The sequence below is a fragment of the Bradyrhizobium sp. URHA0013 genome, assembly GCF_000518345.1.
Classification (GTDB): domain Bacteria; phylum Pseudomonadota; class Alphaproteobacteria; order Rhizobiales; family Xanthobacteraceae; genus Bradyrhizobium.
Window position 1 is genome coordinate 1399196 of sequence record NZ_KI912426.1, and the last position, 110873, is coordinate 1510068.

116 protein-coding genes and 1 pseudogene (2 of these 117 running past the window's edge) are annotated in these 110873 nt (G+C 64.3%); 68 read left to right on the plus strand and 49 right to left on the minus strand.

What is annotated here, in order from left to right; translation table 11 throughout:
* On the plus strand, nucleotides 1–320 hold the final stretch of the coding sequence (locus tag N551_RS0127100) for an RsmB/NOP family class I SAM-dependent RNA methyltransferase (protein WP_027569586.1). Its footprint begins 979 nt before the window's first position; the window shows 320 of its 1299 coding nt (coding positions 980–1299); the start codon falls outside the window, past its left edge; it ends in the stop codon at nucleotides 318–320.
* 125 nt (nucleotides 321–445) lie between these two features.
* Here N551_RS0127100 and N551_RS0127105 read toward each other — a convergent pair whose 3' ends face one another.
* The 3 genes from N551_RS0127105 to N551_RS0127115 all read right to left on the minus strand — a co-directional run bounded on the left by N551_RS0127105 (nucleotide 446) and on the right by N551_RS0127115 (nucleotide 1773).
* Nucleotides 446–655, minus strand: a complete 210-nt coding sequence (locus N551_RS0127105; protein WP_007592195.1) for a cold-shock protein — start codon at nucleotides 653–655, stop codon at nucleotides 446–448.
* A gap of 258 nt (nucleotides 656–913) precedes the next feature.
* Nucleotides 914–1246 (minus strand): DHCW motif cupin fold protein, encoded by a 333-nt coding sequence (locus N551_RS0127110; protein WP_027569587.1) that lies wholly within the window; start codon nucleotides 1244–1246, stop codon nucleotides 914–916.
* Between the two features lie 155 nt (nucleotides 1247–1401).
* Entirely contained in the window at nucleotides 1402–1773 is a 372-nt protein-coding gene (locus N551_RS0127115) for a nuclear transport factor 2 family protein (protein WP_027569588.1), read from the minus strand.
* Between the two features lie 147 nt (nucleotides 1774–1920).
* Between N551_RS0127115 and guaA the strand changes: the two genes are divergently transcribed.
* Together guaA and N551_RS36340 are read left to right on the plus strand one after the other, a co-directional pair.
* Nucleotides 1921–3519: a glutamine-hydrolyzing GMP synthase gene (gene guaA / locus N551_RS0127120; RefSeq protein WP_027517434.1), complete on the plus strand. Its 1599-nt coding sequence runs from the start codon at nucleotides 1921–1923 to the stop codon at nucleotides 3517–3519.
* A gap of 20 nt (nucleotides 3520–3539) precedes the next feature.
* On the plus strand, nucleotides 3540–3923 hold the full coding sequence (locus tag N551_RS36340) for a hypothetical protein (protein WP_035962555.1): 384 nt from the start codon (nucleotides 3540–3542) through the stop codon (nucleotides 3921–3923).
* 80 nt (nucleotides 3924–4003) lie between these two features.
* Here N551_RS36340 and N551_RS0127130 read toward each other — a convergent pair whose 3' ends face one another.
* The gene (locus tag N551_RS0127130) at nucleotides 4004–4918 is read right to left on the minus strand and encodes a LysR family transcriptional regulator (RefSeq protein ID WP_051462924.1); all 915 of its coding nucleotides are present in this window, start codon (nucleotides 4916–4918) and stop codon (nucleotides 4004–4006) included.
* A 150-nt stretch (nucleotides 4919–5068) separates the two neighbouring features.
* Here N551_RS0127130 and N551_RS0127135 point away from each other — a divergent pair, with 150 nt between their 5' ends.
* Nucleotides 5069–5740 carry a glutathione S-transferase family protein gene (locus N551_RS0127135; RefSeq protein WP_027569590.1) on the plus strand — a complete coding sequence of 224 codons (672 nt, stop codon included), beginning with the start codon at nucleotides 5069–5071 and terminating at the stop codon, nucleotides 5738–5740.
* A 191-nt stretch (nucleotides 5741–5931) separates the two neighbouring features.
* On the opposite strand, the gene N551_RS0127140 is transcribed toward N551_RS0127135, so the two are convergent.
* Together N551_RS0127140 and N551_RS0127145 are read right to left on the minus strand one after the other, a co-directional pair.
* Nucleotides 5932–6525, minus strand: a complete 594-nt coding sequence (locus N551_RS0127140; protein ID WP_027569591.1) for an NADPH-dependent F420 reductase — start codon at nucleotides 6523–6525, stop codon at nucleotides 5932–5934.
* 41 nt (nucleotides 6526–6566) lie between these two features.
* Nucleotides 6567–7301 (minus strand): SDR family NAD(P)-dependent oxidoreductase, encoded by a 735-nt coding sequence (locus N551_RS0127145; RefSeq protein ID WP_027569592.1) that lies wholly within the window; start codon nucleotides 7299–7301, stop codon nucleotides 6567–6569.
* Between the two features lie 267 nt (nucleotides 7302–7568).
* Between N551_RS0127145 and N551_RS0127150 the strand changes: the two genes are divergently transcribed.
* On the plus strand, nucleotides 7569–8465 hold the full coding sequence (locus N551_RS0127150) for a LysR family transcriptional regulator (RefSeq protein ID WP_027569593.1): 897 nt from the start codon (nucleotides 7569–7571) through the stop codon (nucleotides 8463–8465).
* A gap of 222 nt (nucleotides 8466–8687) precedes the next feature.
* Nucleotides 8688–9695 carry a methyltransferase gene (locus tag N551_RS0127155; RefSeq protein ID WP_027569594.1) on the plus strand — a complete coding sequence of 336 codons (1008 nt, stop codon included), beginning with the start codon at nucleotides 8688–8690 and terminating at the stop codon, nucleotides 9693–9695.
* Nucleotides 9696–9802: 107 nt separating this feature from the next.
* Here the strand turns inward: N551_RS0127155 and N551_RS0127160 are convergent, their stop codons facing one another.
* On the minus strand, nucleotides 9803–10708 hold the full coding sequence (locus tag N551_RS0127160; protein WP_027569595.1) for a LysR family transcriptional regulator: 906 nt from the start codon (nucleotides 10706–10708) through the stop codon (nucleotides 9803–9805).
* Between the two features lie 109 nt (nucleotides 10709–10817).
* Between N551_RS0127160 and N551_RS0127165 the strand changes: the two genes are divergently transcribed.
* The 6 genes from N551_RS0127165 (at nucleotide 10818) to N551_RS0127190 (ending at nucleotide 16157) form a co-directional block, all read left to right on the plus strand.
* Nucleotides 10818–11462, plus strand: a complete 645-nt coding sequence (locus N551_RS0127165) for a DsbA family protein (RefSeq protein ID WP_027569596.1) — start codon at nucleotides 10818–10820, stop codon at nucleotides 11460–11462.
* 72 nt (nucleotides 11463–11534) lie between these two features.
* Nucleotides 11535–12431 (plus strand): MBL fold metallo-hydrolase, encoded by an 897-nt coding sequence (locus tag N551_RS0127170; protein ID WP_027569597.1) that lies wholly within the window; start codon nucleotides 11535–11537, stop codon nucleotides 12429–12431.
* Nucleotide 12432: 1 nt separating this feature from the next.
* Nucleotides 12433–12837, plus strand: a complete 405-nt coding sequence (locus tag N551_RS0127175) for a nuclear transport factor 2 family protein (protein WP_027569598.1) — start codon at nucleotides 12433–12435, stop codon at nucleotides 12835–12837.
* A 142-nt stretch (nucleotides 12838–12979) separates the two neighbouring features.
* On the plus strand, nucleotides 12980–13861 hold the full coding sequence (locus N551_RS0127180; RefSeq protein ID WP_027569599.1) for a GyrI-like domain-containing protein: 882 nt from the start codon (nucleotides 12980–12982) through the stop codon (nucleotides 13859–13861).
* 166 nt (nucleotides 13862–14027) lie between these two features.
* Nucleotides 14028–14786: an SDR family oxidoreductase gene (locus tag N551_RS0127185; RefSeq protein WP_027569600.1), complete on the plus strand. Its 759-nt coding sequence runs from the start codon at nucleotides 14028–14030 to the stop codon at nucleotides 14784–14786.
* A gap of 111 nt (nucleotides 14787–14897) precedes the next feature.
* Complete coding sequence (locus N551_RS0127190) at nucleotides 14898–16157, plus strand: serine hydrolase (protein WP_027569601.1); 1260 nt, start codon at nucleotides 14898–14900, stop codon at nucleotides 16155–16157.
* 6 nt (nucleotides 16158–16163) lie between these two features.
* Here N551_RS0127190 and N551_RS0127195 read toward each other — a convergent pair whose 3' ends face one another.
* Complete coding sequence (locus N551_RS0127195) at nucleotides 16164–17714, minus strand: carboxylesterase/lipase family protein (protein ID WP_027569602.1); 1551 nt, start codon at nucleotides 17712–17714, stop codon at nucleotides 16164–16166.
* Nucleotides 17715–17839: 125 nt separating this feature from the next.
* Between N551_RS0127195 and N551_RS0127200 the strand changes: the two genes are divergently transcribed.
* Genes N551_RS0127200 through N551_RS0127210 form a run of 3 tightly spaced genes read left to right on the plus strand, consistent with a single transcriptional unit; the run spans nucleotide 17840 to nucleotide 19719 of the window.
* Nucleotides 17840–18637, plus strand: coding sequence for a helix-turn-helix domain-containing protein (locus N551_RS0127200; RefSeq protein WP_027569603.1), 798 nt, complete (start codon nucleotides 17840–17842; stop codon nucleotides 18635–18637).
* Between the two features lie 57 nt (nucleotides 18638–18694).
* Nucleotides 18695–19357, plus strand: a complete 663-nt coding sequence (locus tag N551_RS0127205; protein WP_027569604.1) for an SRPBCC family protein — start codon at nucleotides 18695–18697, stop codon at nucleotides 19355–19357.
* A complete protein-coding gene (locus N551_RS0127210; RefSeq protein WP_027569605.1) occupies nucleotides 19357–19719 on the plus strand; it encodes a helix-turn-helix transcriptional regulator in 363 nt (120 codons plus the stop codon). Before N551_RS0127205 ends, N551_RS0127210 begins: the two co-directional genes overlap by 1 nt.
* A 38-nt stretch (nucleotides 19720–19757) precedes the next feature.
* Here N551_RS0127210 and N551_RS0127215 read toward each other — a convergent pair whose 3' ends face one another.
* From N551_RS0127215 to N551_RS0127225, 3 genes are all read right to left on the minus strand, one after another.
* On the minus strand, nucleotides 19758–20162 hold the full coding sequence (locus N551_RS0127215; protein ID WP_027569606.1) for an MAPEG family protein: 405 nt from the start codon (nucleotides 20160–20162) through the stop codon (nucleotides 19758–19760).
* 25 nt (nucleotides 20163–20187) lie between these two features.
* Complete coding sequence (locus tag N551_RS0127220) at nucleotides 20188–20601, minus strand: GFA family protein (protein WP_027569607.1); 414 nt, start codon at nucleotides 20599–20601, stop codon at nucleotides 20188–20190.
* 110 nt (nucleotides 20602–20711) lie between these two features.
* Complete coding sequence (locus N551_RS0127225) at nucleotides 20712–21209, minus strand: peptide deformylase (protein WP_027569608.1); 498 nt, start codon at nucleotides 21207–21209, stop codon at nucleotides 20712–20714.
* Nucleotides 21210–21285: 76 nt separating this feature from the next.
* Between N551_RS0127225 and N551_RS0127230 the strand changes: the two genes are divergently transcribed.
* The 3 genes from N551_RS0127230 to N551_RS0127240 all read left to right on the plus strand — a co-directional run bounded on the left by N551_RS0127230 (nucleotide 21286) and on the right by N551_RS0127240 (nucleotide 24046).
* Nucleotides 21286–21870: a TetR/AcrR family transcriptional regulator gene (locus N551_RS0127230; RefSeq protein WP_027569609.1), complete on the plus strand. Its 585-nt coding sequence runs from the start codon at nucleotides 21286–21288 to the stop codon at nucleotides 21868–21870.
* A gap of 104 nt (nucleotides 21871–21974) precedes the next feature.
* A complete protein-coding gene (locus N551_RS0127235) occupies nucleotides 21975–22553 on the plus strand; it encodes a hypothetical protein (RefSeq protein ID WP_027569610.1) in 579 nt (192 codons plus the stop codon).
* A gap of 272 nt (nucleotides 22554–22825) precedes the next feature.
* On the plus strand, nucleotides 22826–24046 hold the full coding sequence (locus tag N551_RS0127240; RefSeq protein ID WP_027569611.1) for an MFS transporter: 1221 nt from the start codon (nucleotides 22826–22828) through the stop codon (nucleotides 24044–24046).
* 22 nt (nucleotides 24047–24068) lie between these two features.
* Here the strand turns inward: N551_RS0127240 and N551_RS0127245 are convergent, their stop codons facing one another.
* From N551_RS0127245 to N551_RS0127255, 3 genes are all read right to left on the minus strand, one after another.
* Nucleotides 24069–24455 (minus strand): ester cyclase, encoded by a 387-nt coding sequence (locus tag N551_RS0127245; protein ID WP_027569612.1) that lies wholly within the window; start codon nucleotides 24453–24455, stop codon nucleotides 24069–24071.
* Nucleotides 24456–24511: 56 nt separating this feature from the next.
* Nucleotides 24512–25384 (minus strand): bifunctional helix-turn-helix transcriptional regulator/GNAT family N-acetyltransferase, encoded by an 873-nt coding sequence (locus N551_RS0127250; RefSeq protein ID WP_027569613.1) that lies wholly within the window; start codon nucleotides 25382–25384, stop codon nucleotides 24512–24514.
* 73 nt (nucleotides 25385–25457) lie between these two features.
* Nucleotides 25458–25811: an MmcQ/YjbR family DNA-binding protein gene (locus N551_RS0127255; RefSeq protein ID WP_027569614.1), complete on the minus strand. Its 354-nt coding sequence runs from the start codon at nucleotides 25809–25811 to the stop codon at nucleotides 25458–25460.
* Nucleotides 25812–26357: 546 nt separating this feature from the next.
* On the opposite strand from N551_RS0127255, the gene N551_RS0127260 reads away from it, so the two are divergent.
* The 10 genes from N551_RS0127260 to N551_RS0127305 all read left to right on the plus strand — a co-directional run bounded on the left by N551_RS0127260 (nucleotide 26358) and on the right by N551_RS0127305 (nucleotide 33486).
* Nucleotides 26358–28022 (plus strand): acetolactate synthase large subunit, encoded by a 1665-nt coding sequence (locus N551_RS0127260; RefSeq protein ID WP_027569615.1) that lies wholly within the window; start codon nucleotides 26358–26360, stop codon nucleotides 28020–28022.
* Nucleotides 28023–28251: 229 nt separating this feature from the next.
* A complete protein-coding gene (locus N551_RS0127265; protein ID WP_027569616.1) occupies nucleotides 28252–28599 on the plus strand; it encodes a Lin0512 family protein in 348 nt (115 codons plus the stop codon).
* Nucleotides 28600–28603: 4 nt separating this feature from the next.
* Complete coding sequence (locus N551_RS0127270; protein WP_027569617.1) at nucleotides 28604–29296, plus strand: GNAT family N-acetyltransferase; 693 nt, start codon at nucleotides 28604–28606, stop codon at nucleotides 29294–29296.
* A gap of 74 nt (nucleotides 29297–29370) precedes the next feature.
* Complete coding sequence (locus N551_RS0127275; RefSeq protein WP_027569618.1) at nucleotides 29371–30555, plus strand: serine hydrolase; 1185 nt, start codon at nucleotides 29371–29373, stop codon at nucleotides 30553–30555.
* Nucleotides 30556–30652: 97 nt separating this feature from the next.
* Nucleotides 30653–30862, plus strand: a complete 210-nt coding sequence (locus N551_RS0127280) for a DUF2892 domain-containing protein (RefSeq protein WP_027569619.1) — start codon at nucleotides 30653–30655, stop codon at nucleotides 30860–30862.
* Complete coding sequence (locus tag N551_RS0127285) at nucleotides 30859–31380, plus strand: RNA polymerase sigma factor (protein ID WP_027569620.1); 522 nt, start codon at nucleotides 30859–30861, stop codon at nucleotides 31378–31380. Before N551_RS0127280 ends, N551_RS0127285 begins: the two co-directional genes overlap by 4 nt.
* Before the next feature lie 3 nt (nucleotides 31381–31383).
* The gene (locus N551_RS0127290; RefSeq protein ID WP_027569621.1) at nucleotides 31384–31731 is read left to right on the plus strand and encodes a carboxymuconolactone decarboxylase family protein; all 348 of its coding nucleotides are present in this window, start codon (nucleotides 31384–31386) and stop codon (nucleotides 31729–31731) included.
* A gap of 25 nt (nucleotides 31732–31756) precedes the next feature.
* Nucleotides 31757–32431 (plus strand): DUF429 domain-containing protein, encoded by a 675-nt coding sequence (locus tag N551_RS0127295; protein WP_027569622.1) that lies wholly within the window; start codon nucleotides 31757–31759, stop codon nucleotides 32429–32431.
* Between the two features lie 8 nt (nucleotides 32432–32439).
* Nucleotides 32440–32688, plus strand: coding sequence for a hypothetical protein (locus N551_RS39030; protein ID WP_197031211.1), 249 nt, complete (start codon nucleotides 32440–32442; stop codon nucleotides 32686–32688).
* A gap of 93 nt (nucleotides 32689–32781) precedes the next feature.
* On the plus strand, nucleotides 32782–33486 hold the full coding sequence (locus N551_RS0127305) for a glutathione S-transferase family protein (RefSeq protein WP_027569623.1): 705 nt from the start codon (nucleotides 32782–32784) through the stop codon (nucleotides 33484–33486).
* Between the two features lie 2 nt (nucleotides 33487–33488).
* Here the strand turns inward: N551_RS0127305 and N551_RS0127310 are convergent, their stop codons facing one another.
* The 3 genes from N551_RS0127310 to N551_RS0127320 all read right to left on the minus strand — a co-directional run bounded on the left by N551_RS0127310 (nucleotide 33489) and on the right by N551_RS0127320 (nucleotide 35495).
* The gene (locus tag N551_RS0127310) at nucleotides 33489–34271 is read right to left on the minus strand and encodes a sulfite exporter TauE/SafE family protein (RefSeq protein WP_027569624.1); all 783 of its coding nucleotides are present in this window, start codon (nucleotides 34269–34271) and stop codon (nucleotides 33489–33491) included.
* A gap of 3 nt (nucleotides 34272–34274) precedes the next feature.
* Nucleotides 34275–34907, minus strand: coding sequence for a TetR/AcrR family transcriptional regulator (locus tag N551_RS0127315; RefSeq protein WP_027569625.1), 633 nt, complete (start codon nucleotides 34905–34907; stop codon nucleotides 34275–34277).
* Between the two features lie 216 nt (nucleotides 34908–35123).
* A complete protein-coding gene (locus N551_RS0127320; RefSeq protein ID WP_027569626.1) occupies nucleotides 35124–35495 on the minus strand; it encodes a tRNA-binding protein in 372 nt (123 codons plus the stop codon).
* A 105-nt stretch (nucleotides 35496–35600) separates the two neighbouring features.
* Here N551_RS0127320 and N551_RS0127325 point away from each other — a divergent pair, with 105 nt between their 5' ends.
* Complete coding sequence (locus tag N551_RS0127325) at nucleotides 35601–35954, plus strand: ArsC family reductase (RefSeq protein ID WP_027569627.1); 354 nt, start codon at nucleotides 35601–35603, stop codon at nucleotides 35952–35954.
* Nucleotides 35955–35993: 39 nt separating this feature from the next.
* On the opposite strand, the gene N551_RS0127330 is transcribed toward N551_RS0127325, so the two are convergent.
* A complete protein-coding gene (locus N551_RS0127330) occupies nucleotides 35994–36641 on the minus strand; it encodes a PAS domain-containing protein (RefSeq protein ID WP_051462925.1) in 648 nt (215 codons plus the stop codon).
* 371 nt (nucleotides 36642–37012) lie between these two features.
* Here N551_RS0127330 and N551_RS0127335 point away from each other — a divergent pair, with 371 nt between their 5' ends.
* The 7 genes from N551_RS0127335 (at nucleotide 37013) to N551_RS0127365 (ending at nucleotide 43502) form a co-directional block, all read left to right on the plus strand.
* On the plus strand, nucleotides 37013–37768 hold the full coding sequence (locus N551_RS0127335; protein ID WP_027569629.1) for an ABC transporter ATP-binding protein: 756 nt from the start codon (nucleotides 37013–37015) through the stop codon (nucleotides 37766–37768).
* Nucleotides 37761–38507: an ABC transporter ATP-binding protein gene (locus N551_RS0127340; protein ID WP_027569630.1), complete on the plus strand. Its 747-nt coding sequence runs from the start codon at nucleotides 37761–37763 to the stop codon at nucleotides 38505–38507. The genes N551_RS0127335 and N551_RS0127340 overlap by 8 nt, the downstream gene beginning before the upstream one ends.
* Nucleotides 38508–38540: 33 nt before the next feature.
* Nucleotides 38541–39764 (plus strand): ABC transporter substrate-binding protein, encoded by a 1224-nt coding sequence (locus tag N551_RS0127345; protein WP_027569631.1) that lies wholly within the window; start codon nucleotides 38541–38543, stop codon nucleotides 39762–39764.
* Nucleotides 39765–39836: 72 nt separating this feature from the next.
* Nucleotides 39837–40700 carry a branched-chain amino acid ABC transporter permease gene (locus tag N551_RS0127350; RefSeq protein ID WP_027569632.1) on the plus strand — a complete coding sequence of 288 codons (864 nt, stop codon included), beginning with the start codon at nucleotides 39837–39839 and terminating at the stop codon, nucleotides 40698–40700.
* A gap of 1 nt (nucleotide 40701) precedes the next feature.
* Nucleotides 40702–41670 (plus strand): branched-chain amino acid ABC transporter permease, encoded by a 969-nt coding sequence (locus N551_RS0127355; RefSeq protein WP_007592084.1) that lies wholly within the window; start codon nucleotides 40702–40704, stop codon nucleotides 41668–41670.
* 163 nt (nucleotides 41671–41833) lie between these two features.
* A complete protein-coding gene (locus N551_RS0127360; protein ID WP_027517485.1) occupies nucleotides 41834–42478 on the plus strand; it encodes a DUF47 domain-containing protein in 645 nt (214 codons plus the stop codon).
* A 16-nt stretch (nucleotides 42479–42494) separates the two neighbouring features.
* A complete protein-coding gene (locus N551_RS0127365) occupies nucleotides 42495–43502 on the plus strand; it encodes an inorganic phosphate transporter (RefSeq protein WP_027569633.1) in 1008 nt (335 codons plus the stop codon).
* Here the strand turns inward: N551_RS0127365 and sugE are convergent.
* Nucleotides 43495–43809: a quaternary ammonium compound efflux SMR transporter SugE gene (gene sugE / locus N551_RS0127370; protein ID WP_027569634.1), complete on the minus strand. Its 315-nt coding sequence runs from the start codon at nucleotides 43807–43809 to the stop codon at nucleotides 43495–43497. The genes N551_RS0127365 and sugE overlap by 8 nt on opposite strands.
* 160 nt (nucleotides 43810–43969) lie before the next feature.
* Here sugE and N551_RS0127375 point away from each other — a divergent pair, with 160 nt between their 5' ends.
* The 8 genes from N551_RS0127375 to N551_RS0127410 all read left to right on the plus strand — a co-directional run bounded on the left by N551_RS0127375 (nucleotide 43970) and on the right by N551_RS0127410 (nucleotide 52798).
* On the plus strand, nucleotides 43970–45589 hold the full coding sequence (locus tag N551_RS0127375) for a peptide chain release factor 3 (RefSeq protein ID WP_027569635.1): 1620 nt from the start codon (nucleotides 43970–43972) through the stop codon (nucleotides 45587–45589).
* A gap of 226 nt (nucleotides 45590–45815) precedes the next feature.
* Complete coding sequence (locus tag N551_RS0127380; protein ID WP_027569636.1) at nucleotides 45816–46394, plus strand: hypothetical protein; 579 nt, start codon at nucleotides 45816–45818, stop codon at nucleotides 46392–46394.
* Between the two features lie 71 nt (nucleotides 46395–46465).
* The gene (locus N551_RS0127385) at nucleotides 46466–47050 is read left to right on the plus strand and encodes an NnrU family protein (RefSeq protein WP_027569637.1); all 585 of its coding nucleotides are present in this window, start codon (nucleotides 46466–46468) and stop codon (nucleotides 47048–47050) included.
* Between the two features lie 70 nt (nucleotides 47051–47120).
* Nucleotides 47121–48713, plus strand: coding sequence for a class I adenylate-forming enzyme family protein (locus N551_RS0127390; RefSeq protein ID WP_027569638.1), 1593 nt, complete (start codon nucleotides 47121–47123; stop codon nucleotides 48711–48713).
* 169 nt (nucleotides 48714–48882) lie between these two features.
* A complete protein-coding gene (locus tag N551_RS0127395; protein ID WP_027569639.1) occupies nucleotides 48883–49536 on the plus strand; it encodes a tetratricopeptide repeat protein in 654 nt (217 codons plus the stop codon).
* A gap of 26 nt (nucleotides 49537–49562) precedes the next feature.
* A complete protein-coding gene (locus N551_RS0127400) occupies nucleotides 49563–50114 on the plus strand; it encodes a hypothetical protein (protein WP_027569640.1) in 552 nt (183 codons plus the stop codon).
* Between the two features lie 48 nt (nucleotides 50115–50162).
* Nucleotides 50163–51545 (plus strand): ribosome biogenesis GTPase Der, encoded by a 1383-nt coding sequence (der, locus tag N551_RS0127405; RefSeq protein ID WP_027569641.1) that lies wholly within the window; start codon nucleotides 50163–50165, stop codon nucleotides 51543–51545.
* Nucleotides 51542–52798, plus strand: coding sequence for a TCR/Tet family MFS transporter (locus N551_RS0127410; protein ID WP_027569642.1), 1257 nt, complete (start codon nucleotides 51542–51544; stop codon nucleotides 52796–52798). The genes der and N551_RS0127410 overlap by 4 nt, the downstream gene beginning before the upstream one ends.
* Nucleotides 52799–52840: 42 nt before the next feature.
* Here N551_RS0127410 and N551_RS0127415 read toward each other — a convergent pair whose 3' ends face one another.
* The 6 genes from N551_RS0127415 to radA form a co-directional block, all read right to left on the minus strand.
* Entirely contained in the window at nucleotides 52841–54067 is a 1227-nt protein-coding gene (locus N551_RS0127415; RefSeq protein ID WP_027569643.1) for an ABC transporter substrate-binding protein, read from the minus strand.
* A 169-nt stretch (nucleotides 54068–54236) separates the two neighbouring features.
* Nucleotides 54237–55385: a hypothetical protein gene (locus N551_RS0127420; RefSeq protein WP_027569644.1), complete on the minus strand. Its 1149-nt coding sequence runs from the start codon at nucleotides 55383–55385 to the stop codon at nucleotides 54237–54239.
* Between the two features lie 78 nt (nucleotides 55386–55463).
* Nucleotides 55464–56204 carry an SDR family NAD(P)-dependent oxidoreductase gene (locus N551_RS0127425; RefSeq protein ID WP_027569645.1) on the minus strand — a complete coding sequence of 247 codons (741 nt, stop codon included), beginning with the start codon at nucleotides 56202–56204 and terminating at the stop codon, nucleotides 55464–55466.
* 165 nt (nucleotides 56205–56369) lie between these two features.
* Nucleotides 56370–57875 carry an amidophosphoribosyltransferase gene (gene purF / locus N551_RS0127430; protein WP_007609288.1) on the minus strand — a complete coding sequence of 502 codons (1506 nt, stop codon included), beginning with the start codon at nucleotides 57873–57875 and terminating at the stop codon, nucleotides 56370–56372.
* Between the two features lie 27 nt (nucleotides 57876–57902).
* On the minus strand, nucleotides 57903–58532 hold the full coding sequence (locus N551_RS0127435) for a CvpA family protein (protein WP_027569646.1): 630 nt from the start codon (nucleotides 58530–58532) through the stop codon (nucleotides 57903–57905).
* A 166-nt stretch (nucleotides 58533–58698) separates the two neighbouring features.
* Nucleotides 58699–60144, minus strand: coding sequence for a DNA repair protein RadA (gene radA, locus N551_RS0127440; protein ID WP_027569647.1), 1446 nt, complete (start codon nucleotides 60142–60144; stop codon nucleotides 58699–58701).
* Nucleotides 60145–60361: 217 nt separating this feature from the next.
* Here radA and N551_RS0127445 point away from each other — a divergent pair, with 217 nt between their 5' ends.
* Complete coding sequence (locus N551_RS0127445) at nucleotides 60362–61519, plus strand: ABC transporter substrate-binding protein (protein ID WP_035962601.1); 1158 nt, start codon at nucleotides 60362–60364, stop codon at nucleotides 61517–61519.
* Nucleotides 61519–63588 carry a bifunctional diguanylate cyclase/phosphodiesterase gene (locus N551_RS0127450; protein ID WP_027569649.1) on the plus strand — a complete coding sequence of 690 codons (2070 nt, stop codon included), beginning with the start codon at nucleotides 61519–61521 and terminating at the stop codon, nucleotides 63586–63588. Before N551_RS0127445 ends, N551_RS0127450 begins: the two co-directional genes overlap by 1 nt.
* 11 nt (nucleotides 63589–63599) lie before the next feature.
* On the opposite strand, the gene N551_RS0127455 is transcribed toward N551_RS0127450, so the two are convergent.
* Nucleotides 63600–64325, minus strand: a complete 726-nt coding sequence (locus tag N551_RS0127455) for a sulfite exporter TauE/SafE family protein (RefSeq protein ID WP_027569650.1) — start codon at nucleotides 64323–64325, stop codon at nucleotides 63600–63602.
* Between the two features lie 189 nt (nucleotides 64326–64514).
* Here N551_RS0127455 and N551_RS0127460 point away from each other — a divergent pair, with 189 nt between their 5' ends.
* From N551_RS0127460 to N551_RS0127475, 4 genes are all read left to right on the plus strand, one after another.
* Nucleotides 64515–65387, plus strand: coding sequence for a L,D-transpeptidase (locus N551_RS0127460; RefSeq protein ID WP_027569651.1), 873 nt, complete (start codon nucleotides 64515–64517; stop codon nucleotides 65385–65387).
* A 164-nt stretch (nucleotides 65388–65551) separates the two neighbouring features.
* Nucleotides 65552–66247: an alpha/beta fold hydrolase gene (locus N551_RS0127465; RefSeq protein ID WP_027569652.1), complete on the plus strand. Its 696-nt coding sequence runs from the start codon at nucleotides 65552–65554 to the stop codon at nucleotides 66245–66247.
* A gap of 307 nt (nucleotides 66248–66554) precedes the next feature.
* A complete protein-coding gene (locus N551_RS0127470) occupies nucleotides 66555–66923 on the plus strand; it encodes a GFA family protein (RefSeq protein ID WP_027569653.1) in 369 nt (122 codons plus the stop codon).
* Between the two features lie 97 nt (nucleotides 66924–67020).
* A complete protein-coding gene (locus tag N551_RS0127475; RefSeq protein WP_027569654.1) occupies nucleotides 67021–67836 on the plus strand; it encodes a hypothetical protein in 816 nt (271 codons plus the stop codon).
* A gap of 1 nt (nucleotide 67837) precedes the next feature.
* On the opposite strand, the gene N551_RS0127480 is transcribed toward N551_RS0127475, so the two are convergent.
* Nucleotides 67838–68608, minus strand: coding sequence for an exodeoxyribonuclease III (locus N551_RS0127480; protein ID WP_027569655.1), 771 nt, complete (start codon nucleotides 68606–68608; stop codon nucleotides 67838–67840).
* Between the two features lie 40 nt (nucleotides 68609–68648).
* Here N551_RS0127480 and N551_RS0127485 point away from each other — a divergent pair, with 40 nt between their 5' ends.
* The gene (locus tag N551_RS0127485; RefSeq protein ID WP_027517508.1) at nucleotides 68649–68867 is read left to right on the plus strand and encodes a hypothetical protein; all 219 of its coding nucleotides are present in this window, start codon (nucleotides 68649–68651) and stop codon (nucleotides 68865–68867) included.
* 12 nt (nucleotides 68868–68879) lie between these two features.
* Here the strand turns inward: N551_RS0127485 and alr are convergent, their stop codons facing one another.
* The 3 genes from alr to N551_RS0127505 all read right to left on the minus strand — a co-directional run bounded on the left by alr (nucleotide 68880) and on the right by N551_RS0127505 (nucleotide 73728).
* Nucleotides 68880–70160, minus strand: a complete 1281-nt coding sequence (alr, locus tag N551_RS0127490) for an alanine racemase (RefSeq protein ID WP_027569656.1) — start codon at nucleotides 70158–70160, stop codon at nucleotides 68880–68882.
* Between the two features lie 51 nt (nucleotides 70161–70211).
* On the minus strand, nucleotides 70212–71720 hold the full coding sequence (locus tag N551_RS0127495; protein WP_027569657.1) for a replicative DNA helicase: 1509 nt from the start codon (nucleotides 71718–71720) through the stop codon (nucleotides 70212–70214).
* Nucleotides 71721–72477: 757 nt separating this feature from the next.
* A complete protein-coding gene (locus tag N551_RS0127505; RefSeq protein WP_027569658.1) occupies nucleotides 72478–73728 on the minus strand; it encodes a cyclopropane-fatty-acyl-phospholipid synthase family protein in 1251 nt (416 codons plus the stop codon).
* Between the two features lie 281 nt (nucleotides 73729–74009).
* Here N551_RS0127505 and N551_RS0127510 point away from each other — a divergent pair, with 281 nt between their 5' ends.
* Together N551_RS0127510 and N551_RS36345 are read left to right on the plus strand one after the other, a co-directional pair.
* Complete coding sequence (locus N551_RS0127510) at nucleotides 74010–75032, plus strand: hypothetical protein (RefSeq protein WP_027569659.1); 1023 nt, start codon at nucleotides 74010–74012, stop codon at nucleotides 75030–75032.
* A 42-nt stretch (nucleotides 75033–75074) separates the two neighbouring features.
* Nucleotides 75075–75355 (plus strand): annotated as a pseudogene (locus tag N551_RS36345) (acyl-CoA thioesterase domain-containing protein); the annotation flags it as partial.
* A gap of 38 nt (nucleotides 75356–75393) precedes the next feature.
* Here N551_RS36345 and rplI read toward each other — a convergent pair.
* The 4 genes from rplI to rpsF form a co-directional block, all read right to left on the minus strand.
* On the minus strand, nucleotides 75394–75999 hold the full coding sequence (rplI, locus tag N551_RS0127520; RefSeq protein ID WP_027569660.1) for a 50S ribosomal protein L9: 606 nt from the start codon (nucleotides 75997–75999) through the stop codon (nucleotides 75394–75396).
* Between the two features lie 63 nt (nucleotides 76000–76062).
* A complete protein-coding gene (locus N551_RS0127525) occupies nucleotides 76063–77040 on the minus strand; it encodes a DUF2232 domain-containing protein (RefSeq protein ID WP_027569661.1) in 978 nt (325 codons plus the stop codon).
* Between the two features lie 129 nt (nucleotides 77041–77169).
* The gene (gene rpsR / locus N551_RS0127530) at nucleotides 77170–77409 is read right to left on the minus strand and encodes a 30S ribosomal protein S18 (RefSeq protein WP_007592020.1); all 240 of its coding nucleotides are present in this window, start codon (nucleotides 77407–77409) and stop codon (nucleotides 77170–77172) included.
* 5 nt (nucleotides 77410–77414) lie between these two features.
* Nucleotides 77415–77936, minus strand: a complete 522-nt coding sequence (rpsF, locus tag N551_RS0127535) for a 30S ribosomal protein S6 (RefSeq protein WP_027569662.1) — start codon at nucleotides 77934–77936, stop codon at nucleotides 77415–77417.
* A 357-nt stretch (nucleotides 77937–78293) separates the two neighbouring features.
* On the opposite strand from rpsF, the gene N551_RS0127540 reads away from it, so the two are divergent.
* The 9 genes from N551_RS0127540 to gmk all read left to right on the plus strand — a co-directional run bounded on the left by N551_RS0127540 (nucleotide 78294) and on the right by gmk (nucleotide 86986).
* Nucleotides 78294–78998: a TetR/AcrR family transcriptional regulator C-terminal domain-containing protein gene (locus N551_RS0127540; protein WP_027569663.1), complete on the plus strand. Its 705-nt coding sequence runs from the start codon at nucleotides 78294–78296 to the stop codon at nucleotides 78996–78998.
* Nucleotides 78999–79001: 3 nt separating this feature from the next.
* A complete protein-coding gene (locus N551_RS0127545; RefSeq protein WP_027569664.1) occupies nucleotides 79002–80027 on the plus strand; it encodes a fatty acid desaturase family protein in 1026 nt (341 codons plus the stop codon).
* Between the two features lie 173 nt (nucleotides 80028–80200).
* The gene (gene fabD, locus N551_RS0127550; protein ID WP_027569665.1) at nucleotides 80201–81160 is read left to right on the plus strand and encodes an ACP S-malonyltransferase; all 960 of its coding nucleotides are present in this window, start codon (nucleotides 80201–80203) and stop codon (nucleotides 81158–81160) included.
* A 102-nt stretch (nucleotides 81161–81262) separates the two neighbouring features.
* Nucleotides 81263–82000: a 3-oxoacyl-[acyl-carrier-protein] reductase gene (fabG, locus tag N551_RS0127555; protein WP_007592006.1), complete on the plus strand. Its 738-nt coding sequence runs from the start codon at nucleotides 81263–81265 to the stop codon at nucleotides 81998–82000.
* Between the two features lie 308 nt (nucleotides 82001–82308).
* Nucleotides 82309–82548 (plus strand): acyl carrier protein, encoded by a 240-nt coding sequence (locus N551_RS0127560; protein ID WP_006020277.1) that lies wholly within the window; start codon nucleotides 82309–82311, stop codon nucleotides 82546–82548.
* A 108-nt stretch (nucleotides 82549–82656) separates the two neighbouring features.
* Nucleotides 82657–83922 (plus strand): beta-ketoacyl-ACP synthase II, encoded by a 1266-nt coding sequence (gene fabF, locus N551_RS0127565; RefSeq protein WP_027569666.1) that lies wholly within the window; start codon nucleotides 82657–82659, stop codon nucleotides 83920–83922.
* A 125-nt stretch (nucleotides 83923–84047) separates the two neighbouring features.
* Complete coding sequence (gene mltG / locus N551_RS0127570; RefSeq protein WP_027569667.1) at nucleotides 84048–85316, plus strand: endolytic transglycosylase MltG; 1269 nt, start codon at nucleotides 84048–84050, stop codon at nucleotides 85314–85316.
* Nucleotides 85317–85435: 119 nt separating this feature from the next.
* A complete protein-coding gene (locus N551_RS0127575; protein ID WP_027569668.1) occupies nucleotides 85436–86323 on the plus strand; it encodes a YicC/YloC family endoribonuclease in 888 nt (295 codons plus the stop codon).
* Between the two features lie 3 nt (nucleotides 86324–86326).
* Complete coding sequence (gmk, locus tag N551_RS0127580) at nucleotides 86327–86986, plus strand: guanylate kinase (protein WP_027569669.1); 660 nt, start codon at nucleotides 86327–86329, stop codon at nucleotides 86984–86986.
* Here the strand turns inward: gmk and N551_RS0127585 are convergent.
* From N551_RS0127585 to N551_RS0127610, 5 genes are all read right to left on the minus strand, one after another.
* Nucleotides 86919–88136 (minus strand): hypothetical protein, encoded by a 1218-nt coding sequence (locus tag N551_RS0127585; protein ID WP_027569670.1) that lies wholly within the window; start codon nucleotides 88134–88136, stop codon nucleotides 86919–86921. The two genes, gmk and N551_RS0127585, sit on opposite strands and share 68 nt — an antisense overlap.
* A gap of 150 nt (nucleotides 88137–88286) precedes the next feature.
* Complete coding sequence (locus N551_RS0127590) at nucleotides 88287–88781, minus strand: hypothetical protein (protein WP_027569671.1); 495 nt, start codon at nucleotides 88779–88781, stop codon at nucleotides 88287–88289.
* 27 nt (nucleotides 88782–88808) lie between these two features.
* Nucleotides 88809–90155, minus strand: coding sequence for a caspase family protein (locus N551_RS0127595; RefSeq protein WP_027569672.1), 1347 nt, complete (start codon nucleotides 90153–90155; stop codon nucleotides 88809–88811).
* A 671-nt stretch (nucleotides 90156–90826) separates the two neighbouring features.
* The gene (locus N551_RS0127605) at nucleotides 90827–91528 is read right to left on the minus strand and encodes a Crp/Fnr family transcriptional regulator (RefSeq protein ID WP_027569673.1); all 702 of its coding nucleotides are present in this window, start codon (nucleotides 91526–91528) and stop codon (nucleotides 90827–90829) included.
* Nucleotides 91529–91545: 17 nt separating this feature from the next.
* Nucleotides 91546–91785, minus strand: coding sequence for a hypothetical protein (locus N551_RS0127610; protein ID WP_027569674.1), 240 nt, complete (start codon nucleotides 91783–91785; stop codon nucleotides 91546–91548).
* 172 nt (nucleotides 91786–91957) lie between these two features.
* Between N551_RS0127610 and N551_RS0127615 the strand changes: the two genes are divergently transcribed.
* Nucleotides 91958–92695: a Crp/Fnr family transcriptional regulator gene (locus N551_RS0127615; protein WP_027569675.1), complete on the plus strand. Its 738-nt coding sequence runs from the start codon at nucleotides 91958–91960 to the stop codon at nucleotides 92693–92695.
* Here the strand turns inward: N551_RS0127615 and N551_RS36350 are convergent.
* The 10 genes from N551_RS36350 to lptF all read right to left on the minus strand — a co-directional run bounded on the left by N551_RS36350 (nucleotide 92674) and on the right by lptF (nucleotide 103119).
* Nucleotides 92674–93426: a Crp/Fnr family transcriptional regulator gene (locus tag N551_RS36350; RefSeq protein WP_051462927.1), complete on the minus strand. Its 753-nt coding sequence runs from the start codon at nucleotides 93424–93426 to the stop codon at nucleotides 92674–92676. The genes N551_RS0127615 and N551_RS36350 overlap by 22 nt on opposite strands.
* A 353-nt stretch (nucleotides 93427–93779) precedes the next feature.
* Nucleotides 93780–94016 carry a hypothetical protein gene (locus N551_RS0127625; protein ID WP_007609339.1) on the minus strand — a complete coding sequence of 79 codons (237 nt, stop codon included), beginning with the start codon at nucleotides 94014–94016 and terminating at the stop codon, nucleotides 93780–93782.
* Nucleotides 94017–94089: 73 nt separating this feature from the next.
* Complete coding sequence (locus tag N551_RS0127630; protein ID WP_007609340.1) at nucleotides 94090–94251, minus strand: Flp family type IVb pilin; 162 nt, start codon at nucleotides 94249–94251, stop codon at nucleotides 94090–94092.
* Between the two features lie 168 nt (nucleotides 94252–94419).
* Nucleotides 94420–95478: an alcohol dehydrogenase gene (locus N551_RS0127635; protein ID WP_027569676.1), complete on the minus strand. Its 1059-nt coding sequence runs from the start codon at nucleotides 95476–95478 to the stop codon at nucleotides 94420–94422.
* Between the two features lie 16 nt (nucleotides 95479–95494).
* A complete protein-coding gene (gene rsmA / locus N551_RS0127640; protein ID WP_027569677.1) occupies nucleotides 95495–96355 on the minus strand; it encodes a 16S rRNA (adenine(1518)-N(6)/adenine(1519)-N(6))-dimethyltransferase RsmA in 861 nt (286 codons plus the stop codon).
* Nucleotides 96352–97371 (minus strand): 4-hydroxythreonine-4-phosphate dehydrogenase PdxA, encoded by a 1020-nt coding sequence (gene pdxA / locus N551_RS0127645; RefSeq protein ID WP_027569678.1) that lies wholly within the window; start codon nucleotides 97369–97371, stop codon nucleotides 96352–96354. Before pdxA ends, rsmA begins: the two co-directional genes overlap by 4 nt.
* Nucleotides 97371–98297, minus strand: coding sequence for a SurA N-terminal domain-containing protein (locus N551_RS0127650; protein WP_027569679.1), 927 nt, complete (start codon nucleotides 98295–98297; stop codon nucleotides 97371–97373). Before N551_RS0127650 ends, pdxA begins: the two co-directional genes overlap by 1 nt.
* 69 nt (nucleotides 98298–98366) lie before the next feature.
* Nucleotides 98367–100856 (minus strand): LPS-assembly protein LptD, encoded by a 2490-nt coding sequence (locus N551_RS0127655; protein ID WP_027569680.1) that lies wholly within the window; start codon nucleotides 100854–100856, stop codon nucleotides 98367–98369.
* The gene (gene lptG / locus N551_RS0127660) at nucleotides 100856–101953 is read right to left on the minus strand and encodes an LPS export ABC transporter permease LptG (protein ID WP_027569681.1); all 1098 of its coding nucleotides are present in this window, start codon (nucleotides 101951–101953) and stop codon (nucleotides 100856–100858) included. Before lptG ends, N551_RS0127655 begins: the two co-directional genes overlap by 1 nt.
* Entirely contained in the window at nucleotides 101950–103119 is a 1170-nt protein-coding gene (lptF, locus tag N551_RS0127665; RefSeq protein ID WP_027569682.1) for an LPS export ABC transporter permease LptF, read from the minus strand. Before lptF ends, lptG begins: the two co-directional genes overlap by 4 nt.
* Before the next feature lie 339 nt (nucleotides 103120–103458).
* Here lptF and N551_RS0127670 point away from each other — a divergent pair, with 339 nt between their 5' ends.
* The 5 genes from N551_RS0127670 to N551_RS0127690 form a co-directional block, all read left to right on the plus strand.
* On the plus strand, nucleotides 103459–104958 hold the full coding sequence (locus tag N551_RS0127670; protein WP_027569683.1) for a leucyl aminopeptidase: 1500 nt from the start codon (nucleotides 103459–103461) through the stop codon (nucleotides 104956–104958).
* A gap of 6 nt (nucleotides 104959–104964) precedes the next feature.
* Nucleotides 104965–105417 carry a DNA polymerase III subunit chi gene (locus N551_RS0127675; protein ID WP_027569684.1) on the plus strand — a complete coding sequence of 151 codons (453 nt, stop codon included), beginning with the start codon at nucleotides 104965–104967 and terminating at the stop codon, nucleotides 105415–105417.
* Nucleotides 105418–105583: 166 nt separating this feature from the next.
* Nucleotides 105584–106075, plus strand: a complete 492-nt coding sequence (locus N551_RS0127680; RefSeq protein WP_018459090.1) for a hypothetical protein — start codon at nucleotides 105584–105586, stop codon at nucleotides 106073–106075.
* Nucleotides 106076–106513: 438 nt separating this feature from the next.
* Nucleotides 106514–109360: a calcium-binding protein gene (locus tag N551_RS0127685; RefSeq protein ID WP_027569685.1), complete on the plus strand. Its 2847-nt coding sequence runs from the start codon at nucleotides 106514–106516 to the stop codon at nucleotides 109358–109360.
* A gap of 29 nt (nucleotides 109361–109389) precedes the next feature.
* Nucleotides 109390–110873: the 5' portion of a type I secretion system permease/ATPase gene (locus tag N551_RS0127690; protein WP_027569686.1), read on the plus strand. 649 nt of this gene lie beyond the right edge of the window; 1484 of the gene's 2133 nt are visible here — the first part of the coding sequence; its start codon is at nucleotides 109390–109392; its stop codon lies beyond the right edge, outside the window.

Here is a 110873-nt window from a genome sequence, read left to right on the forward strand (position 1 = left end):
TGCGCCCGGGCGCGCTGGAGATTCGCCTGCGGGACCAGACCGAGGTGCTCGAGCGCGCGGTGCCGCTGCTCAAGGCCGGCGGCCGCATCGCCTACATCACCTGCTCGGTGCTTTCCGAGGAGAACGGCGAGCAGGTGAGGGCGTTCACCTCCCGCCATCCCGAGTTCGCGGTGGTGCCGCCCGAGCAGACCGCGAGCGTGCTCTGGGACAAGGCGGAGGAGTTTGCGCAAGCCGCGCTGCAATCGCCGGAAGGCTGGCTGATGACGCCGCGGCGGACGGGCACGGACGGGTTCTTCGTCTCGGTGCTGAAGAAGGCATAACCCACCCCCGTCACCGCCGGTGCGGCGGGCCCCAAAACAAAAACCCCGCGAACCGGAACCCGGTCGCGGGGTTTTCTAGCTCTACGTTCTGCCGGTACGTCCGTGGTCAGAACGGTGCGCTGGCGTTAGCCGACGCGGAGATTGTCAGCCGAGGACTTGCCGCTGCGACGATCGGCGACGATGTCGAACGAGACCTTCTGACCTTCGTTGAGGGTCGAGAGGCCAGCGCGCTCGACGGCGCTGATGTGCACGAACACGTCCTTGTCGCCGTCATCCGGCTGAATGAAACCAAAACCCTTTTGATTGTTGAACCACTTCACGGTGCCCATAGCCATGGGAATTTCCTTTGCTTAAGAAGTTAACACGCGGACCGGTACGCACTATTGCGCCCATAATCCTGATCAGTCGATGTTGGAGAAATCATCTGAAGCGTGCGCGCCCGTCAGCAACGAAGCGAAGCGGCCCAGTCGTTCGGCCAAGTATCGATGATCACAATATAGCGAGATTTTGGGGCCACTTCAAGGCACCACCCGCCGCTCGGGATGTCCCCGAATTATGCTATTTTGCGGTGCAAATTAACCCTCCCGGGGCGCTCAATCGACGATAAACAGCGTCGCCCCCGTCGCGGTCGAGGACCGGTGCGCTGCGTCGCCGAAATCCGAGACCTGGTAGCTCATCCCCGCCGTAAGCTTGAACTTGCGGCCGTCGCGCAGCTCGCTGTCGAGCTCGCCCTGCAGCACGTACAGCACGTGGCCGCGGTCGCACCAATGGTCGGCGAGATAGCCCGGCGTATATTCGACCATCCGCACCCGGAGATCGCCGATGTCGAGCGTGCGCCACTGCGCCTGCCCGGTCTCGCCGGGATGGATGGTCGGCTCGACCTTGCTCCAGTCGGTGACGGTGAAGGGGGAGGTGGGGAGCTTCATCTGGAATCCTGTGTCAGAGCCGGCGCCGGTGTTGTTAGCGTATGTGCTCGCCACAGTCTCCGTCATTGCGAGGAGCCCTTGCGACGAAGCAATCCAGACTATCTCCGCGGACAGATTCTGGATTGCTTCGCTCCGCTCGCAATGACGGGGTCAGGCTAGTGCACCGGATGATTCGCCGATCCCTGCACGATCTTTCCGGCCGCATTCACCCGCAGATATTCGCAGATCCGCTTTCCCCGCTCGTTCTCGTAGAACACCACCACGCTATCAGGGCTGACGAACAATTCGATGAGCGAGAAATGCAGGTTCGGCAACAGCGCGAGCGCCTTGCCCCAATAGGCGCGCAACGCATCCTTGCCGCGCACGGTCCCGCTTTCATCGAACCCCATCGCTGGGATGCGGTCCGACGTCATCACGACGTCCTCGTCATAGAGCGTGAGCACCCGTTCGAGGTCGCGCGCGTTCCAGGCCTCGACCCAGGTGCGGCCGAGTGCGGCGAGATTCGACGGCTGATGATGGTGTGGCATGACGTTCTCCCTGTTCGCCCTTGGTGAGTGACGTGCCATATTAGGTCAATAATACTTACCTATATTGATGTGTCCATGCCCAAAGAAGAATGTGGGCCCGCGGCCCGCGCGGTTGCGGGAAAAGTCCCCGTCGCGTATTTGCTTGCCATGACAGCAGCACAGACCGACCGCTCCGCGTCGACGCCCTCCGTGGCCTCGGCGCACGACAAGATTCTCATCGTCGACTTCGGTAGCCAGGTGACGCAGCTCATTGCGCGTCGCGTGCGCGAGGACGGCGTCTACTGCGAGATCGTCCCGTTCAACAAGGCCGAACAAGCCTTCAACGAGATGAAGCCGAAGGCGGTGATTCTCTCCGGCGGCCCTGAATCGGTGCATGAGGCCGGCTCGCCCCGCGCCCCGCAAGCGATCTTTGATTCCGGCGTGCCGGTGATGGGCATCTGCTACGGCCAGATGGCCATGGCGGAGCAGCTCGGCGGCACCGTCGAGGGCGGCCATCACCGCGAATTCGGCCGCGCCGATGTCGAGGTGAAGGCGCCGAGCAAGCTGTTCGAGGACGTCTGGTCGCCAGGCGGCAAGAACCAGGTCTGGATGAGCCATGGCGACCGCATTACAAAAATGCCGCCGGGCTTCTCGGTGGCGGGCACGTCGCCGAACGCGCCGTTCGCGATCATCCAGGACGAGACGCGCAAATATTACGGCCTGATGTTCCACCCCGAAGTGGTGCACACGCCCGACGGCGCCAAACTGATCCGCAACTTCGTTCGCAAGATCGCAGGCCTGTCCGGCGACTGGACCATGCGCGCCTTCCGCGAGGAGGAGATCGCCAAAATTCGCGCCCAGGTCGGCAAGGGCAGGGTGCTCTGCGGCCTCTCCGGCGGAGTCGATTCCGCGGTCGCAGCCGTGCTGATCCACGAAGCGATCGGCGAGCAGCTCACCTGCGTGTTCGTCGATCACGGCATGCTGCGTCTCGATGAAGCCAAGACCGTGGTCGACCTGTTCCGCCACCACTACAACATCCCGCTCGTGCACGTGGATGCCTCGAAGCAATTTCTCGGTGAACTCGAAGGCGTCACCGATCCCGAAACCAAGCGCAAGACCATCGGCCGCCTCTTCATCGAGGTGTTCGAGGCCGAGGCCAAGAAGATCGGCGGCGCCGACTTCCTGGCGCAGGGCACGCTCTACCCCGACGTGATCGAGAGCGTCTCCTTCACCGGCGGTCCCTCGGTGACGATCAAGTCGCACCACAATGTCGGCGGTCTCCCCGAGCGCATGAACATGAAGCTGGTCGAGCCGCTGCGCGAGCTGTTCAAGGACGAGGTGCGCAAGCTCGGCCGCGAGCTCGGCCTGCCCGAAATCTTCGTCGGCCGCCACCCGTTCCCGGGCCCCGGCCTCGCCATCCGCTGCCCCGGCGACATCACACGCGACAAGCTCGACATCCTGCGCAAGGCCGACGCCGTCTACATCGACCAGATCCGCAAGCACGGCCTCTACGACGACATCTGGCAGGCCTTCGCCGTGCTGCTCCCGGTGAAGACGGTGGGCGTCATGGGCGACGGCCGCACCTACGACTTCGTCGTCGGCCTGCGCGCCGTCACTTCAACCGACGGCATGACCGCGGACTTTTACCAGTTCGACATGAAGTTTCTCGGCGAGACCGCCACCCGCATCATCAACGAGGTGAAGGGCGTGAACCGGGTGGTGTACGACGTGACGAGCAAGCCGCCTGGGACGATTGAGTGGGAGTAGTTTTCAGAGACCGCTTGCTGATGCGCGCCGCGTTGAAAGTGGTGATGGCCGCAATATTTGTGATGCCGGCTGCGGTGGCTCTGGCGAAGTCTCCGGGCTGCGCGAGTTGGCCCACCAACATGGCCCTCGTGCACCTCAAGAACGCCGGCCTGATTGACATCCCATCGGTAATCGAGGCGCAGACCAAGGCCGTTCGTCTCGCATCCGAAAAGATCGGCAAAGACCTCTACCAGCAGGTTTACGACATCACCTTTCACACCAAGGATGGCAAGACGATCGAGGTCATCACGAAAAACCAGGCATCAAGCGAGGAATGCTCGATGAGCGGCGTCGACGTCTACGTGGTCTCGAACAAAATCGGCGGGTCGGCGGAGCTGCCATCTGACGGCACGACTAAAAAGTGATCCGGAGTGACGGTGACGGCGCACCAAACCAGTCTCAAGTTTAGTGCACTGTCCGGTCACGCCGTCCACTCCCTGCCGCTTTAGCCTTCGTCGACCCTTAATTCCGGCTCCTCGGCGCAAATCGCAGCGAGGAAATCAATGAATTGCCGCACCCGGGAGGGCATGCGCCGTCCGGCAGCGGTAACTGCGTTGATCGGGAAGGGCGGCGGCGCATGCTGGTCCAGAATGCGTACGACCTCGCCCGACGCCAGCACATCCGTGAACAACCAACTGGCGTGATGGGCAATGCCGAGGCCCGCGAGAACCGCGCCGCGGACATGCTCGGCGTCATTCGTGCGGAACGCTCCCCCACCATCGACCGTGACCTGCCCGCCGTCGACGTGGAAACCCCACCCAATGATATCGCCCTGGTAGACATAGCTGATGCGCTGGTGGTTGCGCAGTTCGCCTAGCGTTTGCGGCGCGCCGTGTTGGGCAAGATAGCTGGCAGAGGCCACGGTTATCATCCGCATGTCGCCGATGCGCCGGGCGACGAGTGCTGAATCCGAAAGCCGACCGATACGGATCGCGACATCTATGCCCTCCTCGATGAGGTCAACGTGTCGCCCGGAGACTTCCATCTCAATCGCGACGTCGGGGAAACGGTTCCTGAAATCCGATAGCCGGGGAATAACGAACATCCTCCCGAAGGCTGGCGAGAGGGTCACGCGGACCAGCCCTGAAGGGGCGGACTGCCCCTCAAGGACTCTCTCTTCGAGCGAGTCGATATCCTGAAGGATACGGACGGTGGCCTCGTAATAGTCCTGTCCTGCCGGCGTCACGGCAAGGGCACGGGAATTTCTCGCGAGGAGTTGCGTCCCGAGCCGCGCTTCGAGCGCAGCGAGCTGTTTGCTGACCGTCGGCTGGCTGACGTTGAGGTCACGCGCCGCCTGCGAAAAGCTTCCGCTTTCGACGACGCGCACGAACATCCGCATCGCGTCCAGCTTATCCGTCACTTGTTTTCCGGACACGCCGGGCCACGCATGCAATCCTCAATCCATTCCTCTCAAGAATAGATACCATTCTATAGGCGTCAATTTCATTTGCAAAACGAATATGCGACTCGGCAGTCGGCCGCCCGCTGGGCCGTGCCGAAAGGAAGAGTGATGGCAATCAAGATCTATGGTGATGCGGGCTCGGGCAGCTTGCGTCGCGTGACCACGGCTGCGAAGATCATGGGCATTGAACTCGATCGCGTGAGCGTCGACCTTTTCAAAGGCGAGAGCCAAACCGACGCGTTCAAATCACGTCTCAATCCCAACGGTCTCACTCCGGTTCTGGAGGATGGGGACACCATTGTCTGGGAAGCGTCAGCGATCAATCTGTATCTCGCCAGCAAGGTGAATTCGCCGCTGGTCGGAACCACGCCGGAGGAGCAATTCCAGGTGCTTCAGTGGATGTTCTGGTCCGGCGAACAGTGGCGCACCTTCACGACCACTCTCTTCGACGAGCGCGTCGCCAAGACGATCATGGGCTTGCCGAAGGACGAGTCCCTCATCGCGTTCGCGGAGCGTAAGATCCGCGCCGCAGCGAAGGTCCTCGACCAGCATCTTGAAGGCCGCAAGTTCATGGTTGGCGATGCGTTGACCTTTGCTGATATCGATATTGCGGCGCCTTTCTTCCAGGTCGATCGTGCAAAGTTTCCGTTCAAGGACTATCCGAACATGATCGCCTGGCACGACAATCTTCTTCGGTCGTTCCCGGCGTGGGCAGAGACGAAGGCCGAGGTTGACAACCGTATGGGAAGCTTTCTGACGAGCGTCGGTGTTAAGCTATAAAAATCCAGGCTTGCCCATACGCGAAATTGAATTCGCGATGCCAAGGCCAGGTTCTCCGCGGTTGTCGACGCGGCGGTAGAGGGCACGCCTGCGGTCGTCACGGCCAGTGCGCAGGGCGGATTAGCCGCAAGGCGTAATCCGCCCGCTTCTCCGGGCGTCGCTCCGCTCTTGGAACGGCGCCGATACGCCGATTACTGCTCCTTCCTGAACAAATCCTGGAAGATGAGCGGGCCCCAAACCCGGCCGCGTGCGTGCACCAGCGCGCCACCCTCGTTGAGCTTTCCCAGCTTGACGGGTGCGAACCCGAGTTGTTTGGCCAGCGCCGCCACGGGAGCAATCGCGTCGTCGTCGTCGCTCGAGAGAAAGACGACGCGGTGGCCGCCCTCGACGACCGGATCGGTGGCCAGAGTGGCCGCACCCAGGTGATTGAAACCTTTCACGAGCTTGGCGCCGGTGAACGCCTTCGCGACGACAGCGGAGGACAGAAGACCATCCAGCTCTTCTCCAAACCCGTTCGTCGCGTCGATGATCGTCTTGCCTTTCCAGCTCGGCAGGGCCTTCGCAACCTCGCGATGCTCCCCGAACGGGACCGCCAGGATGATCGTGTCGGCCTCCAGTGCTTCCCGCAGCGACTTGGCGACGACCGTGGGTCCAATCGCCCGGGCCTGCGGCGCCAACGCCTCGGGCGGCCGGCGGCTCGCGACCGTTACGGCGATGCTTTTACGGGCGAAGGCATGGGCGAGGGTCTGGCCGATCTTGCCGAATCCTATGATTGCGTAGCTCATAATATTTCTCCAATCCGTGTTGATATTGATTTCCGGGCCGTTCAGATGGCCGAGAAGCCGCCGTCGACCGACAACTCCACCCCATTCACGAAGCTCGAATCGTCTGAAGCAAGAAACAGCGCGACCGCCGCGATTTCCTCAGGACGACCCATCGTTCCCCTGGGGATCAGGGATTCGAACATCCGCTTCGCTTCCTCGGTGAGAACCTGATCCTGCATCGGTGTGGCGATCGGCCCCGGGCTCAGCACGTTCACCCGGATATTCCTGCCCTTCAGTTCGTTGAGCCACGTGCGTGCAAATGAGCGCAGCGCCGCCTTGCTCGCCGCATACACGCCGTAACCAGGAAAACCTTTCACCGACGCAACGGACCCCGTCATGAAGATCGATCCGCCATCGCGAAACAGCGGCAACGCCTTCTGCACAGTAAACAGCGTGCCGCGCGTATTCAGGCCGAAGGTTGCATCGAAATGCTGCTCGGTGATCTCGCCCAGTGGGACGGCTTCGCCGATGCCGGCGCTCGCGTACAGGACGTCGATCCTGCCCTTGTCCCGCTTGACCGTTTCGAACAGGCGGTCGAGGTCGTCGAGATTGGCCGCGTCGCCGCGCACGCCCGTCACGTTCCGGCCAATCAACTTGACGGCGTCGTCGAGCGCCTCCTGCCTCCGGCCTGTGACGAAAACATAAGCACCTTCTTCAACGAACCGCCTGGCGCTCGCCAGCGCCATGCCGCTCGATCCGCCCGTGATGACCGCAACCTTGCCGTCAAGCTTTCCCATGATTTCTCCTGTCGTGGTGTCGGGACAGCATCTGCCCCCGAGACCCGCGAGATAGGTCCGGCGGCGGCAGGCGTTGAGTGCGGAAACGCGCACATCGGTGGTGCGAAATCGATCCGGCCGGACGACTGACGCCAGCGGCGACGATCGACGTCGGGCCGTTGGGAAGGGGCTGCGCCTGCCGGAACGGGGCTATGATGACCGCCCATACTGCGGTACGAGGCGTTCGATTGGACTTGGAAGGCGCACCGCGCGGTGCGGGATTGCACCATGATCGACTGGGACGATGTTCGCTATTTTCTAGCCGTCGCGCGGGGAGGCTCGGTGCGGGCGGCCGCCGAGCACCTCGGCGTGAACCACGCGACCGTGCTGCGACGCATCGCCCAGCTCGAGGAACGCCTCGGGGTCCAGATGTTCGAAAAGCTGCCTTCGGGCTACCGGCTGACGGCTGCGGGCGAGGAGGTCCTCGAATTTGCGGACCAAATGGAAGCGTCGTCGCACCAGCTGGAGACGCGCGTGTTCGGGCGCGATCAGAGCGTGCGCGGGCGTCTGCGGGTGACGCTGGCGCCGCCGATGGCGACACATTTGCTCATGCCTGATTTCGCCGATTTCGCGCGTCTGCATCCCGACATCGAGATGGATATCCTGTCGTTTGGCGAGCTGGCAAATCTGACCAATCGGGAGGCCGACGTCGCGATCCGCGTCGTCTACGATCGCAAAACGCTGCCGCAAAATCTTCACGGCATGAAGGGACCGGAGCTGTTCGGCGGCGTCTACATGTCCCGGAATCGACTGGTCGCGTGGCGTGCCGGCGCGCCTGATCCCTTCCGCTGGATCGTCATCAGCATTCACGGCATCCCGGACTGGGCCAGCGCGGGTGAGGTTCGCACCACGGGCGTTCCATTCAGGGTCACGGACGCCGGGGCGCAGATCGTTGCTGTCCGGCAAGGGCTCGGAATCACGACGCTGCCGTGCTTCGTCGGCGATGCCGATCCATTACTGGTGAGGGTGCCGGGGACCGAGTTGCACATGTACGGAACGGTCTGGCTCCTCACGCAGGGCGAGACACGCAAGACCAAGCGCGTGCGGCTCTTCACGGAGTTCGTATCCCGCCGGCTCGCCGCGTATGCGCCGCTGCTGGCAGGGCTGGTGGTATCGCGCGACTGAGGCGCGGCAGGTCACCGGCTTGGCTCGGCTCGCCAAAGCAAAGCGGGATTCACCCACCTTGAGCGTGATCTGCGGCTTGTGGCCCCTAAGCCGCGTCGAATCTGAAGGGCTTCGTTGCGATACAGCGTGCGTACCGCAATTTCTGCGATATCATCCGTTTGCACGAATGCCCGCACTCGATGGATCTTCACTGTGCGCGTGGCCGCGCGAGGAGATGAAATCATGACCGCGAATGCTTTCTCGGACCTTACGCGGCTGATTAACGGCTATCAGATTTCGCAGGCCATTCACGTAGCGGCCCAGCTTGGCATAGCCGACCACCTCAGTCGCGGGCCACTAAGCAGCAACGAACTTGCTCGGCTCAGCGGATCGCATCCCAGGACACTTTATCGGCTCTTGCGGGCGCTGGCTTCAGCCGGTGTTTTCCATGAGGCCGAGGACAAGACGTTCTCGCTCACTCCGATCGGCGAGTGTCTTCGTTCTGACTCGCCGACGCCACTCGACGGCTGGGCCGCATATGTCGGCCGACCTTATGCCTGGCAGGCCTGGGGCAATCTTGAACACAGCGTCCGCACTGGGGAGAATGCCTTTCGGCATCTCAACGGTCAGAGCGTATGGGAGTATCGCAGCACCCGTCCAGATGAGAACGCGATCTTCAACCGAGCCATGACGGCCAATTCTCGTGGCGCCATCGAGGCCATCATCGCCGCCTACGATTTTAGCCGTTTTCGTCACGTCGCGGATATCGGGGGTGGCCAAGGTCAACTGTTGGGGGGAATTCTCGCGGCAAACAAGGGCCTGCGCGGAACGCTGTTCGATCAACCGCACGTGGTTGGCAAGGCGGCTGAAGTTCTGACCCAACATGATGTCGCCGACAGATGCGCAATCGTTGGAGGCAGTTTCTTTGAAACGATCCCGGAGGGGGCCGACGCCTACGTGATGCGGGCGATCATCCACGATTGGGACGATAAGGAGGCGATTTCTATCCTGAAGACCTGCCGCCGCGCGATGACCGCTGATGCCAGATTGCTCCTTGTCGAACGTGTGGTGGAGCCGCCGAACGAGGGGCCAATCTCGAAATTCAGTGACCTGAATATGCTTGTCATGCTCGGTGCATTGGAACGGAGCTACGAAGAATATTCCGAGCTATGCCGAACGGCCGGATTTGAGATACGCGGCACAACTCGCGCGGGCTCGCACTTCCAGGTCATCGAGGCAGTTCCCGCTTAGACCGAACTGGTGTGGGACCTTGCTTCACCCGCAGGGAGGCCGCATCAGATGCGCTTTCGTAACCTGAGGTCTGGTTATCGCCGCTAGCCGCTTAGCGAGTACATGCCCTAATCCGCCCCGACCGAACTCCCCTGTCGCTGAGCCGCGATCAGCATCTCCACGAACGCGGTCACTTTCGGCGGGCGGAAGCGGGCTGCGGGGTAGACCGTGTGGATGCCGCCGGATGGCAGTTGCCATTGCGGCAGGATGTGGATGAGGCGCCCCGCCGCGAGATCGTCCGCCACCAGGAAATCCGGCAGCACCGACAGACCGCCGCCGGCGAACACGGCCGCGAGCACCCCCGGCGTCGTGTCGATGGCGATGCTCGCCTGCAGGCGCACGGCGCGTCGATCGAGATCGCCGCGCGAGAACTGCCACAGCAGCGGCTCGCGCAGCGCCATGTTGGCGACGAACGGGAGCGTCACGAGGTCGTCGGGATCGCGCGCGGCGGCGATCCGATCCGTGAACGCGGGAGCGCCGACCAGACATTGCCGGAACGATCCGATCTTGCGCGCTTGCAGGCTGGAATCGACCAGCCAGCCGACCCGGATCGCCATGTCGATCTGGCCTGAGGCGAGGTCGACCGTCTGATCTTCGAGCGTCAACTCCACCCGGCAGTTGGGATAGCGTGCCGCGTAGGCGGTGACGACGGCGACCACGACGGCGGTGCCGTAGTCGTTCGGCGCCGTGATCCGCAATGTGCCGGTCGGCGCAGCGGCTGCCTGGGCGAGTTCGTCGAAGGCATCCTCGGCCTCGCGCAGGATCATGGCGCAGCGCGCATGAAACATCCGGCCCGCCTCGGTCGGATGAACCCGGCGCGTCGTGCGCACGAGCAGGCTGGTACCGAGATCGCGCTCCAGTTGCGCCACCTGCTGGCTGACCACGGCCTTGGTGATGCCGAGCCGCTCGGCGGCCCGCGTGAAGGATCCGGTGTCCACGACGGCTGCGAAATAGGCGAGGCGGTTCAGGTTCATAGGCTCGTCCGGTCAGATCTACTGTCAGCTAATACCATACATTCTGTCTGTTTTGTTGATGTTTATCTATCAATTGGCACGTGCCACATTGCGATTCAAGGAGATCGCCATGTCCGCGCGCATTCCCATCACCTACCTGTTCGACCCGCTCTGCGGCTGGTGCTACGGCGCCTCCACGTTGCTCGAACAGCTCGTCGCCCGACCGGATTTTTCGGTCGAACTTGCGCCGACAGGCCTGTTCGCCGGCGAGGGCGCGCGTCCGATGGACGACGGCTTTGCCGCCTATGCCTGGACCAACGACCAGCGGATTTCGCGCTTGAGCGGCCAGCCCTTCAGCGAAGCCTATCGCCGCGATGTGCTGGGCGACCGCACGCGCCTGTTCGATTCCGGCCCGGCGACATTGGCGCTCACGGCTGTCGCGCTCACGGCGCCTGATCGGGAGTTCGCGGCGCTGAAGGCCTTCCAGCTCGTCCGCTATGTCGAGGGCCGCGACAGCACGGACATGTCCGTTCTGTCGGATGTGCTCTGCGCGATGAATTTGCCGGAGGTTGCCGCCCGCCTGGCGAGCCCCGACACCGTATTGATCGCCGCGTATCGCGCGCGTCTCGAGGCAGCGCGTGCCGAAATGCGCCGGCTCGGCGCCAACGGCGTCCCGGCCCTGATCGTAGGCACCGGCAATGATCGCCGCCTTGTGCAGGCAAGCGCGCTGTTCGGCAGCCTGGACGTCCTGATCGATGGACTGAAGGCGGCGTGAGCGCAGCGATCAACACAGTCGAGACCATCCCATTTGAATTTCGAAATCGCAGACCAGCACCAGGAGACCAACATGCTGACAAGGAGAACCATCATGAAAACCACCCTCGCCGCGGGCGCCGCAGCCGTCTTCGCACCCGCAGGCCTCGGCCATGCCGCGGGCGGGCTAACCTGGAAGCATTTTCCAGCCGGACAGAACGGCTTCTTCCGGGCTCCCGTTCTGGTGTCCGGGCCGAGCGAAGCCGTGCTGATCGATGGTGGCTTCACGTTGTCCGATGGCAAGGCTGTCGCTGACGCCATCAAGGCCGCCGGCAAGAAGCTCACCACCATCTATATCAGCCAGTCGGACCCGGATTATTATTTCAGCCTCGGCGCGATCAAGGCTGTCTTTCCCGAGGCACGCGTGCTCGCGGCGCCCGCAACATTGGCGGCCATTAACGCCAGCGTCGACAAGAAGCTTGCCGTCTGGGGGCCGCAGCTCAAGGCGAACGGCCCGCAGGTGCTCGCCGATGTTGTCATTCCCGAAGCGTTCGACGGCAAGACGCTCAGCGTGGACGGCGAAACCATCGAGATCGTCAGCGCAGACGGCCTGGTCAACCGGCGCTATCTGTTCGTGCCCTCGCTGAACGCGGTGTTCGGCGGCGTGCTGATTTTCTCCGGCGTCCATGTCTGGACCGCCGACACGCCGACCCGGGAGCAGCGCGCCGCCTGGATCGCCAATCTCGAAAAGATCGCGGCGCGCAAGCCGGCGGTCGTCGTGCCCGGGCATCTGTCGGTGGATGCAAAAACCGATCTGTCCGGTATCGAGCACACCATCGCCTACCTCAAGGCGTTCGACGAAGAGCTGGCGAAGGTCAAGGAGTCCGCGGCGCTCAAGGCGGCGATGGAAGCGCGCTTCCCCGGCCTCGGCATGGGCGTTGCACTCGACATCGGCGCCAAGGTCGCCACCGGCGAGATGAAATGGGGGTGAGATGGCTGGCAATCTCGACCTGATCCGCGCCACCTACGAGGGATCGTCGTCGGAAGAGAACGGCCGCAATCTCTTGGCCGCTCTCGCTCCCGATGCCGCATGGACCGAAGCGGAAGGATTTCCGTACGCGGGCACCTATGTCGGACCCGACGCGATCATCTCAGGTGTGTTCCGGCGTCTCACCACTGAATGGACCGGCTACCGCGCCGATGTTCACACCTATCTCGAAGACGGCGACCGCGTCGCCGCCTTCGGCGTCTACTCAGGCACCTACAAGGCGACGGGCACATCCATGCGCGCGACGTTCGCGCATCTCTATCTGCTGAAGGACGGCAAGATCGCCAGCATGACCCAATATGTCGACACCGCGATGGTGCAGAAGGCGTTGGAGCCTGCTGGCCAGTAACGGCCGGCAGATGTTGGAATATACGAGAGAGGGCGCCCATCACGCTCAAAATAGGATCGACGGGATGCCTGCCAAACCGCAAGATCGGTCGAGCGTGTCATGGCCGTCAGCGACTAGATGGAGCCGCCACGGAGGAGGGACGATGAAGGCGGCGCTGCAAAACTATCAGGACCGGATGCGACGGGTGCTTGATCATATCGACCGGCATCTCGACGATGATCTGGATCTGGACACGGTGAGTGCTGTTGCGGCTTTCTCAAAATTTCATTTCCACCGGCAGTTCTCGGCAACCTTCGGATTATCAGTGCATCGCTATGTCCAGCTGGCCCGCATGAAGCGCGCTTCGCATCAGCTGGCCTTTATGGACGCCCTTGATGTCACGGAGATTGCGATGGATGCCGGTTACGATGCACCGGATGCCTTCGCCCGCGCCTTTCGGCAACGGTTCGGGCAATCGCCGTCGTCGTTCCGGAAGTCTCCCGACTGGGAGCCGTGGCTTGCGGCCTTCGGGCCTCTCGACAATGCGAGGAGCAAGCTCATGCAGAAGACCTTTACCTTTGACGACGTGACGATCCGCGATGTGCAACCCACCAAGGTGGCGATCATGGAGCATCGCGGCGACCCGGCGACGCTTCCCGCCACGATCCAGCGCTTCATCGCGTGGCGCAAGGCGGCGAACCTGCACCCCAGGACAAGTCCGACCTTCACGGTCTGGCGCTCCGAGCGGCGTCCTGCCTCGCCGGCCGAGTACAGCACGGACCTCTGCGTCGGGACCGACCAGCCGATCGCGGCGAACGGCGAAGAGATCAAGGCCGGCGAGATCCCCGGCGGACGTTGCGCGGTGCTGCGCGTCGTCGGCTACACCGACAATCTCGAGCCGGCCGCGCTCTTCCTTTATCGCGACTGGCTTCCCGCCAGCGGCGAAGAAGCGCGCGACTTCCCGATCTATTGCCAGCGGCTGAGCCTGTTCCCGGAGGTGCCGGAGCACGAGACGGTCGCGGACGTTTTCTTGCCGCTGAAGTAGCGTCTGCTGACGGCGGCCTGTCACTCCGATCACGGAAACCGGCAGGCCGCCATTCGCGGGTCAATACCGCACGATGTGATCCCGCGTTCAACTCGGGAAACGGGTGGCAGCTCGCTGGTGCCTGATGTCTTGTTCGGCTCCTTTTTGACATCAGGAGAGTCTCGCGGTGGAACTGGCAAACAAGACGATCATCATAACCGGCGCCAGCAGCGGCATCGGTGCTGCCGCAGCATCATTGTTCGCGTCCGAAGGCGCCGATGTGGTGCTCGGGGCGCGTCGCGGCCCCGAGCTGCAGGCCGTTGTTGCAAGCATCAAGAGCGCCGGAGGGCGCGCGACGTTTCTCGCCGGCGATGTTCGGGACACCGGCTATGCAGCCCGCCTTGTCGAGCACGCCGTCAAGACTTTCGGAAAGCTCGACGGCGCCTTCAACAATGCCGGCATTGTCGGCGACATGACGCCAGTCCCCGAGATGAGCGTCGAAAACTGGACCGATGTGCTTGCGGTGAATCTCACCTCGGCGTTCCTCAGCGCAAAGGCGCAGATCCCGGAGCTGCGCAAGCAGGGCGGCGGTTCGATCGTTTTTACCTCGTCCTTCGTTGGCTTCAGCAACGGAGGCCTGCCGGGAATGGCGGCGTACGCAGCCTCAAAGGCAGGACTGATCGGCCTGGCTCAATCACTGGGCGCCGAGCATGCGGCCGAAGGCATTCGGGTCAACGCGCTTCTGCCTGGAGGGACCATCACCCCGGCGGCAGGCGAGGGAAATCCCGACGCCTTGAATTTCATCGCCGGGCTTCACCCGATGAAGCGGATGGCCAGTTCCAAGGAGATCGCGCAAGCGGCGGTTTTTCTCCTGAGCGACCGGGCATCGTTCATGACCGGCAGCCCCATGACCGTGGATGGCGGCATGTCGGTGCGCCTGACCTGAGGACGAACCCGCCAAGCGCGCGGCGACGGTCACCTCGGCGCAAACATTGGATGTTCGCCACGTATCTCCATGATACGAGACCCCGTCGTTCGCTTCCGGAGCCCAATGCCCATGTCCGCCGCCACCGCCGCGAGTCAGCCGTCCGCAACCGCCGCCGAAACCGATTCCGAGACACTCGGCTGGATGAAGGGCTTCCCGCCACCGGAAAACCGCACCATCTCCTTCCAGAACGGCTCGTTTCGCAGCTTCCCCGAGCTGCGCTGGGCATGGAGCAACATTCGCCAGCTGGTGCCGACCGTGAACGTCTGGCGCGGGGCGGAGCCTGCATCGGTGCTGCCGCGCCAAGACCATGACATCGGCGCCTCCGCGTCGACCACGATGGACGGCCGGCCCATGACGTTCGCGAGGATGCTCGAGGAGACCTACACCGACGGCATCGCCGTGCTGCATCGGGGCAGGCTGATCTATGAGCGCTATTTCGGCGCGTTGAAGCCGCACAAGCCGCATATCGCGATGTCGGTGACGAAATCGTTCACGGGCGTGCTCGCCGGCATTCTGGTCGCCGAGGGCAAGATCGATCCGCAGGCGCCTGTCACGGAGTATGTGCCGGAGCTGAAGGCCAGCGCCTTCGGCGATGCGCGCGTGCACGAGGTCATGGATATGACCACCGGGCTCGAATACACGGAGGTCTATACCGACAAGAACTCTCACGTCTGGGGCCTCCGGCGGGCGAACGGCATGGCACCGATTCCGCCGGATCACGACGGCCCGACCACCATCTTCGAATTTCTGATGGCGCAGAAGAAGCAGGGCGAGCACGGCAAGGCCTTCGCCTACAAGACCGTCAACACCGACGTGCTCGCCTGGATCATCCGGCGCGTCAGCGGCATGAACTTGTCCGATCTGCTCTCCGAGCGCATCTGGCAGCCGATCGGCGCGGAGGAGGACGCGCATTACCACGTCGATCGCATCGGCACCGAAAGCGGCGGTGGGGGCCTCTCCACCACCTTGCGCGATCTCGCCCGCTTCGGCGAGACCATGCGCAATCACGGCCGCTTCAATGGCCGGCAGATCGTGCCTTCATCTGTTGTCGAAGACATCGCGCGCGGCGGCGATCCCGAGAAATTCAAGCCCGCCGGTTACGCCACGCTACCCGGTGCCTCCTATCGCAATCAATGGTGGGTCACGCACAATGCCCACGGCGCCTATATGGCGCGCGGCGTTCACGGGCAGGGCATCTATATCGATCCCAAGGCCGAGATGGTGATCGCGCGCTACGCCTCGCACCCCGCAGCGGGCAACGCCGCCAACGATCCCGTGACGCTGCCGGCCTACATGGCACTGGCGAAGGAGCTGATGGCGGGCGGGTGAAGCCGCCTACGGCAGCTCCCGCCAGCGCATCGGCAAAATGCCGTCCTGCCTGAAACTGGCGAGGAAGCGGAAGCGGGCGGCTTGCGGATTGGGGCGGGCTTCGATCGGCGTGCCCAGGATCTGCACGACGTCCGTCTCGTCATAGGCGGGCCAGGGTGGCAGGCCCGATCCGTTCGGGTCCCCGTACGCCGCGAAATTCACCCAATAGGCCATCATGGTCCGCGCCAGGGCGCGGTCCTCTTCGGCCGGCGGTGCCGAGCTGCCGATCACCTGTTGCGGTGTGAGTGTGCCGAACACGAACGGAATTTCGGTGACGTGCGAGGCGATCGGCGTGTAGCGCGAGGTATAGCTGAAGTGATAGTCGTAGACCGGCGCGCGTCCTCCGCGCCGATGCAATCGTAGCCACTGCCAGCATTGCTCGCCAACTACATAGTCGCCGTTAAGCGCCGCCGCGGAAGTCCTGGCCTCCGCGTCGGTCGCGGCGGGATAGACCTTCAGGAAATCAGCCATGCGCTCTCTGCCGAACATCGCCTCGGCCGCGGAGACAAAGGCTTGCGCTGATTGATCGGGCAGTGACTGCGAACGGAAAGGAAATTCCTCGGCCGCATTCCAGCCCGCCAGCAGCGGGATGTGCATCTGTTCGCCGCGCAGGAAGCGCCGCGCGGGCACATCAGGCACAACATGACCATCGATGCTCGGCGAGAAGGCCGTCACGACCGGGCTGGTCCTGAAACTCCACGGCGCGGATGCATTCAACCGATCGGCCGGCATGCTGCGCAAGGCTGCGATCGACGCGTTGCGCTGTTGCCGGGCATAAGCCAGACCACGCGCGCGGGCTTCTTCAAAGCCCTGGAGTGGGCCGTGCTTGCCGTCCCAGAACGCACCGCTCTGCCCAATTGCCTTGTGAAACAGTCCATGTGCAAGCGGCGAGGCCATCAGGATGCCGACGGCCATGGCGCCGGCGGATTCGCCGAACAGGGTGACGTTGTCGGGGTCGCCGCCAAAGCCGGCAAGGTTGGCCTTGACCCAGCGCAGCGCCGCCAGTTGATCCTGCAGGCCGTAATTGCCCGAGGGCGCCTCCGTATCGAGATCGGGATGGGCGAGGAAGCCGAGGATGCCGAGGCGGTAGTTGAAGCTGACGACGACGACACCCTTCGCTGCTAGCCGGCCGCCATCGGTTGCCGGATTCGCCGAGGAGCCGAACTGAAAGCCGCCGCCGTGAATCCACACCATCACGGGCCGCTTCTCATCCGCGTGCTTCGCCGCGGTCCAGACGTTGAGATAGAGGCAATCCTCGTCACGCGGTCCCGGCCGCTGGTCATTTTCGAGCGCCGATAGACACCCCGCGCCGAACACAAGCGCATCGCGCACGCCATCCCAGGGCGCCGGCGGCTTTGGTGCGCACCAACGCAGAGGCCCGACCGGCGGTGCTGCGTAGGGAATGCCTTTGAACGCGATCACGCCGCTTGCATCGCGCGGGCGGCCACGCACGGCCCCCGCTTGCGTGCGGACCACGCGTTGCAGCCCGGCTGCTGTCGTACTCGTGAAACCATGCATGGCCGTTTCTTTCGATCACGTGGGCGGCGCCCGGACGCCCCGGGCAGGTTCAGGCGGCACCCTATCGACATTCCTCTCCGTTCGATTTAGATGTTCCGTCAATTAATTGCTAAAAACCGGCAAGCATGCGGCAGCCGCTCCGTTTTCCATGGCTTGATCTCGACGTGGATGATGTTTCCGCGCCCGTCATCGCCGTGCGCGTCGACGTGATCGGGACCAAGGGCGAGGTACCCGATCACAGGCACCGCAAGGGGCAACTTGTCTTTGCGCTGGGCGGCGCCGTGACGTGCCGCGTTCCCACGGGTCTGTGGATGGTGCCGCCGCATTGCGCGGTGTGGATTCCCGGTGGCCTGCAGCACGGCAACCTCGCGACAGAAAATGCCCGGCTGTTCTTCGTCTATATCGAGCCTGATCGCGTGGACCTGCCGGATCGGTGCTGCACGCTTTCGATCTCCCCACTGCTGCGTGAAGTGATCGTCGAGTTGTCTGATCAGATCGCGGATGACGAGGCGAGGGTGGACCTTCTGGCGAGCGTCCTTCTGCGTGAGCTTCCCCGCATGCCGGTTCAGCGGCTCCATCTGCCGCTCTCGCCCGAGCCGCGCTTGAAGAAGATTGCCGCAGCGCTGGCGAAAAACCCTTCCGATCGCAAGACATTGGGCGAATGGGCCGATCGCGTCGCGCTGAGCGAGAGCAGCCTCGCGCGCCTCATTGTCCGGGAGACGGGCTTAAGCTTCGGGCGTTGGCGCCAGCAATTGCACCTGATCGTCGCCTTGCGGGAGCTGACGTCCGGCGCGAGCGTCCAGCAGGTATCCGCCGCTCTCGGCTACGACTCCGTCGCGGCCTTCATCACCATGTTCAAGAAGGCGCTCGGGAAACCGCCGGGCAAATATCTGAGCGGCATCTCCTCGAAATATAAGGGTTGACTTATATTAGTTTAGATCGATATTCATCCTTGCACGAAACGACAGGGAGCAAGCGCTATGGAGATCGACGTCGTCAGGGTATTGGGGCTGGTTACGCGCTCGGTGAGGAATTTCGAGAAGGACGGGAAAGCGGCCAGTGCGGTGACGCTGACGCGACTATACGAGACCAGCGTCGACGATCTCTGGGACGCAGTGACCAGCCCACAACGCATTCCGCGCTGGTTCTTGCCGGTCGAGGGAGATCTCCGGCTCGGTGGAAAGTACCAGCTCAAGGGAAATGCCGGCGGGACCATCGAGGCGTGTACGCCGCCGACCCATTTTGCAGCGACGTGGGAATTCGGCGGCGCGATGAGCTGGATCGATGTCAAGCTGACGGCAGAACGAAGCCAGGCGCGCTTGACGCTTGAGCACACCGCGATGATCGAGGATCATTGGGAGCAGTTCGGTCCAGGGGCAGTCGGCATCGGCTGGGATCTCGCCATTGCGGGGCTGGAGCGATATGTTGCGACCGGGGCATCGGTGGACCATGAGACGGCCGAGGCATGGATGGGCTCTCCCGCGGGCAAGGAATTCATGACGAGCAGCGGCGAGTATTGGCGCGTGGCGCACGTCGCAAGCGGCGTGGATCCTGCCTCCGCCAAGCAGCGGTCGGACCGCACCATCGCTTTCTATCGCGGCGAGACGCCGCCCGACGTTGCGCATCCGGGCACAGGAAGCTGATGCAAATCTTCGATGTCCTTGCCGATCCCGTCCGCCGTCGCATCCTCGAGCTGCTTGCGCCCGGCGAGATGGCGTCCGGTGAGGTCGTCGAGGCGATCGGAGCGGAGTTCGGGATCACGCAGGCCGCCGTGTCGCAGCACCTCAAGGTGCTGCGCGAGAGCGGCTTCGCGACCGTTCGGGCGGAGGCGCAACGACGGCTCTATTCGGTCGATGCTGCGGGGCTTCGCGCGGTCGACGCATGGGTCGGCCAGTTCAGGAATTTCTGGGAGCCGAAGCTGGACGCCCTGGCGACGGAGATCGCGCGCGGCAAACGCGAGCGTCGCAATGCTCCAATGAACAAGCGGAGCGGGAAGCGGGCGTGAAGGCATCGCGGCAAAGGCAAAGTCGCCAAGGCGTCGCTTCAGTGAGGCACGAAAGGCGCTGCCAAGACTGCAAGCATGCCAAAGCTGGCGATATTCCAGAACAGTGAGCGGACGAGCGGTACGCCGGATAGGTAAAGCGCGGTGTAGGCGATGCGTCCGCCAAGATAGGCGATCGATCCCCAACAGGTCAGCTCGTTGTGAGCGCCTGCGGCGTGAGAGATGAGGATCGCGGCGGCAAAGAATGGAAACGTCTCCATGTAGTTGCGGAAATTTCGGTTGAGCCGGCCGGCGATGGGCTTGAGCGGCGGCATCTCGGTGTCGCGCGGGCTCGCAGCCCATCTGAGGCCGTATTGCAGGTTCGCGGCTTGCGCGGCGGCGACAAGCTGTACGAAGCCCCAGACGATTGCGGCGGCCAGCATCGATAGCTCGAAGCTCATCGCCATTGACTGTCTCCCAATCTGCAAAAAATCAGCGCGATCCCGGGTGCCATTCCGGGAGTTTGGGAATCTCGGGATCGAGGTGATCCCAGGCATATCCGCGCGAGCAGAACAGCACGACGGACGGTTTGAACGTGCTGGCATCGTCAAGCGTGCCGACATAGATGCCGATAAACTCCGGCTTCTCGTCCGGCTTGTTATAGATCGGCGAGCCGCAGTTCGGACAAAACCCCTTGCGCTTGACTGCGCCGCTGTCGGCAGCGCGCTCGATTTCGCGCACCTCGCCTGTCACCGAGACTTCGCTGCGCGCGAACACGAAGATGGAGCTGTGGCCGCTGCCGGTGTCGCGCTGACAGTCGCTGCACTGGCATTGGAAGCCGCGGATCGGCGCGGACGCGATGGTGTAACAAACCGCGCCGCAGGCGCAACGACCTGAATGAGTCATTCGTGTCCCTCCCGCCGGGGCCGACCGGTCTGATCATATCAGGCTGGTTTGACTTCTCCATATCGAACAGGCGGCGCGACTTCACACAAGTCCGATCTTTGCCGGCCCGCTCACCCGCGCGACATCTTCTCGAACTTCTTCACCAGCCGCTCCCGCTTCAGCCGCGACAGCCGCTGGATCCAGAACATCCCGTCGAGCTGGTCGATCTCGTGCTGGTGGCAGACGGCGCGCAAGGAGTCCGACTCCTCGCTGTGCATGTTGCCGTCGAGATCCTGATAGCTGATCCGCACGCGGGCGTGGCGCTGCACCTCGTCGTTGACACCGGGCATCGAGACGCTGCCTTCGCGATGCAGGATCATCTCGGGTGAGGCCCACTCGATCTCCGGATTGACATAGGTCTGCGCACCCTCCCTGGCGTCGAGCTCGAGCACGACGACGCGCAAGGGCACGCCGATATGCGGCGCCGTGATGCCGATGCCGGGCGCGGCGCGCATGGTCTCGAGCAGATCATTTGCAAGCTCGCGGAGCGTTGCGTCGAATGCCGTGACGGGGCGGGCCAGCAACGTGAGGCGGCGGTCGGGATAGCGGACGATCGGGCGAATGGTCATGCAGGCTCCTAGCACTCACGGATGGTTGAAGCATCCCGTTCTTGACGCCCTACCAACTGGAAGGTAGCTAGGGACCATGACCAACGTTTCCTCGACAGCCGACGACATCCTGGCGTGCGCGCGCAGCTTGATCATCGCGGGCGGCTATAACGGCTTCAGCTACGCCGACGTGGCCGAGGTGGTCGGCATCCGCAAGCCGAGCATCCACCACCATTTCGCCAGCAAGGTCGATCTGGTCCGCACCCTCGTGTCGCGCTACCGCGCCGAAGCCGAGGCGGGACTGTCCGCGCTCGAGCGCAATGTCCCTGATTCGCGCGAGCAGCTCGAAAACTATGTCGCGTACTGGAAGGCGTGCATCAATGATGCGACGGCGCCGTTCTGCGTGTGCGCGCTGCTGGCCAGCGAGCTTCCGATCCTGCCGGAGGAGGTTGCGCTCGAAGTCCGTGCGCACTTCCGCTCCTTGGCTTCCTGGCTGACGGCCGTCATGGAGCGCGGCAAACGAAAAGGGCAACTCAAACTCTCCGGCACAGCCCGCGTCGAGGCCGAAGGATTCATGGCGACCATTCACGGCGCCATGCTGTCGGCGCGTGCCTATGGCGATCCAAAGATGTTCGGTGTGATTACCACCCCGCTGCTGGACCGGCTGTCCAACAAGCACTGAGAGACATCAGCGAGACGATGACGACAGCCAGCAAGTGGGCTGGATCGAAGACGTTTGCGTTGTGTGTAAGAAAACTACCAACTAGTCGGTATGGAGAGACTGCGATGGTGCGATATCAATTGGATCCAGTTCATACCGACCGCGAGCGATGGCTGAAGCAATACTACTTCGTGCGAGCGGCGTTCTCGGTGGCCTGGGTCGCTGCTGCGTTTGCCGCCGCGGCTTCTTCTCCAGTGATCGCCGGCGCCTTGCTCGTCCTCTATCCCGCATGGGACGCCGCAGCCAACTTCGCGGACGCGGTTCGCAGCGGCGGACTCGCTCAAAACCGCACGCAGGCTCTGAACGTTGTGGTCGGCCTGGCGACCACCGTCGCGGTGCTTGTGACCTTGCAGATGAGCATGAACCGGGTTCTCGGAATCTTCGGGGCATGGGCGATTGTGTCCGGACTGCTGCAGTTGGGGACGGCCATTCGCCGCTGGCGGAGTCTTGGCGCGCAATGGGCCATGGTGCTCAGCGGTGGCCAGTCGGCTCTCGCAGGCGGCTTCTTCATCTTTCAGGCCATGATGCCCGCGGTTCCCTCGATCGCGAACGTCGCGGGCTATGCTGCAGTCGGTGCGCTCTACTTCCTGGTCTCGGCGGTCTGGCTCACAGTCGGCGAGTGGCGGCGCGGCGTGGCTGTTTGAAGGCCTGTTCGCGGGGGACGAATTAATAGCGGCGGGATGATGCCATGATGCAGGTGTTTTGCCCGACGAGTCAAACGGCGGGTCTTCCTTCGCACTGCAAAGAGCTGCGCTGTAAGTCCTTGATCCCAAAGCGCCCGGCTACTGTGCATGGGGTTGTTTTCGCTTTTTTGTTTGGCAGGCCACAAAAGCGTGCCGCAAAAACTTGCGTCGGCCTGTCGGCCCACCATGTTCCCATTCGTCTTCCACCCAGACAGATCTGACGGGAGACCAAAATGAACGCTTCCTCCTATCGCTGGGTGATCGTCGCCGCCGGCGGTTTGCTCGGCTGCGTCGCCATCGGCGGCATGTTTTCGCTGCCGGTGTTCCTGCAGCCGATCGCAAAGGACACCGGCTGGTCCGTGACCGGCATCTCCAGCGCGATGACGATCGGTTTTCTGGCGATGGCCTGCACCAGCATGGCCTGGGGCACGCTGACGGACCGGTTCGGACCGCGGCCGGTGGTGCTGACGGGATCGACGGTGCTGACCGTGAGCCTGTTCGCGGCGAGCCACGCCACCTCGCTGCTTGCGTTTCAGTTCGTCTTCGGCCTTCTGGTCGGGGCGTCCTGTGCCGCGATCTTCGCGCCGATGATGGCGACCGTGACCGGCTGGTTCGACACCCATCGCAGCCTCGCGGTCTCGCTGGTGTCGGCGGGCATGGGCATGGCGCCGATGACGATGGCGCCGCTGGCGGCCTGGCTCGTCTCCGGCCATGACTGGCGCACCTCGATGCAGATCGTGGCGCTGGTGGTCGGCGCCATCATGATCCCGGTCTCGTTCCTGGTGCGCCGCCCGCCGGCGCTCGCGCACGCCGTGGCCGCGCCTGCGGGCGAGGGCGCCGTGCAAGGTGAAATGTCGATGGGAGAGGCGCTGCGCTCGCCGCAATTCCTGATCCTGCTCGCGACCAATTTCTTCTGTTGCGCCACCCATTCCGGCCCGATCATTCACACCGTCTCCTATGCCGTGAGCTGCGGCATCCCGCTGGTCGCGGCGGTGACGATCTACAGCATCGAGGGCTTTGCCGGCCTTGGCGGACGCATCGCCTTCGGCCTGATGGGGGACCGCTTCGGCGCCAAGCGCGTGCTCGTCTCGGGCCTGCTGTTGCAGGCGTTCGGCGCACTCGCCTATGTCTTCGCGCACCAGCTCGCGACGTTCTACGCGGTCGGGGCTGTCTTCGGCTTCATCTATGCCGGCACCATGCCGCTCTACGCGGTGCTGATCCGCGAAAATTTCCCGCTCAAGATGATGGGCACCGTGATCGGCGGCACCGCCATGGCCGGCAGTCTCGGCATGGCCACGGGCCCGCTCGCCGGCGGCCTGATCTACGATGCGTTCTCGAGCTACGCCTGGCTCTATATCGCCTCCTGGGCGATGGGCCTCGGCGCCTTCCTGATGGCGATGAATTTCAAGCCGTTCCCGAAGCCGCAAGCGGAGTTGGCGCCGGCAGCAGCGTAAGCAGGTTCGTCGAGGCGCAACGCTAGAGCTGCGCCTCGATCGCGGGCTTGTCGATGATGGACCACACGTGTCGTATTTTTCCGTCGCGAAATTGATAGAGCACGTTTTCGCAGAATGACACGCGCCTGCCGTTCACATCCAGCCCCAGAAACTTTCCAGCCGGCGTGCAATCGAAGTTCAGCCGAGAGGCGATGTGGGGCGGCTCGCAGACCACCATCTCGATCTTGAAATGCAGATCTGGGATTGAGCGAAAATCCTGCTCCAGCATGGCGCGATAGCCGGACAGTCCGAATGGTCGCGCATTGTGGGCGACGTCATCGTGGACGAACTGTCCGAGGGCGGGCCAATCCTGCCGGTTCAGGCAGGCGATGTAGTCGCGGTAGATGTCGGCGAGGTCGGACCTGGTCATGGCGTGCTCCTGCGGCTCCGGCCATAACGCGGCAGCGGGAGAAAAGGCGCCTGCGCTCACAGACGTTTTTCGAAGAACAGGTCCGGGTAGGGGTCGTCATTGAAGCGGGGGATCTCGCTCCAGCCGCTTCGTCGGTAGAGCTGGCCCGCCTCCGCCAGCGCGCTGTTGGTGTCGAGCCGCAGCAGCTTGATGCCGAGCCCGCGCGCGGCATCCTCGGTCGCGTCCATCAGGCGCCGGCCGAGCCGCAATCCGCGCGCCGTCGGTGCGACCCAGAGACGCTTGATCTCGGCATAGCCGTGATCCGTGCCCTTGAGCCCGACGCAGCCGACCGGCAGCGTGTCCGACATCGCGACGATGAACGTGCCGCGCGGGCGGCGCATATCCTTGGCGTCGGGATCGCGCGACAGCGAGACGTCAAAGCCCTGCTTGAAGCGGCGGCCGAGCTCGCCATAATATTCGCCGAGGCAATAGCGCGCCTGTTCGCTCCGCGGGTCCATCTCCTCCAGCGTGACGCGCTCGCGCGACAATGCGCAAGCAATCAAATCCATCGCCGCCAGCAGCGCTTCGCGTTGCGAGTGCTGGGCGAGGAAGCCCTCGGCCTGCGTATTCGACAGCGCCTCATAGGCCGCGAACTCGCGCCGGCCCGCGCGTGTCAACGTCGCCACGCGGCGGCGCGCATCGTCTTCATGCGCATTGGTCTCGACCAGCCCTTCGTCCTCGAGGCTGCGGAGCAGGCGGCTCATCAGGCCGGAATCGAGGCCGAGATAGTCGCGAATCTCGGCCACATCCGAACGTCCGTGCCCGATCGCGTTGAGCACGCGCGCCGCGCCCAGCGGCCGCCCGCGTCCCAGGAATGACGTGTCGAGCGCGCCGACGGCGGACGTGACGGCGCGATTGAAGCGGCGAACGCGTGAAACAGGGTCGAGCATGATGTCTGACTTTAGTCAGGCATATCATCGATGTCAATCAGCGCAGGCTTTCGCTTCACCAGCGAACTGCGCTTCAATCCAGGCCCAGCGCCTTGCGGGATTTCCGCGTGAGTTTCGTCGCGACCATCGCGTGCGCCTGCGCCAGATAGGCCGTGAGCTCGGCGTCCGGCAGCGCGTTGTTGCCGACGAGCTGCACCCATTTGGCGCGCGCCAGATACGGTGCCGGCCGCGCAAGGCCGTGCTCGATCAACATGGCATAGGCCATGTTCGAGACCTTGAACATGTAGCCGCCGGAGCGCGCGGCAAAGCCGCCGCCGAGTGCGAACATCTTGCCGCCGACCTTGAACACGGAGGTGCCCTCCCACTGCACCACCTTGGTGACGGCGGGCAGGCGCAGGCAGCGGGTTTCGAAGGCCTTGGGAGTCATCGCCCAAGCGATAGCACGGCGCGCGCGGCTTGCAACGGAGCACGAACCTGTAGCCCGGGTGAGCGAAGCGATACCCGGGACAGCTTGTAGTGGGAATCCCGGATGTCGCTTCGCTCATCCGGGCTACAAGACTTTGTGTTTCCCGTCGGGCAAAACATCCAAATGGTCGGTCAACGCACGCCACGGAAAATATTCCACTTTACCGAAGTCGAACAAGCCGTGAGGATGCGATGGTGTGTCTATTGTCGAACAAGGTCTCGTGCCCCGGACGCAGCGCCTCTTCGCGGTGCGCTGCAGAGCCGAGGCCCATGCAACAGCGAGTGCGCGGCCTTCTAGGTCCCGGCTCTGCGGAGCGTCACTGCGTGCCGCACCGCGTCCGGGACACGAGAGCGGAGAATGCGGCGGCCAGTTGCTCCGTCGCTGCGCTGGCGATGACAGGGCTGATGCAGTTGCGCGCCTCTTTGTGAGTTGTGCCCGCGCCGCGGACCGTTACCATGCGCCGGCTGCCGTGGAACACGGGAGCCGACATTGTGACCGGGAGGCGACATGAGTGGGCAGGAACGCAAAGCCAAAGGATCGGACCTGTTTGTCGCGGCGCTGGAGAACGAAGGTGTCGATCGCATCTTCGGCGTGCCAGGCGAGGAGAATCTCGATCTGGTGCAATCGCTCCGCACCTCCAAAATCGAACTGATCCTGACCCGTCACGAGCAGGCCGCCGCCTTCATGGCCGCGACGCACGGGCGGCTGACCGGCAAGCCCGGAGTTTGTCTTTCGACGCTCGGCCCGGGCGCGCTCAATCTGTCGACGGGCGCGGCATATGCGCATCTTGGCGCGATGCCGATGATCTTGATCACCGGCCAGAAGCCGATCATGAGCAGCCGGCAGGCGCGTTTCCAGATCGTCGATGTGGTCGCCACCATGAAGCCGCTGACGAAACTGTCGCGGCAGATCATCAGCGCCTCCAGCATCCCGACCGTGGTCCGCGACGCGTTTCGCGTGGCGATGGAGGAGCGGCCGGGGCCGGTGCATCTCGAACTGCCCGAGGACATCGCGGGCGATGAAGTGCCTGATGTCCCGGTGATCCCGGTTCATCCGATCGATATCCCAGTCGCCCATCGCGCCGCGCTCGACCGCGCCGCCGAGATGATCTTGGCCGCGAAGCATCCGCTGGTGATGATGGGCGCTGCGACCAGCCGGCCGCGCGCGACCCACGGCATCGCCAGCTTCGTGCGGCGGACCGGCATTCCCTTCTTCACCACGCAGATGGGGAAGGGCACGGTGCCCGGCGGCACCAATCTCTACATGGGCACCGCCGCGCTGTCCGAGCGCGACTACGTTCATGACGCGATCGACGCCGCCGACCTGATCGTCGCGATCGGCCACGACCCGATCGAGAAGCCGCCCTTCATCATGGGACCGTCGGGTCCGAAGGTGATTCACGTCAGCTACACGCCGGCCAGCGTCGAGCTGGTCTATTTTCCCGATGCGGAAGTCGTCGGCGACGTCGGCCCGAGCCTGGAACTGCTCGCCGACCGGCTCGAAGGCAAGTTGCCGCAAGCCGCCGCGCTGCTGCCGCTGCGCGAAAGGATTCTCTCGCATATCGCCGACCGCGCCACCGAAGCGCGCTGGCCGCCGACGCCGCAACGCATCGTGCACGACATCCGGCAGGTCATTCCGGAAAACGGCATCGTCGCGCTCGACAACGGCATGTACAAGATCTGGTTCGCGCGCAACTACCGCATCCGTGTCGCCAACACGCTGCTGCTCGACAATGCGCTGGCGACGATGGGCGCCGGCCTGCCGTCGGCGATGATGGCCGCGATGCTCTATCCGGAGCGCCGCGTGCTCGCGGTCGCCGGCGACGGCGGCTTCATGATGAACAGCCAGGAGATGGAGACCGCCGTCCGCCTCAAGCTCAATCTGGTCGTGCTGGTGCTCGAGGACAACGCCTACGGCATAATCCGCTGGAAACAGGCCGTCGATCACTTCGCCGATTTCGGCATGACCTTTGGCAATCCCGATTTCGTCTTGTACGCGAAAGCCTATGGGGCGAAGGGACATCGGATCGAGAGCATCGATAGTTTTGCCGCGACGCTGGATGCCGCCTTCAAGGAGGGCGGCGTGCATCTGGTCGTGATCCCGATCGATTATTCGGAGAATGTGCGGGTGCTGGTCGACGAATTGCGCGCGCATGAGAAGGCGAAGGCGTGAGTTTGTGCGATCTCGTGCCCCGGACGCTGCGCAGCGCTCCTTCAGCGATGCGCTGCAGAGCCGGGGCCCATGCATCCGAGAACTCTGTAGCGTTCTGGGTCCCGGCTCTGCGCAGCAACGCTAAGGCGTTGCAGCGCGTCCGGGACACGAGAGGAGCGATCGCACTTGTGTCGCGATCACCGATCGCCGACATTCGCAACAATTACTCAACCAACCACAGGATAAAGACATGGCTCGCGTTCGCTGTATCACCGAGATGGGCATGGGCGTCGACGTCCACGGCAGGGACGCCACCAAGGCGGCGAGGCGTGCCGTCTCTGATGCGATCAGGCATTCGAGCCTCGGCTTCTTCCGGATGATCGACAAGACTGCGAACGACATGTTCGTAGACGTCACGATCGCAGTGCCGAATCCGGAAAGCGTCGACAAGGACGCGGTCGCGAAGGAGCTGCCTTACGGCACTGTCACCGTCAACGCGGTGAAGGGCGGCCTGGAGATTCCCTCGGCCCCGGAACAGGGCAACGATCCCATTCTCATCGCCAATGCTGCCGTCATCGTCAGCTTCGACAAGGACTAGACCGGTGTCCGATCATGATGAGCGGCTGCTGGATCGCCCGATCTGGAGCGCGCTGACGACCAGCCACAAACATCTGGCCGAGGGTGGCCCGCGAGCGCTGCGCTATCCGGTGGACGTGACGCCCTTTGCCGACATGGTCGACTTGTCCGAGGCGAGCTTCGCCGCGCTCCGTGATCTCCTGTCGGGCCCGCAGGTCGCCGCGCTGTTCACACCGGACGCCGTCGACGTTCCCGCAGGTTTCAAAGTCGTGCTGGCCGGACCCTGCGAGCAGATGATCGGCTCTCCGGTCGACAGTCCGCTTCGCGATGCCGAGATCGTTCGACTGGGTGCGGCCGACGTTCCCGCCATGATGGCGCTGACGGAGTTGACCAAGCCCGGTCCATTCGCGCGGCGCACCCACGAACTCGGGACGTTCCTCGGCATCCGTGCCGGCGGCGAATTGGTCGCGATGGCCGGCGAGCGCATGAAGCCGGGAAATTTCGTCGAGATGACGGCCGTCTGCGTCCACCCCGACCATCGCGGGCGGGGCTACGCGCAGGCGCTGCTGGCGGCTGTCGCACGCCAGATCGAGGCGCGCGGCGAAATTCCGTTCCTGCACGTGTTTTCGAGCAACTCGTCGGCCATCGCGCTGTACCAGCGGCAGGGGATGCGGACTCGGCGCCGCCTGCACGTCACCGCGTTCATGAAGCAGGAATGAGCTGCGCCGTCCGGTCAGGCTTCATATCCGGCGAATTCACGCTATACCGATCCCAGCCATCATTGGGGAAACACATGGACGCCAGAACACCTGATTTTTCCGCCGCGCGGACGGCAATGCAGCGTTACGTCGATCAGGAGATCATTCCGGGTGCATCCTGGGCGGTGCTGCGGGGCCGCGAGGTCGTCGATCAGCAGTGCGTCGGTTTTGCCGACCGCGAGGCGAGCACCGCGCTGCGGCCCGATCACATTTTTCGTGCGTTTTCCAACACCAAGATCTTCGTCACCTGCGCGGTCATGCTGCTGGTCGAGGAGGGCCGCATCGGGCTCGATGACGTTGTCGAGAAATTCCTGCCGCAACTCGGCAATCGCAAGGTTCTGAAGCCGGGCGCTTTGGGCCTTGCCGACGTCGAGCCTGCGAAAAGCCCGATCACGATCCGGCAGCTTCTGACCCATACCTCCGGCCTCAGCTACGGCATCTTCGATCCCGGTATGGTGCTGTTCAAAGGCTATAACGAGGCGCGCGTTCTCAATCCGTTGACGCCGCTGACCGACATGATCGACCAGCTCGCCGATCTGCCGCTGTCCTTTCATCCCGGCGCTTCCTGGGAGTATTCGGTTGCGACCGACGTGCTCGGGCGCGTCGTGGAGGTGGTCTCCGGCAAGCCGCTCGACGCCGTCCTCAAGGCGCGCATCTTCGAGCCGCTCGGCATGACCGACACCGGCTTCCACGTGCCGGACGCGCAGCAGGGCAGGCTGGTCGCGCTCTACAACGGCACGGATGTGCTCGATCCCCTCAAGCCCGGCCTCACCCGGGCCGACGACCTGCCTTATCCGCAGGCCTATCGGCGGCAATTCCCGCGGCTGTCGGGCGGCGGCGGACTGGTCTCGACCTTGCCCGACATGCTTGCTCTGGCCCGCGCGCTGCTCCCGGGCTCGGATGCTCTGCTGAAGCCGGAGACGCTGCGGCAGATGATGACGAACCAGTTGCCCGCCGGCGAGAACATCCGCTTCGCCAATCTCGGCCCGATCCCCGGCAAGGGCTTTGGCCTCGGCGGCGCCGTCACCTTCGCGCCGATGCCGTTCGATCCTTCGAATTCGACCGGCGAATTCCAGTGGGGCGGCCTTGCGGGCACCCATTGGTGGATATGCCCGCAGGCCAATACCGCCGGTGTGCTGATGACGCAGCGCTACATGGGCTTCTGGAATCCGTTCTTCTTCGAATTCAAGCGTCTGGCCTATCAGGCCGTCGGAGGCTGATCGCGAAAAAAATTGCACTTGCCGCGAATCCTTTCCGCTCGTCGCACACTCTCTTGAGGGTCGAGGCATTTTGCTTCGGCTCGTCTCGGAGGATGTGATGGCATTTTACAGGAAGAACATCGGCGGCCTGCATCAGGCCGTGCGGATCGCCTTTGGCGTCGCGGTGGCCGTCGCGGCATTCGTGTACCTGACCGGCGCCGCGGCCTGGCTGGTGGCTCTCGGCGGCGCCGGCTTCGCACTGACCGGCCTCGTCGGCTATTGTCCGATGTGCGCGATGGCCGGCATCGGAAGAGGAGGCGTGTCGTGAGCGCCGCTGGGATCTCGCCGGACCTGTTCGAGGCCGCGCGCCTCGGCGATCCCCAGGCGATCGCGTCTCTGCTCGAGACGGCGCAGCCGAACATCCGCCGCTATGCCCGCGCCACCTGTCGCAGCTCGGCGGATGCCGAGGATGCGACGCAGGAGGCGCTATGGATCCTGTTTCGCCATGTCGGCACGATCCGCTCGTGGCTGGCGTTTTCGGCCTGGCTGTTCAGTGTGGTCCGCCGCGAATGCCTGCGGCTCGCCCGTAAGGCAGGCCTCGCGTCGGCGAGCGACGACGGAGAAGCGGAGGCGCTGCTGCTGTTGCGTCCTGAAGCCGATTTGCGGCTCGACGTCGCGGCGGCCTTCGAGGCACTGCCGCCGCACTACCGCGATGTCGCGCTGATGCGCGACGTCAAGGAAATGACCATCGACGAAATCGCCGTCGCACTCGGTGCGACCCGGCAGGCCGTGAAAGCACGCCTGCATCGCGCCCGCGCCCTGCTGCGCGAATATCTGACGAGGTGAGCCATGACCTGTTATCAAAGCCCTGACGATCTGAAATCCGTCCCGGCCTTGGTGGCGCTCGCGCCGGTCGAGGCCAACGCGTTCCTTGCGTTCAACCACGCGGTCGAGCGCAAGGACGGATTGATTCCGCCAAAATATCGCGAGCTGATCTCGCTCGCGGTCGCGCTCACCACGCAATGCGCCTATTGCCTCGATGTGCACACGGCGCAGGCGGCGAAGGCCGGTGTAACGCGCGAAGAAATCGCGGAAGCCGCGCTGATTGCGGCGGCGGTTCGCGCCGGCGGCACGCTCGGCCATGCGTTGCTGGCGCAGCGCCTGTTCGAGCAGCACCGGGGCGAGGGACCGGGATAGAGGAGCGGGCGGATGTCCGTCAGGGATCAGGAAATGGCCAAACTATCTCGGCCTTGACGGATTTCGCTTCGGCTGGGTCGCCGCCTGGATCGACGACCGCGGCAATCACGCGTTCGATTATTCGCCGGGTCTCGTGCGGCTGCTTGCGCTGCCGCATGCCCGGGCGATGATCGACATGCCGATCGGCTTGAAATGGAGCGGATATCGCATCTGCGATTTGCGCGCGCGCGAGCTCGTCGGTGCTGCCGTGTTTCTCGGCGCGCGCCGCGACCTCTGGAAATTTGCCGACATGGCCGCAGCTAACCGTCACTACTGGGAGTGCGAGGGCAAGGGCAGGGGCGTGTCAGCGCAGCTCTGGAACATCAGGGACAAGATCAGGGATGCCGACGAGATCATGACGCCGACGCGGCAGACGACGATCGGCGAAGCGCATCCGGAATTGATTTTCTGGAATCTCGCTGGGCGGGCCCGGCTTGCAAAGAAGACGTCTGCAGAGGGCCGGGAGCAGCGCATCGCACTCCTGCAGCAGCGCGGCTTCGTGCGCTTGCCGACATGGCTGAATCAACGACACGGCACGGGCATCGGCCGTGACGATCTCATCGACGCCTGTGCCTGCGCGATCGCGGCACGCGACAGCACGGAGCGGTTCGGCGGGGAGCAGACCGACCCGCGGGGCTTGCGGATGGAGATCAATTATTGAGGCTACCGATGAGGACGATTCGGGAAAAAGCTGCAATTTATTTGAAGCTTGCAGGAACAGACGATGGCCGGCCCGCGTTCCTCGTGCGAACCGAACAGGGAGAAGCTCGTCCGATGAGGGATGCCAGTCAGTTCGCGACGGCGATGCTCGCACTCGTCTTCACCGGAGCGCTGCTCGTCACCGGCCAGCTCTTCATCGAGCAACGCGCACAGCGCGACGTGATGCACGCCACCAACCATTTGCTGCGGCCGTTGTGAACTGTGCGGGAAAATGATCTGACCACTCGACCTTGCGTCGTTCGTCCGCTGGCCTAGACTAGGCGGCATCTCATGAACGAAGCCGGGGTCCTGATGTCCGATCTGTCCGCCTTTCCCATCACCAAGCGCTGGCCGGCCAAGCACCCGGAGCTGCTCCAGCTCTATTCGCTGCCGACGCCGAACGGCGTCAAGGTCTCGATCATGCTGGAAGAGATCGGGCTTCCCTACGAAGTCCATCTCGTCGATTTCGGCAAGGACGACCAGAAGACGCCGGAGTTCCTCTCGCTCAATCCGAACGGCAAGATCCCGGCGATCCTCGATCCCGATGGTCCCGGCGGCAGGCCGCTGCCGCTATTCGAATCCGGAGCGATCCTGCAATACCTCGCGGAGAAGACCGGCAAGCTGCTGCCGCAGGATGCCTCGCGCCGTTACCAGACCATCCAGTGGCTGCATTTCCAGATGGGCGGCATCGGGCCGATGTTCGGCCAGGTCGGCTTTTTCCACAAATTCGCCGGCAAGGACTTCGAGGACAAGCGGCCGCTCGAGCGCTATGTGGGCGAGGCCAAGCGGCTGCTCGGGGTGATGGAGATGCATCTTGCCGGTCGGCAATGGTTCATGGACGACGACTACACCATCGCCGACATCTCCATGCTCGGCTGGGTGCGCAATCTCATCGGTTTCTACGGCGCCGGCGATCTCGTCGAGTTCAGCCAGTTCAAATCCGTCGCCGCCTGGCTCGAACGCGGGCTGGCGCGTCGGGCGGTCGAGCGCGGGCTCAACATTCCGAAGCGGCCGTAAGATCAGGTTAGCGCCTTGTGGGTCATGTAGAGCGCCATCAGCAGGATGACGGCGATCATGACCCGGCGCAGCACCGATTTGCTGACGCGATTGGCTGCGCGCGCACCGAGATCAGTGCCGACCCAGAGGCCGGCAAGAATGCCGATGATGGCGGGCCAACCGACCATGAGTCCCTTGCTCCAGTAGATCCCGGCGGCCGGAATATTGGTCGGGATGACTGAGAAGACGAGGCTGACGAGCTGCGCCTGGTGCTGCGGCACCCGCAGGCCCGCCGCGAGCCCGACGGTGATCGCCAGCCCGCCGCCGATACCCATGAAGCCGGAGGAAAATCCGGCAAGCATGCCGATGAGGAGCAGCGGCAGCCAGGGCAGCTCGTCTCGGTCGGCGGTCTTATTGTTTTCCTCCTCGCGGTCGCGGCGCAGGATCAGGAGAGCGATCAGCGCGACGAGATAGACGACGTAGGTCCATTGCAACACCGAGTCGGAGACTGCGGCCGCAGCGTAGCCGCCGCCGGCGCCGCCGAAGAGAAAGCCGATGCCGATCCAGACGATCCACAGCAAGGGACTGCGATTGCCGCTCTGCCAATAGCGGCGAACGCCCGCGAGTCCGGTCGGTGGAACCTGCGTGATCAGCGACGTGCCCTGGGCGATGTGTTGCTCGGCGCCGAGCAGCAGGACGCTGAAGATCACGAGACCGCCTCCGGGACTTGTGCCCATGAAGCCCGATGTCAGCCCGCCGATAAGGCCGACACCAATGCCTGCGAGCAGGTCATGGATCCATGACATCGCTCAGCTCCTGGTCCGTCGCTTGACGTCGGCCTTCGTGATGCGAAATCCATCTATCACGCCGGTCACGGCCGCCATGCAGGCCTCGATGTCAAAATCCTGGCCCCAGCATTTTTGCAGCACAAAGCCCTGGAAGATCGCGATCAGCACGCGCGCGATCGCTTCCGCACCGAGATCGCGCTTGATGAGGCCGTCATGCTGGCCACGCTCGACCAGCGCGACAATCAGGGCGCGCGGCATGTCGATGCCTTCTACGACGCTGGTGCGGACGCGGCGGTTGCGCAGGGCCTCGGCCCAGCCGTGGATGCCGACACGGCGGCGCGCTTCGCCGGCGGGGTCGGTGAGCCATTGCGCGTAGACGCCGACCAGCGCGTGAAGTCCTTCGATCGGATCGCCCGATCCTTGCGCGACCGAGTTGAGCACGGCCTCGCGCCGGTGCCGGTCGTCGGCGAGTGCCTCGATCAGATCGTCCTTGCTCTGGAAGTAGAGATAGACCGCACCATGGCTCAGCCCCGACCGTTTGACGATGTCGGCCATCCCGGTCTGGTGAAAACCGTCCTCAGCGAAGCAGGCGAGGGCGGCTTCGAGAATCTGCTGCCGGCGGCCTTCACGTTGCTTGTCGCTGATCTTGGGCATCCGGCCATCCATAAATAACTGACAGCTCGATCGTTTTAGTCGCTCTGCGGGCTAAGGACCCAAGAGCGCTGATCAATATAAAAAACGATCGGTCAGTCATTTTTATTACCGAACTGGATCCCGGTCAACCCCGACAACCCGGACCGGGACACAGGCGGAGCGAATCGTTAAGGAGCGTCGCCGGCGGCCTGAAGAACCGCCCTCGATCGCGCGGGGCTAGAACAGCCGTCCGCCGTTCGGCACGGGCTTGCTCGGCTGCACCAGCACGACCTTGCCGCTGGCATCAGGGAAACCGAGAGTCAGCACCTCCGAGACAACAGGGCCGATCTGGCGCGGCGGGAAATTCACGACCGCAGCCACCTGTTGGCCCACCAGCGTTTCAAGCGGATGGTTTTCGGTGATCTGCGCAGAGCTCTTGCGCACGCCGATCGCGGGACCGAAGTCGATCCACAGCCGCCAGGCCGGCTTGCGCGCCTCCGGGAACGGCTTTGCATCGATGATGGTGCCGACGCGGATATCGACCGCAAGGAAGGTGTCGAAGTCGATGGTCGGCGATGCGGTCGCGGCTGGATCGTGGGTGACGTGCATGGAGTGTCCGTCCGAAGAGCTGGCATCATTCGCAATATTGTCGTGCGAACTGGAGTTGCGTACAACGCCGGAGCATTACGCTGCGACGCATGCGCGAGGACTGTCTTGCCCAACATCATCTACGGCATCAAGAACTGCGACACCATGAAGAAGGCGCGCGCCTGGCTCGACACCCATGGCGTCGCCTACACGTTCCACGACTACAAGGCGACGGGGGTGGAGAAGGACAAGCTCAAGCAGTGGAGCGACAAGGTCGGTTGGGAGACGCTGCTCAATCGCGCCGGAACGACCTTCAAGAAGCTGCCCGATGCCGACAAGGAAGGCCTTTCGGAGAAAAAGGCGCTGGCGTTGATGCTAGCGCAACCATCGATGATCAAGCGGCCGGTGCTTGAAGTTGGCGGCAAGCTGCTGGTCGGCTTCAAGCCGGACGTCTATGCCAAGGAAGTCACGACCAAGTAAGTCACGACCAAGGAAGCCGCCGCCAAATCGCGCTGACCGCTAGTTCAGCTCGATGATCTCGGTGGGAACGCCGGAGCTCTGCTGGTCCGCGAACTCGACCAACTCGGCCGGCGCGATGCGGCCGGGGGTGCGATGGAACAGGTCCCGATCGATCACCGCGCGCAATCTCGAGCGCGGCAGCGCGTCATTTCCGCGCATCAGATTCTTGATCTCGAAGCCGCCGTCCTCGCAGAAGGTCTTGAGCGACGCGATGATGTGACAGACCTTGCCGTCGGTCTGGAACGGCAGCAGCAGGCGCTCATAGGCGACGATACGGCCGTAGATGTCATCGACGTCGGCAACGCTGTAGACAGGCAGCCCGCGCGCCACGCATTCATGATAGACCGGCATCACCAGGGGCGCGAGACGCGGCCCGATATAGTCGTCGAGCAGAGCGCCCTTGCCGGTGTGTCCATAGGCCCGCGAGATGCGCGTACCTTCGCTCTGAATGGTCAGACGCGGCGTCGGCGTCGACATGTCCACTGTATAATAGATCAGATCGGAGAGCTCTTCCTCGAGCCGCGCAGGCTGGTACTCCCAGATCGACGGAGCCGTCTGCTGGCGCCCATAAAGCCGCAGCCACGTGTTCAGGAGATCACGTTGCTTGATCGACTTGACCACGGAAGGAGCCGCGCTTGCAAAATCCAAGGCAATATTCCCGACGAAAAGAAATTCCGGACGCTTGAAACCCGCGCATGATCCTCACTGCGGGAAAATTTTCCATGAAGGCTGGCGCATGGAACGAAAGACCGTTAACGACGGCTTGATGACCGGCGCTTTGCGAACCGGGAAGCCGGGCAGGCGCGACATCAAAACACGTCCGACTAAGGGAGCATAAGTCTCCCGGCCGGAGGCCTGACCTGCTCAGCTTTCCGCCTTGCCTAACCCCCGTCACCTCCGGCATATTCCGCGCCCGGAGGCGGCGTTCCGGATGGGCTCCAGGGAGTGGCTCCAAGGCCTCCGGAAAGCCGAAGCAACAAGGATAGCCACGCGCGTTGTGCGGGCAGGGGGAAAACTGTTTGACCGATGAGTTCATTCTCGAAACGGAAGGCTTGACCAAGGAGTTCGCGGGCTTCTTCGCCGTCCGCGACGTTGCGCTCAAGGTTCGCCGTGGGAGCATTCACGCGTTGATCGGCCCGAACGGCGCCGGGAAGACGACGTGCTTCAATCTTTTGACCAAGTTCCTCAAACCGTCTGCCGGAAAAATCCTGTACAAGGGGCAGGACATCACCGCGATGGCGCCCGCCGACGTGGCCCGCCTGGGGCTCGTGCGCTCGTTCCAGATTTCGGCAGTATTTCCCCATCTCACCGCGCTGGAAAACGTCCGCGTCGCGCTTCAGCGCCAGCACGGCAGCTCTTTCGATTTCTGGCGCTCAAAGTCCGTGCTCAACCAGTTCAACGATCGCGCGCGCGAGCTGTTGAACGATGTCGGCCTCAGCGAGTTTTCCAATACGCCCGCGGTCGAGATGCCCTACGGGCGCAAGCGCGCACTGGAGATCGCAACCACGCTCGCGCTCGACCCCGAGATGATGCTGCTGGACGAGCCGATGGCCGGCATGGGCCACGAGGACATCGATAAGATCGCGGCGCTGATCAAGCGCATCTCCGCGAAATACACCATCCTGATGGTTGAGCATAATCTGAGCGTCGTGGCCAATCTCTCCGACATCATCACCGTGTTGACGCGCGGACAGGTGCTGGCGCAGGGCCATTACAGCGAGCTCACCAAGGACGAACGCGTCAAGGAAGCCTATCTGGGAGCCGGTCATGGCTGAGACTGCGACGGCGGACGCTCCCGCAAAGGCCGCGAGCGGCGGCAACCTGCTCCAGGTCCGCAACCTGGAAGCCTGGTACGGCGAGTCTCACATCCTGCACGGGATCAACTTCGACGTGAACGCGGGCGAGGTCGTCACCCTGCTCGGGCGCAACGGCGCCGGCAAGACCACCACGCTGAAGTCGATCATGGGCATCATCGGCAAGCGCACCGGCTCGGTGAAGTTCAACAACCAGGACATCATCCGCACGACCTCGGACAAGATCGCGCGGATGGGAATCGCGTTCTGCCCGGAGGAGCGTGGAATTTTCGCCAGCCTCGACGTGCGGGAGAACCTGCTGTTGCCACCGGTGGTGCGTCCCGGCGGATTGCCGCTCGAGCAGATCTTCGATCTGTTTCCGAACCTGAAGGAACGGCTCAACAGCCAGGGAACCAAGCTCTCCGGCGGCGAGCAGCAGATGCTTGCGATCGCGCGCATCCTGCGCACCGGCGCGAACTTCCTGATGCTGGACGAGCCGACCGAGGGTCTCGCGCCAGTCATTATCCAGCAGATCGGCCACACCATTGCGCGGCTCAAGAAGGAGGGTTTTACGATCCTCCTGGTCGAGCAGAACTTCCGGTTCGCATCCACCGTCGCCGACCGCTATTACGTGGTCGAGCACGGCAAGATCATTGACGGATTTTCCAATGCGGAGCTTGCCGCCAACATGGACAAGCTCCACACCTATCTCGGCGTCTAGAACGGCCAACAAGAAGATTCATAGGGAAGTAGCATGATGACAAAGTCGATTGCGTCGTTTCTGCTCGGCACGGCGCTGGCCGTGACCACCGCGGGCGTAGCCTTCGCGCAGGACAAGACCGTCAAGATCGGCGCGCTGTCCGATCAGTCCGGGCTCTATGCCGATCTCGGCGGACCGGGCTCGACGCTCGCCGCGCAGATGGCCATTGAAGATTCCGGTCTGGCTGCGAAGGGCTGGAAGATCGACATCATTTCGGGTGATCACCAGAACAAGCCCGACATCGGCACCGCGATCGCGCGGCAATGGTTCGACGTCGACAAGGTCGACGTCATCGTCGACGTGCCGAATTCCGGCGTGGCGCTCGCGGTCAACAACGTCATCAAGGAAAAGAACGGCGTCTATATCAACTCGGGCGCGGCGACCTCGGATTTGACCAACGCGCAGTGCTCACCCAACACGGTGCACTGGACCTACGACACCTACATGCTGGCCCACACCACCGGCCAGGCGCTGGTGAAGGCCGGCGGCGACACCTGGTTCTTCCTGACCGCGGACTACGCCTTCGGCGCGGCGCTGGAGCGCGACACCACCGCTGTCGTTACCGCAAATGGCGGCAAGGTGGTCGGCGGCGTCAAGCACCCGCTCAACACGCCGGACTTCTCGTCCTTCCTGCTGCAGGCGCAGGCCTCCAAGGCCAAGATCATCGGCCTTGCCAATGCCGGCGGCGACACCACCAACACGATCAAGCAGGCGGCCGAGTTCGGCATCGTCAAGGGCGGCCAGAAGCTCGCAGCGCTGCTGCTGTTCCTCACCGACGTCAAGGCGATCGGGCTCGAGACCGCACAGGGCCTCAACTTCACCGAGACCTTCTACTGGGACATGAACGATCAGACCCGGGCGTTCTCGAAGCGCTTCGCCGACAAGATGAAGAACAACGCGCCGCCCACCATGGTGCAGGCCGGCGTCTATGCGGGCGTGCGTCACTATTTCAAGGCACTGGAAGCGCTCGGCGGCAACCCGCATGACGGCGCCAAGGTCGTCGAGAAGATGAAATCGATGCCGACGGAAGACGATCTGTTCGGCAAGGGCGAGATCCAGCCCAACGGCCGCACCATCCACAATGCCTATCTGTTCGAGGTGAAGAAGCCCTCCGAGTCCAAGGGACCGTGGGATTTCTACAAGCTGGTCGGCACGGTGCCGGGCGACCAGGCCTTCACGCCGCTGTCCGAGAGCAAGTGCGCTCTGTTGAAGAAGTAAGATAACCGCCCGCAGGCCATCTGGCCTGCGGGCGACTTTCAGGGAACGCCGAAGGGACCGGGTGCGGGATCGATGCAGGCTCTTTACGCTCAGCTACTGGTGGGACTGATCAACGGCTCGTTCTACGCGCTGCTCAGTCTCGGGCTTGCCGTGATCTTCGGCATGCTCAACATCATCAATTTCGCCCATGGCGCGCTCTATATGATGGGCGCGTTCGTCGCCTACTTCCTGCTGAACCTCGGCGGCATCAACTACTGGTGGGCGTTGCTGTTTGCACCGATCATTGTCGGCATCTTCGGCATGATCCTGGAACGAACCATGCTGCAATGGCTGACCGGGCTGGATCATCTCTACGGCCTGCTTCTGACCTTCGGCATTGCGCTGATCGTGCAGGGCGTGTTCCAGAACTATTTCGGCTCCTCCGGCCTGCCTTACGCCATTCCGGACCAGCTCAAGGGCGGCATGAATCTCGGCTTCATGTTCCTGCCGGTCTATCGCGGCTGGGTGGTCATCTTCTCGCTGGTGGTCTGCATCGCGACCTGGTTCCTGATCGAGAAGACCCGGCTCGGCGCCTATTTGCGCGCCGCCACCGAAAACCCGACGCTGGTGCGCGCCTTCGGCGTCAACGTTCCGCGCATGATCACGTTGACCTACGGCCTCGGTGTCGGCCTTGCCGCGCTCGCCGGCGTGCTGTCGGCGCCAATCAACCAGGTGCGACCGCTGATGGGCGCCGACCTCATCATCGTGGTGTTCGCGGTGGTGGTGATCGGCGGCATGGGATCGATCATGGGCTCCATCATCACCGGCTTCGCGCTCGGTGTGATCGAGGGCCTGACCAAATATTTCTACCCCGAGGCCTCCAACACCGTCGTGTTCGTGCTGATGGTGCTGGTGCTCTTGGTGAAGCCAACGGGATTGACGGGAAGGGCGGCCTGACATGACAGCCTTGACGGACGACACGCTGCCGGTAACCCCGCGCGCGATCCGCGACGAGATGATCGTCTTCGTGGTGATGGCGCTGCTGCTGGCTTCGGTGCCATTCACGGGGGTCTACCCGTTCTTCGTGATGCAGGCGCTGTGCTTCGCGCTGCTCGCCTGCGCCTTCAACCTGCTGATCGGCTATGGCGGTTTGCTGTCCTTCGGCCATGCGATGTTCCTGGGCACGGCCGGCTATTGCAGCGCGCATGCGCTGAAGGTGTGGGCGTTGCCGCCGGAGCTCGGCATCCTCGTCGGCGTCGCCGGTGCCTTCGTGCTCTCGCTCATCACGGGCTATATCTCGATCCGCCGCCAGGGCATCTATTTCTCGATGATCACGCTGGCGCTGTCGCAGCTTCTGTACTTCATCTACCTCCAGGCCCCGTTCACCCATGGTGAAGACGGCATCCAGGGCATTCCGCAGGGACGCATGTTCGGCGTCTTCGATCTGACCAAGCCGACCGTGCTCTACTACGTGGTTCTGGTCGGCTTCCTCGCCGGCTTCCTGCTGATCTTCCGCATCATCAACTCGCCGTTCGGCGAGGTCCTCAAGGCGATCCGCGAGAACGAGCCGCGCGCGATCTCGCTGGGTTACCGCACCGATCAGTACAAGTTCCTGGCTTTCGTCCTGTCGGGCACGCTGGCCGGCTTTGCCGGTGCGCTGAAAGTCTTCGTGGCGCAGAACGCCTCGCTTACCGACGTGCACTGGTCGATGTCGGGCGAAGTCGTGCTGATGACGCTGGTCGGCGGACTCGGAACCGTGTTCGGTCCCGTGGTCGGTGCCTTCGTGATCATCGCCATGCAGCAATATCTGGCGGGGTTCGGCCAGTGGGTGACCGTGATCCAGGGCTCGATCTTCGTGATCTGCGTGCTCACCTTCCGCCGCGGCGTCATCGGCGAAATCGCGCATTACTTCCGGCGGTCGCTGTAAGTCATTGATATAATGGAAGATAGGCTGACGCGCGAAAGCGGTGGATGATCCGGCTCCACGGGCGTGAGGTGGCACGCGCGTGGATCGAAAATGGTCTATGACAGTTTCATGACGGCCCGCTCGGGCCAGGCCATTATCCAACCGAACCGGTAGTCTCTCTCCCATGATGCGATTGTTTCGCGCTTTCCTGCCCAAGGAAGAACGGTTCTTCGACCTGTTCGACCGCCACGCCCAGACCGTGATCCAGGGCTCGATCGCGCTCCAGAGCATGCTCAACGGGGGTGAGGAGACGCCGGTCTATTGCCAGCGCGTCAATCAGTTCGAGAACGATGCCGACAACATCACCCGTGAGGTGCTGACCGCGGTGCGCCGCACCTTCATCACCCCGTTCGACCGCGGCGACATCAAGAACCTGATCACCTCGATGGATGACGCCATCGACCAGATGCAGCAGACCGCCAAGGCCGTGATGCTGTTCGAGGTCCGCAGCTTCGAGCCGCCGATGCGGGAGATCGGCGGGCTTCTGATCGAATGCGCCAATCTGGTCGGTCGCGCGCTGCCGCTGATGCAGAAGATCGGCCAGAACGTGGCCATGCTGACCGCGATCACGGAAGAGCTGGGCAAGCTGGAAGGCCGCGTCGACGATCTCCATGATATCGGGCTGAAGGAACTGTTCCTCAAGCATCGCAACGGCAACGCGATGGATTTCATCGTCGGCGCGGAGATCTACGATCATCTCGAGAAGGTGGCCGACCGCTTCGACGACGTCGCGAACGAGATCAACAGCATCGTCATCGAGCAAGTTTAGGGCAGGGGACCGCGCCGTGGATGTTGCGTTGGGTCTTCCCGTCCTGGTCGGACTGATCGCCGTCGCGCTGCTGTTCGACTTCCTGAACGGCCTGCACGACGCCGCCAATTCGATCGCGACCATCGTCTCGACCCGCGTGCTGCGGCCGCAATACGCGGTGTTCTGGGCCGCCTTCTTCAATTTCGTCGCCTTCATGGTGTTCGGGCTGCACGTCGCCCAGACCATCGGCACCGGCATCATCGATCCCGCGATCGTGGATGCCCAGGTGATCTTCGCTGCGCTGGTCGGCGCCATCGTCTGGAACCTGGTGACATGGGCGCTCGGCATCCCATCGTCCTCGTCGCACGCATTGATCGGGGGCTTGTTTGGTGCCGGCGTGGCCAAAGCGGGCCTTTCGGCGGTGGTCTGGAGCGGATTGTCCAAGACGGTGATCGCCATCGTGCTGTCTCCGCTCGTCGGCTTTCTGCTCGCGATGGTGCTGGTTGCGATCGTCTCCTGGGCCTCGGTGCGCTCCACGCCCTTTGCCGTGGATCGCGCCTTCCGCATCCTGCAATTCGCCTCCGCCTCGCTCTATTCGCTCGGCCACGGCGGCAACGACGCGCAGAAGACCATGGGCATCATCGCCGTGCTGCTCTATTCGCAGGGCCAGCTCGGCGGCGAATTCTTCGTCCCCTTCTGGGTGGTGCTTTCGTGCCAGGCCGCAATGGCGATGGGGACGCTGATGGGCGGCTGGCGCATCGTCCGGACCATGGGCCTGCGCATCACCAAGCTGACCCCGATGCAGGGCTTTTGCGCCGAGACCGGCGGTGCCGCGACCCTGTTCATGGCGACCTTCCTCGGCGTTCCCGTCTCGACCACCCACACCATCACCGGCGCCATCGTCGGCGTCGGCGCCGCCCGGCGCCTCTCGGCGGTGCGCTGGAACGTCGCCAGCTCGATCGTCTATGCCTGGGTGATCACGATGCCGGCCTCGGCCATCGTCGCCGCGCTGAGCTGGTGGGCGGTCAAGATCTTCGTCAGGTAACCAGCTTCAGTCCGACAATCCCGGCGACGATCAGCCCGATGCTGGCGAGGCGGAACGCGGTGGCCGGCTCGCCGAACAGGATGATGCCGAGCGTCGCGGTACCGACCGCGCCGATACCGGTCCAGACTGCATAAGCAGTTCCAATCGGCAGCGATTTGAGGGCGAGCCCGAGCAGGATGATGCTGCCGGCCATGGCGCCGAGCGTGAGGACCGACGGAACGAGCTTGGTGAACCCCTCGGTATATTTGAGGCCGATCGCCCAGGAGATCTCCAGCAGACCGGCGACGAACAGGATGCTCCAGGCCATGACGACCCTCCATTCAAGGCAGGGTCGTCCCCGCGACTGGCGTGCTGTGGAAAGGGAAGGTCGTCCCTCCCAACCAGGCGGATATGGGACTGGCCGGAAGGCTCCGCAATCACCAGATGAGGCTTGATCAGGCTCATTTTCCCTGCCAAACGCTGCCGCAATGTCCGACATCGCCACCACAGCCGAATCGACGGCCCGTTCCTCGCTTGCCGCTGAAGTGTCGCGGCGGCGGACTTTTGCCATCATCTCGCATCCGGACGCCGGCAAGACCACGCTGACCGAAAAGCTGCTGCTGTTCGGCGGCGCCATCAATCTGGCCGGGCAGGTCAAGGCCAAAGGCGAGCGGCGCAACACGCGTTCGGACTGGATGAAGATCGAGCGCGAGCGCGGCATCTCGGTCGTGACATCGGTTATGACCTTCGAGTTCGAGGGCCTCGTGTTCAACCTGCTGGATACCCCGGGCCACGAGGACTTTTCGGAAGACACCTATCGCACGCTCACGGCGGTCGATTCCGCCGTCATGGTGATCGACGCCGCCAAGGGCATCGAGGCGCGCACCCGAAAGCTGTTCGAGGTGTGTCGTCTTCGTGACATCCCGATCATCACCTTCATCAACAAGATGGACCGCGAGAGCCGCGACGTGTTCGAGCTCCTCGATGAGATCGAGAAGACGCTGGCGCTCGATACCACGCCGATGACCTGGCCCGTCGGCCGCGGCCGTGAGTTCCTCGGCACCTATGACGTCGTCAATGGCGGCGTGCGTCTGCTCGAAGGCGGCGGCGCCAAGACCGGCGCGGCGCAGCAGATCGAGATCGCCGAGCTCGCCAAGCTCAACGCCAATCTCGACGTGTCGGCGGTCAAGGACGAGCTCGAGCTCGTCACCGCGGCTTCAAAACCGTTCGAGCTCGAAGCGTTTCGCGAGGGCCATCTGACGCCGGTTTATTTCGGCAGCGCGCTCCGCAATTTCGGCGTCGGCGACCTGCTGCAAGGGCTCGGCAAGTTCGCGCCCGAGCCGCGCGCGCAGGAGAGCGACCAGCGCAAGGTCGAAGCCACCGACCCCCGCATGAGCGCCTTCGTGTTCAAGATCCAGGCCAATATGGATCCCAACCACCGCGACCGCATCGCCTTCGCCCGCCTGTGCTCCGGCAAGCTGAGCCGCGGCATGAAGGCGAAGCTCGTGCGCACCGGCAAGAGCATGCCGCTGTCCAGCCCGCAATTCTTCTTCGCGCAGGACCGTTCGGTTGCGGACGAGGCTTATGCGGGCGACGTCGTCGGGATTCCCAATCACGGCACGCTGCGGATCGGCGATACGCTGACCGACGGTGAGGATTTCAACTTCGTCGGCGTGCCGAGCTTTGCGCCGGAAATCGTCCGCCGCGTGCGTCTTACGGATGCGATGAAAGCGAAGAAGCTGAAGGAAGCGCTTCAGCAGATGTCGGAAGAGGGTGTTGTGCAGGTGTTCCGCCCGCGCGACGGCGCGCCCGCGTTGGTTGGCGTTGTCGGCGCACTGCAGCTCGACGTGCTCAAGGCGCGGCTGGATGCGGAATATTCGCTGCCGGTCGAATTCGAGGTCAGCGAGTTCCAACTCGCGCGCTGGGTCTCTTCGGACGACCGCAAGAAGCTCGATACCTTCATCGCGACCAACACTTCGAGCATCGCCGACGATGTCGACGGCGATCCGGTCTATCTGGCGCGGAACGAGTTCTATCTCGGCTACACAAGGGAACGGGCCGAGGGCATCGAGTTCACCAACGTCAAGGACGTCAAGAAGAAGGGGTAGGGTGTGGCTCCGTCCGCTCCTCACCCTCCGCTGTCATGCCCCGCGAAAGCGGGGCATCCAGTACGCCGCAGCCTCTCGGCTCAATCACAAACGTCTGGGAGTACTGTGGCGTCCGGTCAAGCCGGACGACGACACCGTCCTTGGACGCGCGCATGTGAACAGCCGCAGGCTTGACGTTGCCGGCGGCAATGCCACGTTCACCCATGTGGCCTTGCGAGTTCACTTCATGTGGCGCGGCATCCTTGTTTTCCTCCTGCTGGCGATCTCGACGATCGCCGCCGATGCGCGGCCCCGGCAAATCAACCCAATTCCGTTTTCGCACGAGCCGTGCAGCGTGCTCGATGGCAGGCCCTGCACGCCGTCCTATTGCAGCCCGCTCGAGCCTGGCCCCTGTATTCCCGAGATCGACTATCCCTACGGCCAGAACCTCCAGCTCACGATCCAAAGCGTGCCAACGGAGGCGGATCGCGCCAAATACCAGAAGCCGGATCACGATCTCGATACGATCGGCGATCTCTTCGCCGAGCTGCGCAGCTGCTGGTCGCCGCCAACGGACAATGCGCGCGCGGGCATGCAGATCGCCGTGCGTTTCAGCTTCAACAAATCGGGCGGCCTGATCGGCCCGCCGCGCCTGACCTTTGCGACCGCGGGGGTCTCCGCCGAGACGAGAACCACCTACCTGGATGCGATCAATTCATCGTTGAACGCCTGCCTGCCGCTGAAATTCACCGGCGGTCTTGGCAGTGCCATCGCCGGGCGGCCGATCGCGATCCGGTATGTCGACAATCGCGAGATCCACAAGTAGCGCATTAGTTGCGACCCGCCCACAATCGATGATACGCCATGGGCTGGGGCGCTGGTTGAGGGGAGAATCTCGTGGGTCTGCTGGTTATGATCCTGGGGCTTGCGCTGTTTTTCGCGGCGCATGTGTTCACGACGAAACGCGAGGCGCGCGCGCAGGCCATCGCGAGACTGGGCGAGGGGACCTACAAGATCCTCTATTCGCTTGCCTCGCTCGCGGGGCTCGCACTGATCATCTGGGGCTTCGCGCATTATCGCGCGACCGGCTGGATCGACGTCTGGTATCCGCCGAAGGCGCTGAAGCATATCACGCTCGCGCTGATGTTGCCCGCGGTCATCCTGGTGGTCGCATCCTACTTGCGCGGCCGCATCTATGCGACGCTGAAACATCCGATGCTGGCCGGCATCAAGCTGTGGGCGGCGGCGCATCTTTTGGCCAATGGCGATCTCGGCTCCATCATCCTGTTCGGCTCCTTCCTGGGCTGGGCGGTGTATGATCGCATCACGCTGAAGCGTCGGACCGATGGTGGCGGTCCGCCGATTCCGGACGGCGGCGTCACCAACGATCTGATCGCGGTCGTGGTTGGAATCGTCGCTTATCTGGCGCTGGCGTTTGCGTTCCATCCTGTCGTCATCGGCGTTCCCGTGATGGGCGGCTAGCCGATCAGCACAAGACAGGACCGCATGCCATGCGCGGAAGATAACGAGAGCAACAAGCCAAGGCATTTCGATGGACTGGTCGCATTCTCAGATCCCTCCAATGCGGTTCGAGGCGCGCTTCGGCGATCGGATCGTGCCGGCATTTTGCGATCGGCCGTCGAGCCTGTGGGCGATGATTGCGGACGCCTGCGCCCGCAATCCCGACGGCGAAGCGCTGATCTCAGGCCATGTCCGGCTGAACTGGCGGCAGGCCGTCGAGCAGGCTGCGCAGATTGCGGCGGGATTTCGCAAGCTCGGATTGCAGCGCGGCGATCGTGTCGCGATCCTGCTCGGCAACCGCGTCGAATTCCCGCTGCTGCTGTTTGCTGCCGCGCATGAGGGGCTCGTGACGGTGCTGCTCAGCACGCGCCAGCAGAAACCGGAAATCGCCTATGTGCTCGCCGACTGCGGTGCCAAAATCCTGATCCACGAGGCGGCGCTCGCGGAGCGGCTGCCGGATGCGCGGGATGTACCCGAAATAATCCACCGCATCGCCGTCGACGACGATCCGGCTTTGTCGCGTTTCGCGGTGCTGGCAGACAACGTCCCGGCCGCGGCGCCGGTCGCGACCAGCGAGGAGGACACCGCGATGATCCTCTACACCTCGGGCACGACAGGCAAGCCGAAGGGTGCGATGCTGGCCCATTGCAACATCGTGCATTCCTCGATGATCTTCGTGTCCTGCCTGCAATTGACGGCGGCCGACCGCTCGATCGCGGCGGTGCCGCTCGGCCATGTCACCGGCGTCGTCGCCAACATCACGACGATGATCTGCTGCGGCGGCGCGCTGATCATCATGCCGGAGTTCAAGGCGGGCGAATATCTCAAGCTCGCCGCGCGCGAGCGCGTCACCTACACGGTGATGGTGCCGGCGATGTACAATCTCTGCCTGCTCCAGCCCGATTTCGAGAGCTACGATCTATCGAGCTGGCGCATCGGAGGCTTTGGCGGCGCACCGATGCCGGTTGCCACCATCGAGAAGCTCAAGGCGATCATTCCCGGCCTCGAGCTGGCGAATTGCTACGGTGCGACCGAGACCACGTCGCCGTCCACGATCATGCCGGGCGAGTTGACGGCAACCCATATCGACAGCGTCGGCCTGCCGTGTCCCGGTGCACGCATCCTGGCAATGGGGGCGGACGGGCGTGAGCTGCCGCCTGGGGAGATCGGCGAGCTCTGGATCCAGAGTGCCTCCGTGATCAAGGGCTACTGGAACAATCCAAAAGCCACGGCCGAAAGCTTCACCAGCGGGTTCTGGCATTCCGGCGATCTCGGCTCGGTTGACGCGGAGGGATTTGTCCGGGTGTTCGACCGGCAGAAGGACATGATCAACCGCGGCGGCCTCAAGATCTATTCGGCCGAGGTCGAATCCGTGCTGGCCGGCCATCCCGCCGTGGTCGAGAGCGCGATCGTCGCCAAGGCCTGCCCGGTGCTGGGCGAACGCGTTCACGCCGTGGTGGTCACGCGCGCACCAGTGGACAGCGAAGCCTTGCGCGCCTGGTGCGCGGAACGGCTGTCCGACTACAAGGTCCCGGAGACCATGGTGATCACCGCGGAGCCGCTGCCGCGCAATGCCAATGGCAAGGTGCTGAAGCGGCAGCTGCGGGAGCTGTTGGGAACCTGAGCCGGGGAGGCGGTCTGTCCGGGCTGTCTCGGGTGGTTAACGCCTTGATCGGGCTCGCTTTGCCTTGCCACCGCCATATCGTTAGGGTACCCCGCCGCCACGTGGGGGACGGGATTCCTGACGCGAACGCTTTGGCGCGCGCACCCGGACGGGCATGGGATTAGCATAAGTGTCTGAATTATTTGACGAAGTCGACGAGGAAGTACGTCGCGAGCAGCTCAAGAAGCTGTGGGACAAATATTCGATCGTCTTTATCGCACTGATGGTGCTGATCGTCGCCGCCGTGGGTGGCTGGCGCGCTTACCAGTATGTGGAGGCCAAGAAGGCTGCCGAGGCCGGTGCTGCCTTCGAGAAGGCCGCCGAGCTGTCCGAGCAGGACAAGCATGCGGAGGCCGAGGCGGCCTTCACCGAGCTCGCTGCCAAGGCTCCATCAGGCTATCGCACTCTGGCGCGGCTGCGTGCCGCGGCCGAGGCGGCGGCCCGCGATCCCAAGGCAGGCGCCAAGCTGTATGACGACATCGCCGCCGACCGCAGCGTAGGCGGCGAGTGGCAGGATCTGGCAAAGATCCGCGCCGCCGGTCTCCTGCTCGACAGCGCGGGCTATGCGGACATGCAGCAGCGGCTGGAAGCCTCCACCGCGCCCAAATCGACCTTCCGCCATACCGCCCGCGAGATGCTGGCGCTGTCGGCCTGGCGCAACAACGACATGACTGCGGCCCGCAAATGGCTGGACGCGATTGCCGAGGACGGCGAAACGCCGCCCGGCCTGCGCTCACGCGCCGAGGCGCTGCAGGCCCTGCTGCCGCCCGTAGCGAAGAGCTGAGCCGAGAGCTGAGACGAGATCCCGATATGCGCCGCACGCCACGCTTGATCGCAGCCGCCGTCCTGATCGCCTTCACGGGCGTGCTGGGCGGTTGCTCCAGCTTCGATCCGAGCGACATGCTCGACTTCCTCGATACCAAGAAGAAGCTGCCGGGCGACCGCAAGCCGGTGTTCCCGGAAGGCGTGCCGGGCCTCGAGCAGGGCGTTCCGAAGGATATGTACAAGGGCGCGCAGCAACAGCCCGATCCGAACGGCCCCGCCGTCGCGGCTCTGCCCACCGAGCCTCTGCCCGAGCCAGCCAAGCCGGCGAAGGGTGCCAAGGCGAAAAAGACCAGGCAGCCGGCCAGCGCGGCCGTTGCGCCGGCTGAGGCGCCCGCCGGCGAAGTCGATGGCGAGGCCCAGCCCGAGGCCGCGCCGCCCGCGGCCACTCCGCCGCCCAGGCAGAAGATCGTGCGCAAGCGCACCACCGCGCCGCCGCCCGATCAGCCGGTCCAGCAGGCGCAACCGACCCAGACCACCCAGCAGCAATCGCAGGGCGCCTTCCCGGCACCGATGCCGAGCGGCAGCTTCTCGCGCTAATTTTTCATTTCATTGACAGGCGCGGCTCCGGCAGCGCACGAATGACCCATGTCCTTTAAGATTGCCATTATCGGCCGGCCGAATGTCGGCAAGTCGACGCTGTTCAACCGCTTGGTCGGGCAGAAGCTCGCGCTTGTCGATGATCTGCCGGGCGTCACCCGCGATCGCCGCGAGGGCGAGGCCAGGCTCGGCGATCTCGACTTCACGATCATCGACACCGCCGGCCTCGATGAAGGCGCCAAGGGTTCGCTGACCGCCCGCATGCAGGAGCAGACGGAGGCCGCGATCGCACAGGCCGACGCGCTGTTCTTCGTGATCGATGCCCGCATGGGCCTCACGCCCAACGATCGCGCCTTCGCCGATTTCGCCCGCAAGGCCAACAAGCCGGTGCTGCTCGTCGCCAACAAGAGCGAAGGCAAGCATGGCGATGCCGGCGCGATGGAGGCTTTCGCGCTCGGCCTCGGCGATCCCATCCAGATCTCGGCCGAGCACGGCGAGGGCATGGGTGAGCTCTACGACGCTCTGCGACCGCTGATGCCGGAGCCGGTGGAGGAGGATGAGTTCGAAGACGACGAACCGCTGACGGAGGAAGAGGCCGCCACGCGCCCGATCCGGGTCGCGATCGTCGGCCGGCCCAACGCCGGCAAGTCGACGATGATCAATCATCTGCTCGGCGAGGAGCGTCTGCTGACGAGCCCGGAGGCCGGCACCACGCGCGATTCCATCGCGGTCGAGATCAACTGGAAGGGCCGCGAGTTTCGCGTGTTCGACACCGCAGGTCTGCGCCGGCGCTCCCGGATCGAGGAGAAGCTCGAAAAGCTCTCGGTCGCCGACGCACTGCGCGCGGTGCGCTTTGCCGAAGTCGTCGTGATGATGATGGACGCGCAGAACCGTTTCGAGGAGCAGGATCTTCGCATCGCCGACCTGATCGAGCGCGAGGGTCGCGCCGTCGTGCTCGCCGTCAACAAATGGGACCTGATGGAGAGCAAGGGCGGCGGCGCGATCTCGAACCTGCGCCGCGATGCCGATCACTTGCTGCCGCAGATCAAGGGCGTGCCGATCGTCGCCGTCTCCGGCTTGATGGGCGAGGGCATAGATCGATTGATGCAGGCGATCCAGGATGCCTATGCGCTTTGGAACAGGCGTGTGTCGACCGCGGCGCTGAACCGCTGGTTCGAGGAGGCGGTCCAGGCCAATCCGCCGCCGGCCGTGTCCGGACGACGACTCAAGCTGAACTACATCACGCAGACCAAGGCCCGCCCGCCGAGCTTCGTGCTGTTCTGCTCGCGTGCGGATGCGGTGCCGCAGTCCTATCTGCGCTACCTTACCAATTCGCTGCGTGAGGCCTTCGAGCTGCCGGGCACACCGGTGCGCATCACCTTGCGCGAGAAGGCCAATCCGTTCGCCCACAAGCGCAAGCGGCCGTCGTGAGCAACGACGCCGGCGAGGCGATGGCGCAGGACGCAGCGCCAATCCGGCGCGGTGCGGTCGCCTTCATCTTCGTCACGATCCTGCTCGACATGCTCGCGCTCGGCGTGATCATGCCGATCCTGCCGAAACTGATCGAGAGCTTCGTCGATAACGACACGGCGCATGCGGCCCGCATCTTCGGGCTGTTCGGCACCGCCTGGGCGCTGATGCAGTTCGTGTTCTCGCCGGTGCTTGGCGCGCTGTCGGATCGCTTCGGGCGGCGGCCGGTGGTGCTGCTGTCGAATTTCGGGCTCGCGGCCGATTATGTGCTGATGGCGCTGGCGCCGTCGCTGGTCTGGTTGTTCGTCGGCCGCGTCATCTCGGGCATCACCTCGGCCAGCATCTCGACCGCCTTTGCCTATATTGCAGACATCACGCCGCCGGAGCGGCGCGCTGCGGTGTTCGGCAGGATTGGCGCTGCGTTCGGCGCCGGCTTCGTGCTGGGCCCGGCGTTGGGCGGCCTGCTCGGCGATATCGATCCGCGCCTGCCGTTCTGGGCCTCGGCGGCCTTAAGCTTTGCCAATGCGCTCTATGGGCTCTTCGTCCTGCCGGAATCGCTGGCGCCGGACAAGCGCGCACCGTTCCGCTGGAGGAGCGCCAATCCGCTCGGCGCGCTCCGCCTGCTGCGTTCCAACGCGGTGCTCGCTGCGTTGTCAGTCGTCAACTTCATCGCGCAGGTCGCGCATGTCGTGCTGCCCTCGACCTTCGTGCTCTACGCGACCTATCGCTACGGCTGGGATTCGAAGACCGTGGGATTGACGCTGGCGATGGTCGGCGTCTGCGCCATGGTGGTGCAGGGGCTCGCGATCGGCCCGATCGTGCGTGTGCTCGGCGAGCGCAATGCGTTGTTGATGGGCCTGTGCTGTGGCGCGATCGGCTTCGTGATCTTCGGCGCGGCGCCGACCGGGCCGCTGTTCTGGATCGGCATTCCCGTGATGTCGCTGTGGGGCATTTCGGGCGCTGCCATGCAATCGCTGATGACGCGGCTGGTCGCGCCTGATCAGCAGGGCCAGTTGCAGGGCGCGACCGCGAGCGTGCAGAGCGTGTCGCAGCTCGTCGGCCCGTTCCTGTTCACGCTGACGTTTTCATACTTCATCGGCGCCAGCGCGCCGTGGCAGCTGCCCGGCGCGCCGTTCCTGCTCGCGGCGGTGCTGATGGTGGCGTGCGTGGCGATTGCTGTGCGGGCGCTGGGCGCGGCAACATCAGAATCGTAGGATGGGTTACGCCTTCGGCTAACCCACCCTACAAAGCCTCGTTTACTTCTTCACCAGCGGGCACTCGCTGTCCTTGAGCGGCTTGGCCGCGTCTTCCGCCGCGATCGTGGCGATCTGCTTGTAGTAGTCCCACGGTCCCTTCGATTCTTCGGGCTTCTTCACCTCGAACAGATAGGCCGGGATGAGACGACGCCCGTCCTCGCGCAGGGGACCCTTGCCGAACAGCGGATCGTCGGTCGGAAGCTCCTTCATCTTGGCAACGACCTTGGCGCCGTCATGCGGATTGCTGCCGAGCGCGTCCATCGCCTTGAGATAATGCAGCACCATCGCGTAATTGCCGGCCTGCGTCATCGAGGGCATCGCATTCTTGTTGGCCAGCGCCGAGAAGCGCTTCGACCAGGCGCGGGTCTGGTCGTTCATGTCCCAGTAGAAAGATTCCGTGAAGGTCAGGCCCTGGGCGGTCTTCAGACCCAGCGAATGCACGTCGTTGATGAACAGCAGCAGCGCCGCCAGCTTCTGCCCGCCCTGCACAATGCCGAACTCGGCGGCCTGCTTGATCGAGTTCGTGGTGTCGCCGCCGGCATTGGCTAGGCCCACGACCTTGGCCTTGGACGATTGAGCCTGCAGCAGGAAGGACGAGAAGTCCGCGGTATTGATCGGATGCTTGACGCTGCCGAGCACCTTGCCGCCGTTCGCGGTCACGACAGCGGTGGTGTCGCGTTCGAGCGCATGGCCGAAGGCATAATCTGCGGTCAGGAAGAACCAGCTGTCGCCGCCGGCCTTGGTCAGCGCCTTGCCGGTGCCGTTGGCCAACATGTAGGTGTCGTAGGTATACGAGACCGTGTTCGGCGTGCAGGCCTTGCCGGTCAGGTCGGCCGAGGCCGCGCCGGAATTGAGCAGCACCGCATTCTTTTCCTTGACCAGATTGCTGACCGCCAGGGCGACACCGGAATTCGGCGTGTCTGCAATCGCGTCGATCTTGTCGTTGTCGATCCACTGCCGGGCAATGTTGACGCCGACGTCCGGCTTGTTCTGATGGTCGCCGCTGATGACGTCGATCTTCCAGCCCTTCTTGAGCAGGCCGGAATCCTCGACCGCCATCTTGATCGCGACCACGGAGTTCGGGCCGCCGATGTCGGCGTAGAGGCTGGACATGTCGTTGAGCACGCCGATCTTGACGGTCTTGTCCTGGGCGAAGGCGGATGTGGCAAAACCGAAGGCGGCACAGGCCAGAAGGGCCGCAGAGCGGCGCGCGAACGTCGTCGTCATAAAAGATTTCCTCCATTGTCAAACATGCGGACGGCTCTCTTGAACGGAGCCTTGTTCCGGCTGATGGCTCTACCGTGTCCCACGGCCGGCGGCAATGCGCCTAAAGCCGGATGACGCTGCGTCGCAGCGTCATCCCTCCGTTAACTTTTGGGCAAAATGCGTCGAGACGCTATTTCAGCGCGTCCGATGTCAGCTTGAATTTCTGGACGCGCTTTCCGGTGTCGACCTCGGCGGTATAGACGTTACCCTTGGCGTCGATCGCCATGGCATGCACCCAGTGGAATTGCCCGGCATTGCGGCCGTTGTGGCCGAAGCTGCCGACCACGCTGCCGTCCTCGCGCCTGATCACCCTGATCTCGTTGTTTTCGCCGTCGGCGCTGAGCAGCCAGGTCTGCTTCGGATCGGGCCAGATCGCGATGTCCCACACCGCGCCGTTGCCGAGCGTGTTCTTCTCGAAGAAGAACTCCTTCACGAAGGTGCCGTCCTTCCTGAACACCTGGATGCGGTTGTTGATGCGGTCGCAGACGTAGACGAGCCCGTCATTGGCGAGCTTCACGCAGTGGACGGGATTGCCGAATTGCTGGGACACCGGCGCCTTGGGATCGTACGCCGCCTGCTTGGTGTCGTCGGGCCTGTTGCCGTAGGCGCCCCAGTGCCGCTTATAGGCGAGGGTGGTTGCGTCGAACACGATGACGCGGCGATTGCCGTAGCCGTCGGCAACGTAGATTTCGTTGGCGGCCTTGTCGATCGCGGTCTCGGCGGGCTTGCCGAGCTGTGTCGTGTCGTTGCTGCCGAGGCTCGGCGCGATCTTGCCGATCTGGGCGACGAACTTGCCGTCGAGCGTGAATTTCAGGATCGCGTTGTCGTTGTCGGCATTGCCGCCGACCCAGACGAAGCCGCGCTCGTCGACCTCGATGCCGTGCTCGCGGCCGACCCATTCATAGCCTTCGCCCGCGCCGCCCCACGATCGTAGCAGGTTGCCGTCGCTGTCGAATTCGAGCACGGGCGGCGCCGAGACGCAGCATTTCGAGCGCGGCGGGGTGAGGCTTGCGCCTTTCTCGTCGTCGGTGAGCGAGCGCGGTCGATGGATCACCCAGATGTGGCCTTGCCAGTCGACGGTGATGCCGCCGACCTGGCCGAGGATCCAGTTGTTCGGCAATGGCTTTGGCCAGGACGCATCGACCGCGAAGGTCGGGACATCGCCGGCGGTCGCCGCGCCCGGAAGCGCGAACGCCACGGCGGCGATCAGGACGGAGAGGACGCGAGAGACATTTGCGAGCGCACGCGTAGAGCCTGCGCGATTCCGCCATGGTGCCATGGCAACCTCCCTTTTTTGGCCTGCAGCTTGCTGCCGCTTGAGCGCGGGCAGTCAATCGCGGGGAGGCCGTCAAGTCAATCAGGCCGGAGAGCGGAAGCTCATCAGGCTGCGGGTCTTGTAGTCGTAGAACTTGCCGGTCTCGGTCCAATCAGGCGCGCACATCGGCACGATGAATTCGGCGACCTGCTCGGCCGTATCGAGCGTCGCCGGGTCTTCGCCCGGCATCAGCGTGGCGCGCATCCGGGTGCGGACGGGGCCCGGATTGAACAGATTGACGCGCAGCTTGGTGTTCGCGGTCTCCTGCGCCCAGGCGCGCGCCAGCGTCTCCAGCGCCGCCTTGGAGGCGGCGTAGGGGCTGACATAAGCGGTCGCCTTGTTGGCGGCGCCGGAAGTGATGAACACCGCGCGGCCGGCGTCGGATTGCTTGAGCAGCGGCTCCATGCAGCGGATCAGCTGGAAGTTCGCGGAGACGTTGACCGCCATCACGTCGGTGAAGGCCTTCAGCTCGATATGGCCGATCGGTGAGGAGGGCCCAAGCACGCCGGCATTGCAGACGAGGATGTCAAGCTTACCGTAGCGCTCATGCAGGCCGGCACCGAGGCGCGCGATGCCGTCGGAATCGGTGAGGTTGAGCGGCACCAGCGTGGCGCTGCCGCCGTCCTTGCGGATCTCGTCGTCGAGCTCTTCCAGCCCGCCCTGCGTGCGCGCCACGGCGACGATATGCGCGCCGGCCTTGGCCAGCGCCTTGGCCGTGGCGAAGCCGATGCCGCGCGAGGCGCCGGTGACGAGAGCGATGCGGTCGGCGAGAGGATTTGTCATTGAAAGGTTCTATCCAGCGTCGTCCTGGCGAAAGCCAGGACCCATACGCCGTGACGGCGATGATTGGGTGAAGATGGTCAGGCCATCCTCTTCAAACCACAAAGACCTGTGGTTATTGGGTCCCGGCCCCCGTGCGCAATTGCGCACTAGGCCGGGACGACGAGTTTAGCTCGCCTCCGCCAGCAACGACAATTGCCGCGGCTGCTGCTCGGTCTGGGTCTGGTCGGTGAGGTGGGTCGGATAGGCCCCGGTGAAGCAATGATCCGAGAATTTCGGATTGGCGGGGTCGCGGCCCGGCTCGCCCATGGCGCGGTACATGCCGTCGATCGACAGGAAGGCGAGCGAGTCGGCGCCGATGATTTCGCGCATCTCCTCCAGCGAATGTGTCGCCGCAAGAAGACCGCCGCGATCCGGCAGGTCGATTCCGTAATAATCGGGATAGAGGATCGGCGGCGAGGCGAGGCGGAAGTGCACTTCCTTGGCGCCGGCATCGCGCATCATGCGCACGATCTTCTTCGAGGTGGTGCCGCGCACCAGTGAATCGTCGATCAGGATGATGCGCTTGCCTTCGATCGCGGCGCGGTTGGCCGAATGCTTCATGCGCACCCCGGATTCGCGGATCGCCTGCGTCGGCTGGATGAAGGTGCGGCCGACATAATGGTTGCGGATGATGCCGAGCTCGAACGGGATGCCGGAATGCTGGCTGTAGCCGACCGCGGCGGGCACGCCGGAATCCGGCACCGGCACCACGACGTCGACCGGCACGTGGCTCTCTCGCGCAAGCTGCGCACCGAAGGCCTTGCGCACTTCGTAGACCGAGCGTCCGTGGACGATGGAATCCGGACGGGAGAAGTAGATGTATTCGAAGATGCAGGGACGCGGCGCGATCGGCGGGAACGGCTTGTGGATGTCCTGCCCGTTCTCGTCGAACACGATGACCTCGCCGGGCTCGATGTCGCGGACGAAGCGTGCGCCGATGATGTCGAGGGCGCAGGTCTCGGAGGTCAGGATCGGGCAACCATCGAGTTCGCCGAGCACCAGCGGACGGATGCCGCGCGGATCGCGCGCGCCGACCAGCTTCTTGTTGGTCAGCGACACCAGCGCATAGGCGCCCTCGATCTCGCGCAGCGCGTCGATATAGCGTTCGATGAAGCGGCTGCGCCTGGAGCGCGCGACCAAATGCAGGATCACCTCGGTGTCGGTGGTCGACTGCATCATCGCGCCGTTCTTCACGAGCTCGCGGCGCAGCGTCAGGCCGTTGGTGAGATTGCCGTTGTGGGCGACCGCAAGGCCGCCGGCATTCAATTCGGCGAACAGCGGCTGCACGTTGCGCAGGATGGTCGCGCCGGTGGTGGAATAACGGACATGGCCGACCGCCATTGTGCCGGGCAGGCGGTCGATCACCTCGCGGCGGGAGAAGGTGTCGCCGACGAGGCCGAGGCGGCGTTCCGAATGAAAGCGGCCGCCGTCATAGGAGACGATGCCGGCGGCTTCCTGGCCGCGGTGCTGAAGGGCGTGGAGGCCGAGCGCCGTGATGGCGGCGGCATCTGGGTGGCCGTAGATGCCGAAGACGCCGCATTCCTCGCGCAGCGTATCCCCCTCCAGATCGTCTTGAAGTTCCAGCGCGGCCGGGCCGAGATCAAGTAGGGCGTCCTGGTCAGGATTTCGCATCTCGTCCGAGCCTCTCGTTAGGGCTTATCAACGCGCCGCGGGTTTCTCGATCAGCTTTTTAAGGCTGTCACGAGCCGGTTTGCTGTATCCGTCGGCACTGCCCGAAGGCTGCTGCTCGGAATCAGTTTGCTCTTCATCTGGTTTGTTTTTCTTGAATCTCTTCAAGATGGTGTTCTCGGGGTCGTCAGGCAAGAGGGCCATCAGCCAATCGCCGGTTCCCTGCAGCACCACGCGGGATTTGGCCCCTGTGACCCAATCCGGGCGCTGCTTGTCCGGCACCAGCCAGGTGAAGAACAGGAAGGCGACCACGACGATCAAAAGCCCGCGCGCCAGCCCGAACAGAAAGCCGAGGGTGCGGTCCAGCGCGCCGATGCGCGAATCCAGGATCATGTCGGAGATCCGGACCGTGATCACGGAGACCACGACCAGGGTGCCTACGAACACGCCGGCGACCACGACCACGCTCGCGACGGTATCGTTGTTGAAATAGGTCTTTGCGGTCGGCAGCAGCTTCGAGAACGAATAAAGGGTGACGATCGCCGCCGTGCCCCAGGCCGCGATCGACAGGATTTCGCGCATGAAGCCGCGAACCATGGCGAGCAGGCCCGAAATCAGCATCACACCGAGCAGGATCAGGTCGAGGATGGTTACTGGCATCGGCTGGTCTGGTCCGCTCGTACTTCAAGGTGCTCAGCGAATCGGTGTTTGGCCGCCGCCCCTAAGTGAGGGCCAGACGACGTTCCCGGCAAGGCCGCAACCACGCAATCCCATGCTGCTTTTGTGACGGCTGTATAGCGGCGAGGGCGGGGGACGTCACCACCGGCTAACCCTCTCCACGGCGGAATCTTGCCGGTGTGGCATTTTTCTCTGCCGGAGCGCTCGGCTCGCCCCGCCGGGAGCCGCGCGCGGCGATCTCGGCGACCAATGTCGTCAGGCTGTTGATCGCGTTCAGCGACAGGCCGGCATCGCCGGCGGCTTCGCCCCGGGCCGATTCGGGCAGCACGGCACGCTGAAAGCCGAGTTTTGCCGCTTCTTTCAGCCGGGCCGGGGTCTGCGCCACCGGGCGCACCACGCCGGACAGGGAGATCTCGCCGAAATAGACCGCATCGGAGGGCAACTGCGCATTAACCAGCGAGGACACCAGCGCCGCCGCTGCGGCCAGATCAGCCGCGGGCTCGTGGATGCGCAGGCCGCCCGCGACGTTCAGATAGACGTCGTGGCCGGACAGCTTGACCCCGCAATGGGCTTCCAGCACCGCCAGCACCATCGACAGCCGGCTCGGATCCCAGCCGACCACGGCCCGGCGCGGCGTGCCGAGCGAGGTCGGCGCCACCAGCGCCTGCAATTCGACCAGAACGGGCCTTGTGCCCTCGATGCCCGCGAAGACTGCGGTGCCGGGCGTGCCGAGATCGCGCTCGGACAAAAACAGCTCGGAGGGATTGGTGACTTCGCGCAGGCCAAGCCCAGTCATCTCGAACACGCCGATCTCGTCGGTCGGCCCGAAACGATTCTTCACGGCACGCAGGATGCGGAATTGCTGCGAGCCTTCGCCCTCGAACGACAGCACCGCATCGACCATGTGCTCGACCACGCGAGGGCCGGCGATCTGACCGTCCTTGGTGACATGGCCGACCAGGATGATGGCCGCGCCGGTCCTTTTGGCAAAACGAATCAGGGCCTGTGCCGAGGCGCGCACCTGGGTGACCGTGCCAGGCGCCGATTCCACCGTGTCGGTCCACATCGTCTGGATCGAATCGATCACGATCAGCCGGGGCACCGCGCCCTCGGACAGCGTCGACACGATGTCTTCGACCGACGTCTCGGCGGCGAGCTGCACCGGCGCATCCGACAGCCCGAGCCGCTCCGCGCGCAACCGCACCTGTGCGACCGCCTCTTCGCCGGAGATGTAGACGACGCGGTGACCGGCGCGCGCGAGCAGGCTTGTGGCCTGCGTCAGCAGCGTCGACTTGCCGATGCCGGGATCGCCGCCGACCAGAAGCACCGAGCCGCGCACGAAGCCGCCGCCGGTGACGCGATCGAGCTCCGTCATGCCCGAGGACAGACGCGGGGCGTCCTGGGTTTTTCCGGACAGGCTCTCCAGCGCGAACGTCCGCCCCTTGCGTTTGGAGCGGATCGACACCGGCACGCTGCCGGTCGTGTCCTCCTCCGCGAGCGTATTCCACTCGCCGCAGGACTCGCACTTGCCCTGCCAGCGGTTATAGGCCGCGCCGCAGTTCTGGCAGACGAAGGAAAGCGTGTTCTTGGCCATGGGGACAGCGAGTCCGGGGACAGCGAGTCGGGGGTTTCAGGTTTGCTGATAGCACGGAATGACGGGTCGAGAGCGTGAGTCCGAGCGGACCGCATATCGCAGTTCGGCAGGCCTGATACACCCTTTGTTAGCTCTATGCCGCCGCAACAGGCCGGGCTTTGCCAAATGTTAGCGGACGCGGGTCCAGTTTCGGAACCAATACGGGATGGCGAAAAGAATGACCGGACTTTTGCGGATATTGCTGGCTTTCGGCATCACCTGCGGCGTTCTGATGCCGTCTGGCGGCGCTGTTGCGGCCGATGCGAAGCGTCTCAACGTCGTCTTCGTCAACCCGGGCAAGACCGGCGAGGTCTATTGGGACATGGTTTCGCTGACCATGCAGGCCGCCGGCCGCAAGCTCGGCGCGCATGTCGAGGTGCTGACCAGCGAGCGCAATTACCGCACCATGCAGGAGCTCGGGTTCGGCGTGGTGGCACGCAGCGACAAGCCCGACTTTCTCATTCTCTCGAACGAGGAATCGGCCGCCGTTCCGATCATGGAGGCAGCCGAGGCCGCTGGGATCAGGACGCTGCTGCTCTCGAACACGCTGATCGGTGACGATGCGGCGCGTCTTGGACCGCCGCGTCAAAAGCTCAAGACCTGGCTCGGCGACATCACGACGGATCTTCAGACCGCGGGCGCGCGGATGGCCAATGCCCTGATCGACGCGGCGCGTGCCGAGAAATGGCAGAGCCCGGACGGCAAGATCCACATTCTCGGCATCGGCGGCGACGAGATCACGCCGGCCTCGATCGCCCGCAACGCGGGCCTCAAGCTCGCGGTGGACGCCGCGCCGGACGTCGTGGTGGATCGGATGCTGTTCGCCAACTGGACGCGGTCGGAGGCCGAGCATGTCACCACGAATTATCTGAGCTGGGCCGCGCGCAAAGACATCCGGCCCGCAGGCATATGGGCCGGAAACGATCCGATGGCGCTGGGAGCGCTTCGCGCGGTGATCGCTGGCGGCCTCACGCCCGGGCGGAACATCCAATTGGTCGGCCTCAACTGGTCGGAGGATGCGCTGCGCGAGATCAAGGCGGGCCGCTTGCTTCTGACCGACGGCGGGCATTTCCTGCTCGGCGGCTGGTCGATCGTTCTGTTGCGCGACTACGCCGACGGCTGCGATTTTGCGGACGTATCACCCCGTGTCGAGGTCAAGACGTCCGCGATCACGCGTAACAACCTCGCTGCGGTCGACGACCTCATCACCACGCGCGCCTTCGACCGGATCGATTTCGCGCGTTTCAGGGCCAAGGCAGGGCGCTGCGGCCAGTACGACTTCTCCGTCGATGCGCTGATCTCGTCGCTGACCCCTGTGGAAGGCGCTGCCGACTGATGCGAAACGGCGACGACATGACCGATCCGGATCGCAAGCAGCAGGCGCCGCCGCCGCGCTTGCGCTCCGTCGTCCGCGCGATGATCTGGGCGACAGTACCTGTTCTGTTGCTGGTTCAATTGCTCGCCTCCGCCGGCGTCGAGGCCTCGAGCTTCTGGTCGCAGATCAGGCAGCTCGACGCGCGCATCGCCCGCCTCGCGGAGAGCCGTGCCGAGCTGATCGCCGAACCGCTCTGGAAGATGCGCTACGATCAGGTCACGAGCGTGCTCAACGAGATCATGCACGACGAGAGCATCGCCGCGGCGGCCGTTTACGACGATACCGGAATCGCGATTGCCCGCGTGGTGGCGCGCCCGGTGGGACAGGCGGTCGCGGAGATCTCGCGTCCGATCAACTACAGCAACGGCAACATGGCGGTCCAGGCCGGCCGCATCGCGATCGTATATTCGCATGCGGCGCTCTACGCGGACACGGGCAGCCGGCTGGTGCTGCTGCTGGTCGTCGGTCTGTTGGCAACGTTTGCGACCCTGATCGCCATGCGGATCTCCGCCAACCTCTTCATCGGCAGGCCGCTGGCGGCAATGATGTCCGCGATCCAGCGCAGCAAGCAGGACGGCCGCGCCTATCCGGCGGAGGTCAAATCCTCGAACGAATTCGGTCAGCTCGCGCATGCCTTCAACGCCATGCAGCACACGACGTCCGGTGCGCTCGACCGGCTCGGCCACATGGCCGCGCACGATCCGCTCACGGGGCTGCCCAATCGCCGTTCGCTCTCAGAGCACCTCGTGACCCTGAGTCACGATGCCGGCTCACCGGACGCGCTGATCGCACTCTGCTTCATCGATCTCGACGACTTCAAGGGCATCAACGACACCTTTGGCCATGACTCCGGCGACAAGTTCCTGGTGCACATTTCCGAGCGCCTTCGTGGTGCGGTCGAACCGCAAGATTGGATAGCTCGACTCGGCGGCGATGAATTCGTCGTCATTCGACCCGAGGTCAGCAACGAGGAGACCGCGCAGAGATTTTCGCGCCACTTGCTGGATGCGATTTCCGAGCCGATCCGACTTCACGACAAGCAAGTCGTGCCGCGTGCCAGCATCGGCCTTGCCGTGCGCCGTGCCGGAGATCCCGAGCTTTCGCACCTGCCGGCGCTCGCCGACATCGCGCTCTACCATGCCAAGAGCAAGGCGCCCGGCACGGTTGCGGTGCTCGACGAAGCGCTTCAGCGCGACTATCGCCGCCGCCGGGAGCTCGAACTTGGCATTCCCACAGGCTTCGACGAGAGGCAATTCGAGGTCTGGTATCAAAGCCAGGTCGATCTCGAAAGCCACGACATCGTCGGCCTGGAAGCGCTGATCCGCTGGCGCCATCCGGAACATGGCGTGATCGGTCCGGGCGAATTCTTGCCGCTGATCGAGCGCAGCGGCAACAATGCGCGGCTGACGCGCTATGTGCTCACCGACGCCTGCCGCGCGCTGCAACATCTGGCTGCGGCCGGCAGGCCGCATATCCGGATTGCGATCAATCTGCCGCCGTCCGAGCTCGCCGACCATTCGTTCGCCGCCGAGCTGCGCGCGACCTGCGCGCGCTTTGACGTGGCGGCATCGTTGCTGGAGCTCGAGATCACCGAGGGATCGCTGATCAACAACATGGCCAGCGCATCCGAGACGCTGCACCGCCTGCGGCGCCTGGGTGCCACCATCGCGCTCGACGATTTCGGCACGGGCTACAGCTCGCTCGCCCATCTCAGGCGGTTTCCGCTGGACAAGGTCAAGATCGACAAGGCCTTCATCAGCGAGATCCCCGATAGTGCGGAAGACAAGGCGATTGTTGGCGTCATCGCGTCGCTCGCCGGCACGCTGGGCCTCACTTTGGTGGCCGAAGGCATCGAGCGCGCCGAGCAGGCCCAAGCCATGCGCGAGATGGGCGTGAGGTTCGGCCAGGGCTTTCTCTATCATCGGCCGCAGCCACTCGAGGCCGTGTTGCTATGGCTCGAGGGACGGCCGGCCCACCAGAGCCGCGTCATCGAGGATAGCCCGTCGATCGCGCCCGAATTTGCGGTCTGAGCGCAGCGCGGCTACGGCTGCGCCGCATTCCACAGCATGGAGAGGCCGGCGGCGATCATGATCGCGTCCATCACGACGCGGAACATCTCCGGCTTCAGGCGCAGCACGAAGCGTTTGGCGATGAAGGCGCCCGCCATCAACGAAGATCCAGCGATCAGGCCTTTGACGAACACGTCGCCGGTCAGCGCGCCGAACCGTTCGAAGGTCACGGATTTCGCGGCATAGAGCCCGAGCGAAGAAGCCGCTTCGGTCGCGAGGAAGGCGCCCCGGGACAAGCCGGAGAACAGGAACAGCGGGACGCTGAGCGGGCCGGTGGAGACGACGATGCCGGTGAGATAACCGATGACAGCCCCGCCGATCGCCAGATGCCAGAGATTGGCCTTGAGATCGTGCCGCGCCAGCCAGTGTCGCACCGGCACCATCGCGATCAGGAAGACCCCGATGGCGAGATCGACGGCGTGCGAGGGCAGGGCCAGCAGCGTCCGCGCGCCGAGCGCGGCGGCCGGAATGCCTGTCACCGAATAAGCCGCGCAGGCCCGCCAGTCGACCTCGCGCCACCAGGCCAAGATTCGTGAGAAGTTGGCCATGACGGCGGCCACCGCCATGATCGGCACCGCCTCCTTTGGCCCATAGGCATAGACAAGCACCGGCATCAGCATGATCGAAGAGCCCGTGCCGACGATGCCGGAAATGGTGCCTGCGATGAGGCCGACGATGAGGACGAAGAGAAAAGCCAAAACGGTCTCCACGAATCGGGAGTTTAGCCGCGGCCAGGGGCGCAGGCGATCTGCGAGGCGAGGGAACCCTGTCTTGCCGAGAGCCGGGCGTTAACCATCGCCGACGGTTCCAGTCTGAGCGAAATCGCTTCGAAGTTTCTTAAATCTTACTGGGTACCTCTCTTGGGCATAGTGATCTGGGGGAAGAGTATGGGTAAGCGGGCCAAACGCGGAAAGGCGGAGACCTTCGCGATCCCGATGGCCGCGAGAGTTGCAATTGGCGCTGTGGCCGTTGGCGCGTTGGGGTACGGTTTGCTGTCCCGGCCGGCGAACGTGCAACCGGCACGAAAGCCGCCCGCGCACGAAGCCCAGGCGTCGTCAACTCCGGTTTACGTCGCAACGCCGGTTCATGCATCAGCTCCGGCTCCGACACCGGCTTCGGCTCCGCTTCCGGCCCCCGCGCCTCTGATCGAACCGCCCAAAGCGGCCGACGTTCCCGGAGCATTGGTTCGGCAGGTGGTCGACTACGCCAGCCGCCAGACGCCGGGCACCGTGATCATCGACACCAAGAACACCTTCCTCTATCTCGTCCTGAACGACGCGCAGGCACTGCGCTACGGCATCGGTGTTGGCCGCGAAGGTTTCACATGGTCGGGTGAGCAGACTGTGGCTCGCAAGGCGGAATGGCCGGATTGGCATCCGCCCGCGGAGATGGTCTCGCGTCAGCCCTATCTGCCGCGGTTCATGGCCGGCGGTCCCGGCAACCCGCTCGGCGCTCGGGCGATGTATCTGGGCGAGACGGAATATCGAATTCACGGCACCAACAAGCCCGATACGATCGGGAAGCGGGTCTCGTCCGGCTGTATCCGGCTGACCAATGAGGACGTCGTTGACCTCTATGATCGCGTGAAAGTCGGCGCGAAAGTGATCGTGCTTCCGACAACCGTTGCCCGTCGACCACCCCAGGGAGCGCCGGCCGACGCCGCTTTCCGATTACCGGACCCGGCATCCCAGTTGAACCGGCCCTCCGCAACCCACGCGCAGATGCCGTCATCCGGACCGAAGATCGCCGAGGCCCAGTAACTCGTCCTTCGTCCTCCTCCTGCAACGGAGGACAAGGAGGCAAGTCAAGTCGCCCAATCGAGCTATTTTCAAAAGACCACACCTACCCGTGCCATTCCGGAAGACGCGCCTTACCGCCTCGCTATCCTGTCGCTCTTCAATTGTGATCAGGAAGGCAAGTTCCCATGAACGGCAAACCAACGATCGTTTTCTGCCACGGCATTTGGGCCGATGGCTCGTGCTTCAGTAAGGTCATCCCTGCATTGCAGGCCGATGGGCACGAGGTGATTGCCGTTCAATATGGTTTGGACTCTTACGAGGAGGATCTGGCGACGGTTAAGCGCACGCTCAATCGTGTCGGCAGCCCCGTCCTCCTCGTCGGTCATTCTTACGGCGGGGCAACGATTACAGGCGCAGGCACGGATGAGCGCGTGGTTGGGCTGGTGTACATTGCGGCGGTGGCTCCGGATGCCGGCGAAACCGTACAGGATCAGCTCGACAAATATCCGTCGGACATTTTCTCTCGCGTCGAGGTGGCGGATGGGCGTGCCTGGATGCTTCCGAGCGGCACCGAGTTCTTCGCAGGTGACCTCTCCGAGGCAGACCAGAAGCTGGTTTGGGCCACACATTATGCGCCCGTCTACGACCTGTTCCAGCAGCAAAAGCTCAGCGCGGACAAGGTCGCGTGGAGATCGAAGCCAAGCTGGTACGTGCTGGCCACGAAAGACCACACTGTGCATCCCGATCTGCAACGTTGGGTCTCGAAGCGCATGGGAGCGACAGTGACCGAGGTCGCGAGCAGTCACGTCCCAATGCTGTCCCAGCCTGGCGTGGTGATCGACGTCATACGCAAGGCCGTGGCCGCCGTTCAAAAAGGCTGATCGCCGTCACTGCGCTGAATGCGAAGGAGAGGTCGCTCGTGGGCGATCTCTCCTGTTCACTGTCCAGTGGGCGATGACTGCTTCCGGAGACATCCCGCCGGTATTTTGCCCGGTTCGGAGCATGCGTAACCCATTGATTCCCCAGCGGTCGGCTACTGTGCACGGGGTTGTTTTTCATGTTTTTGTCGAGTTGGCGCGGCAAGTCGGGGTTCGCAGCACACCGGTCAAGGCCGGCTGCGCGCTGCTGACAGCATGTTGGCAGCAGGGTCCGGCTACGACCATCTCCTGACAAAATGGAGAGCGGGTCATGCCGATCGAGGGAAGCTGTCATTGCGGTGAGACGGTGTTCGAGGTGACGGAGGCGCCCTCGAGCGTGACCCGCTGCACCTGCTCGCTCTGCGCCAAGCGCGGCGCGTTGTGGGCCTATTACACGCCGGCGCAGTTTCGGCTGCTGTCGCCCGCGGAGAACGTCGCGACCTATCTCTGGGGCAGCCGCACGGTCAAACACCATTTCTGCGCAAGCTGCGGCTGCGGTACCTATTCGGAGTCGCCCGACTGGTCGACCGGCAAGCCCGATTTCGACAATCCCAAGGTCGGCGTCAACGCGCGCCTGTTTGACGAGTTCGATCTCGAGGCCGTGCCGGTGACCATGATCGACGGCAAGAATCTGTGGTGAGCATGCGCTCTCACGCATGTCTGCTGCTCGTCCGTGCTCTTGAGGCACTCTTGAAAAGCTGATCTGTTTCCGCCCGACAGAAAAGGGGAGGAAGCCAATGATGCGTCTTTTCGCGCGAGTGATGCTCGCGATGTGTCTGGCCGTTGTAGCCGGCTTCAATGCGCAGGCGCAGACCAAACCCAAGGTCAGGACATCAGGACCGGATTTCCCCAAGGCCGCGCTGTTCGTCGGCAACAGCTTCTTCTACTACAACAACGGCATGCCCGGGCATCTCTCCTTCATGGAGCGGGCTGCGTATCCCGAAAACAAGGCGGCCTATCGCAACACCATGGCGACGATCGGCGGCTCCGGCCTCGATTGGCACGACATGGATAATCTGCTGCGGCCGGGCGGCCTCGGCGCCTATTCGTTCGACGAGCAGAACAACGTCGTCTTCAACAAGCCGGGCAGGCAGTACGACGCCGTCGTGATGATGGATTGCAGCCAGTGCCCAATCCATCCGCAATTGAAGGACGCGTTCGCGACCTTCGTGAAGAAGGACAGCGAGATCGTCCGCACGCATGGCATGCGGCCGGTCCTGTTCATGTCCTGGGCCTACGCCGACAAGCCTGAGATGACGGAAGCGTTGGCCGAGGCCTACACGATCGCAGGCAACGCCAATGATGCGCTGGTGATCCCCGCAGGTCTCGCCTTCGCGCGCGTGCGCAAGCTGCAGCCCGAGCTCAATCTGTATGCGCCGGACAAGCGGCACCCGAGCCCCGCAGGCACGTATCTGGCGACCTGCGTGACGTTCGCCGCGCTGACGGGCCGCTCGTCGGTCGGCAATTCCTACACGATGGGACTGGACGCACCGACGGTGGAGCTGCTGCAAAAAGCAGCGTGGGACACGGTGCAGGAATATTACGGGCGCTGACCTAGCGCAGCACGACCCAGGCCGGTGCGTGATCGCTCGCGCCTTCCTCGCCGCGAACCTTCTTGTCCACGCCGGCTTTTGCCAGGCGTGAGGCGAGGGCAGGGCTGAGCAGGAGATGGTCGAGCCGCAGGCCCGCATCACGCGGCCAGCGGTTTCGCTTGTAATCCCAGAAGGTGTAGATGCGCTTTTCCGGGTGCAGTTCGCGGATCGCGTCACACCAGCCTTGTGCCACCAGCGAGGCAAAGGCCGCACGGCTCTTCGGCTGGATCAAGGCATCCTTGTCCCACGAACGCGTCGGATAGATGTCGATCTCATCAGGCGCAACGTTGTAGTCGCCGGCGAGCACCACGGGCAGATCCTGCTTGATCAACGTTTTGGCGTGGCGCTTGAGCCGCGCGAACCAGTCGAGTTTGTAGTCGAATTTCGGTCCCGGCTGCGGATTGCCGTTCGGCAGGTAGATGCTGGTGACGATGACACCGCGTACCGCGGCCTCGATGTAGCGGGCTTCGTGATCGCCGGGCTTTCCCGGCAAGCGATCGCGGGTGAGAACGGGCTCGGCATTGCGGGCCAGGATGGCGACGCCGTTCCAGGTCTTCTGTCCACACCACACTGCGCCGTAACCGGCCTTTTCGATCGCGGCCGCCGGAAATTCGCCATCACTTGCCTTCAACTCCTGAAGTGCGACGACGTCGGGCTTCGCCGTTCGCATCCATGCCAACAGATTGGGCAGGCGGCGATTGATGTTGTTGATGTTGAAGGTCGCGATCTTCATGTAGAGCTATCGGCTCCTGCCTTCCGTTACCGGAGAAACAATGTCCAAGTTGAGCTTTGCCGTTATCGCCGTCGCCGTTGCGTTCTCCGGGGGCGTCTCGGCACAATCATCCGATCCGCGCGGCGCGTGCAAGGCGGACTATGACAAATTCTGCGCCGGCATTGCGCCGGGCGGCGGCATCGTCGCCTGCCTCAACGCCAAGCGCGACAAGCTCAGCGCAACCTGCAAGACGGCGCTGGACAGCAGGAAAAAGAAGTAAGCGGCGCGCTGCTCAGCCCGGCAGCGGCGGCGGGCTAGCGGGCTGCTCGACGGGCGGCGGAGCGGCCGTCTGCTGCTCGACCGCTTGCGCTGGAGCCGGCTTGGCCAGCGGCTCCACCACGTTCCCGCCCTTGTAGATGCGGGCGTAGCGGCGGCCGAGGCTGGTCAGCACCTCGTAGCCGATCGTTCCGAAATGATGCGCGAGCTCGTCGACGGTAATGCCCTCGCCGAGCAGCGTCACCATGTGGCCGCGCCGCGCCGCGTTCGGCGGCAGATCGGTGATATCGATCGCGATCAGATCCATCGAGACGCGGCCGGCGACCGGACAGCGCTTGCCGGCGACGATGACCTCAGCGCCGCGGGTGCCGTCGTTGGAGCTTGCGGCGCGGAAATAGCCGTCGGCATAGCCGACCGCCATGATCGCGAGTTTCGTCGGCCGCCGTGCGGTCCAGGTGCCGCCATAGCCGACGCTCTCGCCGCGCTCGATATTGCGGATCTGCACGATGCGGGCCTTGAGATCGACCACCGGCTGCATCGGATTGTCGGCCTCCGGCGTCGGGTTGACGCCGTAGAGTGCGGCGCCCGGCCGCACCATGTCGAACTGGAAGGGCGCGCCGAGGAAGACGCCGGACGAATTGGCGAGCGCCGCCGGCACGCCGGAGAATTCGCTGGCGATGCCGCGGAAGGCCGCGAGTTGCTTGGCGTTCACCGGGCTGTTGAGCTGCTCGGCCGAAACCAGATGGCTCATCACCAGCGTGATGCCGTGATCGCCGGCGTTGATGCGGGGGATGATGGCCTGTGCTTCCGCAAGCGTCAGGCCGAGCCGATTCATGCCGGTGTCGATGTGGATGGCGGCGCCACCGGTCCAGCTGGTGCGGCGGCAGAACACGTCCCATTCGGCGAGCTCGTTGAGATCGCCGATCACGGGGCGGCAGTTGATCTGGGCGTAATGCTCGCCGGTGTTCTGGAAATAGCCGCCGAGCACGTAGATCGCAGGCTCCGGCACCGCCGCGCGCACCTTGCGCGCTTCCTCGATGGTAGCGACGAAGAAGGTCTTGCAGCCGGCCTTGTTCAGGGCACGCGCGACCTGCTCGGCGCCGCAGCCATAGGCGTCCGCCTTGATCACCGCCGAGCATTCGGCAGGCACCGCCGTCTTCTCGAGCTTGCGCCAATTGGCGATGATGGCGTCGAGATCGACGGTGAGCACGCCACCGAAGGTCGCGAGCGCGGCAGCCTGATTGGCCTCCGCGGAGAGAAGGCCGGATTGCGGGATCATTTTCGGGTCGGACGCCATTGTCATGGCGCCGTTTTACGCAAGAGGCCGGTCAGGTTCAACCCAGGGAACTCAGTAGTCGTTGCCGCTGCGGTCCGGCACCTGGCTGTCCGGCGCAAGGTCGCCGAACCGTGTGATCGATGCTTCGAAGGCCACATCGACGGTGCCGGTCGGGCCGTGGCGCTGCTTGCCGATGATGACTTCGGCCTTGCCATGCGCAAGATCCATGTCCAGGCGCCATTTTTCGTGCTCGGGTGTGCCCGGGCGCGGCTCCTTGTTTCCGAGGTAATATTCCTCGCGGTAGACGAACAGCACGACGTCGGCATCCTGCTCGATCGAGCCCGATTCGCGCAAATCCGAGAGCTGCGGCCGCTTGTCGTCACGCGACTCGACCTGGCGCGAGAGCTGCGAGAGCGCAATCACGGGCACGCTGAGTTCCTTGGCGAGCGCTTTCAGGCTGGTCGTGATCTCGGTGATTTCCTGCACGCGGTTTTCGCTGCGCTTGCCCGAACCCGACAAGAGCTGGATGTAGTCGATGACGATGAGGTCGAGGCCCTTCTGCCGCTTCAGCCGGCGGGCGCGCGCCATCAGCTGCGCAATGGAGAGACCGCCGGTCTCGTCGACATAGAAGGGCAACGACTGCAGCTCGATCGAGACCTCGCGGATCTTCTCGAAATCGGCCTCCGAGATGCCGCCGCGGCGGATCGAGGAGGAGGGGATGCCGGTGCGCTCGGCCACGATACGCGTGGCGAGCTGGTCGGCCGACATTTCGCAGGAGAAGAAGCCGATGACGCCGCCATGGGCGGCCTTCATGGTGCCGTCGGCCTGGAGTTCTGGAACGTAGGCGCGGGCGACGTTGTAGGCGATGTTGGTTGCAAGCGAGGTCTTGCCCATGCCGGGACGGCCGGCGACGATGATGAGGTCGGAGTGCTGCAACCCGCCCATCTTGGTGTCGAGGTCGCGCAGGCCGGTCGAGATGCCCGACAGCTTTCCGTCGCGCTGGAACGCTTTCGCGGCCAGATCGACCGCAAGCGTCAGCGCCTGCGAGAATTTCTGGAAGCCGCCGTCGTAGCGGCCGGATTCGGCGAGTTCGTAGAGACGGCGCTCGGCGTCCTCGATCTGCGCCCGCGGCGCGAAGTCGACCGGGGCGTCATAGGCGACATTGACCATGTCCTCGCCGATGCCGATCAGGTCGCGTCGCAATGCCAGATCGTAGATGGTGCGCCCATAATCCTGCGCATTGATGATCGTGGTCGCTTCGGCGGCGAGGCGCGCCAGATATTGCCCGATGGTCATGCCGCCGATGTCGGTGTCGGCGGGCAGGAAGGTCTTCAACGTGACGGGCGTCGCGATCTTGCCCATCCGGATCAGGCTCGAGGCGGTCTCGAAGATGGTCTGGTGCAGCGGCTCGAAGTAATGCTTCGGCTCCAGGAAGTCGGAGACGCGGTAAAACGCGTCGTTGTTGACCAGGATCGCGCCCAGCAGGCTCTGTTCCGCCTCGATATTATGCGGCGCGCTCCGATAAGCGGGAGTTCCGGCTTCGGGCGCGAGTTTGAGAACGTTCGAATCAGTCAGGGCCATGGTCGAGCGATAGCAATTTTCTGGGGCGGATGCGGGGCCGGGATAAAGCGCCGCCTCAGACCAAAGCGGAAGCAAAAGCTCGCCGCTATCAACCGATCATTAAAATGGTGGATGATTGGCCGCCGCAGCCCGCGCCGCGCTTGACGGATTTTCCTGGAACCATGCCGGGACCTGAAAGCCGTCGCTACCGCGCCACGGAAAACGCTCGTTGAAGTGAACCTAATGGGTTGGCGGGCAGACGTATCGAGACGCGCGCGAAATGACGCACGCTGGGCGCTTTCGGCTCGGTTCAGACCAGCAGGAGGTAAACCAGTGCAACCAGAGCCGCCCCGACGCCGGTAGCGATCAGGGCGTAATCGGTGCGGAGGTCGTCCTGCACGTCGAATGAGGTTTGGGTCTCTTTGCTCATGGCGACGGTCTAAGCCAGGGCCGACGAGACTTATGTGAAGCAGATCACATCTCCCCGGATTCTTTCGGGGGTACAGCCGGAACAGGCAAGCGGGCGGGGGGTTGTCTCCCGGTCTGCCACCAGGGAACGAGGCAAGCGATGCGGCCAGAACGGCAGCCCCGGAATTGGCGAAGCGAAGCAGGCAGCCGACATTGGCTGTCGGGGCTGATCGCGGCCATGGAGCATGCTGAGCGGCCTGAAGTGCGTCGGGAACCGGTGGCCCCCGAAATCCTGAAGGCACTGCGGATGCAATTGGCCTTAACGGCCTCTTTCCGGTCCGCTCCGATTTCGACCCTGCGCCACTAGGACTTATTCACCAGCCAGCTTCAGTCTCGGCTTGGCGCCGGCTTCGACGGCTCGCAGCCGGGCTTCTTCACGCGAGATGTAGTTGCGCGTCATCGGCACGACGCCCTGACGCCGGGTGAGTTGAATCTGGAAGTTCATCATATCCTGCTTGCGGAACGTCATCTCGCTGGCTGCCAGGTAAAATTCCCACATCAGCGCGAAGCGCTCGTCATACAGCTGCACGGCTTCTTCGCGCCGCGCCATGAAGCGCTCGCGCCATGCCTTCAGCGTTTCGGCGTAATGAAGGCGCAGTATCTCGATGTCGCAGATCAGCAGGCCGGCCCGCTCCATCGCCGGCAGCACCTCCGAGAGAGCAGGGATGTAGCCGCCGGGAAATATGTATTTGGCGATCCACGGATTGGTGGAGTCCGGGCCCTGCGAACGGCCGATCGAGTGCAACAACATGACGCCGTCCTTGTCCAGCAGCTCGGCGCAGCGCTGGAAGTAGGTGTCGTAGAAGCGCGCGCCGACATGCTCCAACATGCCGACTGAGACGATGCGGTCGAACGGGCCGGCGATGTCGCGATAGTCCTGAAGCAGGAATTTGGCGGATCTGGTCAGGCCCTTTTCGGCTGCGCGCGCATTGGCGATCTGCAACTGCTCCTTCGATAACGTGACGCCAGTGACGTCAGCACCTGCGATCTCGGCGAGATAGAGCCCAAGTCCGCCCCAACCCGAGCCGATGTCGAGGACGCGCTGGCCGCCCTTGACGAGCAGCTTTGCGGCGACGTGCCGTTTCTTGGCGAGCTGCGCATCGTCGAGCGTGCTCTCCGGCGTCTCGAAATAGGCGCAGCTGTATTGCTTGTCGGCGTCGAGAAAGAGCGAATAGAGCCTTGCATCGAGATCGTAATGGTGTGCGACGTTGCTGCGGGAGCGCGGGCGCGGATTGAACTGCTTCAGGTGCCGCACCAGATAGCGCAGGTGCCACCAGGGTTTTGCCCAGTGCGGCAATAGGTCGGGTTGATCGAGCAGGATCGCGAGGGCATCAGCTACGGTGCCGTGCTCGACGACGAACTCGCCGTCCATGTAGGCCTCGCCAAGCCCGAGCTCGGGATTGACGAGGATCCTTCGTTCTGCGTCCACGGTGACGAAGCGGACTGCGACCGGTTCGCCCGAGCCGTCGCCGACGGTGAACTTCGCGCCCTTCGCCGTGGTCACCGTCATCGACCCGCGGCGGATGAATTGAGACAGAAATTGACGCAGCAATCGATCCATCGGCACCCATCCTCTCGAGCGGACCCGAAGAGATGCGACTAACCCGGCCTTTCACACCCTACGCCCGGGCATCTCGGCGGTTCCTATGCGTTTGCATCTAGATCTAGGGAGGTGTCCCGGGCCCGCTATTGCGCTGTGCTCAAAGCGGATATTCCCAAACCGCGTAATCACATCCTTGCGCGCGGAGGCTGCTTCCATTCGCGGCTCAATCGGATAAAAGGTGACCCGCCGCGGCGCCGCCTGCCGGCTGCACCTCTCGGAATTCAATGGAGATGATGGGAATGTCGAGCCGAGCGCTCAGCCTCGCGACGATCTTGCTTCTGATGGGCTTCGGCGCGACCGATACCGTTCTCGCGCAGGCGACGAACCTCGAGGCCGGCAAGGCCCCATCCCAGCTTTTCGCGCAGACCTGCAATGCATGTCACAAGAGCCCGCGCGGCCTGTTGAAAACGGTGGCGCCGGGCTCGCTGCCGGGCTTCCTGCGCCAGCATTACACGACCAGCTCCGACATGGCCGGCGTGCTCGCCTCCTATCTCGTCTCCAACGGAGCCACCGACACCCGCTACCAGGCCAAGGACGGCAAGGACAAGAAGGACGGCGCCAAGGACAAGGACAAGGACAAGGAGGCCAATACGAATCCCGCGCAGTCCCCCGAACGTCAGGGCCGCCGGCAACGTTCCCAGGAGTCCGCCAAGCCGGAAGGCGAGGGTGCCGCTCCCGCGGTCGAGGGCGCGCGTCAGAAACGCGCCGCGCGGCCGGCCGAAGAAGGAACGAAGGAAGGCGCGAAGCCCGAGGAGCAGGCTGCTCCCGAAGGGCGCAAGGCCAAGCGTCTCGGCAAGCGTGGCAAGCCGGGAAGTGATGAGGCACCGAAGGTCGATGCCGCGGCGCCCACGGCAGACGACAAGGAGAGCGAGCCGAAGGTCGAATCCAAGCCCGAGACAAAGCCCGAAACTGCGAAGGGGGATTCCGGCGAGGCTAAATCCGAAGGCAGCAAATCTGAAGGCAGCAAGCCATCCGAGAAGCCCGCCGAGGCCAAGCCGGAAAGTGCCAAGGTTGAGCCGCGCGGCAGCGAGGCTCCGGCGTTGCGGCCCGATCCAGTGCCGCAGGTGACGCCGGCGGCACCGTCCGCCGCGAAGCCCGCCGAGCCAGCTGCGCCCAAGGCGGCGGAAGACGCCGCCCCCAAGCCCGCCGCGAGGGCCGAACCGCCAGCGAAGTCGCAGGAGCCCGCGCCGCCCGCAACCGCTGCGGCTCCACCGCCGCCCGCCGAATCGCCCAGTCCGCCGACGCCGCCGATTTCGCGATAAACGACCATATATTTCGACATGCGAAGGCCGCGCGCTCGCGCGGCCTTCGTCGTCTTGACCGCAACTCGATCGATCGCAGCCGCGATCTCGCGCGGCCAGCCGGCGTTGACGCCCAATACAAGCTCAATCTGTTGTCGCCCACGGCTGGCAAGAAGCTGATCTGCCGGGCGAGGGTGATCAAGCCGGGGCGTCAGGTCTCCGTGGTCGCAGCCGACGCTTTCTGCGTCACCGACGGCATCGAGAAGCAACCGGCAACCACACTCGCGTCGATCGCGATGCTGAGCGAGGACGTTGGCGCCAAAACGAAAAGCCCGGCCGCCTGAGGCGACCGGGCTTCGAAAGCCTTGCGCGAATGCGAGGCTTACTTCTCGGTCTCTTCCGCAGCCGGCGCCGGCTCGGCGTCGTCCTGCTGGGCTTCCGGGTCGAAGAACTCGCCGGCAGCTGCGATCGCTTCGGCCGCAGCATCCCGGTCTTCGTTCCGGCTCGAGATGTCCTCGCCGCGGTTGATGCGCTCGGCCTCGTCCTGGCTGCGCGCCACGGTGACACTGATCTCGATCTCGACCTCGGGGTGGATGGCGACCGTGATGGTGTGCTTGCCGATGGTCTTGATCGGCGCGTCGAGCTGAACCTGCGGGCGGGACAGTGAAACACCGTCGGCTTCGAACGCCACGACGATGTCGCGCACGTTGACCGAGCCGAACAGCTGGCCGGCTTCCGAAGCCTGACGGATCACGATGATGTTCTTGCCCTGGATCTTCTCGGCGATCTTGGACGCCTCGCCCTTGGACTCAAGGTTGCGAGCCTCGAGCTCGGCCTTCATGCCGTCGTACTTGGCACGGTTGTCGGCGGTGGCGCGCAGCGCCTTGCCGCGCTTGAGCAGGAAATTGCGGGCATAGCCGTCGCGAACCTTCACGACTTCGCCCATGTGACCGAGCTTGTTGACGCGTTCCAGCAAAATGACTTCCATATTCGTTCTCCTTTGATGTGTTGAGTGAGTTGGAATTTCGAACTTGAACTTTCGGATTTGAACTCAAGAGTTCGGCAGCGGCGGTGGTTGGCGCGTACGAAGGAAGCGTTCGCGGAGGCCGAACACGGCATCCGCGAGGCCGAGGATCACCATCCCCATGACGGGCCATCCGAACACGACCACGACGGCGTAGGTCGAGCCGAGCCAGAAGGTGCGGCTCTTCAGCGCCAGCGTCAGCGTGTGCAGCACGGCAAAGCCGGTCAGCGCATATCCCATCATCAGCGCCGCCGCCGCGATCTGCGCCACGATCGCAAGCAGTCCGCCGGTGAAGCAGAAGGCGAGCGCGATGCAGAGCGCCACGAGCGTCATCGGCGGCAGCTCCGCCGTCATCAGGTCCGGCCAGGGGCGTCGCAGCCGGCCCGACGTCGCCGTCACCTTGGTGCTGAGCCAGAGGTTGAGGGTCAGCGTCATCATCGCGACGATGGTGGCGGCGGCCGGCACGATCCGCACCAGTGCGTCGACGAATTGGTCGGTCTCGCCGGAGGTCTGCGGGTCGGCGGCGCGGAGGAGGCGCATCAGGCCACGGCGCAGCGTGCCGGTGATGGTCTCGGCGTCGGTGCCGAGCGTGAGCAGGGCGGCGAGCGTGGTCAGTGTGGCGAAGCCCGCGATCCACAGCAGGATGCGGCCGACCGGATACCACTCGAGCACTGGCTCAGTGGGCGGCTCGGCGGCGGGCTTCGGCGCGGCGGGTCCGACCTGCCGGCTGAGCAGGACGAGATGGCCGAGCCACCAGGCCGGCAATGCGACGGTGACGGCGAAGGCAATGCAGTAGGGCAGGCCGAACAGCGCGCCGAGGCCAACCGCGGCGGCGATGCCGCCGAGGCTCGCGCAAAGCGGTCCCCAGCCGATCGAAGCGACCATCAGCGGCAGCGGTGCGAGATAGAACAGGACGAGCGAGATCAGCGCGCCCGAAGCGATCGAGGCGAACATCAGGGCCGACGCAGCGCCGGCGATCAAGGCTATCAGTCCAAAGGCCATCATCAGCTGTCCCGCTCCCTTCGAGCGGTTAGAGGCATCTCGCCCCAACCATCGGCGACCGGACGACCCGGAAGCCTTATGAGAAACTAGGTAGCTCGGCCGGCGGCGATGTCGCCGCCGGCCGAATTCGTCTTAGCGAATGACGTAGGGCAGCAGGCCCAAGAACCGCGCGCGCTTGATGGCGCGGGCAAGCTCACGCTGCTTCTTCGCGGACACCGCGGTGATGCGGCTCGGCACGATCTTGCCGCGCTCGGAGACGTAACGCATCAGCAGCTTGGAGTCCTTGTAGTCGATCTTCGGAGCATTCGCGCCCGTGAACGGGCAGCTCTTGCGGCGACGGAAAAACGGGCGGCGTGCACCAGCTTCAGCCATTGTTCTTACTCCCCATCCGTCGTGGTGGTGGTGGTCGTGGTGGTTTCAGCGTCTTCGCGCGGACGGCGCGGACCGCGGTCACCGCGGAAGCCGCCACCTTCACGATCGCCACCACGGAAACCACCCTCGCGGTCGCCACGGAAGCCACCGCCTTCGCGATCGCCACGGAATCCGCCGCCACGGTCGTCACGCTCGCGGTCACGGTCGGCCTTGCGCATCATCGCGGACGGGCCTTCCTCGAGCTCCTCGACGCGGACGCTGAGATAGCGGATCACGTCTTCGCTGATGCGCTCCTGGCGCTCGATCTCGGCGATCGCCGCGGACGGTGCGTCGATGTTGAGCAGCACGAAATGCGCCTTGCGGTTCTTGTTCATGCGGTAGGTGAGGGAGCGTACGCCCCAATTCTCGGTCTTGGTAACCTTGCCGCCGAGACCTTCGACGATGCCGGTCATCTGCGCAGTCAGCTCTTCGACCTGCTGCGTGCTCGCGTCTTGGCGCGCGAGAAAAACATGCTCATAGAGAGCCATGGAAGTCCTTTCCTCATGTTGGCGCATCGCCCGGCGTCAAGCCCTTAAGAGGCCTTCGGAAAGGACTCTGGGATTAAGCTCAGAAGGCGGAAACACGGGACGACGGGCCGACTGGCCCTGCCACACCAAAATCACGAATGATTTGCTGAGACCGTCCGTTCAGCTCCCGGCCGGGGTCTGCGGATGGGCGCGTTATACGGATTTCGGCTGACTTGGCAAGGTTTCTGGCAAGGTTGCAGGCGGCGTTTTGGCGCGGATGGTCCCGATGCGGGCGGCTGGATCCACCGCGGTCCACCATACCGGCTTGATTTGTTTGTTTGTATATCATACAAACAAAGCTGACGGGAGCGAACCCCAATGGCAGAAAAGTCAGCCCAGGAGCCGCTCGAGGCGGCAGGCGATCCCAAACACGCCGCCCGCGCCACGCGGTCGGCCGGCCGCAAAATGCGCTCGCTGCTGCTGGATGCCGCGAGCCCGCTGTTTCGGGAGCGGGGGCTGTCGGGTACGGCGATCACCGACATCGCAGCCGCTGCGAACGCGTTCCCGAGCCAGATCACCTATTACTTCCGCACCAAGGAGGCGCTGTTCGTCGAATGCGCCTGCCGCGAGCTGCTGTACCTGGCGCGAGCGACCGAGCAGGCGGCGCTGAAGGCGCGCACGCCGCGGGACTATACCCACGCGCTGGCCGAGACCGTCACGGCGAGCGATTCGGTGACCTTCTTCGCCGAGGCGCTGACGCTGACGCGGCGGCGCCAGGATCTCGCGCCGCTGGTCGAGCGCACCATCGTGCGCCTGCACAGTGAGGGTGCGCGAGCCTATGCGAGCCAGGTCGCGCGGCACGGCTGGCGCTCCCTGCGCGCGCCCGATGAGAGTTCGCGGCGGTTCTGGGCCGTCGCCATCGGCGTCATCCTCGAGGGCTACGCGATGGGCCGTTCGCCCGAGGCGCTGTGCGCCGAGATGCTGCGCGTGCTGGGTGAACAGGCGAAATTCAATAGTGACACGACGCGCCTGCGCCTTGTCGACGCGCGCGACGCATCGAGCAATTCGAACGAGGAGAGTTAGGCCATGACTGCGCTTCGCATGCGTGCCCGCGATTTCCTGACCGACGACCAACTTGCCGACGTGCGCCAGCGCGTGACCTGGAAAGGCGTCGCGCTGATCGCGCACGCCTGGGCGCTTATCATCGCGGCAATCGCCTTGGTCGCGTGGTGGCCCAATCCGATCACTTATCTCTTCGCCGTCGCCATCATCGGCTCACGCCAGCTCGGGCTCGCGATCCTCATGCATGACGGCGCGCATGGCTGCCTGTCCGCCGACGAGAAAACCAATCTGACCATGAGCCAGTGGTTCTGCGCCTATCCTCTGTTTGCGGAGACGCGCAGCTATCGGCGCTATCACCTTCAGCATCATGCGCGCACGCAGCAGGAGGACGATCCCGATCTCGTGCTGTCGGCGCCATTTCCGATCACGAAGCTGAGCTATCGCCGCAAGTTCATTCGCGACCTCACAGGGCAGACCGGCTACCAGCAGCGCAAGGCGCAGTTGCTCAATGCGCTGGGGCCGAAGGACTGGCCGTTGCGACAGCGCGCGGCGCATTTTTGGGAGCAGCTCGGCCCGCAATGTCTGGTCAATGGCGCGATGTTCGCAGCGCTCACGGCGGCCGGCGTGTGGTGGGCCTATCCGCTGCTATGGCTGGTGCCGCTCCTGACCTGGATGATGGTGATCACCCGTATCCGCAACATCGCCGAGCACGCGGTCGTGCCCGACAGCAGCGATCCCTTGCGCAATACCCGCACCACCTACGCCAATTTGCTCGAGCGTCTGTTCATCGCGCCGTATTACGTGAACTACCACCTCGAACATCATCTCTTGTTCTATGTGCCCTGCTACAATCTGCCCAAGGTGCATCGCCTGCTGAGCCAGAGCCGGCATGCGGGCCGCATGGAGGTGCAGCCGAGTTACGCTGCCGTGCTGCGGCTTGCGACCGCGAAGCCGAACCGCGATGACCGCCCGGGGCAACTGGTCAACAGCGCGCGCCGCGCGCAAGCGGGGTCCGAGGTCGACGCCAACCAGACGGCCGGCGGATTTTAGGGAGCCGTCTCATCAGTTGAAGGCTGATCGAAGTTCCTATCTTGGCTTGACATTCCAGCCCCGGACAGTGTCTACGGCCCCCTTTGGAGCATGATCCGGAACCATGGCCTACGGCCGTGCGTAATCGGCTGCCGGTTCTCGCAGAGATCACGCCCGACAAGCAGGGAGCGCCGATGACGGCTGCATTCACATTTCCGGGGCAGGGTTCCCAGGCGGTCGGCATGGGCAAGGCGCTGGCGGATGCCTTTCCGGTGGCGCGCGCCGTGTTCGACGAGGTCGATACCGCGCTGGGGGAGAAGCTGACGGCGACCATCTGGGATGGTCCGGCCGAAACCCTCCAGCTCACTCAAAACGCCCAGCCGGCCCTGATGGCGGTGTCTGTCGCCACCCTGCGCGTGCTGGAGGCCGAAGCCGGGTTTTCCGTGGAGCGGGATGCGGCCTTCGTCGCCGGCCACTCGCTCGGTGAATATTCGGCGCTGGCCGCGGCCGGCAGCCTGACGATTTCCGACACCGCGCGGCTGCTTCGCATCCGCGGTCTCGCAATGCAAAAAGCCGTGCCGGTCGGCGTCGGTGCGATGGCCGCTCTGCTCGGCCTGGACTACGAGGCAGCCGTGGCGGTGGCGGACGAGGCCGCGCAGGGGCAGGTCTGCCAGGCAGCCAATGACAATGGCGGCGGGCAAGTGGTCGTCTCCGGCGACAAGGCCGCGGTCGATCGCGCCGTCGAGATCGCCAAAACCAAGGGCGCCAAGCGCGCAATGTTGCTGCCGGTGTCCGCACCGTTCCATTGCAAGCTGATGCAGCCGGCTGCCGACGCGATGGCGGAGGCGCTGGCCAAGGTCACGATCAAGGCGCCGGCGGCCCCGCTGGTGTCGAACGTGCTGGCGAGCGCGATCACCGATCCCGACGAGATCCGCCGCCGCTTGGTCGAGCAGGTCACGGGCACCGTGCGCTGGCGCGAGTCGGTGGCCTATATGGCGGGGCAGGGCGTCACCCGTTTCTTCGAGATCGGTGCCGGCAAGGTGCTGACCGGTCTCGTCAAGCGTATTGCGGACGGTGCCGTTGGCGTCGCGGTCGGTGGTCCCAACGACATTGCTGCCGCCAAGGATGCATTGGCCGCTGCGAAGCAGGCCTGAGGCGGGATGATTCGTCGTCGCGCTTGAGTTCTTTAGTTGACGCACGATCCTTTCGGAAAACCGCTGCGCATTTTTCCGGATCATGCTTTGGAGGAGTTATCGATGTTCGATCTGACTGGCAAAAAGGCGCTCGTCACCGGCGCAACCGGCGGCATCGGCGGCGCGATCGCACAGGCGCTGCACGCGCAGGGCGCCACCGTCGCGATATCGGGGACGCGCAAGGAAGTGCTGGATGAGCTTGCCGGCAAGCTCGGCGAGCGCACCCATGTGCTGCCCTGCAATCTCTCCAAGGCCGACGAGGTCGAGGCGCTGGTGCCCGCTGCGGAGGCGGCGATGGGACAGGTCGACATCCTCGTCGCCAATGCCGGCATCACGCGCGACAATCTCTTCGTGCAGCTCCGTGACGAGGACTGGGAGGAGGTCATCAACATCAATTTGACTTCGACCTTCCGGCTTGCCCGAGCGGCCACCAAATTGATGATGCGCAAGCGCTTCGGCCGCATCATCGCCATCACCTCGGTGGTCGGCGTCACCGGCAACCCGGGGCAGGGCAATTATACCGCGTCGAAGGCGGGCCTGATCGGCATGATCAAGACGTTGGGTGCCGAATACGCCAAGCGCGGGGTCACCGCGAATTGTATCGCTCCCGGCTTCATCAAGACGCCGATGACCGATGCGCTCAACGACAAGCAGCGCGAAACGATTCTGACCAAGGTTCCGGCCAATCGCCTGGGCACGCCCGAGGACATCGCGGCGGCCGCCGTCTACCTGAGTTCGAACGAAGCGGCCTATGTCACCGGCCAAACCATCCACGTCAACGGCGGCATGGCCATGATCTGACGCTCCATGCCGCACCGCCCCCTGGCGGCGCGGAATGCGGCAAACGGCCGTTTCCGGAGCGAAATGAGGCTTGTAGTCAACGCAATTGAAGTATGATAACCGGACCTTCAACGGATGGGCAAAGAACGCCATTGCAGGTTTTTGAAACCCTGTATATTGGCGATGCGGAGCCTTGGCCGTCATTCGCCGGGCCTGCATCGGTTAGGATGGGGCCAAATCAAAGTTCGTAAGCGAAGGCAGTCAACGACCACGACGGCTCGTATCGTCCCGGGGGGTCGGGTCTACAGGGAACAACACGAGGTTATGCAATGAGTGAGATTGGCGAGCGGGTTAAGAAGATCGTGGTCGAACACCTTGGTGTTGAACCCGAGAAGGTTGTCGATGCTGCGAGCTTCATCGACGACCTCGGCGCCGACAGTCTGGACACCGTCGAGCTGGTGATGGCGTTCGAAGAGGAATTCGGTTGCGAGATTCCGGACGATGCCGCGGAAACGATTCTCACCGTCGGCGACGCCACCAAGTTTCTCGAGAAGAACGCGAAGAGCTAAGGCTCTTCATTTTCGCGGGGACAACATTGAAACCGGACGGACCGCCCAACAGCGGTCAGCCGGTTTCTTGTTATTGGCCGTGAATGTTTCGATGCGGAGTTTTCGGATATGAGGCGGGTTGTCGTCACGGGTCTTGGCATGGTTTCGCCACTCGGCTGCGGTGTCGAGCCGACCTGGAAACGCATCCTCGACGGCCAAAGTGGCGCACGCAAAATCGAGAGCTTCGACGTCTCCGATCTTCAGACCAAGATCGGCTGCACGGTCGTGCGCGGCGACGGCACCAACGACACTTTCAATCCCGACATCTGGATGGAGCCGAAGGACCAGCGCAAGGTCGACGACTTCATCATCTTCGGCATGGCCGCAGCCGGCCAGGCGCTCGACGATGCCAACTGGCATCCCGAGACCGAAGAGGACAAATGCGCCACCGGCACCATGATTGGGTCCGGCATCGGCGGCCTCAACGGCATCGCTGAAACCGCGGTCCTGCTGAAGGAACGCGGGCCGCGCCGGGTCTCGCCGTTCTTCATTCCGGGCCGCCTGATCAATCTCGCCTCAGGCTATGTCTCGATCAAGCATGGGCTGAAAGGGCCGAACCATTCGGTGGTCACGGCCTGCTCGACCGGCGCTCACGCGGTCGGCGACGCTGCCCGTCTGATCGCGCTCGGGGATGCCGACGTCATGGTTGCCGGCGGCGCGGAATCGCCGATCGGCCGCATCGGCATTGCCGGCTTCAACGCCGCGCGTGCGCTCTCGACAGCCTTCAACGAAACGCCTGAGAAGGCCTCGCGTCCCTACGACAAGGACCGGGACGGCTTCGTGATGGGCGAGGGCGCCGGCGTTCTGGTCCTGGAAGAGCTCGAACACGCCAAGCGCCGCGGCGCGAAGATCTATGCCGAGGTGATCGGCTACGGTCTCTCAGGCGATGCCTATCACATCACCTCGCCGTCACCCGACGGCGACGGCGGCTTCCGCAGCATGGCGGCTGCGCTCAAGCGCGCCGGTCTCACCGCTTCCGATCTCGACTACATCAATGCGCACGGCACCTCGACGCCGCTCGGGGACGAGATCGAGCTCGGTGCAGTCGAACGTCTGCTCGGCAATGCCGCTTCCAAGGTCGCGATGTCCTCGACCAAGTCGTCGACCGGTCATCTCCTGGGTGCGGCCGGCGCGATCGAGGCGATCTTCGCCATTCTCGCGATTCGCGATAATGTCGTGCCGCCGACCATCAACCTGGACAATCCGTCGGTCGAGACTGCGATCGATCTCGTGCCGCACAAGGCGAAGCAGCGCGAGGTCAACGTCGCGTTGTCGAATTCTTTCGGTTTTGGCGGTACCAACGCGTCGGTGATCTTCCGGCGTCCGGTCCAATAGTTTGTGTTTGCGACGAATCCACCGTTTTGCCGTATTCGGCGATAGTCATACAAGTGGGCGCGTGTACTTGGCCAGACAAGCGATTGTCGGGTCGCATTTGAACCGGCAGGATTCAGGTTACTTCGATGAGTGAAAGGCCGCCCATTTCGCCCCGGAGTCCGCGGGCAGCGCTCGAGCCCGAGCAGGTCCCGCCGCCGCCGAAGCGATCGGACCGCGCGCGTAATCCCTTCGTGATCGTCGGCAACGCCATCATCACCCTGCTGCTGATTGCGATGATCGGTGCGGGCGGCGTGTACTATTACGGCCGACAGGTGCTCGAGGCGCCGGGACCGCTGAAGGAAGACAAGATCGTCAACATCCCGCAGCGGGCCGGCAAGCGCGACATCGCCGAGACGTTGAACCGGGAAGGCGTGACCGACGTCAATCCGTGGGCGTTCATTGCCAGCGTCGCTGCGTTGAAGGCGAGCTCGGACCTCAAGCCCGGTGAATACTCGTTCCAGAAGAACGCGTCCTTGCGCGACGTCATTGCCACCATCGTCGAGGGCAAGGTGGTGCAGCATGCCGTGACGATCCCGGAGGGCCTGACCTCCGAGCAGATCGTGGCGCGCCTGTCCGACAACGACATCTTCACCGGCAGCGTGCGTGAGCTGCCGCGCGAAGGCACGCTGCTGCCCGAGACCTACAAGTTCCCGCGCGGCACCCCGCGCGATCAGGTGATCCAGCGCATGCAGCAGGCGCACAAGCGAGTGCTGACCGAGATCTGGGAGCGCCGCAATCAGGACATTCCGGTCAAGAGTCCGGAGCAATTGGTGACGCTGGCCTCGATCGTCGAGAAAGAGACCGGCAAGCCGGACGAGCGCAGCCGCGTCGCCGCGGTGTTCGTCAATCGCCTGAAGCAGAGGATCAAGCTGCAGTCCGATCCCACGATCATCTATGGTCTCGTCGGCGGCAAGGGCACGCTCGGCCGACCGATCAAGCGCAGCGAGATCACGCAGCCCTCGCCCTACAACACCTATGTCATCGAGGGTCTGCCGCCGGGCCCGATCTCAAACCCCGGCCGCGCTTCGCTCGAGGCTGCCGCCAACCCGGCCCGCACCCGTGACCTCTATTTCGTCGCGGACGGCACCGGCGGGCATTCCTTCACCGAGACCTACGACGCGCACCAGAAGAACGTCGCCAAGCTGCGCGCGATGGAAAAGCAGATCCAGAACGACACGGTCGAGCCGGCTGAGGACGCGCCGGCCGCCGCCGCGCCCGGTGCCGCCGATACGCCGACGGCGACCACGCCGGCGCGCCCCAACCAGCAGAAAAAGCCGCCGGCCGCTCGCCCCGCGGGTCCGCCGCCGGCCCGCCAAGGCGCGGTGCAGGCCTCGCCCCCGGTGGTGCAGCGCTAGGCCTGCGCGCAGACCTGCCCCCGCGGGACTTTGCGGATTACACTTTCCTGCAAAATAGTCTTAAGATTCGCGTGGCTTGATGGCCGCGCGAATCCCGTGCTTCTGGAGAAATTGACCTGATGGCGTTGTCGTCCATGACCGGCTTTGCCCGAAGCCACGGCGCGAGCGGGCCGTATACGTTCGAATGGGAATTGAAGTCGGTCAACGCCAAGGGCTTTGACTTGCGGGTGCGGCTGCCGCAGGGATTCGACGAGCTCGAGGCTCATGCCAAGAAGCGGGCCGCCGAGTTGCTCTCGCGAGGCACCGTCTACGCCAATCTGACCGTCAAACGCGCCAATGCGGCCACCAGCGTCCGCGTCAACGAGGACGTGCTCAACGCCGTCCTCAAGGCCGCCGCCGTGATCGCCGGCAAGGTCGACGCGGTCGCGCCGAGCGTCGACGGGCTTTTGGCCATCAAGGGTGTCATTGAGGTTGCCGAGCCCGAGGGCGACGAGGAAGAAGACAAGGCCGCGCGCGCCGCCGCCGCGGACGCCTTCGACAAGGCGCTCGCCGAACTCGTCGAGATGCGCAAGCGCGAGGGGACCTCGCTCGGGCAGATCCTGATACAGCGCGTCGACGAGGTCGAGCAGCTGGCGAAGAAGGCGGAGGCCGCGCCCGGCCGCAAGCCCGAGGCGATCAAGTCGAGGCTCGCCGAGCAGATCGCGAGCCTCCTCGACACCTCCGACCGTTTCGATTCCGACCGCCTGATGCAGGAAGCGATCCTGATTGCGACCAGGGCCGACATCCGCGAGGAGCTCGACCGCATCGCCTCGCACATCGCGCAGGCGCGCGAGCTGATCGGCAAGGGCGGCCCGGTCGGACGCAAGCTCGACTTCCTGGCGCAGGAGTTTCACCGCGAGGTCAACACCTGTTGCTCGAAGTCGAACGACATCGAGCTGACCAATACGGGGCTCGCCATGAAGAACGTGGTCGAGCAGTTCCGCGAGCAGGTCCAGAATCTGGAGTGATCGATGACGATTGGCGGTCACGGAACTGATGGTGTCGAGCGGCGCGGATTGATGTTCGTGCTGTCCTCGCCGTCGGGCGCGGGCAAGACGACGCTGTCGCGCATGTTGATCGACCGTATGCCCGGCCTTCGAATGTCGGTGTCGGCGACCACGCGGGCGATGCGGCCGGGCGAGGTCGACGGCAGGGATTATTCGTTCGTCGACAAGGCCACCTTCGCCGCGATGGTGAAGGCTGACCAGCTGCTGGAATGGGCGACCGTGTTCGACAACAGTTACGGCACGCCGCGTGCGCCGGTTGAGGCTGCGCTGTCAGCCGGGCAGGACGTGCTGTTCGACATCGACTGGCAGGGCACGCAGCAGCTCCGAGAGAAGGCGCGCGCCGACGTCGTCAGTGTATTCATTCTGCCGCCCTCGGCCGCCGATCTCGAGAAGCGGCTGCATTCGCGCGCGCAGGATTCTGACGAGGTGATCCGCAAGCGCATGAGCCGCGCCAGCCACGAGATGAGCCACTGGGCGGAGTACGACTACATCGTCATCAACCATGACGTCGACGAGGCCTTCGCCGAGGTGCAGTCGATCCTGAAGGCCGAACGCCTCAAGCGCGAGCGGCAGACCGGCCTCGTGGGCTTCGTGCGAGGTCTGCAAGGTCAGCTTCAAGGTTAGGCTGCGTCAGCCGCGGCCCGTCCTTCGCGAGCCGTTCCAGCATCGTCGTGATCACGTCGATGTCGATGGCGTCCTCGACTCCCGTATCGTCATCGCGACCGGCCGGCTCTTCGTCATTGACGTCATTGGCCGCGAGCCGCGGCGCCGCCTCGATCTGGAATTCTCCGTTGAAGATATCGGCATCGAAGATATTGGCATCGTCGAGCTCTGCGGCATCTTGGTGCGCTTGCGGGACGCGCTTGTCGATCACGTCAATCTCGCGATCGATCGCGGCGAGCTGCGCGGTCTTGAGCTGGTCTGCCTGCGGACGCACGGCATCGAAATCCACCGGGCGCGGCTGCCGAGCGTGCGGCGCGCCGGCCGACGCTGCGTTGAGCCAGGGCGCACGGCCATCGTCGCGATCGTGCGGCTCAAAATTGTCCCAGTTGACGCGGCGCTGGTCGGCGGCCTGGACGCGGATGCGTCCACCGGCGAAGCGGTAGATGACGCTGGCGAGGATGCCGGCAAGCGTCAGCGCGCCGCCGATCACGAGCAGCAGCATCTGGAGCGAGCCGGTCTGCTTGTCGGCGGTGCTGTCGGCCGCGGCCAGAGCCATCGGAGCAGGGGACTTCGCCGGCTTCGTGGTCGTCGGCTGCGCAGCGGCCGCCACAGGTGCAGGCGATGGCTGCTCTGTGGGCGCGGCGGACGCCGTGGTGGCGTCGGGCCAGCGCCCGGCGACGGCGGGCTGCTGAGCGTTGACGTCAGCGGAGGGGCTCGCAACTTGCTGCGTCGGCGCCGGTCCCGCCTGTGCAGGCGTCTTCACAGTGACGATGCTCTGCGGCGTCAGATATTCGGCGCGCGCGTCCTGGACCGAGTGCTGCTGCGGCACGGCTGAATCCGCTGCAGGCGTATCCGGCGCAGCCTGGGCGGTTTGAGCGGCCTTGCCGCCTTCGGCACGCAGATACCAGCACTGCCGCTTGGTCGCGCGCTCGAGGCGATAATGCCAATGCTGGCCCTGCGGCGCGGCGCCCTTTGGCGAGCCAATGCAGTCGCTCGCGGCATTTGCCGCGCTCGGCGGCGTCGAGGCATTCTGCGACACGGCGGCAAGTGGCGCGCCGGCAATGATGCTGCCTACGAGGGCAGATAAGAATTTTGCGGTGCGGTTGCCCATCCTGGTCTCCCGATTACGCATGACGCAACTCGTTACCTTCCCTTTGTCGTCAAAGACTTGGGTGGCAATGAGCCGCAAATCCGGAGAGGATGTGGCCTGAATCGGGCCTGCGCGGCGTTCGTTCCGCCGCGGGATCAGACTTTTTCGCCGCTATTGCTTGCTTGAGGTCCAGGTTCCGCCGCAGCCGTCTGAGCGGCGGAATGATCCGGAGCCGCTGCGGGCAGCGAGGCGGCCGGAGCCGGTGAAGGTCACACCATCGCCTTGACCGAACGTGCTGATCGCGCCGGTTGCGCTGACGGTACCCGTGACGCCTTGGCCTATGACCTTGCCTGAGGAAACCACGACCGCGCCGGACGTGGTGCCGCCGCAGCCGACGCTGACGACCATCCAGGCGCCGTCGAAACTCCCGCCGCCACCACCCCCACCGCCGCGTCGCGAGGAGCTGCGCGGCTCCTCGGCCGGCTTGCTGCGACGCGCCGAGGGCGCCGGCTCGGCGGAACGGTCCGATCGCGAGCCGGACAGCGATTTCTCGTCATTGCCGATCGAGCCGCCGGCGCTGCCGGATTGTGCGACGGCGGACGGTGGAGCGATGGTGGCGGACAGGAAGAAGGCGAGGGCAATCGCGGGGATGACGGCATTGCGCATGCGTAAAAATCCAAAATGAAAATCGTATCAGCGGCCAGAGCCGTCGGCACAGACGGAACCGATAATGCGGCAAACTTTGCCAGCCTTGCCGCATTCGTCAAGCGCGGCGTCTTTCGCGCGCTGCACGCTGTCGCGCTGGACCAGCGACCAGGATTTGTCGGAGATCGCGAACGCGCCGCAGCGGTTGCCATAGAAAGACAGCTCGATCGGACATTTGGCGCCGGCGCAATTGCCGCGCGCATCCGCCACCGCCGCCCGCCGCGAGGCGTGGTTCCAGGATATGCCCCATTTACTGCCGTCGGGGCCGTAGACGATCGAGCCCCATGGCTTCAGGTCCTCCATCTTGCGCATCCGCAGCAGCAGGCCTTCGGTGGCTTCGCCCGTCGGCGCCATGGAAATCCGCTGCTGGAGCTTTGTGATCGCGCGGGTCATTCCGTCAGGGCTGTCAGGATCGAAATTGAGCTCGTAGAGCCGCTCGCTGAGTTCGCTCAGCAGGGCGGCATCGCGCAACGGGACGCGGTCCGGATCGGCGCGCAGCCGATCCGCCGGCAACGGATCAGGCTGCATCGCTGCGACCTGCGGCGGGGCGGTTTGCGTCGGGGGTACGAAATAGAAAGTGCCGTCGATCGGCGAGGACGACACCCAGGGCTGCTGCGCGCCGGAGGTGGCGCGCTTCACCGCGAGGCCGACCTGGTTGAAGGTCTGGAATACGTCGAGGCCCGCGGTCCGGACCGTCGCGGCCAATGCTTTTGTGTAGGGGCTGTGGCCGTCGCTGCCGTCCTGGGCGACGTTGCCGGGTTGCGTTGCGTAGGAGATCAGCGTGCCCTCGGGCGCGCGCATCTGCGCGAGACCGCCATCGGAGGCGCGCAGGCCGCGCGAGCCGAACGGGTTGTTGCGGCAGGCGTCCAGGATCACGAGGTTGAGGCGCGTGCCCGATCCCTGCATCTGGCGCAGCACGAGGTTGACGTCGGTCATCTGGAAGTCGACGTCGGCCTCGCGCGTCGGATTGGCGCCGACCGGCACGAGATAGTTAGCGCCCGAGACCTGCACGCCGTGGCCGGCATAATAGAACAGCGCGACGTCGGCGCCCTGCACCTGCCGGCCAAAGCTCTGCACCGCCAGGTCCATCGCGCCCTTGTCGAGATCGAGCTGGGCGCGGCCTCCGACCAGCGTGAAGCCGAGCAAGCCAAGCGTCTCCGCCATCAGGCTCGCGTCCTTGGATGGATTGTCGAGCGGCGTGATGTTCTTGTAGGCGGAGTTGCCGACCACGAGCGCGATGCGCTTCTCGGCCGATGCAGGTAGCGTGGCGACGACGAGCAGGGCTGCGACCAGCGTCGCCAGCCCCGGGACGCGACTGAAAATCCTCGCGCGCATCAAAATTCCCCAAAATAATGGCGTCAGTCTAGCAGTCCCACGCGCCGGCGAAAAGCGGTGCGGCATTTGTACAGGCCGTCATGCCCGGGCTTGTGCCGGGCATCCACGTCCTTCGTGCTGCGCGGCAAGGCGTGGATGGCCGGGACAAGCCCGGCCATGACGCGGATAGGCTGCGTTATGTATTCGCAGGCGAGGCGCATGCTTGCACGTTCCCGCGGCAGATTCTGCCCGAGCCTTGCCGCCGTTCATCGCCCAATGGAGGCCAAAGGGCGTAGGGAAGGCCGGGCGCCGGCGGCACCCGTTGGTCCGTGCGCTACAGGAATGCAGACGGGGTGGACCGATGGGGTGGCCGATCGCCCGGCCTTCCCTGCGTGGATGGTTTTAACGGTGTCCTTCGTGCTCTTCCCGGGAGCGATGCACTATTGCCTCCGGTCGCGGTGCAGGCCTTGTGCGGCGAGAGGGCTTGGGGCAGGACCGCGGCCTCCTCGTCATTGCGAGCGAAGCGAAGCAATCCAGAATCTTTCCGCGGCGGCATTCTGGATTGCTTCGCTGCGCTCGCAATGACTGCGTGGAGACAGCGTGCGCTATCCTTCCATCTCGTGTCCCGGACGCAGGTCGGCCGGGCTTGCCTCGTTGGAGCGCCGGCGCGTCCCCCAACTTGCCCGTCGCGCTCAGGTCAGATAATCCGGCGTGAAATCCGCGAGCGCGCGGAGTTCGTCGGGTTGCAATAGCTCGATCTCGCTTCCCTCCCAGGCAATCAATCGGCGCCCTCTCAGCTCCTGGATCGTGCGGTTGACGTGGACGATCGACAATCCGCAGGCATCGGCGACATGCCGCTGCGTCATCGGCATCTGGAAGCGGCGGTTCTTGACGAGGCCCACGACCTCCAGCCTTGCGGCGAGCTCGCAGATCAGATGCGCTACCTTCGGCAGTGCCGCCTGTGCACCGAGGCGCGCGATCCATTGTCGCGAGATCGCCGCATCGATCAGCGTCTCGCGCCAGAACGCGCGGGTCAGGTGAATGGAGCCGTCGAGCAGCTGCTTGAGTTGGCTGTGTGCGACGTAGCCGACGATGGTGGGGCCAAGACCGACGAGGTCCGCATCCATCGGCGAGACCAGCAGCGTGTGCAGGCACGGCATGTCGCCGGGAACGTGGAAGGCGAGGATCTGGCTGCGATCGCCGACGATGCGAGCCTGGTAGAGAAAGCCGCTGACGACGAAAACGCAGCGAGAGGCATCTTCACCCTGGCGCAGCACGATCTCGCCGTCCGAAACCTGACGGAGCGTGGACGGCAGGCCAGCGATCTGGCGGCGTTCGTCTTCCGAGAGGCCTTCAATCGCCTGGAGATGAGCGATGAACTTCGGGTGCGGCATGGACAAGAGGAGGTGTTTCACTCGTCACGCGGCATCGCCGGGTCGAGCAGGCGTTGGGAGAGTTTTGCGATGGTCCAATCGGAGACGGGAACCGCCTGGAACTCGCGGATGGCGCGCGCAAGCTCCTGATCCGACATCGGCTGCGCCGGCTCCTTCAACCTGCCCTGCAGGAAGGCATGGCTGATACTGTCGAGGTGCTCGCCCGAATCCGGTGCGAACAGGTGGCGAATGCGCTTCAGGATCGTCGTAGAGCTCATGCGAATGGCGGGTGCAGTCCGCGATCGAGGGACGGTGGGCTGCGACCAAGTAATGTCGCAGACCGGTAGCAACCTGTGCTTCCGACCAGCGTTCTAGTCCGCTGGATATGGGACAGATGTATCATTTGATCGAAGCGGCAGGATTTTTGGCGGGATACGTGGAACGGGACACATGGAAAAAGCCCATGACGTGCTGATCCGGAACCTGGGCGAGCACACCGCGCTCGCACAGGAAGATGTCGCTGAAATTCGCGGGCTGACCTTTGTGCAGCGCGAGTTCGCGCCGAACGAGGATTTCATCCGTCAGGGTGACGAACCCGAGCATTCGGCGCTGGTCGTCTCCGGCATGATCGCGCGCTACCATCTGCTCGACAGCGGCCGGCGGCAATATCTCGCGTTCCATCTGTCCGGCGACTTGCCGGACTCCCAGGGCTTGTTCATCGACCAGATGGACCATGGCCTCTGCGCCCTCGGGCCCGCCTCGGTGGCCTTCATCCCGCATCGCGAATTGTTCATTGCCTTCCGGCGACGACCGACCTTCGCGCTCTCGGTCTGGCGCGAGACACTGCTCGATGCGGCTATTTTTCGCGAGGCCATCACCAACAACAGCGCCCGGCCGATGCACACGCGCATGGCACACCTGTTCTGCGAGCTGTTCTACCGCGCCCGCGCCGCGCAACTCGTTCGCGGCAATCGCTGCCGCCTGCCGATCAGCCTGGCGCAGCTCGGCGAGACGCTGGGCATGGCGATCGCGACGGTGAACCGGACGCTCGCCGACCTCAGGCGGAGCGGGACCATGGACTTGCGCGACAGCGAGCTGATCGTGCTGAAATGGCGCGAACTGCAGCGGCTCGGAGGCTTCAGTCCGACCTATCTGCATCTCAAGCGTCAGTCGCCGCCGCGCGCGTGAGGCCGCAATATGTCAGCCGCTGGCAGATGCCGCGCGCCGAGCACTTCGTCGAAATGCTTCTTCACCCAATCGTTGCAACGGCAGGCTCTGGCTTCGAGCGCCGGCGCGTCGAGGATCAGGATGGCGCCACGGCGTGTCGCGAGGATCCGCCTCGCCTTGAACATCTGGATGACGCGGCTGGCATAGCTGCGGGAGACGCCGAGCATGCCGGCAAGCTGCTCGTGGGTGAGAGGGATCTCGGGGCCGCCGACGTGCTCCTGCGCCGACATGATCCACTTGGCAGCGCGCTGCTCGATCGAATGCGCGGCATTGCAGGCCGCGGTCTGAAGCAGCTGAGCGAACTGGCAGTCGGCGTAGCGCGAGAACACCTGCTGGAGCGTGGCCGACCTCTGCTGGGCCTGCTCGAGCGCGCGCGGCGGCAGCCGCATCAGGGTGCCGCCCAGCTTCACGACGATGCGCGAATAGGCCAGCGAGGCGCTGCGGCCGGCGGCAATGCCCACCGCGCCCTCGCGTCCGACCAGCAGGCTTTCGACCTCGCGATCGTCCTCGACCGGCACGGCGAACGACACGAGTGTCGAGCGGCAGGGAAAATGCACCGCCGCGACCTCGTCGCCCGCGTGATGCAGGATGTGGCTCGCCTCGAGTTCAACCGGCTGGAGGTGCGGCGCGAGCAGTTCGAAATCCGGGCGGCTGAGCCGCTGGAGAAGATCGTTCTGGGGCCGACCGGTCACATGTCTTGCTCTGGCCGGGAATCGGCACCGGCCAGAACTCTACGTTTCCGCGACGGAGCCGACGGTTCCAAAGTGCACACAAGGCGTTTTCCAAGCGTTGAAAAATTGGCCTCCGGTCTGCGGAATTACGGAAATCGCTGGCGAGGCGCATGTTACGCGAGGCAAATGGCGCTGCCGAACCCGGCGGCCTTCAACTTCACGAACTCTGTGCAGGAGTGCACACAACAGGGGCGCGGATCGGCGTAGCGTCCCCGATGCGGGGCGCCGCAGCCCGTGCGCTCTGCCCGACGGACCGCCGGCCTATACCTCAAACGCCGCCGGGCCGGCGGGCCCGAGGGCGGCGAGGATGTTCGTCACCCGAAGCGTGCTTCGCAATCATGCGCGGGCCGGCTTTTTTCCGCGTGGGCGCGATAGGCATCGATCGCCCTGTTGGCGAGCATCAGTTGCCGGCGTTCACCGGTCCTGAGCTGGGCCTCGATGGCGTCGAGCAGGACGTTCGCCGTCTCGTCCGGAGAGCCGAGCTCTCCGCTCTGCTCCAGGAAGCTCCAGGCGATGAAGAATGCGTTCTCGACGGTGCAGCGAATGGACATGGCTGCCAACGCGGCGCGGCCGTTGCCGTTCCGCGGGACAGACGAATGCCGTGTATTAACGAGCGTGCCCGCGCTATTTCAGCGAGCTGCTGATCGAGGTGAACTTTTTGTTCAGCGTCGCGCCGAGATTGTTGACGACGGCGATGATCGCGAGCGCGATGCCGGCGGCGATCAGGCCGTACTCGATCGCGGTGGCGCCGGACTCGTCGGCGAGGAAGCGGCGGATGGTCTGCATGGTCTTGCCAGAATTCCAATAAGAGAGCTGGCGAGGACCATAATCCGCAGGGAGCGGGTTCCCCAATTCGGAACCCCGCCTTGCGTCAATTTCGAGTTAATCGCCGTCCACGAAGCGGGCGGCGAGAAATGGATTCCGCCGCCCTGCGTTCGTCGATCTTCTACGGCGCTAGTTCTTGAGCACGATGCGGCCGACGACCTTGCCGGCGCGAAGCTCGTCGATCCAGGTCTGGACGTCGCCCATCGGCTCCTCGCGCATCGGCGTCGGCTTGATCTTGCCGGCGCGGGCGAGCGCCATCAGCTCGTGAGCCTCGGTGAGCGTGCCGACCATGAAGCCCTCGATGGTCATGCGCTTGTAGACCCATTGCACCATTGGCAACGTGAACTGGCCGCCCATCAGGCCGGAGACCACGATCTTGCCGCCGCGCGCGGCGACCGCGACCGCGAAAGCCATGGACTTCTCATTGCCCGCGAAATCGACGATCTCGTCGAAGCCGCCATCGGTTTCCTTGAGGATGCGCTTGATCACGTCGGGCTCGGCCGGATCGTAGGCCACCGCCGCGCCGTTCTTCAGCGCGGTCTCGCGCGCGGCACCGCTGAGATCGGCGACCGTGATCGGCTGCTTGAACATGGCCGCCGCGAAGGAAAGGCCCATCATGCCAACGCCGCCGAGGCCGATCAGCAGGAGGTTGCGCTGGCGCGGTCGGTCGACCAGGCGCTTGAGCGCGCCATAGGCGGTGACGCCGGAGCACATCAGGGTCGCGGCCTGGTTGACGGGCAGGGGATCGTAGTCGAGCAGATATTTCGCGTCGGGCACCAGCACGTGGGTGGCGAAGCCGCCGTCGATGGAGACGCCGAGAAAGCGCTGCCTGGCGCAGAGGTTCTCGTCGCCATTGGCGCAGTCGCGGCACTGGCCGCAACCGATCCACGGAAACACCGCCTTCTTGCTGCCGACGAGACCGGCGAACACGTCGGGGCCGACTTCATCGACTACGCCCGCGATCTCGTGGCCGAGCGTGAAGGGTAGCGTCATGCCGCGCGTGGTGTCGAGCTTCTTGCCGCCGCCAAGATCGGCGTAGCCGTCCTGGATGTGCAGATCGGAGTGGCAGAGGCCGCAGCGCTCGATGCGCACCAGCACCTCGCCTCCTTGCGGCTTCGGCGTGTCAACGATGGTCTCGCACAGCGGCGCATCGAACTTGACAAGGGACTGCCGACGCATCAACGCCATATTTCTTCCTCCGAAATTATCTCTCTGTTTCGCTGCGTATATTGGCCAATTCACGGGCCATGGCAACAAAGCCGGAAATCGGAACGGTCTCCGCGCGCCGCGTCGCGTCGACGCCCGCAGCTGCGGCGAGCCGCGCGGGATCGGCGCCGAGCGCCTTCAGGCTTTGCCGCAGCATCTTGCGGCGCTGGCCGAAGGCGGCGGCGGCGACCTGTTCGAGCAGCTTGCGATCGCAGGCGAGAGGCGTTTCGCGCGGGATCAGTCGCACGACGGAAGAGGTGACCTTCGGCGGCGGCACGAAGGCGGACGGCCCAATGTCGAACAGGATCTTGGTCTCGCAGCGCCAGTTGGCGAGCACGCCGAGCCGGCCATAGGCCTCGTCGTCCTCGCGCGCCACGATGCGCTCGCCGACCTCGCGCTGGAACATCAGGACCATCATGTCGTACCAGGGCGGCCAGGGCTCGGTGGTGAGCCAGCCGACGAGAAGGTGGGTCGCGATGTTGTAGGGCAGGTTGGCGACGATTTTTGCTCGTTCGCCCGACAGCAGCGGGCGCGGGTTGAAGGTCATGGCGTCGCCATGCACGATCTCGAGACGGCCGGGATAGCGCGCGGAAATATCCTGCAAGGCAGGGATCGCGCGCTCGTCATGCTCGATGGCGATGACGCGTCTGGCGCCGAGCGCGAGCAAGGCGCGCGTCAATCCGCCCGGGCCGGGGCCGATCTCGATGATGGTAGAGTCCTCGAGCGGAGCCGCCGCACGCGCGATGCGCGCGGTGAGATTGAGGTCGAGGAGGAAGTTCTGGCCGAGCGATTTGCGGGCCGACAAAGCGTGCTGGCGAATGACCTCGCGAAGCGGCGGGAGGTCGTCGATCGCGCTCATCGGGTTTTCGCAGCCGCCATCCGGCTCGCAAGCCTCAACGCGGCGATCAGGCTTGCCGGATTGGCCTTGCCGGTCCCGGCGATGTCGAAGGCGGTGCCGTGGTCGGGCGAGGTGCGGATGAAGGGCAGGCCGAGGGTGACGTTGACCGCGTCGTCGAACGCCACCGTCTTGATCGGGATCAGAGCTTGGTCGTGGTACATGCAGACGGCGCAGTCGTAGCTGTTTCGCGCGGCTTCGTGGAACATGGTGTCGGCGGGGAGCGGTCCCTTCGCTTCGATGCCGTCGCTGCGCAACGTCTTGATCGCCGGCGCGATCACGGTCTGCTCCTCGTGGCCGAGCGAGCCGTCCTCGCCCGCGTGCGGATTGAGGCCGGAGATCGCGATGCGCGGAATGGCGATGCCGAAGCGGGATTTGAGTTCGGTCGCGACGATGCGCACGGTCGAGACGATCAGCTCGCTGGTGAGCTGGGCCAGTGCGTCGCGCAAGGAGACGTGGATGGTCACGGGCACCACGGCGAGCCGCGGCGACCACAGCATCATCACCGGCTGCGGCACGCGGCCGTCTTCCGCGGCGAGCTCGGCGAGGAATTCGGTATGGCCGGGATGGCGGAAGCCGGCGCGATAGAGCACGCTCTTGGCGATCGGATTGGTGACGACGGCGCCGGCGCGACCGTCGCGGACATCAGTGACCGCCTGGCGGATCGAGGCGAGCGCGGCCGGCGCGCTCGATGCGTCGGGCTTGCCGGGCTCGGCACTCGCGGGCTCGTCGCCGGTCGCGACCACGGGCAGGGCCTCAGGGAAAGCGGCCCCGGCCTCGCCGGCGCTCACCGAAGCGATCCTGACGTCGGCGCCGAGCGCTTTGGCGCGGCGCGCGATCAGCGCCTCGTCGCCGAGCAGATAGAAGGCGGGCAGGTCCAGTTCGCGGCGCTTGAGCCAGGCTGCGATAGTGATGTCGGGGCCGATGCCGGCAGGTTCTCCCAGCGTCAGGGCGAGAGGCTTGGTAGGCTGCTGGGCCATCAGCGGTTGCGATACTCGATCATCGCCGCCTTGCGGAGGTCCTCGAGATAGGCTTTCTGGGTCTTCTCGTACTTCTCCTGATACATCTTCTCGCGGACCTCGCGCTTCTTCGGCGTGTCGATCATGGTCGGCTTGCGCGAGCACAGCACCACCATCTCGATGCCCGCTTTGGTCGTCTCGGGGGCGGTGAGGTGGCCGATCGGCGTGTCGTCGAGGACCTTGCGTAGCGCCTCGGGCAATTCAGCGGTGGTCTTAGTGACGATGTCGCGGATGGTGGCGTTCGGCGTGGAGCGGAACAACGAATTGGCTTCTTCGCAGCTTCCGACGCGCGAGCGATATTGCTCGGCTTCCTTATGCCGCGTCTCCAGGAACGCCGGCGACGATCCGCGCGGCACGATCAGCACGATCGGCTGCATCTTGTATTCGGTGCCCTCGATCTGCAGCTTGTCGCCGGTCTGGGCCTGCACGGCCTGCGCGACGTCCTTCTCACCGACCAACAGCTTTTCCTTGAAGCGGCCGCGCACCAGGCTGCTCCAGACCATCTCGGCCTTCATGCGGCTCTTCAGGGTTTCGGGGCGGACGCCCTTGACCTCGAGCGACTTGGTGAGCTGGTCCGGCGAGATGCGCATGCGCTGCGCCATGCCATCGTAGGACTGGTTGATGTCGGAGACGCCGGGATCGACCCCGTATTTCTTGCCTTCCTTCATCTTCACCCGGTCGTCGATCAGCTCGTTGATGACCTCCTGACGGGCCGGTGTCTTCTGCGTCGTCAGCTGGTCGAGCTTGGAGCGCTGGTCAATGTCGAAGTCGGTGATGGGATCGCCGTTCACCATCACGACGATGTTCTGCGCGCGCGACGGCGTGCCGGCCAGGAGCAGGGCGGTGAGGAGGAGGAAGAGGCGGAAGACAGGCAATGGGATCGTCATATTTGTCGCTCGCATGTCAGCCGCGGTGAACCTGCGATCGGGAACACGCGGCCGGCACCTTCAAACCAATCACTGGAGACCGCTGCCGGAACTGCTGGTCGTCGCTGTGTTCGCCAGCGTGCGCAGGCCGATCTGGAACATGATCGCGTGGTTCAGCACGGGCGGCGTCGCGCCTGCGGAATAGCTATACGCTGTTACATAGTTCAAGCCGAGCACAAAACAATCGTCGACGTAGCCAGCACCGAGCACATACTGGTTGATCTTGTTGGCCTCCAGGTCCCAGCGCGCCGAGCCCGTGACCACCCAGTTGGCCGCGACCTTGATCGAGCCCGACGTCAGGATGCCCTCGCGGCGGGTCAGATAGCCGAGTTCCGGCTGCGCCGCGTAATTGCCGTACAGCATGCTGACGGACCAGCGGTTGAAGTTGGCGCGGCCTTCCGCCTCGAAGCGCTGGACGTTCCAGGTCTGCTCGTCCATGCGCGAGCGAACGCTGAACGTATAGGTGCTGTTGGGCGAATAGGCGGCGCTCGCCACATAGTCGGAGCGCGGCCTTTGCAGGCCGGAATCCACGCCGGTGTTGATGGAGTCCTGGACCGCGAAGGAGTTCATGCCGAACAGCTGGTAGGACTGGCCGAACAGCGTCTTGATGGCGCCGCCCCTGTCGAACTGCGTGGTGGACTGCACGCCGACATTGGCGCGGCCGCCGCCCTCGACACGGTCGTAGCCGGAGAACTTGTCGACGCTGAACAGATTCGAGGCGTCGAACACCATGCTCTGCGCGTCCTCGTTCGGGAACTTGCCGGCATAGGTCTCGTTCGGCCGAATGATGATCTGCGCGATCGGCTCGATGGTGGTCGAGCCCCAGGGCTGAACGTTGATGAAGGGATAGCGGTATTCGAGGCCCACGGTGGGCATCAGGCGGAACGCCTGGGTGTCGCCGACAGGAAGATAGTTCGACACGCCCGGCTGGTTGGAGACCGAGGAGTTGATCGCATCGGCGCGGAGAATGGCGAACGGCGTCCAGATTTCACCGAACGGATCGGTGAAGGATTTGCGCCACTGCGCTTCGGCCGTCAGGCGGGTGTAGGTGCCCGGGAAGCCGCGCATCAGGCACTGCGACGGCGTGCGCGCGAGCGGATCGGCCGATGCCGTCGTGCACAGGCTGTTGGTGTTGGCGAGCGTCGTGATCGGATCGAACACCGCGGTGTCACGCGACAGGTTCACGAAATTGGTCTTGTAGCTGAACTCGCCGCCGAAGACCGGATAGTTCAGCACGTTCGAATAGTCGATCACGGGGTAGACGACCGGCACCTGGCTCTGGTTGCCCGAGTAGCTCAGCCAGTACATCGTGCGCGCGTCGAAGAAGCTGCGATTGCCGACACCGGTCAGGTAAAGCTGCGAGAGCGCATCCGTCGGCAGATACAGGAACGAGCCGAGCGGATCGCGATATTGCGACAGCCGATAGTCCGAGAAGAAATAATAGTCGGACATCAGGACGCCGTCCCAACCCCAGACCCATTTGTCGTTCAGCGCGAACTGACCCTTGGTGTCGACGGCGCCGCGGAATTGCTTGTCGCCGGGCTGGCCGGCGAGCGCGCTCCGATCGAGCTGGTCGATGCCGTAGACGCGGATCTGATAGGCGCCGTCCATCAGGCGCTGGCGGAATTCGGCCTGGAACAGCACGCCCTGCTTGGACGTGATGCGCGGGCTGAAGGTCGCGTCCATGTCGGGCGCGATCGCCCAGTAGAACGGAACCTCGACGCCGTAGCCGAACGGCGTGTTCGACGTGAAGCCCGGCATCAGGAAGCCGGTCTTGCGCTTCACGGTCGGGTCGGGCGTCGAGAAATAGGGCATATAGGCGATGGGCACGCCGAAGAATTCGAGCTGCGCCGTCTCGAAATACAGCATCTTCTCCTGCTGGTCGTGGATGATGCGCGCACCCTTGACCTGCCATAGCGGCGGCTTCTTCGGATCGTCCTTGCACGGCGCGCAGGCCGTGTAGACGCCGTTCTCGAACACCGTGTAGTTGCCGCTGGAGCGATCGGAGCGGCTCGCCGCCATGCGGGTCTGGTCGGCCGTATCGACGCGCAGCGAATCGACGAAACCGTCACGGTAGTCGTCGGACAGGTCCAGGATCTCCGCATAGGTGATCTTGCCGTCGGCATCCGTCATGCGGATGTTGCCTTCGGCATGGAGCCGCTTGGTCTTCTGGTCGTAGATGACCTTGTCGGCCTCGACGCTGGTGCCGTTGTAGAACAGCTGGACGTTACCGACCGCGGAGACGCGCGAATTGTTGTAGTCGTAGTCGACCTCGGTCGCCTGAACCAGCATCTGGTTGTCGTTGACGGCCTTCGGCGGCTTCGCACGCGGCGGCAGCGGATTGTAGGTGAAGCTCTGGGCGGAGGCCGGCGCAACGGCGGCAACGTCCACCACGCCACCGAGCGATACCACGGCAGCGACAGCAAGCAGGAACCTGCGAATGGACAAGCCACACCCGTTCGCGCGCACCAATGTGCGCCGCGTCAAATGAGACACGGGCCCGCGGTGGACGGCCGTCACTATCCGTCCTCCTGATACAGCAAGGCCAAAAAGCCGGTGAGGCCGCCCACCACCACGGGCAACCACGCCGCAGCGATCGGATGCATCAACTCAGCCTTGCTCAAATCTTCAGTCACTTTCGACAGAACGTAGAGCAGAAAGCCTGCGCCCACGCCACTCAAAACCATCTTCTGCACGCCGCCCATCCGGAAGAAGCGCAACGACACGGAAGCCGCGAGCATCACCATGGCCGCAAGCAAAAACGGCTGTGCCAGAAGCTTCTGATACTGGAGTCGGTATCCGGCTGTCGCGAAGCCCGAGCTTTCGGACGAGCGGATGTAGCTCGGTAGTTGCCAAAAGGACACAGTTTCGGGTGTGGAAAAGCTGTTGCGGACCTGCGCCTCGGTCAGCGTCGTCGGAATCTCCAGACTGGCCTGATCGACCGGCGGCGAATCCAGTGAGAAGCGGCGGACGCCCTTGAACAGCCAACGGCCGGCCTCGAGCGTCGCCTCGCGCGCCTCGACCCGCTCCTTGAAGTGCTGCTCTGTGTCAAACCGGAACAGGGTGAGCCCAGTGAGCCGGACGCCCTGCTGCTCGCTGCGCGCCGCGTTGATGATGGTCTGGCCGTCATTGGTGACCTGATTGAGCCAGAAGCCGGAGGCGTCCTGAATGCCGCCGCCGGGTGCCGAGCCGAACAGCTCGGCTTCCATGCGCTTGGAGAGCTCGCGCAGATTTGCCGACATCGGATTGTAGGCGACGGTGGCGATCACGCCGATCAGGAGCGCGCTGCCGAGCGCCGGCGAGATGAATTGCCATGCGGAGACGCCGGCGGCGCGCGCGACCACGAGCTCGAGCCGGCGGGAGAGGGCGAGATAGCAGGTCATGGCACCGATCAGCATGCAGAACGGCGTCAGCTTCTCCAGCAGCTGCGGCACGCGGAACAGCGAGGTCTCGGCCACCATGACTGCGGAGGCGGATGCGAGCCCCGAGGTCTTGCGCACCATCTCGATGTAATCGACCAGCACCAGCAACAGGAAAATGCTGGCGAACACGCCGAGCGCCGCGACCACGAAACGGCCGGCGAAATAGCGCCCGAGTGTGTTGGTGAGCATGCTCATGCGGTGGCCGGCCGTCGGAACAGCCGCGCGATGCGCGCGTTCGACCTGTTGATGGCCTCCATGAGGCGCGGCGGCGGCTCGACAACGAGGCCGCCGATGATGATCGCCAGACCGAGGCCGATGGCGCCGATGACCATCGCATATTGGACCAGCACCGCGCCCGGCGATTTCACCGCCATCACCGAGCAGGCGAAGCCGGCCATGCGCAGGCCGAACACGGCGAGGATGGATGAGCCGATCGAGAAGTTGCGGCTCTGGCGCGTGGTGCGAGGCGCACCCAGAAACGCGAAGGTCAGCACGGCAAAGGCGAACGGATAGATCGGCGCCAGCAGGCTGTCATGCAGGGCCGAGCGGAACTGGCCGGGAATCTGCTTGTAGACGGGGTCGTCCTCGGACGGCGAGAGCAGCTCCCAGAGATAACGCTCGCGGATGCCGAGCGTGACATCGCGGCCCTGGCCCGAGAACTTCGACATGTCGAAGCCGTAGCGGCCGAACGCCACCAGCGCGGGATCGCGCTTGCCGGCCTCGAATCGCTGGAGATTGCCGGTCTCCAGCACCAGGAACGATCCGTTGTCGTTCTTCACGACTTCGCCGTGCTCGGCGACGATCGAGACCCGCTCGTTCGGATCGCGGCGGTCGTCGATGAAGATGCCGGCGAGGATGCCGCCGGGCTGGCGTTCGCGAATCCGGATCGTCAGGTTCTTGTCGAGCTGGGCGAAGCGGCCGGGCTGCAGGATGTTGGTGAGCACGTCGGCGGTGATCTCGGCGTCCCACTGCTTGATCCGCCGCATGCCGTCGGGAGCGAGATAGGCCGCGATGAAGGCGACCAGCAGCGCCACGACGCAGGTGGCGTAGAAGAACGGATAGAACAGCCGGAACGGCGAGAAGCCGGCGGCATTCATCACGATGATCTCGGAATCGGTCGCGAGCTTGTTCAGCGTATGCGAGATCGCAATCATCAGCGCGATCGGCGAGATGATCAGGACCAGCGCGGGCACGACGAGGCTGGTGATGCCGAGGAAGGTCAGGATGGTCTGACCCTGGCTCGTCATCAGGTCGATGCCGCGCAACGCCTGCGTAATCCAGATCACGCCCGTAAGGCTGACCAGGACCAGCGCAAACGACGCGAGCGTCGTGCGGAAGATATACCTATCGATTGACCCCATGCGCTACCGCACGAATCCCACCAAGTCCCCAATGCCGGCCGGAATTCCGGCTGTCCAACCAATCCCCGCAAGAGGATCCCCAAGGTCGGCCAACCATCTCATCCGCCAGCTTACTCTCTCAGTACCATCCCTTTGATCCGTCAACAAAATGGCTGCCCCGTGGCACCCTCAATATATGGTTAATATTTCCCTCGTTGTGGCCCCTCGGCCACGGGGGGTGCTTGGCATCTGCCGGGCCGGTGGCCATAGTGCGGTACGCTCAGTGAATCGCCGTTCAGCTCCGGCCTGTGGCCGGGGCCGCCGATCGGTAAAAAGCGCAATGTTTTTGAGGAGTTACTCATGTCCGATGCCATCAAGGTCGGCTTCGTTCCATTGTCTGCCGCCGTCCGTGGCATCATGGTCGTGTTCTGCGATGACGGTCTGAAGCTCGGCCCGGCGACCGCCAAGGCGCTCGGCGGCGCCACCGAACTCGTGAAGCGGGCGGCCACCGCCGCCGCCTTCAAGGGCAAAAGCGGTGCTGCGCTCGACATCCTTGCACCCGAGGGCGTGAAGGCCACCCGCCTGATCGTGATCGGCGCCGGCAAGGCGGCCGGCCTGAAGGCCAACGACTTCCTCAAATTCGGCGGCGTGGCGGCGAGCAAGCTTCCGGCCGGGGCGGCGGCCATGACCGTCATGGCGGAACTGCCCAATGGCGCCATGACGAGCGAGCAGGCGGTCGCGATCGCCTCGGGGCTGCGGCTGCGCACCTACAAGTTCGACCGCTACAAGACCAAGAAGAAGGAGGGCGAGGAGGGCGGCACGCGCGCCGACGTCTCGTTTGCGGTCGGCGATGTCGTCGCCGCGAAGAGGGCGTTTGCATCGGCCGCTGCGATCGTGGACGGCGTGGTCATTGCGCGCGACCTGGTCAACGAGCCGCCGAACGTGCTTTTTCCCGAGGAGTTCGCGCGCCGCGCGGGCCTGCTCCGAAAACTCGGCGTCAGGATCGAGGTGCTCGACGTCAAGGCGATGGACAAGCTCGGCATGGGCGCGCTGCTCGGCGTCGGCCAGGGCTCGGCGCGGCCGAGCCGCACCGTGATCATGCGTTGGGACGGCGGCAAGAAGGGTGAGGCGCCGGTTGCCTTCGTCGGTAAGGGCGTCTGCTTCGACACCGGCGGCATTTCGATCAAGCCGGCCGGCAGCATGGAGGACATGAAGGGCGACATGGGTGGCGCTGCCTGCGTCGTCGGCCTGATGCATGCGCTCGCGGCACGCAAGGCCAAGGTCAACGTCGTCGGCGCCATCGGCCTCGTCGAGAATATGCCGGACGGCAACGCGCAGCGCCCGGGCGACATCGTCACTTCGATGTCGGGGCAGACCATCGAGATCATCAACACTGACGCGGAAGGCCGCCTGGTGCTTGCCGACGTGCTCTGGTACGTCGCCAAGAAAACCAAACCGAAATTCATGGTGGATCTGGCGACGTTGACCGGCGCCATCGTGGTCGCGCTCGGCACCGAGCATGCCGGCATGTTCTCCAACAATGACGAGCTTGCCGAGCGGCTGCTGGCGGCCGGCATCGAGAGCGGCGAGAAGGTCTGGCGCCTGCCGCTTGGCCCCGAATACGACAAGCTGATCGATTCCCAGTTCGCCGACATGAAGAACACCGGCGGCCGCCATGGCGGCTCGATCACCGCGGCGCAGTTCCTGCAGCGTTTCGTGGACGGCACGCCCTGGGCGCATCTCGACATCGCCGGGACCGCCATGGGGGCGCCGAAGACCGACATCAACCACAGCTGGGGAAGCGGCTATGGCGTTCGCTTGCTCGACCGTCTGGTCGCCGACCATTACGAACGCAAATGACCCGAGATGACTGAAGTCCTGTTCTACCATCTGCAAAACATGACGGTGGAGAACGTGTTGCCGCCGCTTCTCGAGAAATCGCTGGAGCGCGGCTGGCGCGTCGTGGTGCAGTCGACCTCGCCGGAGCGCGCCGATACGCTCGACGCCCATTTGTGGACCTATCGCGACGATTCCTTCCTGCCGCACGCGACATGGCGGGTCAGCGACGCCGCCGATCAGCCGATCGTGCTGGCGGTCGAGGAGGACAATCCGAACGGTGCCAATGTCCGCTTCCTCGTCGACAACGCCGCGCTGCCGCAGGACGCGCAGGGCTATGAGCGCATGGTGCTGCTGTTCGATGGCGACGATCCGGACGCGCTTGCGTTCGCCCGCAGCGCCTGGGCGGATTGCAAGGCGCGGGGATTTGATGTCACCTATTGGCAGGCTGACGAGCGGGGCCGATGGCAGAAGCGGAATTAGCCGTCGCTCGCAATTAATGATAATTTGCACTTTTCGGGTGATGATGGCTTTTGTCACCTTCGTGCCGCAAAGTGATGTTGCTACAATTGCTTAGGGCCGATCCTTCACTCGGGGAATTTAGTTTATCGTGCGACATCAAAAGCTTCCCAGCTCGCTCATAATTGCGTTGGCGGCCGTCGCCCCGCTGGTCGCGGGCTGTTCGGGCGGGACCGATCTGTTGTCCAGGGATGCCCAGTGGTTCAACACGCCCAGCCGTCTGTTCATCAAAAGCATCTCGATTGAGTCGCCGCCGCTGACCCCCGACAAGCCGGTTGGGGCCGAGGATCTGGTCAGCGCCGACGGGGCTTGTGCCGGCATGGCGCCGCCGCCCGGGCCGGCCGATGCGAATGCGTCGACGACCGCGCCGGCTCCGATGGGCGGCACCGTCGCGCTCGGCCACACCGAATGCGACGTGGTGCGCGGCATTGGCGCGCCCTCGAGCGTCAACCTCTCCGGTGATGCCGCCGGCAGGCGCGTTGCGGTCGTGACGTGGACGACCGGGCCGCGCGCCGGCATCTACACCTTCACGGCCGGCCGCCTGTCCTCGATCGAGGGCACGCCGGAGGCACCGGTCATGCCGAAGGCGACCAAGCCAAAGCCGAAGAAGAAGTCGGCGTAACACGGGTCGGCCTTTTGCCCTGAAGCTGGTTGCGGCTGTCGATGCGATCAGCCGCGCACGCTCGTCCCCTTCGTCAAGCGGCTTTGCATCCCTATTGCGATGGCAGAGGCGTGAGTCGTGATCTCTCCCGTTCGCGCTCGCCGGCGATCTTGTTCGCGAGTTTCGACATCGCGGATGCCGACCTTCGCCCAAAGTGCCTTCATTGCCTCGAGCTGCGTTCTTCCGCGCGCGTTGAAAATCACGGGGGCGTTACGCGTGATCCGTGATCAGGCGGTTCGTGATGAGCAAGCCTTCGCATCCCCTGTCGGAAACTGCCCCGAAGGAAAACTGGAGGAAATCTCCAGAATAATCACGCGCGTCTCAAGCAACGGTTCAAGAATGTCTTGTGCGCGAATGCTACGCGTCGAAGGGAGGGGCTAGGTCGGAAGGATCATTTGGATGTCCATTACCTCTGTGTTTTCCCCGGTTACGGGGCAGCTCACCATTTTCGGCGACAGCGCGAATAACGGCCTCGTGATAAGTCGCGACAAGTCCGGCCGCATCCTGGTCAATAACGGGCACGTGAAAACGGTTGGTGGCGAACCCACGGTCGACAACACCACCGCGATCGACATCTTCGGTCAGGGCGGTGACGACACGATCACCGTCGACGAATGCCACGGACCGATGCCAGCGGTGCACGTCTTCGGCGGCGACGGCAATGACAAGATCACGGGCGGCTCGGGAGCCGATCTTCTGTTTGGTCAGGCCGGCAACGATTTGATCAAGGGCGGCGGCGGCAACGATCTGCTGTTCGGCGGAGCGGGTAACGACGTGCTGGACGGCGGCAGCGGCGACAACCAGCTGTTCGGCGAGGCCGGCGACGACGTCATGATCTGGAATCCCGGCGGCGGCACCAACCTGTTCGAGGGTGGTGAGGGCAACGATACGGCTCAGGTCAACGGGAGCAACGGCGCCGAGACGTTCACGATCACGGCGAACGGCACCCGCGTGCGGCTCGACGGGGCGGGCGCGGCGCCGTTCTCGCTCGATATCGGCACGACGGAAAATCTCGTCCTGCACGGTGGCGGCGGCGACGATGCCATCACCGCGGGCAACGGGCTCGGCAGCCTGATCTCGCTGACGCTCGATGGCGGCGCTGGCAACGACAGGATCATCGGCGGTGACGGCAACGACCTCATCATCGGCGGCAGCGGCGACGATATCGTCAATGGCGGACGCGGCAACGACGTCGCCCAGCTCGGGAGTGGCGACGACACTTTCATCTGGAATCCCGGTGACGGCAGCGACACGGTCGAGGGTGGCTCGGGCAGCGACAAGCTGCTTTTCAATGGCGCCAACATCAACGAGACCATCAACATCTCGGCCAATGGCGGCCGGGTGCGCTTCACCCGCGACGTCGCCAACATCACGATGGATCTCAACAGCGTCGAGCAGATCGAATTCGATGCGCGCGGCGGCGCCGATAATATCACCGTCGGCGATCTCACCGGGACCGGCGTCAAGCAGGTGCTGGTTGATCTCGGAGCCGTTCCGGGAGGGACGCAAGGCGACGGCGCAGCTGATACGGTGACCGTCAACGGCAGCAACGGCAATCAGCACATCGAGGTCACAGCCACGGGCACAACGGTGACGGTCACGGGGCTGCCGGAGGTCGTGACGATCGCAAACGCAGAGGCCGGCAACGACCGGCTGGTCGTGCAGGCACTTGGCGGCAACGACGTGATCGATGCATCCACGCTCGGAGCGGCGATCGGGCTGACCATCGACGGCGGGGCGGGCAACGACACCATCACCGGCAGTCAGGGCGCGGACACCCTGATCGGCGGCGACGGCAACGACAAGGTCGTCGGCGGCCGCGGCAATGACGTCGCGCTTCTCGGCGCAGGCGACGACATCTTCACGTGGAATCCCGGTGACGGCAGCGACGTCGTCGAAGGCGGCACCGGAACCGACACGATGGTGTTCAACGGCGCCAATGTGGCCGAGACCATGTCGATCTCGGCGAACGGAAGCCGTGCGCTACTCACCCGTGACGTCGGTGCTATCGTCATGGACCTCGCTGGCGTCGAGCACGTGCAGATCGCGGCAGCAGGCGGCGCCGACAACATCACCGTCAACGATCTGACCGGGACAGGAATCACGCAGGTTGCCATCGACCTCAGTGCCGGCCCCGGCAGCCAGAGCGGCGACGGCGCGGCGGACCGCGTGACCGCGAACGGCACGACCGGTGACGACAACATATCGGTTGTGACCTCCGGCGGATCGATCGTGGTCAACGGCCTCGCTGCGCAGGTGACGATTGCACACGCGGACGCCGGTGATGTGCTCGGCATCAACGGCGGACAAGGCAATGACGTCATCAATGCGTCTTCCATCAAGGCGGGACAGTCGTTCAGCCTCAACATCAACGGCGGTGACGGCAACGACACCATCACCGGCAGTGCCGGCAATGACATTGTGAACGGCGGACGCGGCAACGATTTCGCCAATCTCGGTGCGGGCGACGACACCTTCGTCTGGAATCCCGGCGACGGCAGCGATACCGTCGAAGGCGGCAAGGGCACCGACACGCTGGCATTCAACGGCGCCAATATCAGCGAGAACATCAACATTTCGGCCAATGGCGGCCGCGTGCTGTTCACGCGAGATGTCGCCGCCATTGCGATGGACCTGAACGGGGTCGAGCATGTCGACTTCAATGCTCTCGGCGGTGCCGACAACATTACCGTCGGCGACCTCTCCGGCACCGGCGTCAGCCAGGTCGACCTCGATCTCGGCGCCAATGACGGCGCCGCGGATACCGTGACCATCAACGCAACCGGCGGCAACGACGTCATCACGGTGACCGAGCACGACGGCATCATCACGGTGTCGGGGCTTGGCCAGGACATCAACATCACCGATGCCGGCGCCGGCGACAGGATCGTCATCAACGGTCTCGATGGCGATGACGTCATCACCGCTTCCGGCTTGCACGGCGGCATCCAGCTCGTTGCCAATGGCGGCAACGGCGACGACGTGCTGATCGGCAGCCCCGGCAACGACACGCTGGCGGGTGGTGCCGGTGATGACGTGCTGATCGGCGGGGGCGGCCTCGACATCCTGGACGGCGGCACCGGCAACAACGTCGTCATCCAGGGCGGAGCGTTCGCGGCCGCGATGCTGCTCAACCAGGCTATGGCGGCGAGCTTCGTCCCGGCAGGTGAGGGCAATGGCGAGATGCCGCTGCCCGATCCGCACGCGGCGCAGAGCCAGGTGCTCGCACCGCCCCAGCACGCCTGAAGCTGGCGGCTGCGGCCTGGAGAACGCTCATGACGACCAACGCGGTCTCCGCCGATACGGGGCTCGATGCCTTGCTGACGCTGCTGCATCTGCAAGGCGTTGCGGCCGATCGCGAGCAGCTCAGGCACCGGCTCGGCGCGGCAAGTTTCGGCGCAGCGGATATCGTCCGCTGCGCCAGGTCTCTCGGACTTAAAGCGCGAACCTACCGAACGCAGTGGAGCCGTCTGTCGGACACCCCGCTGCCTGCGATCGCAATGCTGCGGGACGGCGGCTTCATGGTCATCGCAAAGGCCTCCGCCGACAAGGTGCTGGTGCAGTCCCCGGAGGCGCAGCGCCCGGTGCTGATGGATCGCGACGAGCTGTGCGCGATCTGGGACGGCGGCTTGATCCTGATGGTCCGGCGCGCCGGCCTGTCCGACCTCGGCCGGCAGTTCGATATCACCTGGTTCATCGGCGCGATCGGCAAATACCGGCGGCTGCTGGGCGAGGTGCTGGCGGCTTCGTTCTTCCTCCAGCTTTTTGCGCTGGTCTCGCCGCTGTTCTTCCAGGTCGTAATCGACAAGGTGCTGGTGCACCGCTCGCTGTCCACGCTCGACGTCCTCGTCATCGGCCTCGTCGTCGTCTCCCTGTTCGACACCGTGCTCGGGATCCTGCGCAATTACCTGTTTGCGCACACGACCAACCGCATCGACGTCGAGCTCGGGGCCCGCCTGTTCCACCATCTGCTGGCGCTGCCGATGGCGTGGTTTCAGGCCAGGCGCGTCGGAGATTCCGTGGCCCGGGTCCGAGAGCTCGAGAACATCCGCAATTTCATCACCAGCTCGTCCCTGACGCTTCTCATCGACCTGGTCTTCACCTCGGTGTTCCTGGCGGTGATGTTCGCCTATTCGGCGCAGATGAGCTTCATCGTGCTCGCATCGTTCCCGTTCTACATCGCGATCTCGGCCGTGGCGACGCCGCTGTTTCGCCGCAGGCTGGACCAGAAATTCCGCCGTGGCGCCGAGAACCAGGCCTTCCTGGTCGAGAGCGTCAGCGGCATCGAAACGCTGAAGGCGATGGCGGTCGAGCCGCAGATGCAGCGTCGCTGGGAAGAGCAGCTCGCCGGTTATGTCTCGGCGAGCTTCGGTGTCACCAGCCTCGGCAACACGGCAAGCCAGCTGGTGCAGCTCGTCAGTAAGGTCGTCACTGCCGCCATTCTCTATGTCGGAGCCAGGCTGGTGATCGGTGACGCATTGACGGTCGGCGAGCTCGTGGCCTTCAACATCTTCGCGGGCCGGGTGTCGGCCCCGGTGCTGCGGCTCGCGCAGGTCTGGCAGGATTTTCATCAGGCGCGGCTGTCGATCGCGCGGCTCGGCGACATCCTCAACAGCGCGGCGGAGCCGGCGTACTCCGCCGCCCGCGCGAGCCTGCCGCCGATCCGGGGCAACATCCGCTTCGAGCACGTCTCTTTCCGCTACCGGCCCGATGGGCCGGAGATCCTGCACGATGTCTCATTCGACATTCCTGCCGGACA

What these genes read in the sequence shown, in the direction of transcription:
- N551_RS0127105 (WP_007592195.1), bottom strand. Translation starts at nt 655, where the DNA reads ATGGCTATGGGCACCGTGAAGTGGTTCAACAATCAAAAGGGTTTTGGT.
- N551_RS0127110 (WP_027569587.1), bottom strand. Translation starts at nt 1,246, where the DNA reads ATGAAGCTCCCCACCTCCCCCTTCACCGTCACCGACTGGAGCAAGGTC.
- N551_RS0127115 (WP_027569588.1), bottom strand. Translation starts at nt 1,773, where the DNA reads ATGCCACACCATCATCAGCCGTCGAATCTCGCCGCACTCGGCCGCACC.
- guaA (WP_027517434.1), top strand. Translation starts at nt 1,921, where the DNA reads ATGACAGCAGCACAGACCGACCGCTCCGCGTCGACGCCCTCCGTGGCC.
- N551_RS36340 (WP_035962555.1), top strand. Translation starts at nt 3,540, where the DNA reads ATGCGCGCCGCGTTGAAAGTGGTGATGGCCGCAATATTTGTGATGCCG.
- N551_RS0127135 (WP_027569590.1), top strand. Translation starts at nt 5,069, where the DNA reads ATGGCAATCAAGATCTATGGTGATGCGGGCTCGGGCAGCTTGCGTCGC.
- N551_RS0127140 (WP_027569591.1), bottom strand. Translation starts at nt 6,525, where the DNA reads ATGAGCTACGCAATCATAGGATTCGGCAAGATCGGCCAGACCCTCGCC.
- N551_RS0127145 (WP_027569592.1), bottom strand. Translation starts at nt 7,301, where the DNA reads ATGGGAAAGCTTGACGGCAAGGTTGCGGTCATCACGGGCGGATCGAGC.
- N551_RS0127150 (WP_027569593.1), top strand. Translation starts at nt 7,569, where the DNA reads ATGATCGACTGGGACGATGTTCGCTATTTTCTAGCCGTCGCGCGGGGA.
- N551_RS0127155 (WP_027569594.1), top strand. Translation starts at nt 8,688, where the DNA reads ATGACCGCGAATGCTTTCTCGGACCTTACGCGGCTGATTAACGGCTAT.
- N551_RS0127160 (WP_027569595.1), bottom strand. Translation starts at nt 10,708, where the DNA reads ATGAACCTGAACCGCCTCGCCTATTTCGCAGCCGTCGTGGACACCGGA.
- N551_RS0127165 (WP_027569596.1), top strand. Translation starts at nt 10,818, where the DNA reads ATGTCCGCGCGCATTCCCATCACCTACCTGTTCGACCCGCTCTGCGGC.
- N551_RS0127170 (WP_027569597.1), top strand. Translation starts at nt 11,535, where the DNA reads ATGCTGACAAGGAGAACCATCATGAAAACCACCCTCGCCGCGGGCGCC.
- N551_RS0127175 (WP_027569598.1), top strand. Translation starts at nt 12,433, where the DNA reads ATGGCTGGCAATCTCGACCTGATCCGCGCCACCTACGAGGGATCGTCG.
- N551_RS0127180 (WP_027569599.1), top strand. Translation starts at nt 12,980, where the DNA reads ATGAAGGCGGCGCTGCAAAACTATCAGGACCGGATGCGACGGGTGCTT.
- N551_RS0127190 (WP_027569601.1), top strand. Translation starts at nt 14,898, where the DNA reads ATGTCCGCCGCCACCGCCGCGAGTCAGCCGTCCGCAACCGCCGCCGAA.
- N551_RS0127195 (WP_027569602.1), bottom strand. Translation starts at nt 17,714, where the DNA reads ATGCATGGTTTCACGAGTACGACAGCAGCCGGGCTGCAACGCGTGGTC.
- N551_RS0127200 (WP_027569603.1), top strand. Translation starts at nt 17,840, where the DNA reads ATGCGGCAGCCGCTCCGTTTTCCATGGCTTGATCTCGACGTGGATGAT.
- N551_RS0127205 (WP_027569604.1), top strand. Translation starts at nt 18,695, where the DNA reads ATGGAGATCGACGTCGTCAGGGTATTGGGGCTGGTTACGCGCTCGGTG.
- N551_RS0127210 (WP_027569605.1), top strand. Translation starts at nt 19,357, where the DNA reads ATGCAAATCTTCGATGTCCTTGCCGATCCCGTCCGCCGTCGCATCCTC.
- N551_RS0127215 (WP_027569606.1), bottom strand. Translation starts at nt 20,162, where the DNA reads ATGGCGATGAGCTTCGAGCTATCGATGCTGGCCGCCGCAATCGTCTGG.
- N551_RS0127220 (WP_027569607.1), bottom strand. Translation starts at nt 20,601, where the DNA reads ATGACTCATTCAGGTCGTTGCGCCTGCGGCGCGGTTTGTTACACCATC.
- N551_RS0127225 (WP_027569608.1), bottom strand. Translation starts at nt 21,209, where the DNA reads ATGACCATTCGCCCGATCGTCCGCTATCCCGACCGCCGCCTCACGTTG.
- N551_RS0127230 (WP_027569609.1), top strand. Translation starts at nt 21,286, where the DNA reads ATGACCAACGTTTCCTCGACAGCCGACGACATCCTGGCGTGCGCGCGC.
- N551_RS0127235 (WP_027569610.1), top strand. Translation starts at nt 21,975, where the DNA reads ATGGTGCGATATCAATTGGATCCAGTTCATACCGACCGCGAGCGATGG.
- N551_RS0127240 (WP_027569611.1), top strand. Translation starts at nt 22,826, where the DNA reads ATGAACGCTTCCTCCTATCGCTGGGTGATCGTCGCCGCCGGCGGTTTG.
- N551_RS0127245 (WP_027569612.1), bottom strand. Translation starts at nt 24,455, where the DNA reads ATGACCAGGTCCGACCTCGCCGACATCTACCGCGACTACATCGCCTGC.
- N551_RS0127250 (WP_027569613.1), bottom strand. Translation starts at nt 25,384, where the DNA reads ATGCTCGACCCTGTTTCACGCGTTCGCCGCTTCAATCGCGCCGTCACG.
- N551_RS0127255 (WP_027569614.1), bottom strand. Translation starts at nt 25,811, where the DNA reads ATGACTCCCAAGGCCTTCGAAACCCGCTGCCTGCGCCTGCCCGCCGTC.
- N551_RS0127260 (WP_027569615.1), top strand. Translation starts at nt 26,358, where the DNA reads ATGAGTGGGCAGGAACGCAAAGCCAAAGGATCGGACCTGTTTGTCGCG.
- N551_RS0127265 (WP_027569616.1), top strand. Translation starts at nt 28,252, where the DNA reads ATGGCTCGCGTTCGCTGTATCACCGAGATGGGCATGGGCGTCGACGTC.
- N551_RS0127275 (WP_027569618.1), top strand. Translation starts at nt 29,371, where the DNA reads ATGGACGCCAGAACACCTGATTTTTCCGCCGCGCGGACGGCAATGCAG.
- N551_RS0127280 (WP_027569619.1), top strand. Translation starts at nt 30,653, where the DNA reads ATGGCATTTTACAGGAAGAACATCGGCGGCCTGCATCAGGCCGTGCGG.
- N551_RS0127290 (WP_027569621.1), top strand. Translation starts at nt 31,384, where the DNA reads ATGACCTGTTATCAAAGCCCTGACGATCTGAAATCCGTCCCGGCCTTG.
- N551_RS39030 (WP_197031211.1), top strand. Translation starts at nt 32,440, where the DNA reads ATGAGGACGATTCGGGAAAAAGCTGCAATTTATTTGAAGCTTGCAGGA.
- N551_RS0127305 (WP_027569623.1), top strand. Translation starts at nt 32,782, where the DNA reads ATGTCCGATCTGTCCGCCTTTCCCATCACCAAGCGCTGGCCGGCCAAG.
- N551_RS0127310 (WP_027569624.1), bottom strand. Translation starts at nt 34,271, where the DNA reads ATGTCATGGATCCATGACCTGCTCGCAGGCATTGGTGTCGGCCTTATC.
- N551_RS0127315 (WP_027569625.1), bottom strand. Translation starts at nt 34,907, where the DNA reads ATGCCCAAGATCAGCGACAAGCAACGTGAAGGCCGCCGGCAGCAGATT.
- N551_RS0127320 (WP_027569626.1), bottom strand. Translation starts at nt 35,495, where the DNA reads ATGCACGTCACCCACGATCCAGCCGCGACCGCATCGCCGACCATCGAC.
- N551_RS0127340 (WP_027569630.1), top strand. Translation starts at nt 37,761, where the DNA reads ATGGCTGAGACTGCGACGGCGGACGCTCCCGCAAAGGCCGCGAGCGGC.
- N551_RS0127345 (WP_027569631.1), top strand. Translation starts at nt 38,541, where the DNA reads ATGATGACAAAGTCGATTGCGTCGTTTCTGCTCGGCACGGCGCTGGCC.
- N551_RS0127350 (WP_027569632.1), top strand. Translation starts at nt 39,837, where the DNA reads ATGCAGGCTCTTTACGCTCAGCTACTGGTGGGACTGATCAACGGCTCG.
- N551_RS0127355 (WP_007592084.1), top strand. Translation starts at nt 40,702, where the DNA reads ATGACAGCCTTGACGGACGACACGCTGCCGGTAACCCCGCGCGCGATC.
- N551_RS0127360 (WP_027517485.1), top strand. Translation starts at nt 41,834, where the DNA reads ATGATGCGATTGTTTCGCGCTTTCCTGCCCAAGGAAGAACGGTTCTTC.
- sugE (WP_027569634.1), bottom strand. Translation starts at nt 43,809, where the DNA reads ATGGCCTGGAGCATCCTGTTCGTCGCCGGTCTGCTGGAGATCTCCTGG.
- N551_RS0127375 (WP_027569635.1), top strand. Translation starts at nt 43,970, where the DNA reads ATGTCCGACATCGCCACCACAGCCGAATCGACGGCCCGTTCCTCGCTT.
- N551_RS0127380 (WP_027569636.1), top strand. Translation starts at nt 45,816, where the DNA reads ATGTGGCGCGGCATCCTTGTTTTCCTCCTGCTGGCGATCTCGACGATC.
- N551_RS0127390 (WP_027569638.1), top strand. Translation starts at nt 47,121, where the DNA reads ATGGACTGGTCGCATTCTCAGATCCCTCCAATGCGGTTCGAGGCGCGC.
- N551_RS0127400 (WP_027569640.1), top strand. Translation starts at nt 49,563, where the DNA reads ATGCGCCGCACGCCACGCTTGATCGCAGCCGCCGTCCTGATCGCCTTC.
- der (WP_027569641.1), top strand. Translation starts at nt 50,163, where the DNA reads ATGTCCTTTAAGATTGCCATTATCGGCCGGCCGAATGTCGGCAAGTCG.
- N551_RS0127415 (WP_027569643.1), bottom strand. Translation starts at nt 54,067, where the DNA reads ATGACGACGACGTTCGCGCGCCGCTCTGCGGCCCTTCTGGCCTGTGCC.
- N551_RS0127420 (WP_027569644.1), bottom strand. Translation starts at nt 55,385, where the DNA reads ATGGCACCATGGCGGAATCGCGCAGGCTCTACGCGTGCGCTCGCAAAT.
- N551_RS0127425 (WP_027569645.1), bottom strand. Translation starts at nt 56,204, where the DNA reads ATGACAAATCCTCTCGCCGACCGCATCGCTCTCGTCACCGGCGCCTCG.
- purF (WP_007609288.1), bottom strand. Translation starts at nt 57,875, where the DNA reads ATGCGAAATCCTGACCAGGACGCCCTACTTGATCTCGGCCCGGCCGCG.
- N551_RS0127435 (WP_027569646.1), bottom strand. Translation starts at nt 58,532, where the DNA reads ATGCCAGTAACCATCCTCGACCTGATCCTGCTCGGTGTGATGCTGATT.
- radA (WP_027569647.1), bottom strand. Translation starts at nt 60,144, where the DNA reads ATGGCCAAGAACACGCTTTCCTTCGTCTGCCAGAACTGCGGCGCGGCC.
- N551_RS0127445 (WP_035962601.1), top strand. Translation starts at nt 60,362, where the DNA reads ATGACCGGACTTTTGCGGATATTGCTGGCTTTCGGCATCACCTGCGGC.
- N551_RS0127450 (WP_027569649.1), top strand. Translation starts at nt 61,519, where the DNA reads ATGCGAAACGGCGACGACATGACCGATCCGGATCGCAAGCAGCAGGCG.
- N551_RS0127460 (WP_027569651.1), top strand. Translation starts at nt 64,515, where the DNA reads ATGGGTAAGCGGGCCAAACGCGGAAAGGCGGAGACCTTCGCGATCCCG.
- N551_RS0127465 (WP_027569652.1), top strand. Translation starts at nt 65,552, where the DNA reads ATGAACGGCAAACCAACGATCGTTTTCTGCCACGGCATTTGGGCCGAT.
- N551_RS0127470 (WP_027569653.1), top strand. Translation starts at nt 66,555, where the DNA reads ATGCCGATCGAGGGAAGCTGTCATTGCGGTGAGACGGTGTTCGAGGTG.
- N551_RS0127475 (WP_027569654.1), top strand. Translation starts at nt 67,021, where the DNA reads ATGATGCGTCTTTTCGCGCGAGTGATGCTCGCGATGTGTCTGGCCGTT.
- N551_RS0127480 (WP_027569655.1), bottom strand. Translation starts at nt 68,608, where the DNA reads ATGAAGATCGCGACCTTCAACATCAACAACATCAATCGCCGCCTGCCC.
- N551_RS0127485 (WP_027517508.1), top strand. Translation starts at nt 68,649, where the DNA reads ATGTCCAAGTTGAGCTTTGCCGTTATCGCCGTCGCCGTTGCGTTCTCC.
- alr (WP_027569656.1), bottom strand. Translation starts at nt 70,160, where the DNA reads ATGGCGTCCGACCCGAAAATGATCCCGCAATCCGGCCTTCTCTCCGCG.
- N551_RS0127495 (WP_027569657.1), bottom strand. Translation starts at nt 71,720, where the DNA reads ATGGCCCTGACTGATTCGAACGTTCTCAAACTCGCGCCCGAAGCCGGA.
- N551_RS0127505 (WP_027569658.1), bottom strand. Translation starts at nt 73,728, where the DNA reads ATGGATCGATTGCTGCGTCAATTTCTGTCTCAATTCATCCGCCGCGGG.
- N551_RS0127510 (WP_027569659.1), top strand. Translation starts at nt 74,010, where the DNA reads ATGTCGAGCCGAGCGCTCAGCCTCGCGACGATCTTGCTTCTGATGGGC.
- rplI (WP_027569660.1), bottom strand. Translation starts at nt 75,999, where the DNA reads ATGGAAGTCATTTTGCTGGAACGCGTCAACAAGCTCGGTCACATGGGC.
- N551_RS0127525 (WP_027569661.1), bottom strand. Translation starts at nt 77,040, where the DNA reads ATGATGGCCTTTGGACTGATAGCCTTGATCGCCGGCGCTGCGTCGGCC.
- rpsR (WP_007592020.1), bottom strand. Translation starts at nt 77,409, where the DNA reads ATGGCTGAAGCTGGTGCACGCCGCCCGTTTTTCCGTCGCCGCAAGAGC.
- rpsF (WP_027569662.1), bottom strand. Translation starts at nt 77,936, where the DNA reads ATGGCTCTCTATGAGCATGTTTTTCTCGCGCGCCAAGACGCGAGCACG.
- N551_RS0127540 (WP_027569663.1), top strand. Translation starts at nt 78,294, where the DNA reads ATGGCAGAAAAGTCAGCCCAGGAGCCGCTCGAGGCGGCAGGCGATCCC.
- N551_RS0127545 (WP_027569664.1), top strand. Translation starts at nt 79,002, where the DNA reads ATGACTGCGCTTCGCATGCGTGCCCGCGATTTCCTGACCGACGACCAA.
- fabD (WP_027569665.1), top strand. Translation starts at nt 80,201, where the DNA reads ATGACGGCTGCATTCACATTTCCGGGGCAGGGTTCCCAGGCGGTCGGC.
- fabG (WP_007592006.1), top strand. Translation starts at nt 81,263, where the DNA reads ATGTTCGATCTGACTGGCAAAAAGGCGCTCGTCACCGGCGCAACCGGC.
- N551_RS0127560 (WP_006020277.1), top strand. Translation starts at nt 82,309, where the DNA reads ATGAGTGAGATTGGCGAGCGGGTTAAGAAGATCGTGGTCGAACACCTT.
- fabF (WP_027569666.1), top strand. Translation starts at nt 82,657, where the DNA reads ATGAGGCGGGTTGTCGTCACGGGTCTTGGCATGGTTTCGCCACTCGGC.
- mltG (WP_027569667.1), top strand. Translation starts at nt 84,048, where the DNA reads ATGAGTGAAAGGCCGCCCATTTCGCCCCGGAGTCCGCGGGCAGCGCTC.
- N551_RS0127575 (WP_027569668.1), top strand. Translation starts at nt 85,436, where the DNA reads ATGGCGTTGTCGTCCATGACCGGCTTTGCCCGAAGCCACGGCGCGAGC.
- gmk (WP_027569669.1), top strand. Translation starts at nt 86,327, where the DNA reads ATGACGATTGGCGGTCACGGAACTGATGGTGTCGAGCGGCGCGGATTG.
- N551_RS0127585 (WP_027569670.1), bottom strand. Translation starts at nt 88,136, where the DNA reads ATGGGCAACCGCACCGCAAAATTCTTATCTGCCCTCGTAGGCAGCATC.
- N551_RS0127590 (WP_027569671.1), bottom strand. Translation starts at nt 88,781, where the DNA reads ATGCGCAATGCCGTCATCCCCGCGATTGCCCTCGCCTTCTTCCTGTCC.
- N551_RS0127595 (WP_027569672.1), bottom strand. Translation starts at nt 90,155, where the DNA reads ATGCGCGCGAGGATTTTCAGTCGCGTCCCGGGGCTGGCGACGCTGGTC.
- N551_RS0127605 (WP_027569673.1), bottom strand. Translation starts at nt 91,528, where the DNA reads ATGCCGCACCCGAAGTTCATCGCTCATCTCCAGGCGATTGAAGGCCTC.
- N551_RS0127610 (WP_027569674.1), bottom strand. Translation starts at nt 91,785, where the DNA reads ATGAGCTCTACGACGATCCTGAAGCGCATTCGCCACCTGTTCGCACCG.
- N551_RS0127615 (WP_027569675.1), top strand. Translation starts at nt 91,958, where the DNA reads ATGGAAAAAGCCCATGACGTGCTGATCCGGAACCTGGGCGAGCACACC.
- N551_RS0127625 (WP_007609339.1), bottom strand. Translation starts at nt 94,016, where the DNA reads ATGTCCATTCGCTGCACCGTCGAGAACGCATTCTTCATCGCCTGGAGC.
- N551_RS0127630 (WP_007609340.1), bottom strand. Translation starts at nt 94,251, where the DNA reads ATGCAGACCATCCGCCGCTTCCTCGCCGACGAGTCCGGCGCCACCGCG.
- N551_RS0127635 (WP_027569676.1), bottom strand. Translation starts at nt 95,478, where the DNA reads ATGGCGTTGATGCGTCGGCAGTCCCTTGTCAAGTTCGATGCGCCGCTG.
- rsmA (WP_027569677.1), bottom strand. Translation starts at nt 96,355, where the DNA reads ATGAGCGCGATCGACGACCTCCCGCCGCTTCGCGAGGTCATTCGCCAG.
- pdxA (WP_027569678.1), bottom strand. Translation starts at nt 97,371, where the DNA reads ATGGCCCAGCAGCCTACCAAGCCTCTCGCCCTGACGCTGGGAGAACCT.
- N551_RS0127650 (WP_027569679.1), bottom strand. Translation starts at nt 98,297, where the DNA reads ATGACGATCCCATTGCCTGTCTTCCGCCTCTTCCTCCTCCTCACCGCC.
- lptG (WP_027569681.1), bottom strand. Translation starts at nt 101,953, where the DNA reads ATGAGCATGCTCACCAACACACTCGGGCGCTATTTCGCCGGCCGTTTC.
- lptF (WP_027569682.1), bottom strand. Translation starts at nt 103,119, where the DNA reads ATGGGGTCAATCGATAGGTATATCTTCCGCACGACGCTCGCGTCGTTT.
- N551_RS0127670 (WP_027569683.1), top strand. Translation starts at nt 103,459, where the DNA reads ATGTCCGATGCCATCAAGGTCGGCTTCGTTCCATTGTCTGCCGCCGTC.
- N551_RS0127675 (WP_027569684.1), top strand. Translation starts at nt 104,965, where the DNA reads ATGACTGAAGTCCTGTTCTACCATCTGCAAAACATGACGGTGGAGAAC.
- N551_RS0127685 (WP_027569685.1), top strand. Translation starts at nt 106,514, where the DNA reads ATGTCCATTACCTCTGTGTTTTCCCCGGTTACGGGGCAGCTCACCATT.